The organism is Bacillus sp. SKDU12, from assembly GCF_010093085.1.
In the GTDB taxonomy this organism is placed as follows: Bacteria; Bacillota; Bacilli; order Bacillales; family Bacillaceae; genus Bacillus; species Bacillus mexicanus.
The window spans coordinates 115,344-230,686 of sequence record NZ_MSRC01000017.1 but is presented as its reverse complement, the minus strand read 5'-3'; the positions used below and the strand labels follow the sequence as shown (position 1 = coordinate 230,686).

General features: G+C 44.7%; 121 protein-coding genes, 3 pseudogenes and 3 other annotated features (2 of these 127 cut by a window edge). Of the genes and pseudogenes, 20 read left to right on the top strand and 104 right to left on the bottom strand.

The annotated features are described in order from the left end of the window. The 15 genes from ureC to BTW01_RS15350 all read right to left on the bottom strand — a co-directional run. Positions 1-902, bottom strand: the 5' portion of a protein-coding gene (gene ureC, locus BTW01_RS15420) for an urease subunit alpha (RefSeq protein WP_162103870.1). The gene continues 808 nt to the left of window position 1, outside the view; 902 of the gene's 1,710 nt are visible here — the first part of the coding sequence; the start codon lies at positions 900-902; the stop codon falls past the left edge of the window. Then, positions 899-1,273 (bottom strand): urease subunit beta, encoded by a 375-nt coding sequence (ureB, locus tag BTW01_RS15415; protein WP_162103869.1) that lies wholly within the window; start codon positions 1,271-1,273, stop codon positions 899-901. Before ureB ends, ureC begins: the two co-directional genes overlap by 4 nt. Next, entirely contained in the window at positions 1,270-1,587 is a 318-nt protein-coding gene (gene ureA / locus BTW01_RS15410; RefSeq protein WP_162103868.1) for an urease subunit gamma, read from the bottom strand. The genes ureB and ureA overlap by 4 nt, the downstream gene beginning before the upstream one ends. Before the next feature lie 427 nt (positions 1,588-2,014). After that, on the bottom strand, positions 2,015-2,203 hold the full coding sequence (locus tag BTW01_RS15405) for a CsbD family protein (protein ID WP_162103867.1): 189 nt from the start codon (positions 2,201-2,203) through the stop codon (positions 2,015-2,017). 72 nt (positions 2,204-2,275) lie between these two features. Then, positions 2,276-2,755: a hypothetical protein gene (locus BTW01_RS15400; protein WP_202923608.1), complete on the bottom strand. Its 480-nt coding sequence runs from the start codon at positions 2,753-2,755 to the stop codon at positions 2,276-2,278. Between the two features lie 173 nt (positions 2,756-2,928). After that, positions 2,929-4,062, bottom strand: coding sequence for a tetratricopeptide repeat protein (locus tag BTW01_RS15395; RefSeq protein WP_162103866.1), 1,134 nt, complete (start codon positions 4,060-4,062; stop codon positions 2,929-2,931). A gap of 189 nt (positions 4,063-4,251) precedes the next feature. Next, complete coding sequence (moaA, locus tag BTW01_RS15390) at positions 4,252-5,277, bottom strand: GTP 3',8-cyclase MoaA (protein ID WP_162103865.1); 1,026 nt, start codon at positions 5,275-5,277, stop codon at positions 4,252-4,254. A 15-nt stretch (positions 5,278-5,292) separates the two neighbouring features. Further along, positions 5,293-6,081 (bottom strand): formate dehydrogenase accessory sulfurtransferase FdhD, encoded by a 789-nt coding sequence (gene fdhD, locus BTW01_RS15385; protein ID WP_162103864.1) that lies wholly within the window; start codon positions 6,079-6,081, stop codon positions 5,293-5,295. A 194-nt stretch (positions 6,082-6,275) separates the two neighbouring features. Beyond that, positions 6,276-6,440: a hypothetical protein gene (locus tag BTW01_RS15380; RefSeq protein WP_162103863.1), complete on the bottom strand. Its 165-nt coding sequence runs from the start codon at positions 6,438-6,440 to the stop codon at positions 6,276-6,278. Between the two features lie 89 nt (positions 6,441-6,529). Continuing rightward, on the bottom strand, positions 6,530-7,204 hold the full coding sequence (locus BTW01_RS15375) for a vWA domain-containing protein (RefSeq protein ID WP_162103862.1): 675 nt from the start codon (positions 7,202-7,204) through the stop codon (positions 6,530-6,532). Between the two features lie 310 nt (positions 7,205-7,514). Then, complete coding sequence (locus tag BTW01_RS15370; RefSeq protein WP_162103861.1) at positions 7,515-8,198, bottom strand: vWA domain-containing protein; 684 nt, start codon at positions 8,196-8,198, stop codon at positions 7,515-7,517. A 377-nt stretch (positions 8,199-8,575) separates the two neighbouring features. After that, on the bottom strand, positions 8,576-9,607 hold the full coding sequence (gene spoIID, locus BTW01_RS15365) for a stage II sporulation protein D (RefSeq protein WP_162103860.1): 1,032 nt from the start codon (positions 9,605-9,607) through the stop codon (positions 8,576-8,578). A gap of 193 nt (positions 9,608-9,800) precedes the next feature. Further along, on the bottom strand, positions 9,801-11,111 hold the full coding sequence (gene murA, locus BTW01_RS15360; RefSeq protein ID WP_162103859.1) for a UDP-N-acetylglucosamine 1-carboxyvinyltransferase: 1,311 nt from the start codon (positions 11,109-11,111) through the stop codon (positions 9,801-9,803). 33 nt (positions 11,112-11,144) lie between these two features. Then, positions 11,145-11,885 (bottom strand): YwmB family TATA-box binding protein, encoded by a 741-nt coding sequence (locus tag BTW01_RS15355; protein WP_162103858.1) that lies wholly within the window; start codon positions 11,883-11,885, stop codon positions 11,145-11,147. A 132-nt stretch (positions 11,886-12,017) separates the two neighbouring features. After that, on the bottom strand, positions 12,018-12,248 hold the full coding sequence (locus BTW01_RS15350; RefSeq protein WP_162103857.1) for a DUF1146 family protein: 231 nt from the start codon (positions 12,246-12,248) through the stop codon (positions 12,018-12,020). Positions 12,249-12,423: 175 nt separating this feature from the next. Between BTW01_RS15350 and BTW01_RS15345 the strand changes: the two genes are divergently transcribed. After that, positions 12,424-12,897: a hypothetical protein gene (locus tag BTW01_RS15345; RefSeq protein ID WP_162103856.1), complete on the top strand. Its 474-nt coding sequence runs from the start codon at positions 12,424-12,426 to the stop codon at positions 12,895-12,897. 34 nt (positions 12,898-12,931) lie between these two features. Here BTW01_RS15345 and BTW01_RS15340 read toward each other — a convergent pair whose 3' ends face one another. From BTW01_RS15340 to spoIIR, 18 genes are all read right to left on the bottom strand, one after another. Further along, positions 12,932-13,330, bottom strand: coding sequence for a F0F1 ATP synthase subunit epsilon (locus BTW01_RS15340; protein WP_162103855.1), 399 nt, complete (start codon positions 13,328-13,330; stop codon positions 12,932-12,934). Positions 13,331-13,353: 23 nt separating this feature from the next. Then, complete coding sequence (gene atpD / locus BTW01_RS15335; protein WP_162103854.1) at positions 13,354-14,772, bottom strand: F0F1 ATP synthase subunit beta; 1,419 nt, start codon at positions 14,770-14,772, stop codon at positions 13,354-13,356. Between the two features lie 25 nt (positions 14,773-14,797). Then, the gene (gene atpG / locus BTW01_RS15330) at positions 14,798-15,661 is read right to left on the bottom strand and encodes an ATP synthase F1 subunit gamma (RefSeq protein WP_162103853.1); all 864 of its coding nucleotides are present in this window, start codon (positions 15,659-15,661) and stop codon (positions 14,798-14,800) included. 76 nt (positions 15,662-15,737) lie between these two features. Then, positions 15,738-17,246: a F0F1 ATP synthase subunit alpha gene (gene atpA, locus BTW01_RS15325; RefSeq protein WP_162103852.1), complete on the bottom strand. Its 1,509-nt coding sequence runs from the start codon at positions 17,244-17,246 to the stop codon at positions 15,738-15,740. 16 nt (positions 17,247-17,262) lie between these two features. Further along, complete coding sequence (locus tag BTW01_RS15320; protein ID WP_162103851.1) at positions 17,263-17,808, bottom strand: F0F1 ATP synthase subunit delta; 546 nt, start codon at positions 17,806-17,808, stop codon at positions 17,263-17,265. Continuing rightward, entirely contained in the window at positions 17,805-18,317 is a 513-nt protein-coding gene (atpF, locus tag BTW01_RS15315) for a F0F1 ATP synthase subunit B (RefSeq protein ID WP_162103850.1), read from the bottom strand. Before atpF ends, BTW01_RS15320 begins: the two co-directional genes overlap by 4 nt. Before the next feature lie 162 nt (positions 18,318-18,479). Next, positions 18,480-18,692 carry a F0F1 ATP synthase subunit C gene (atpE, locus tag BTW01_RS15310; protein WP_044159733.1) on the bottom strand — a complete coding sequence of 71 codons (213 nt, stop codon included), beginning with the start codon at positions 18,690-18,692 and terminating at the stop codon, positions 18,480-18,482. A 45-nt stretch (positions 18,693-18,737) separates the two neighbouring features. Beyond that, the gene (gene atpB, locus BTW01_RS15305; protein WP_162103849.1) at positions 18,738-19,472 is read right to left on the bottom strand and encodes a F0F1 ATP synthase subunit A; all 735 of its coding nucleotides are present in this window, start codon (positions 19,470-19,472) and stop codon (positions 18,738-18,740) included. Positions 19,473-19,479: 7 nt separating this feature from the next. Then, positions 19,480-19,863: an ATP synthase subunit I gene (gene atpI / locus BTW01_RS15300; protein ID WP_162103848.1), complete on the bottom strand. Its 384-nt coding sequence runs from the start codon at positions 19,861-19,863 to the stop codon at positions 19,480-19,482. A gap of 418 nt (positions 19,864-20,281) precedes the next feature. Further along, entirely contained in the window at positions 20,282-20,911 is a 630-nt protein-coding gene (gene upp / locus BTW01_RS15295; protein ID WP_024713806.1) for a uracil phosphoribosyltransferase, read from the bottom strand. 132 nt (positions 20,912-21,043) lie between these two features. Then, positions 21,044-22,291 carry a serine hydroxymethyltransferase gene (glyA, locus tag BTW01_RS15290; protein ID WP_162103847.1) on the bottom strand — a complete coding sequence of 416 codons (1,248 nt, stop codon included), beginning with the start codon at positions 22,289-22,291 and terminating at the stop codon, positions 21,044-21,046. Positions 22,292-22,492: 201 nt separating this feature from the next. Next, complete coding sequence (locus BTW01_RS15285) at positions 22,493-23,035, bottom strand: TIGR01440 family protein (protein WP_162103846.1); 543 nt, start codon at positions 23,033-23,035, stop codon at positions 22,493-22,495. A gap of 12 nt (positions 23,036-23,047) precedes the next feature. Continuing rightward, a complete protein-coding gene (gene rpiB / locus BTW01_RS15280; protein WP_162103845.1) occupies positions 23,048-23,500 on the bottom strand; it encodes a ribose 5-phosphate isomerase B in 453 nt (150 codons plus the stop codon). A gap of 154 nt (positions 23,501-23,654) precedes the next feature. Further along, positions 23,655-24,107: a low molecular weight protein arginine phosphatase gene (locus tag BTW01_RS15275; RefSeq protein WP_162103844.1), complete on the bottom strand. Its 453-nt coding sequence runs from the start codon at positions 24,105-24,107 to the stop codon at positions 23,655-23,657. 74 nt (positions 24,108-24,181) lie between these two features. Continuing rightward, positions 24,182-24,739 (bottom strand): manganese efflux pump MntP family protein, encoded by a 558-nt coding sequence (locus BTW01_RS15270; protein WP_162103843.1) that lies wholly within the window; start codon positions 24,737-24,739, stop codon positions 24,182-24,184. A 69-nt stretch (positions 24,740-24,808) separates the two neighbouring features. Further along, positions 24,809-25,849, bottom strand: coding sequence for an L-threonylcarbamoyladenylate synthase (locus BTW01_RS15265; protein ID WP_162103842.1), 1,041 nt, complete (start codon positions 25,847-25,849; stop codon positions 24,809-24,811). A gap of 157 nt (positions 25,850-26,006) precedes the next feature. Beyond that, positions 26,007-26,450 carry a GNAT family N-acetyltransferase gene (locus BTW01_RS15260; RefSeq protein WP_162103991.1) on the bottom strand — a complete coding sequence of 148 codons (444 nt, stop codon included), beginning with the start codon at positions 26,448-26,450 and terminating at the stop codon, positions 26,007-26,009. A gap of 66 nt (positions 26,451-26,516) precedes the next feature. Continuing rightward, complete coding sequence (gene spoIIR / locus BTW01_RS15255; protein ID WP_162103841.1) at positions 26,517-27,182, bottom strand: stage II sporulation protein R; 666 nt, start codon at positions 27,180-27,182, stop codon at positions 26,517-26,519. A gap of 140 nt (positions 27,183-27,322) precedes the next feature. On the opposite strand from spoIIR, the gene BTW01_RS15250 reads away from it, so the two are divergent. After that, positions 27,323-27,685 (top strand): UPF0715 family protein, encoded by a 363-nt coding sequence (locus tag BTW01_RS15250; RefSeq protein ID WP_162103840.1) that lies wholly within the window; start codon positions 27,323-27,325, stop codon positions 27,683-27,685. An 18-nt stretch (positions 27,686-27,703) separates the two neighbouring features. Here the strand turns inward: BTW01_RS15250 and BTW01_RS15245 are convergent, their stop codons facing one another. From BTW01_RS15245 to prfA, 3 genes are read right to left on the bottom strand one after another with little or no spacing between them, the layout of a single operon-like run. Further along, entirely contained in the window at positions 27,704-27,991 is a 288-nt protein-coding gene (locus tag BTW01_RS15245; RefSeq protein ID WP_162103839.1) for a DUF5316 family protein, read from the bottom strand. 57 nt (positions 27,992-28,048) lie between these two features. After that, complete coding sequence (gene prmC, locus BTW01_RS15240; RefSeq protein WP_162103838.1) at positions 28,049-28,915, bottom strand: peptide chain release factor N(5)-glutamine methyltransferase; 867 nt, start codon at positions 28,913-28,915, stop codon at positions 28,049-28,051. Position 28,916: 1 nt separating this feature from the next. Then, positions 28,917-29,987 (bottom strand): peptide chain release factor 1, encoded by a 1,071-nt coding sequence (prfA, locus tag BTW01_RS15235; RefSeq protein ID WP_162103990.1) that lies wholly within the window; start codon positions 29,985-29,987, stop codon positions 28,917-28,919. Between the two features lie 125 nt (positions 29,988-30,112). On the opposite strand from prfA, the gene BTW01_RS15230 reads away from it, so the two are divergent. Together BTW01_RS15230 and racA are read left to right on the top strand one after the other, a co-directional pair. Next, entirely contained in the window at positions 30,113-30,499 is a 387-nt protein-coding gene (locus BTW01_RS15230; RefSeq protein WP_162103837.1) for a VOC family protein, read from the top strand. A gap of 121 nt (positions 30,500-30,620) precedes the next feature. After that, positions 30,621-31,175 carry a chromosome-anchoring protein RacA gene (gene racA / locus BTW01_RS15225; protein ID WP_162103836.1) on the top strand — a complete coding sequence of 185 codons (555 nt, stop codon included), beginning with the start codon at positions 30,621-30,623 and terminating at the stop codon, positions 31,173-31,175. 36 nt (positions 31,176-31,211) lie between these two features. Here racA and BTW01_RS15220 read toward each other — a convergent pair whose 3' ends face one another. From BTW01_RS15220 to BTW01_RS15195, 6 genes are all read right to left on the bottom strand, one after another. Then, complete coding sequence (locus BTW01_RS15220) at positions 31,212-32,171, bottom strand: AEC family transporter (protein ID WP_162103835.1); 960 nt, start codon at positions 32,169-32,171, stop codon at positions 31,212-31,214. An 81-nt stretch (positions 32,172-32,252) separates the two neighbouring features. Further along, positions 32,253-33,950, bottom strand: coding sequence for an oxaloacetate-decarboxylating malate dehydrogenase (malS, locus tag BTW01_RS15215; RefSeq protein WP_162103834.1), 1,698 nt, complete (start codon positions 33,948-33,950; stop codon positions 32,253-32,255). A 287-nt stretch (positions 33,951-34,237) separates the two neighbouring features. After that, positions 34,238-34,825, bottom strand: coding sequence for a thymidine kinase (locus tag BTW01_RS15210; RefSeq protein WP_162103833.1), 588 nt, complete (start codon positions 34,823-34,825; stop codon positions 34,238-34,240). Positions 34,826-34,914: 89 nt separating this feature from the next. Further along, positions 34,915-35,115: a 50S ribosomal protein L31 gene (gene rpmE, locus BTW01_RS15205; RefSeq protein WP_003151132.1), complete on the bottom strand. Its 201-nt coding sequence runs from the start codon at positions 35,113-35,115 to the stop codon at positions 34,915-34,917. A 118-nt stretch (positions 35,116-35,233) separates the two neighbouring features. Beyond that, positions 35,234-36,517, bottom strand: a complete 1,284-nt coding sequence (gene rho, locus BTW01_RS15200) for a transcription termination factor Rho (RefSeq protein ID WP_010328939.1) — start codon at positions 36,515-36,517, stop codon at positions 35,234-35,236. A gap of 30 nt (positions 36,518-36,547) precedes the next feature. Beyond that, entirely contained in the window at positions 36,548-36,709 is a 162-nt protein-coding gene (locus BTW01_RS15195; protein WP_162103832.1) for a hypothetical protein, read from the bottom strand. A 146-nt stretch (positions 36,710-36,855) separates the two neighbouring features. Between BTW01_RS15195 and BTW01_RS18765 the strand changes: the two genes are divergently transcribed. Beyond that, positions 36,856-37,200, top strand: a complete 345-nt coding sequence (locus BTW01_RS18765; protein WP_162103831.1) for a hypothetical protein — start codon at positions 36,856-36,858, stop codon at positions 37,198-37,200. Positions 37,201-37,357: 157 nt separating this feature from the next. Here the strand turns inward: BTW01_RS18765 and BTW01_RS15185 are convergent, their stop codons facing one another. From BTW01_RS15185 to spo0F, 4 genes are all read right to left on the bottom strand, one after another. Then, positions 37,358-38,647, bottom strand: coding sequence for a UDP-N-acetylglucosamine 1-carboxyvinyltransferase (locus BTW01_RS15185; RefSeq protein ID WP_162103830.1), 1,290 nt, complete (start codon positions 38,645-38,647; stop codon positions 37,358-37,360). Between the two features lie 380 nt (positions 38,648-39,027). Beyond that, the gene (fsa, locus tag BTW01_RS15180) at positions 39,028-39,666 is read right to left on the bottom strand and encodes a fructose-6-phosphate aldolase (RefSeq protein WP_162103829.1); all 639 of its coding nucleotides are present in this window, start codon (positions 39,664-39,666) and stop codon (positions 39,028-39,030) included. Between the two features lie 118 nt (positions 39,667-39,784). Next, entirely contained in the window at positions 39,785-40,642 is an 858-nt protein-coding gene (locus tag BTW01_RS15175) for a class II fructose-bisphosphate aldolase (protein WP_162103828.1), read from the bottom strand. Between the two features lie 179 nt (positions 40,643-40,821). Further along, complete coding sequence (gene spo0F, locus BTW01_RS15170) at positions 40,822-41,196, bottom strand: sporulation initiation phosphotransferase Spo0F (protein ID WP_003227621.1); 375 nt, start codon at positions 41,194-41,196, stop codon at positions 40,822-40,824. A 165-nt stretch (positions 41,197-41,361) separates the two neighbouring features. On the opposite strand from spo0F, the gene BTW01_RS15165 reads away from it, so the two are divergent. Beyond that, on the top strand, positions 41,362-41,883 hold the full coding sequence (locus BTW01_RS15165; protein ID WP_162103827.1) for a DUF2529 domain-containing protein: 522 nt from the start codon (positions 41,362-41,364) through the stop codon (positions 41,881-41,883). Positions 41,884-41,964: 81 nt separating this feature from the next. Here BTW01_RS15165 and pyrG read toward each other — a convergent pair whose 3' ends face one another. From pyrG to BTW01_RS15145, 4 genes are all read right to left on the bottom strand, one after another. Beyond that, complete coding sequence (pyrG, locus tag BTW01_RS15160) at positions 41,965-43,572, bottom strand: glutamine hydrolyzing CTP synthase (RefSeq protein ID WP_162103826.1); 1,608 nt, start codon at positions 43,570-43,572, stop codon at positions 41,965-41,967. A gap of 240 nt (positions 43,573-43,812) precedes the next feature. Continuing rightward, a complete protein-coding gene (gene rpoE / locus BTW01_RS15155) occupies positions 43,813-44,325 on the bottom strand; it encodes a DNA-directed RNA polymerase subunit delta (protein ID WP_162103825.1) in 513 nt (170 codons plus the stop codon). A gap of 182 nt (positions 44,326-44,507) precedes the next feature. After that, on the bottom strand, positions 44,508-45,647 hold the full coding sequence (gene acdA, locus BTW01_RS15150; protein WP_162103824.1) for an acyl-CoA dehydrogenase AcdA: 1,140 nt from the start codon (positions 45,645-45,647) through the stop codon (positions 44,508-44,510). Continuing rightward, positions 45,644-47,761, bottom strand: coding sequence for a heterodisulfide reductase-related iron-sulfur binding cluster (locus tag BTW01_RS15145; protein WP_162103823.1), 2,118 nt, complete (start codon positions 47,759-47,761; stop codon positions 45,644-45,646). Before BTW01_RS15145 ends, acdA begins: the two co-directional genes overlap by 4 nt. A gap of 154 nt (positions 47,762-47,915) precedes the next feature. Here BTW01_RS15145 and cls (BTW01_RS15140) point away from each other — a divergent pair, with 154 nt between their 5' ends. From cls (BTW01_RS15140) to BTW01_RS15130, 3 genes are all read left to right on the top strand, one after another. Further along, positions 47,916-49,112 carry a cardiolipin synthase gene (gene cls, locus BTW01_RS15140; RefSeq protein ID WP_162103822.1) on the top strand — a complete coding sequence of 399 codons (1,197 nt, stop codon included), beginning with the start codon at positions 47,916-47,918 and terminating at the stop codon, positions 49,110-49,112. 12 nt (positions 49,113-49,124) lie between these two features. Then, the gene (gene uvsE, locus BTW01_RS15135; RefSeq protein WP_162103821.1) at positions 49,125-50,087 is read left to right on the top strand and encodes a UV DNA damage repair endonuclease UvsE; all 963 of its coding nucleotides are present in this window, start codon (positions 49,125-49,127) and stop codon (positions 50,085-50,087) included. A gap of 80 nt (positions 50,088-50,167) precedes the next feature. Beyond that, positions 50,168-50,440: a hypothetical protein gene (locus BTW01_RS15130; RefSeq protein ID WP_162103820.1), complete on the top strand. Its 273-nt coding sequence runs from the start codon at positions 50,168-50,170 to the stop codon at positions 50,438-50,440. 181 nt (positions 50,441-50,621) lie between these two features. Here BTW01_RS15130 and cls (BTW01_RS15125) read toward each other — a convergent pair whose 3' ends face one another. From cls (BTW01_RS15125) to BTW01_RS15095, 7 genes are all read right to left on the bottom strand, one after another. After that, on the bottom strand, positions 50,622-52,124 hold the full coding sequence (gene cls / locus BTW01_RS15125; RefSeq protein WP_162103819.1) for a cardiolipin synthase: 1,503 nt from the start codon (positions 52,122-52,124) through the stop codon (positions 50,622-50,624). 103 nt (positions 52,125-52,227) lie between these two features. Next, positions 52,228-52,857: a YitT family protein gene (locus BTW01_RS15120; RefSeq protein ID WP_162103818.1), complete on the bottom strand. Its 630-nt coding sequence runs from the start codon at positions 52,855-52,857 to the stop codon at positions 52,228-52,230. A gap of 131 nt (positions 52,858-52,988) precedes the next feature. Continuing rightward, complete coding sequence (gene narI / locus BTW01_RS15115) at positions 52,989-53,660, bottom strand: respiratory nitrate reductase subunit gamma (protein ID WP_162103817.1); 672 nt, start codon at positions 53,658-53,660, stop codon at positions 52,989-52,991. Continuing rightward, the gene (gene narJ / locus BTW01_RS15110) at positions 53,657-54,214 is read right to left on the bottom strand and encodes a nitrate reductase molybdenum cofactor assembly chaperone (RefSeq protein ID WP_162103816.1); all 558 of its coding nucleotides are present in this window, start codon (positions 54,212-54,214) and stop codon (positions 53,657-53,659) included. Before narJ ends, narI begins: the two co-directional genes overlap by 4 nt. A 25-nt stretch (positions 54,215-54,239) precedes the next feature. Continuing rightward, positions 54,240-55,703, bottom strand: a complete 1,464-nt coding sequence (gene narH / locus BTW01_RS15105; RefSeq protein ID WP_162103815.1) for a nitrate reductase subunit beta — start codon at positions 55,701-55,703, stop codon at positions 54,240-54,242. Further along, a complete protein-coding gene (locus BTW01_RS15100; protein ID WP_162103814.1) occupies positions 55,693-59,379 on the bottom strand; it encodes a nitrate reductase subunit alpha in 3,687 nt (1,228 codons plus the stop codon). Before BTW01_RS15100 ends, narH begins: the two co-directional genes overlap by 11 nt. Before the next feature lie 205 nt (positions 59,380-59,584). Then, entirely contained in the window at positions 59,585-60,061 is a 477-nt protein-coding gene (locus BTW01_RS15095) for a Crp/Fnr family transcriptional regulator (protein WP_162103813.1), read from the bottom strand. Between the two features lie 143 nt (positions 60,062-60,204). On the opposite strand from BTW01_RS15095, the gene BTW01_RS15090 reads away from it, so the two are divergent. Next, entirely contained in the window at positions 60,205-60,924 is a 720-nt protein-coding gene (locus tag BTW01_RS15090) for a YwiC-like family protein (protein WP_162103812.1), read from the top strand. A gap of 34 nt (positions 60,925-60,958) precedes the next feature. On the opposite strand, the gene fnr is transcribed toward BTW01_RS15090, so the two are convergent. The 4 genes from fnr to BTW01_RS15070 form a co-directional block, all read right to left on the bottom strand. Beyond that, positions 60,959-61,678 (bottom strand): fumarate/nitrate reduction transcriptional regulator Fnr, encoded by a 720-nt coding sequence (fnr, locus tag BTW01_RS15085; RefSeq protein ID WP_162103811.1) that lies wholly within the window; start codon positions 61,676-61,678, stop codon positions 60,959-60,961. Positions 61,679-61,777: 99 nt separating this feature from the next. Further along, on the bottom strand, positions 61,778-62,965 hold the full coding sequence (gene narK / locus BTW01_RS15080; RefSeq protein ID WP_162103810.1) for a nitrate transporter NarK: 1,188 nt from the start codon (positions 62,963-62,965) through the stop codon (positions 61,778-61,780). A 132-nt stretch (positions 62,966-63,097) separates the two neighbouring features. Further along, on the bottom strand, positions 63,098-64,768 hold the full coding sequence (gene argS, locus BTW01_RS15075; protein WP_162103809.1) for an arginine--tRNA ligase: 1,671 nt from the start codon (positions 64,766-64,768) through the stop codon (positions 63,098-63,100). After that, positions 64,765-65,193 carry a DUF1934 domain-containing protein gene (locus BTW01_RS15070; protein ID WP_016937596.1) on the bottom strand — a complete coding sequence of 143 codons (429 nt, stop codon included), beginning with the start codon at positions 65,191-65,193 and terminating at the stop codon, positions 64,765-64,767. Before BTW01_RS15070 ends, argS begins: the two co-directional genes overlap by 4 nt. A gap of 458 nt (positions 65,194-65,651) precedes the next feature. Here BTW01_RS15070 and BTW01_RS15065 point away from each other — a divergent pair, with 458 nt between their 5' ends. Further along, complete coding sequence (locus tag BTW01_RS15065) at positions 65,652-66,797, top strand: tetratricopeptide repeat protein (protein ID WP_162103808.1); 1,146 nt, start codon at positions 65,652-65,654, stop codon at positions 66,795-66,797. A gap of 311 nt (positions 66,798-67,108) precedes the next feature. On the opposite strand, the gene speB is transcribed toward BTW01_RS15065, so the two are convergent. Together speB and speE are read right to left on the bottom strand one after the other, a co-directional pair. After that, positions 67,109-67,981: an agmatinase gene (gene speB, locus BTW01_RS15060; RefSeq protein WP_162103807.1), complete on the bottom strand. Its 873-nt coding sequence runs from the start codon at positions 67,979-67,981 to the stop codon at positions 67,109-67,111. A 62-nt stretch (positions 67,982-68,043) separates the two neighbouring features. Next, complete coding sequence (gene speE, locus BTW01_RS15055; protein WP_003227543.1) at positions 68,044-68,874, bottom strand: spermidine synthase; 831 nt, start codon at positions 68,872-68,874, stop codon at positions 68,044-68,046. A gap of 201 nt (positions 68,875-69,075) precedes the next feature. Here speE and BTW01_RS15050 point away from each other — a divergent pair, with 201 nt between their 5' ends. Next, complete coding sequence (locus tag BTW01_RS15050) at positions 69,076-71,148, top strand: transglycosylase domain-containing protein (RefSeq protein ID WP_162103806.1); 2,073 nt, start codon at positions 69,076-69,078, stop codon at positions 71,146-71,148. A 27-nt stretch (positions 71,149-71,175) separates the two neighbouring features. Here BTW01_RS15050 and BTW01_RS15045 read toward each other — a convergent pair whose 3' ends face one another. The 3 genes from BTW01_RS15045 to BTW01_RS15035 form a co-directional block, all read right to left on the bottom strand. Further along, positions 71,176-71,610 (bottom strand): hypothetical protein, encoded by a 435-nt coding sequence (locus BTW01_RS15045; RefSeq protein WP_162103805.1) that lies wholly within the window; start codon positions 71,608-71,610, stop codon positions 71,176-71,178. A gap of 138 nt (positions 71,611-71,748) precedes the next feature. After that, a complete protein-coding gene (locus BTW01_RS15040; protein ID WP_162103804.1) occupies positions 71,749-72,267 on the bottom strand; it encodes a YwhD family protein in 519 nt (172 codons plus the stop codon). 12 nt (positions 72,268-72,279) lie between these two features. Continuing rightward, positions 72,280-72,939 (bottom strand): site-2 protease family protein, encoded by a 660-nt coding sequence (locus BTW01_RS15035; protein ID WP_162103803.1) that lies wholly within the window; start codon positions 72,937-72,939, stop codon positions 72,280-72,282. Between the two features lie 108 nt (positions 72,940-73,047). Here BTW01_RS15035 and BTW01_RS15030 point away from each other — a divergent pair, with 108 nt between their 5' ends. Beyond that, the gene (locus BTW01_RS15030) at positions 73,048-73,236 is read left to right on the top strand and encodes a 2-hydroxymuconate tautomerase (RefSeq protein ID WP_003222038.1); all 189 of its coding nucleotides are present in this window, start codon (positions 73,048-73,050) and stop codon (positions 73,234-73,236) included. A 40-nt stretch (positions 73,237-73,276) separates the two neighbouring features. Here the strand turns inward: BTW01_RS15030 and BTW01_RS15025 are convergent, their stop codons facing one another. From BTW01_RS15025 to BTW01_RS15005, 5 genes are all read right to left on the bottom strand, one after another. Next, entirely contained in the window at positions 73,277-73,696 is a 420-nt protein-coding gene (locus BTW01_RS15025) for a MarR family transcriptional regulator (RefSeq protein WP_162103802.1), read from the bottom strand. Positions 73,697-73,816: 120 nt separating this feature from the next. Beyond that, positions 73,817-75,733 (bottom strand): threonine--tRNA ligase, encoded by a 1,917-nt coding sequence (gene thrS, locus BTW01_RS15020; RefSeq protein ID WP_162103801.1) that lies wholly within the window; start codon positions 75,731-75,733, stop codon positions 73,817-73,819. 50 nt (positions 75,734-75,783) lie between these two features. Further along, positions 75,784-76,006, bottom strand: a binding site (T-box leader). A 30-nt stretch (positions 76,007-76,036) separates the two neighbouring features. Then, positions 76,037-76,259 (bottom strand) — a binding site (T-box leader). A gap of 30 nt (positions 76,260-76,289) precedes the next feature. Next, positions 76,290-76,519: a binding site (T-box leader), on the bottom strand. 113 nt (positions 76,520-76,632) lie between these two features. After that, complete coding sequence (locus BTW01_RS15015; RefSeq protein WP_162103800.1) at positions 76,633-77,133, bottom strand: YwgA family protein; 501 nt, start codon at positions 77,131-77,133, stop codon at positions 76,633-76,635. Between the two features lie 35 nt (positions 77,134-77,168). Continuing rightward, positions 77,169-78,470: an HD domain-containing protein gene (locus BTW01_RS15010; protein ID WP_162103799.1), complete on the bottom strand. Its 1,302-nt coding sequence runs from the start codon at positions 78,468-78,470 to the stop codon at positions 77,169-77,171. 164 nt (positions 78,471-78,634) lie between these two features. Further along, entirely contained in the window at positions 78,635-78,856 is a 222-nt protein-coding gene (locus tag BTW01_RS15005; protein ID WP_162103798.1) for a DUF1450 domain-containing protein, read from the bottom strand. 213 nt (positions 78,857-79,069) lie between these two features. Between BTW01_RS15005 and BTW01_RS15000 the strand changes: the two genes are divergently transcribed. Next, a complete protein-coding gene (locus BTW01_RS15000; protein ID WP_162103797.1) occupies positions 79,070-79,849 on the top strand; it encodes an RsfA family transcriptional regulator in 780 nt (259 codons plus the stop codon). Between the two features lie 142 nt (positions 79,850-79,991). Here the strand turns inward: BTW01_RS15000 and BTW01_RS14995 are convergent, their stop codons facing one another. From BTW01_RS14995 to pta, 4 genes are all read right to left on the bottom strand, one after another. After that, positions 79,992-80,882, bottom strand: coding sequence for a carboxylate/amino acid/amine transporter (locus BTW01_RS14995; RefSeq protein ID WP_162103796.1), 891 nt, complete (start codon positions 80,880-80,882; stop codon positions 79,992-79,994). 163 nt (positions 80,883-81,045) lie between these two features. After that, positions 81,046-81,891, bottom strand: a complete 846-nt coding sequence (locus BTW01_RS14990; protein WP_162103795.1) for a lipoate--protein ligase family protein — start codon at positions 81,889-81,891, stop codon at positions 81,046-81,048. A gap of 47 nt (positions 81,892-81,938) precedes the next feature. Further along, complete coding sequence (cysL, locus tag BTW01_RS14985) at positions 81,939-82,838, bottom strand: cysJI operon transcriptional regulator CysL (protein ID WP_162103794.1); 900 nt, start codon at positions 82,836-82,838, stop codon at positions 81,939-81,941. Positions 82,839-82,983: 145 nt separating this feature from the next. After that, entirely contained in the window at positions 82,984-83,955 is a 972-nt protein-coding gene (gene pta / locus BTW01_RS14980) for a phosphate acetyltransferase (RefSeq protein WP_162103793.1), read from the bottom strand. Positions 83,956-84,223: 268 nt separating this feature from the next. Between pta and hemQ the strand changes: the two genes are divergently transcribed. Beyond that, positions 84,224-84,988 (top strand): hydrogen peroxide-dependent heme synthase, encoded by a 765-nt coding sequence (gene hemQ / locus BTW01_RS14975; protein WP_162103792.1) that lies wholly within the window; start codon positions 84,224-84,226, stop codon positions 84,986-84,988. A 158-nt stretch (positions 84,989-85,146) separates the two neighbouring features. Here hemQ and BTW01_RS14970 read toward each other — a convergent pair whose 3' ends face one another. The 12 genes and pseudogenes from BTW01_RS14970 to BTW01_RS14915 all read right to left on the bottom strand — a co-directional run bounded on the left by BTW01_RS14970 (position 85,147) and on the right by BTW01_RS14915 (position 96,420). Continuing rightward, positions 85,147-86,397 (bottom strand): MFS transporter, encoded by a 1,251-nt coding sequence (locus BTW01_RS14970; RefSeq protein ID WP_162103791.1) that lies wholly within the window; start codon positions 86,395-86,397, stop codon positions 85,147-85,149. Between the two features lie 393 nt (positions 86,398-86,790). After that, a complete protein-coding gene (locus BTW01_RS14965) occupies positions 86,791-87,246 on the bottom strand; it encodes a dTDP-4-dehydrorhamnose 3,5-epimerase family protein (protein ID WP_162103790.1) in 456 nt (151 codons plus the stop codon). Further along, positions 87,239-88,090, bottom strand: a complete 852-nt coding sequence (gene rfbD, locus BTW01_RS14960; RefSeq protein ID WP_162103989.1) for a dTDP-4-dehydrorhamnose reductase — start codon at positions 88,088-88,090, stop codon at positions 87,239-87,241. The genes BTW01_RS14965 and rfbD overlap by 8 nt, the downstream gene beginning before the upstream one ends. A gap of 13 nt (positions 88,091-88,103) precedes the next feature. Beyond that, positions 88,104-89,051 carry a dTDP-glucose 4,6-dehydratase gene (rfbB, locus tag BTW01_RS14955; protein ID WP_162103789.1) on the bottom strand — a complete coding sequence of 316 codons (948 nt, stop codon included), beginning with the start codon at positions 89,049-89,051 and terminating at the stop codon, positions 88,104-88,106. 11 nt (positions 89,052-89,062) lie between these two features. Then, positions 89,063-89,791 carry a sugar phosphate nucleotidyltransferase gene (locus tag BTW01_RS14950; RefSeq protein WP_162103788.1) on the bottom strand — a complete coding sequence of 243 codons (729 nt, stop codon included), beginning with the start codon at positions 89,789-89,791 and terminating at the stop codon, positions 89,063-89,065. Between the two features lie 17 nt (positions 89,792-89,808). Further along, the gene (locus tag BTW01_RS14945) at positions 89,809-90,828 is read right to left on the bottom strand and encodes a PseG/SpsG family protein (protein ID WP_162103787.1); all 1,020 of its coding nucleotides are present in this window, start codon (positions 90,826-90,828) and stop codon (positions 89,809-89,811) included. Positions 90,829-90,830: 2 nt separating this feature from the next. After that, positions 90,831-91,013: pseudogene (locus BTW01_RS14940) on the bottom strand (spore coat protein); the annotation flags it as partial. A 28-nt stretch (positions 91,014-91,041) separates the two neighbouring features. Next, positions 91,042-92,163, bottom strand: coding sequence for an N-acetylneuraminate synthase family protein (locus BTW01_RS14935; RefSeq protein ID WP_162103785.1), 1,122 nt, complete (start codon positions 92,161-92,163; stop codon positions 91,042-91,044). Next, positions 92,163-93,029: a GNAT family N-acetyltransferase gene (locus BTW01_RS14930; protein ID WP_162103784.1), complete on the bottom strand. Its 867-nt coding sequence runs from the start codon at positions 93,027-93,029 to the stop codon at positions 92,163-92,165. The genes BTW01_RS14935 and BTW01_RS14930 overlap by 1 nt, the downstream gene beginning before the upstream one ends. Then, on the bottom strand, positions 93,030-94,199 hold the full coding sequence (locus BTW01_RS14925; protein WP_162103988.1) for a DegT/DnrJ/EryC1/StrS family aminotransferase: 1,170 nt from the start codon (positions 94,197-94,199) through the stop codon (positions 93,030-93,032). It abuts the gene before it with no gap. Between the two features lie 31 nt (positions 94,200-94,230). After that, complete coding sequence (locus BTW01_RS14920) at positions 94,231-95,643, bottom strand: CDP-glycerol glycerophosphotransferase family protein (protein ID WP_162103783.1); 1,413 nt, start codon at positions 95,641-95,643, stop codon at positions 94,231-94,233. A gap of 6 nt (positions 95,644-95,649) precedes the next feature. Beyond that, positions 95,650-96,420: a glycosyltransferase family 2 protein gene (locus BTW01_RS14915; RefSeq protein WP_162103782.1), complete on the bottom strand. Its 771-nt coding sequence runs from the start codon at positions 96,418-96,420 to the stop codon at positions 95,650-95,652. 318 nt (positions 96,421-96,738) lie between these two features. Here BTW01_RS14915 and gerQ point away from each other — a divergent pair, with 318 nt between their 5' ends. Then, on the top strand, positions 96,739-97,275 hold the full coding sequence (gene gerQ / locus BTW01_RS14910) for a spore coat protein GerQ (RefSeq protein WP_162103781.1): 537 nt from the start codon (positions 96,739-96,741) through the stop codon (positions 97,273-97,275). Between the two features lie 43 nt (positions 97,276-97,318). On the opposite strand, the gene BTW01_RS14905 is transcribed toward gerQ, so the two are convergent. The 3 genes from BTW01_RS14905 to BTW01_RS14895 all read right to left on the bottom strand — a co-directional run bounded on the left by BTW01_RS14905 (position 97,319) and on the right by BTW01_RS14895 (position 99,417). Further along, complete coding sequence (locus BTW01_RS14905; RefSeq protein WP_162103780.1) at positions 97,319-97,690, bottom strand: DUF423 domain-containing protein; 372 nt, start codon at positions 97,688-97,690, stop codon at positions 97,319-97,321. A gap of 61 nt (positions 97,691-97,751) precedes the next feature. Beyond that, positions 97,752-99,074, bottom strand: coding sequence for a purine/pyrimidine permease (locus BTW01_RS14900; protein ID WP_162103779.1), 1,323 nt, complete (start codon positions 99,072-99,074; stop codon positions 97,752-97,754). Between the two features lie 19 nt (positions 99,075-99,093). Continuing rightward, entirely contained in the window at positions 99,094-99,417 is a 324-nt protein-coding gene (locus BTW01_RS14895; protein ID WP_162103778.1) for a YwdI family protein, read from the bottom strand. Positions 99,418-99,586: 169 nt separating this feature from the next. Between BTW01_RS14895 and BTW01_RS14890 the strand changes: the two genes are divergently transcribed. Next, positions 99,587-100,957: an aldehyde dehydrogenase gene (locus tag BTW01_RS14890; protein WP_162103777.1), complete on the top strand. Its 1,371-nt coding sequence runs from the start codon at positions 99,587-99,589 to the stop codon at positions 100,955-100,957. A gap of 24 nt (positions 100,958-100,981) precedes the next feature. Here the strand turns inward: BTW01_RS14890 and BTW01_RS14885 are convergent, their stop codons facing one another. The 5 genes from BTW01_RS14885 to BTW01_RS14865 form a co-directional block, all read right to left on the bottom strand. Beyond that, the gene (locus BTW01_RS14885) at positions 100,982-101,659 is read right to left on the bottom strand and encodes a uracil-DNA glycosylase (RefSeq protein WP_162103776.1); all 678 of its coding nucleotides are present in this window, start codon (positions 101,657-101,659) and stop codon (positions 100,982-100,984) included. Between the two features lie 15 nt (positions 101,660-101,674). Next, on the bottom strand, positions 101,675-102,481 hold the full coding sequence (locus tag BTW01_RS14880; protein WP_162103775.1) for a glycosyltransferase family 2 protein: 807 nt from the start codon (positions 102,479-102,481) through the stop codon (positions 101,675-101,677). A gap of 89 nt (positions 102,482-102,570) precedes the next feature. Then, on the bottom strand, positions 102,571-103,104 hold the full coding sequence (locus BTW01_RS14875) for a hypothetical protein (RefSeq protein ID WP_162103774.1): 534 nt from the start codon (positions 103,102-103,104) through the stop codon (positions 102,571-102,573). Positions 103,105-103,160: 56 nt separating this feature from the next. Then, positions 103,161-103,787, bottom strand: coding sequence for a permease prefix domain 1-containing protein (locus BTW01_RS14870; RefSeq protein WP_162103773.1), 627 nt, complete (start codon positions 103,785-103,787; stop codon positions 103,161-103,163). Beyond that, positions 103,780-104,118, bottom strand: coding sequence for a PadR family transcriptional regulator (locus BTW01_RS14865; RefSeq protein ID WP_162103772.1), 339 nt, complete (start codon positions 104,116-104,118; stop codon positions 103,780-103,782). The genes BTW01_RS14870 and BTW01_RS14865 overlap by 8 nt, the downstream gene beginning before the upstream one ends. 143 nt (positions 104,119-104,261) lie before the next feature. On the opposite strand from BTW01_RS14865, the gene BTW01_RS14860 reads away from it, so the two are divergent. Next, positions 104,262-105,071: a bifunctional hydroxymethylpyrimidine kinase/phosphomethylpyrimidine kinase gene (locus BTW01_RS14860; RefSeq protein ID WP_162103771.1), complete on the top strand. Its 810-nt coding sequence runs from the start codon at positions 104,262-104,264 to the stop codon at positions 105,069-105,071. A gap of 87 nt (positions 105,072-105,158) precedes the next feature. Here BTW01_RS14860 and BTW01_RS14855 read toward each other — a convergent pair whose 3' ends face one another. The 3 genes and pseudogenes from BTW01_RS14855 to BTW01_RS14840 form a co-directional block, all read right to left on the bottom strand. Beyond that, on the bottom strand, positions 105,159-105,407 hold the full coding sequence (locus tag BTW01_RS14855; RefSeq protein WP_162103770.1) for a hypothetical protein: 249 nt from the start codon (positions 105,405-105,407) through the stop codon (positions 105,159-105,161). 758 nt (positions 105,408-106,165) lie between these two features. Next, positions 106,166-106,771: pseudogene (locus tag BTW01_RS18760) on the bottom strand (PRD domain-containing protein); the annotation flags it as partial. A gap of 56 nt (positions 106,772-106,827) precedes the next feature. Continuing rightward, positions 106,828-107,112: pseudogene (locus tag BTW01_RS14840) on the bottom strand (hypothetical protein); the annotation flags it as partial. A gap of 527 nt (positions 107,113-107,639) precedes the next feature. On the opposite strand from BTW01_RS14840, the gene BTW01_RS14835 reads away from it, so the two are divergent. After that, positions 107,640-110,060 (top strand): S8 family peptidase, encoded by a 2,421-nt coding sequence (locus tag BTW01_RS14835; protein WP_162103769.1) that lies wholly within the window; start codon positions 107,640-107,642, stop codon positions 110,058-110,060. Between the two features lie 34 nt (positions 110,061-110,094). On the opposite strand, the gene BTW01_RS14830 is transcribed toward BTW01_RS14835, so the two are convergent. The 3 genes from BTW01_RS14830 to BTW01_RS14820 all read right to left on the bottom strand — a co-directional run bounded on the left by BTW01_RS14830 (position 110,095) and on the right by BTW01_RS14820 (position 113,305). Further along, positions 110,095-111,096 carry an LLM class flavin-dependent oxidoreductase gene (locus tag BTW01_RS14830; RefSeq protein ID WP_162103768.1) on the bottom strand — a complete coding sequence of 334 codons (1,002 nt, stop codon included), beginning with the start codon at positions 111,094-111,096 and terminating at the stop codon, positions 110,095-110,097. A gap of 176 nt (positions 111,097-111,272) precedes the next feature. Beyond that, positions 111,273-112,022, bottom strand: coding sequence for an oxygen-insensitive NADPH nitroreductase (gene nfsA / locus BTW01_RS14825; protein WP_162103767.1), 750 nt, complete (start codon positions 112,020-112,022; stop codon positions 111,273-111,275). A 104-nt stretch (positions 112,023-112,126) separates the two neighbouring features. Beyond that, positions 112,127-113,305, bottom strand: a complete 1,179-nt coding sequence (locus BTW01_RS14820) for an FtsW/RodA/SpoVE family cell cycle protein (RefSeq protein WP_162103766.1) — start codon at positions 113,303-113,305, stop codon at positions 112,127-112,129. Positions 113,306-113,750: 445 nt separating this feature from the next. Here BTW01_RS14820 and ywcE point away from each other — a divergent pair, with 445 nt between their 5' ends. Further along, complete coding sequence (gene ywcE / locus BTW01_RS14815; protein ID WP_162103987.1) at positions 113,751-114,014, top strand: spore morphogenesis/germination protein YwcE; 264 nt, start codon at positions 113,751-113,753, stop codon at positions 114,012-114,014. Positions 114,015-114,055: 41 nt separating this feature from the next. On the opposite strand, the gene qoxD is transcribed toward ywcE, so the two are convergent. The 3 genes in view from qoxD to qoxB are tightly spaced (at most 13 nt apart) and all read right to left on the bottom strand, a layout consistent with a single transcriptional unit that may run on beyond the window. After that, the gene (gene qoxD, locus BTW01_RS14810) at positions 114,056-114,430 is read right to left on the bottom strand and encodes a cytochrome aa3 quinol oxidase subunit IV (RefSeq protein ID WP_162103765.1); all 375 of its coding nucleotides are present in this window, start codon (positions 114,428-114,430) and stop codon (positions 114,056-114,058) included. A gap of 1 nt (position 114,431) precedes the next feature. Then, the gene (gene qoxC / locus BTW01_RS14805) at positions 114,432-115,046 is read right to left on the bottom strand and encodes a cytochrome aa3 quinol oxidase subunit III (RefSeq protein WP_162103764.1); all 615 of its coding nucleotides are present in this window, start codon (positions 115,044-115,046) and stop codon (positions 114,432-114,434) included. 13 nt (positions 115,047-115,059) lie between these two features. Continuing rightward, positions 115,060-115,343, bottom strand: the end of a protein-coding gene (gene qoxB, locus BTW01_RS14800; RefSeq protein ID WP_162103763.1) for a cytochrome aa3 quinol oxidase subunit I. It continues 1,666 nt past the right edge of the window; only the last 284 of its 1,950 coding nucleotides appear in the window; its start codon lies beyond the right edge, outside the window; it ends in the stop codon at positions 115,060-115,062.

Here is a 115,343-nt window from a genome sequence, read left to right as displayed (position 1 = left end):
GTGGATGACGGCAGAATGTTCGCATAAGAGGCGAGCTTCATAATATCCGGGGCGTGGCCGCCGCCTGCTCCTTCAATATGATAGGTATGAATGACCCGATCCCCGATCGCGTCGAGCGTGTTTTCCAAAAAGCCCGCCTCGTTAAGCGTATCGGTATGGATGGCAACTTGAATATCAGCTTCATCCACCACTTCCATGCACGTTTTAATGGCGCGCGGCGTCGTACCCCAGTCTTCATGAAGCTTAAGGCCGATGGCGCCTGCTTCCACCTGCTCAATCAGCGGCGCTTTATCAGATGCATTCCCTTTTCCTAAGAAGCCGACATTGATCGGAAACTCCTCGGCCGCTTCCAGCATCCTTGCCATATACCACGCGCCGGATGTACATGTTGTCGCTTTGCTTCCTGTAGCGGGTCCTGTTCCGCCACCCAAAAGTGTCGTCACACCTGAAGAAAGCGCAACCTCCATCTGCTGAGGGCAAATAAAGTGAATGTGCGTATCCACTCCTCCGGCTGTTACGATTTTGCCTTCACCGGAAATCACCTCTGTGCCCGCGCCGATGACCATAGTCGGAGTGACTCCGTCCATGATATCAGGATTTCCGCTTTTTCCGACGCCGACAATCCGGCCGTCTTTCACACCGATATCAGCTTTGACAATACCTGTGTAATCTAATAATACGACATTGGTGATGACCAAATCCAAAGCGCCGTCTTTTGCTGTGATTCTGCCGTTTTGGCCCATGCCGTCGCGGATCGTTTTTCCGCCGCCGAAGATCATTTCTTCACCATATACAGTAAAATCCTTTTCGACTTCGATCCATAAATCTGTATCGCCCAATCTGATTTTATCGCCCGTCGTCGGGCCAAACAGCTCCGCATATTGCTCCCGTGACATGTTCATCGGATCACCCCCTCCATCCAGCCCGCTTGATGTAAATTGGCTGACGTTTTTCCTTTGCCGCGTTCATCGATAAACGTGTCGGCCATTCCGTTCAGGCCTCTGATTGTCTTACGTCCTCCGATTTCCACGAGCACAACCGTTTTCTGCTCGTCCGGCTCAAAACGGACCGACGTGCCTGATGGAACATCAAGACGCATGCCGATCGTCCGCTCCCGGTCAAATGATAATGCCCCGTTGGCTTCAGCAAAATGAAAATGCGAGCCGACTTGAATTGAGCGTGATCCAGTGTTTTTTACTGTTACCTCCCGTGTCTCGCGTCCTTCATTAATCGTAATGGTTCCCTCAGCGATTTGGAGTGCTCCCGGTTTCATGACTTCACCTCCGCAGAAATGGGCTGATGTATCGTGACAAGCTTCACTCCATCAGGAAATGTGGCCTCTACTTGAATGCTGTCCAGCATCTCAGGCACACCCTCCATCACGTCTTTTTCCGTTAACACATGTCGGCCGGCTTCCATTAACTCCGATACACGCTTCCCATCACGTGCGCCTTCCATAATAAAACAGGTGATATAAGCAGCAGCCTCAGGATAGTTCAGCAGAACGCCCCGTGCTTTTCGCTGTTTGGCTAATTCCCCCGCTGCAAAAATGAGCAATTTCTCTTGTTCAACCGGTGTCAGTTTCATCTGTCGTCCTCCTCTTTTTTCATATAAAGCAGATTCGCTTACTGTGAATTTGCAGAACATGCAGGCGGGACATCACCTCCCTTTCTTCAGGTGTGAAAATCATACAGTAAGATGACTTTCAATGCGGTGAGCTGTTTCTTCATCAGCTTTCCCATAGTCAACAACCGTTCCCCTACCGATTACATAAAGGTAGCCAGCACATAATAATGCGTTTTCCAGCCTGCGCTCGACTAATATATCGATTGATGTTACAAAAGTTAACAACTTATGTCATTATTATATAGAAAAGGATTATAAAATAATAGAATATTGAAAAAATTTATATGGTTTAACTAAATCGATTTCTATTTTTGTTACATTTATTCACATCAACAAAGTTTCACAAAAAAAGACAAGAAACATATCGTTTCCTGCCTTTTCCGTATGATTAATCTTTATTTGTGAATGTATCCTTTGCTTTGCCGACATCCTTTTGGATCTCGCCTTTCGCCTTATCTTTTTTGCCTTCAGCCTGCATGTCCGCTTTATTGGTCATGTCCCCGACTTTATCCTTTGCTTCTCCTTTGGCTTTATTGAAGCCGCCTTTCATTTTATCTTTTACACTATCGTTACTCATGTTTATTCTCTCCCTTCATTTATGTGTGTACTTGTTATGTTCCCGATTCAAGAGACAGTAAACATTTGAAGGTTAATGATCGATCTCATAGCGCTCTCCGTAGCGAAGCACCTTGTAAATCGCAAGCCCGTCTGATGACTTTTTCTCTGAATATCGAACCGGCAGCAAGGCGAAAAACACATAATACGTAGAAAAGTAGACAAACTGATAAAAAAACATATTCGGTGTTAATACACTGTGTGTAATCAGAAAATTGATCGCAAAAATTGTGATAAGGTTAAACAAGCTGCCTCCCCCATACACGAGTGCACGCGATAAACGATTGTCAGTTTTCAAATCACCAAACCTGCAAAAGGAATCTATGAAATAGATCGCTCTGACCCGGATCGGCCCAATCTTGAACAGCGTTTTTCCCATCCCAATATCCAATGATCCTTTTCCGCCAAAAATAAGGGCCATGAAGCTGTGCCCTGAAACATGAATGATCTGTACAAGCGGCAGAACAATGAGGAAAGACCATAAAAACTTCACCATATCATTGAAACCAAACATCAAATTCCCCCTCACGCCTATCAATGAACCATGCATCATCTATCTAAATCCGACTATATGAATGTGATCAAAAGCATATATATCGATTTTTCCTGTTCTGTCTGGAAATAAACGTTCCGATGCTCACCTTTTTTTGTATATAAAAAAACCATCTGCCAGCAGATGGTTTTATTTCACACTTGATATAAACAGTCATTCCTTTGGATCATCTTTCTCATGCTGTCCGCTTTTTCATAAAAATACACCGCTTCTTTGTAGTGTTCATGATGACTGAGATAGGAGGCAGCATCCAAAGCGAATTCTTCAATATATACGAAAAGCCCTTTTTCTTCCATATAGTGGAACACTTCTTGAATCATATCCATATTGACAGACTCCACATATAAGGCCTGCAAAAATTTATATTTCGCCAAACTGAAAAAGTCATTTCGCTTTTGTGCAATAGCAATCCCTTTTTCATAGTAATGCATCGCAGCTTTGATATCTTGCTTTTTGAAAAGAACGCGAGTCAGGCTGAAGAGTGCTTTGGGGAGCTGTTCCAGCTGATGCTCTTCAAAGACAGGGAGTGCTTTTTCAAAGTATTCCGCAGCTTGATCCAGGTCTCCTTTGTCATCATAGCCATTCCCGATATTATAGAGGGCTGCTCCGATCAACCGAGGCTGTCCTTCCAATAAGGCAAGGCGATACGCGTCATTCAAATGTACAAGCGCTTTTTCATAGTTTCTATAGTCAATGTAGTTTCCTGATATGACGAAATGACATTGAATTCTTCTGACTCTGTAAAAATCGTGGACCTTGTACTTCTCAAGCGCCTGTACGGCATGGTTCATAGAAAAATGCGTTTGCTTCATGATATAAAAAACTTCCGCGACTTTGAAGTGAAATTCCGCTCTTTCAATTTCATCTTCTACAAAAGCGAGCATCTTCTCAGCTTTTCGATAAAAGGATATGGCCGAGATGTAATTGTTTTGTTCAAATTCGTACATTCCTCTGAACAAGTGAAAATAGTACTCAGATAATCCTGAAATGCTGTTCTGATTGCTTTCCAGCGTTTTAATCAATTCACGATATTGAAGCTGGGATTCCTCGTGCAGGTCAGGCTTTACATAATCCAGCATAATTTGGTGCCGATAACTGATGAGCTGATAATACAAGAGAAGCAACTGGTCCTCTTCCATCTGTTCTATGTCTTGATCAATCTCTTCCTTCAGCTTAACGGCATCAGCCACTTGAAATGCTAAAATGCACTTATACCACTTATTGATTTTCACTCCTACTTGAGATGACGGGATTTCGTACGCGGCCATGCCCCTCCAACCCTTTCTATTTTCTAATTGGTTATATTTTATCATAATGTATGGCTTTGGAATTAAAATTTTCTTACAATGATTCCTTCCTTTTGCCTATCTTTATATACTTCGGTTTTTGTAAGTATTTTTTGCACTTTAATGTTTATAAAAAAAGCTTACCGGAAAGTGCCGATAAGCTTTTTACATTTAACCGCCGATATAAGACATTTCCACTTTCTTTTTGTCCGATGCTTTTGACAGCGTACGGTCGACTGAATACTGATCAATCCGGTTTTTCCATACGGTGCCGATCATTTCTGATAATTCGTCATCGCTTAATTCTTGCCGAACCGGTCCTCTGAGGTCATATCCGCTTGAGGCGAATAAGCAGGTAAACAGCTCCCCTCTCGCAGATAAGCGGGCCCTGTTGCACGATCCGCAGAACGCATCGGATACAGACGATATGACCCCGATTTCTCCAGATCCGTCTAAGTAGCGGAATCTGAAAGCGACTTCACCTTTATAATTCGGCGCTATCTGTTCAACCGGCATGTGTTCATTGATCAATTCAATGATTTCCGCCTTAGTCATGACATCTTTCTTTTCCCATTGATTGGTGTTTCCTACGTCCATAAATTCAATGAATCTCAGAATATGCCCTTTTTCCTTAAAATAACGGGCCATAGGCAGTATATCTTTTTCATTGACGCCCTTTTGGACGACCATGTTGATCTTCACACCGAGCCCCGCTTGCTTCGCCGCTTCAATGCCTTCCAGCACCTTGCTGACCGAAACTCCGCGTCCGTTTATCTTTTTAAAACGCTCGTCCTCTAAGGAATCGAGGCTGATCGTGACCCTTTTCAGACCGGCTACCTTGAGCCTTTTCGCATAAACAGGCAGCAATGATCCGTTTGTTGTCATTGCAATATCACGTACACCCGGAATGCGGGCGAGTTTTTTGATTAATTCCGGCATATCCTTTCTCATGAGAGGCTCTCCGCCTGTTAAACGGATTTTTTCAACGCCGAATTTTGTGACAAACAGTGTCGCAAGCCGCTCCATCTCCTCAAACGAAAGCAGCTCCTCTTTCTTTAAGAAAGGATAATCCGGGCCGAATAATTCCGCAGGCATACAGTACGTGCATCGGAAGTTGCAGCGGTCTGTAACAGAAATACGAAGGTCTCTCAGCGGTCTGTTCCTCTTATCCAGCATCTGATGCGATTCTGTAACCATAGCTACAGCCCCTTCCTATCCCCTGATTCTCTCGGGATGTGTATATACATTAAATGATTCGTTTCTGACAAATCCGATCGCTGTGATATTTAATTCCTCCGCCATTTGAATCGCAAGCTCTGTCGGCGCCGATTTGGAAATGACGATCGACACGCCGATTTTTGCCGCTTTCAACAGAACTTCTGATGAGATTCTGCCGCTAAATACAATCAGTTTGTCACGGACGGACATCCCGTTCAGAAGACAGTGGCCGTATAATTTATCAAGCGCGTTGTGCCTGCCGATATCTGTGCGCATCAACAGCAGCTTTTCTGTGTCGCAAAGCGCCGCATTGTGGACGCCTCCCGTATCTTGAAATGTTCCGCTCCCTTGCTGCATGTCTTTCATAAGCGCTAGACATGCTTCAGGTGATACCTTGATTTGGCTGACAGCCGTTTTAGCGGTTTTGACATCCTGCTGAAAATAAAAATGGCGGCCCTTTCCGCAGCATGAGCCGATCACCCGTTTCGTATAATCCTTTTGATCTAATGTCTCCGGATGAACGAGATCGACATAAACAAACCCGAGACTTTCATCTATTGTAAACCTTTTAATCTCTTTTTGAAATCGAATTACACCCTCAGATGCTAGAAATCCGATGACAAGCTCTTTGATATGCTCCGGCGTACAAACAAGCGTCACAAATTCACTTCCGTTCAGTATCACTGTCAAAGGGTATTCTGTCACCATTTGGTCTTCTACTTTGCTGATTTCCCCTTGTTCATAGCGCCATACATCCCTAACCGCAGTTACTTTATCGTTCAACTTCTCTTCCCCTCCACAATGTTCCTGCCATTATATTTTTTCATAATCCACGGATTTTGTCGAATTATGATACATACAAATAGCCCTTTATATAAAGGGCTTTCACAGGATGTGATAACAGCGTATCAAGGAACGGCGCCTAAACATTTAGCCGCCGTTCCTTGATACGCTGAGAGCCCTCTGTATAGAGGGCTCTATGTTTGATTGTGCTGCTGATTCTTTTTCAAGACCACAAACAGCACAATAGCTGCAACTAATGTGAGAATGCTGACAAAAAAGAAGGCTGCCAGTTTCAGAAAAACACCGAGCAATACGAACGCCACGGCGGCAATAAGAAAAAGCACTCCTAATAATTTCATATGTTCAACCCCTTTTAAAGGGTATCATTCCCGCTCAGGCTGCTTTTAAACCAAAGAAAAAGGCGCCTGGAGAGCGCCTTCAAAAATCGTTACTCATTAAACTTCTGTGCTTCTTTTTCCCAAGTCTGTTTAAACTCATCCGCGCTGTCCGCTGAAATATATTCACCGCCGCCAGCAACAGCCGCCTGTTTCATTTTTTCATTTCCTTTCATATCAAAGTTGAAACCAATGATGTTAACAATGGTTTCTACATTCGATTCACGAAGCTTTTCAATTTCCGCTGCAGGGTCTCCGCCGCATGTTTCTTCACCATCAGTGATGACGTACACTACGTTTTTTCCATCAGCATCAAATGATTCAAATTCTTTTCTTGTATCTGCAAGGGCTTTAGCAATCGGTGTCCAGCCAGTCGGCTTGATCGCACTCAATGAATTGTCAAACAGCGACCCTTCATATGGATGAAGAGCATAAATGGTTTCTGTCGTGCTGCATGAGAGAGCTTTGCCGGACAGCTTATTATTCCCTGCATGTCCGAAAACCCGAAGCATAAGATTTGTATTCTCGGGAAGCAGATCAGCAAATGACTTTACTGATTTTTTGGCAATGTCTATTTTGCGCTCCCCCCCTGTTTTTTGATTCATACTTCCGCTTCCATCAAATAAAACAGCAACATTTGTGTCAGCTTGTTTCTCAGCGGCAAATGACGGGAATGCAAAAGAGACAGTCAGCAATCCAATGAGACCGGCAGCCAGAAATTTTTTCATATTAATCTTCCTTTCTTTAACTTATTTTCCAACTATATCAGTTGGATTCCTCTTTATGCTAGAATACGAAAATGAAAAAAGATATAGGGCAAGCTGCCTTTTGTGCTGCTTCCCCCTCTATTCACCATCGCTTGAGTGCCGGTGATTTTTAGCCTTTTTCGCCCAGAAAACATATATAAACTGAGACATCATTCATTCTTTTTTCGTCTTGATTATGACAGAGAAACGAAAATCTGCTACTATGCTACAGGCAGAAAGCTACTTTTCACATACAAAAAAAGAGGCTGATCACTATCAGCCCTCTTTTTTCTTATTTAGATAACATTAGGGATTGCTGCGTGAAGATTTTCTCAACATCTTCTTGCGTATAAGCCGGGAAGTATTCACCGCCGCCTACTTTCGCAATTGCGTTCAGCTGGCCTTTATAGCCCTCTTTATAATCAAAACCGATCACATTAACAGTGATATTGTCTTTTTGCAGTTCTTCTGCTGTTTTAATCGGGTTTCCTCCGCACGTTTCCTCACCATCTGTCAGCAGGTAGACTACTTTTTCCCCTTCTGTATCAAGCTGATCAAAAGAAGATTTCGCCTCATTCAGCGCTTTGGCAATCGGCGTCCAGCCAGTCGGTCCAATTGTATTAAGAGAATTGAGGAAGCTTTGCTCGTTAAAGCTTTGGAAGCCGTATACGTTACGGATCGCTTCACATGACTGAACTTTTCCGGAATTTTTATTGTTTCCTTCTGAACCAAATACACTCATTTTCACCTGAGTTCCTTCCGGCAGCGAGCTTGCAAAATTAGAAATTTCTTCTTTAGCTGAATTAAATTTAGATACACCGTCTATTCTTTTCGCCATACTTCCGCTGGCATCAAGCAAGACTGCAACATTTGCCGGAGCTTCAGCCTCCGATTCTTTCTTTTCAGCCGCAAAAGCAGGTGAAGCTAATCCGAATAACAAGCCTGTCATCATGATCAATGAAAATCTTTTTTTCATATCCTTACCCCTTTACAAGTTTGTTTCTGCGCGCAGTTGTTCAACGCTGAACATAATTAATCGTAATCGACAAAAACAGAGAATGAAATAGGGCGGCCTACCCCATTGCTGTTGTTTACTTTTGCATAGAAATCTTGGTTTTATTAGTGATTTGCACCTAACACTATCATGAAAAAAGAAGATTGCCGGTCTTTCGGCTTTCGTTATATGAGTCTGTCGAAGTCTGTCGCAATATGTGGATTACTTTACCACAGGAAAAAAGGATCAATTCCCTTTATCATCATTAAGACTGTCAGGAGTTTATCTAAATGGTTTCATTCGTCCTAAGACAAAAGATACTCATAACAGAAAAAAGACGCTTCATTGAGCGTCTCTGCTTATTTCTTCGCCATATATTTATTCAAAAATGAGTTTGCGTCAGATATTTGTGTGCCTTTGTAATAGTACTTCACAATTTGATCAACCGTTTTGCCTTCTTGCGCCATAAAATTCGCACCATATTGGCTCATGCCCACACCGTGTCCGAATCCTTTTGTCGTGACAGTGATGGTATCTCCGCTTCGCTTCCATTCAAAGTCCGCTGAATTGAGACCCAGCTTTTCACGTATGTCTCTTCCTTTCAGCGTCTTGCCGTTAATGATGGCTGTTGCAACCTGACGGCCCGGTGTCTCTCCGGTGATCTGTCCGACTGCACTGGCTCCATCCAGTTTGACGCCAAGTTTTTGCTCAAATTCTGTTGCTGTGAAAGTTTTCGTGGCCTTAAATTTCGGGGACTTTTTATCCCATGAGCTTTTGACGCTTTTCAAATACGGGATGACACTTGTCCAATAGGCTTCTGCATTCTCTGTGTAGCCATTGCTTGTAGAGAAAAAGGCAGCTTCAATCGGCTGGTTATTGTACGTTAAGATTTTGCCTTGCGTGCTGGCTACCGCATCTGTGATCTTCTTCAATTTTGCTTCATAGCTGGAGCCCCACTGTTTTTTTAGCTCTGCTTTGCTTTTATACACTTGGAACATCTGTGTATCATCCACCAGCGATCCTTTAGGAGCCTCTACTGCTGAATTCGACACCATCAGTCTGACGATGAACGTTCTGGCGGCGAGAGCTTGGGCTTTCAGCGCTTCAGGTTTAAAGGTTGCCGGCATTTCAGAGGCAACGACTCCAATGACATACTCTTCAAGCGGAATCTCTTCTACGGATTGTTTTGCGGTTCGATAGACGGGAATAGAAACAGGCGACGCCTTCAATGTTGCCGTTCCTTTTGATACTGGTTTCGTCCTGATTGCTGCTTTACTTGATTCTACAGCGGCCCCCGCTTCTTTATTATGCTGGTACGGAATGACCAAAAGCGTGGGTACTAAGAGAATCAAAGCACATAGTACAGATAGTGTGATTACGAATTGTTTCATATTTAGCTGCCTCCTGCTCGGGATTCGACTCTAGTCTAGTCTATGGGCAGGGACATGCTAATATGACTCTCGTTTTGGACAGAAACTTTATTTGTTATTTACGTATTCTTTTTTGTTGCATTGCGCATAATGATGATAGTACAAAAAAATTAAAAAGCAGTATGTCAGATTGACACACTGCTTTTTAAATCCTTTATGCGTTTAAGTCAGAAACAACTTCTTTGTTCTCTTGCTCAGAAGCAGACTCATCATTTACACGTTCGATGTCTGCGCCAATAGCTGCAAGCTTCTGATGGAAGTCAACGTAACCGCGGTCTAAGTGCTTCAGTTCAGTAACACGTGTATGACCTTCAGCTACTAACCCCGCAAGAATCAGCGCTGCACCTGCACGCAAGTCAGTCGCTGCAACTTCAGCTCCCTGAAGCTGTACAGGACCATTAATGATGACAGAACGACCTTCAATCTTGATATCACCATTCATACGACGGAATTCTTCCGCATGCATAAAACGGTTTTCAAAAACGGTTTCTGTAATCATGCTTGTGCCGCTTGCACGAAGCAAAAGCGCCATCATTTGTGACTGCATATCAGTCGGGAAGCCTGGGTGAGGCATTGTTTTAATGTCGATCGGTTTGAGTTCTTTCGGACCGATGACACGCAGGCCTTCACCTTCATCCTTAATCGTTACACCCATTTCTTCCATTTTGGCAATTAAAGAAGTGAGGTGTTCAGGAACCGCACCTTTAACTAATACGTTTCCTTCAGTGATTGCAGCGGCAACCATAAATGTGCCCGCTTCAATGCGATCAGGAATAATATGATGTTTTACACCGTGAAGCTTTTCGACTCCTTCAATTTTGATGGTGCCGGTGCCAGCTCCGCGGATTTTTCCGCCCATTCCGTTGATATAGTTCGCTAAATCAACGATTTCGGGTTCTTTCGCCACGTTCTCCAGCGTTGTTGTTCCCTCAGCTAGAGCTGCTGCCATAATAAGGTTCTCTGTAGCTCCTACACTCGGGAAGTCCAGATAGATTTTTGCGCCTTGCAGACGGCCTTTTACTTCAGCTTCGATGAAGCCATTGCCGACTTTGATTTCTGCGCCCATTGCTTCAAAACCTTTTAAATGCTGATCAATCGGTCTGGAACCAATTGCGCATCCGCCTGGAAGCGCAACTCTTGCATGACCTGTACGCGCAAGAAGCGGCCCCATGACAAGCACAGACGCACGCATTTTACGCACATATTCAAAAGGTGCTTCAGTTTGCAAAGCGTATGAAGCATTTACAGTCACTTCATTATTCTCAAAATGCACATCTGCTCCTAAATGACGCAACACTTCGTTAATTGTATATACATCGGAGAGCGTAGGTACATCACAAATTACGCTTTTTTCTTCACTTGCTAATAAAGCTGCAGCGATAACAGGTAAAACGGCATTTTTAGCGCCTTCAACTTTGACTGTGCCGTTTAACTTTTGACCGCCGCGGACGATGATTTTTTCCAAGGTATTCCCCTCCGCGTCCCTAAATTCTCTATATTAATATTCAGTCGTAACGATCGGTGTGCCAACCGTAACGGTATGTTTTTCGCCCATTCCTGCACTTCTAAGTGCAATTTGCAAATTCATTTTATGTTTCGAAGTCATGATGGACTCTTCCCACTCATCTGTCAACGCAGAAATAGAAACGAAATTTGGCTCAACTACATGTTCTACAGATCTTGCTTGAAATTCGTTTGATAACTGACTTGCTTTTTTTTGCAAAACAATATTCATATTATCATTTAAATGACCATTTAGACAAGTAAAAATAACTACTTTTTCTTGGAATATCCCGAGTGTCTCCCGTTCAAACTGTTCATATGTATCATTCCAGCTCATCGGTGTCTCAAGACTCATTTGCTCATATAATAAATACGAAGTTGGGTTGTGTTTTTTGAGGGTTGTGACAAGCTGCAGTTTAAAAGAAGTGCGATTTTTTTTGTCATGATATGTGCCAATCGCCTTTACAATTTTATCTTCTTGGGCAATCGCCCAATCATATTGACGATACTTTGATTTTAAACGTTGCACTTTTTGATAAAATTCCTTTTCGCTCAGCGACAAGTTTTGTTTTGCATGCAATGTCCACTTATCTATTGACACACCTTGGCGTTCCATTCCCCCTGCTATTTGCGATAACGGCGTTAACTCACTCGCATGGATGGTATGGAAAACAGCTATAACAAAGCTAAGCATGACAGAAATGATAATACCATGGCTTACTTGTTTTTTCTTCATATTCATCTCTCCCCCTTATCCCCAGTTTTACCGGAGGCAAGAGGCGCCATACGTAAAAATCTTCGTCAAAACTCGAGCTCTATACTACAACCCGCTCCCCAACCATTCCCGTAATGATAGAATACAAAACTATTAAAACAGGTAGGGAAGCTGCTGTGAATAATTAAGGTAATCTAAAAAGAAATTCGCAACGGCCGTTCCAATGGCGATTGTCAGTAAAATCATCAGGAGTCTCGCCTGTATGACTTTTCCTTTTTTAATTAACGGATCGATATTGACGGCTTGGAGCGCCCACCAAGTCACCGCTATAAAAATCAGATGAACGACAATACCAATTGCAGCCTGCTGTCCCAATACACTCATCTCATCGCCTCCTTTTATCCTTTCTCGCATTTATACCCTTTCTTATTATATAAGAAGTAACGATAAAGATGATACTTTTAGATCGAACGGAATAATTATCCAAATATAGGGCTAATCCCCGCTTAAAGTGCGATTCTTTTACATGATATACTTTACTGGAAAGGAGCTGGCAAATGTGAATCCTTCTTTTTTTCAGCCTGAAAAGCAATACGGTGATGATCTGCCAATTTTTAAACAGGAATGGGAAGCAATTGCATTCTATTATGATTATAGACAGTCGCAGATTGAAGAACTGAATGAATTGTGTCGGTTTTATAACATTTCTCTTACTTATACGAGAGAAAGTATTGAAGAGCTTGAAAACCTTTATTTTCAAAGTTTACAAGAGCTTTTGCTTGCTGATTGGAATCTTCCTATTGAAGAATTCGAGAAAATGATCAGTGTTTACCTTATAGATTGCGTGATAGCCCATCATGAAGATGCTGAATGGGTAGTGAAATCTTATCCGTATACAGACGGAGCTTATACAATGGGCTTCAGAAGACATCGAAAATCATGGCATACAATGAATTGCTGTGACCGTTTATATATGAGGCAAAAAGAGAGTCAGCCGCTTCTGTCGCTGTTTGATTCTCTTGTGCGTTCATAAAAAAAATCCTTCTCTTATGAGAAGGATTTTTTTCTTATTTCCCTGCTACATCCAATCTGTTCAAAGCCCGCTGTAATGCAAGCTCAGCCCGACGAATGTCAGTATCATCTGATTCAGAATTCAAACGCTCCTGCGCCCGCTGACGTGCAGCTTCAGCGCGCTCTTGATCGATGCCTTCCGCTGTCTCTGCAGCTTGAGCAAGGATGGTAACCTGTTCAGGACGGACTTCTACAAACCCGCCGCTGACGGCAACCAATTCAGTCTGTCCGTCTTTTTTCAGGCGGACAGCGCCGATTGTAAGAGGAGCCACGGTCGGAATATGGCCTGGCAAAATACCGAGATCGCCGCTTTCGGCTCTCACGCTCACCATTTCGATATCCGCATCGTATACTGGGCCGTCGGGAGTAACGATATTGACTTTAACGGTCTTCATGCTTTTACCCTCCTAGGACCAGATTAAACTTCTACACCCATTTCTTTTGCTTTCTCAATAACTTCTTCGATACGGCCTACAAGACGGAACGCATCTTCAGGAAGATGGTCGTATTTGCCGGCTAAGATTTCTTTGAAGCCTTGAACCGTTTCTTTTACAGGCACGTAAGAACCTTTTTGTCCAGTGAACTGTTCAGCCACGTGGAAGTTTTGAGAAAGGAAGAACTGAATACGGCGTGCGCGTTGAACGACAAGCTTGTCTTCATCACTCAATTCATCCATACCGAGAATCGCAATGATATCTTGAAGTTCTTTGTAACGCTGAAGCGTAGACTGTACTTCACGGGCAACCGCATAATGCTCTTCTCCGACAATTTCAGGAGCAAGGGCGCGTGATGTTGAAGCCAACGGATCAACCGCAGGGTAAATACCCATCTCAGTTAATTTACGCTCAAGGTTTGTTGTCGCATCCAAGTGAGCGAACGTTGTTGCCGGCGCCGGGTCAGTGTAGTCATCGGCAGGCACGTAGATCGCCTGGATAGATGTAACTGATCCAACGTTGGTAGACGTGATACGCTCTTGAAGCTGACCCATTTCAGTCGCAAGCGTCGGCTGATAACCAACCGCTGAAGGCATACGGCCAAGAAGGGCAGAAACCTCTGAACCCGCTTGTGTGAAACGGAAAATGTTATCGATAAAGAACAGTACGTCCTGTCCTTGTACATCACGGAAGTGCTCAGCCATTGTAAGACCTGTCAAAGCAACACGCATACGTGCGCCCGGCGGCTCGTTCATTTGTCCGAATACCATGGCTGTTTTGTTGATTACGCCAGAGTCGCTCATTTCGTAGAAAAGGTCGTTTCCTTCACGAGTACGCTCCCCTACACCGGCGAATACAGAGATACCGCCGTGCTCTTGCGCGATATTGTTGATTAATTCCTGGATTAATACGGTTTTACCTACACCGGCACCGCCGAACAATCCGATCTTACCGCCCTTGATGTACGGAGCGAGCAAGTCAACAACTTTAATGCCTGTTTCAAGAATTTCAACTTCTGTTGAAAGCTGATCAAATGAAGGCGCCTGTCTGTGGATCGGATCCTTTTTCGCATCCGCAGGAAGCGGCTCATTCAAATCAATATTTTCTCCGAGTACGTTAAATACACGGCCTAATGTTACATCACCAACCGGTACTGAGATTGGCGCTCCTGTATCTACAGCTTCCATTCCGCGCTGAACGCCATCCGTAGATGCCATTGCGATTGTACGGACTGTATCATCACCTAAGTGAAGAGCGACCTCAAGCGTCAATTCAATACCTACTTCGTTTTCACCAGCTGGCTGTGAAATGTTAATCGCATTATAAATTTCAGGCAAGTGACCGTCTTCAAAACGCACGTCGACGACCGGTCCTAATACCTGGCTAACGCGTCCTTTCTTCATCGCTATCCCTCCTGACAAAATCTTTCTATTCTAAAGCGGCTGCTCCGCCGACAATTTCCGTAATTTCCTGTGTGATAGCTGCTTGGCGAGCGCGGTTGTAAGAAAGCGAAAGTGAATCAATAAGATCCTTCGCGTTGTCTGTCGCGTTTTTCATCGCCGTCATTCTCGCAGCGTGCTCACTTGCTTTACTGTCAAGAAGCGCACCGAAGATTAAGCTTTCTGCATATTGAGGAAGCAAAACCTCCAGAACCTCCTCTTCAGACGGTTCAAATTCATAAGACGCCGTTCTCTTTGTACCGCCGTTGCCCAAATCAGATAACGGCAGAAGTTTTTTCTCCGTTACTTCTTGAGAAATGGCACTGACATAATGGTTATACACAAGGTGCAGTTCATCAAACGCACCATCTATAAACATTTGGATTGTTTGCCGGGCAAGATCCTTAATTTCTGTGAATGTTACTTCATCACCAAGTCCTGTTAACTCGGAAATGATCGGAACCTCACGTTTTTTAAAGAAATCACGGCCTACTCTTCCGATGGCGATTACCGCATACTCATCCTTAGATTGATGACGTTCTTGCATAGCCTGATAAGCACTTCGTAATACCGAACTGTTAAAAGCGCCAGCAAGACCGCGATCAGACGTAATGACAAGATATGCCGTCTTTTTCACTTCTCTGCTGAGAAGCATCGGATGCTTCACATTGCCGGAAACTCTCCCGACATTTGACACAACCTCTTGGATCTTATCCATATATGGTACAAATGATTTTGCATTGTTTTCAGCACGATTCAGCTTAGCAGCAGATACCATCTGCATGGCTTTTGTAATCTGGCTCGTTTTTTTCGTTGACGTGATCCTTGACTTAATATCGCGTAATGAGGCCAAAGATTTCACCACCTTTTCTCTTCATCTGCGTAAAAAGAGAGAAAAAGAGAACCTTTTTCTCTCATCAGCATTCGAGTTAGTTGCTTGGTGCAAATGTGCGTTTGAAGCCTTCGATTGCAGCTTTGAAGTCTTCATCAGCAGGAAGGTTTCCTGTTTTCGCAATTCCATCAAGCAGTTCTTTATGGTTTTGGTCAAGGTACATGTAGTACTCTTCTTCAAAACGTCTGATATCCGCTACAGGAATATCATCAAGATATCCTTTTGTCAGCGCATAAAGAATGGCTACTTGCTTTTCAACCGGAAGCGGCTTGTTCAGATCCTGCTTCAGCACTTCAACTGTACGCGCACCGCGATTCAATTTCGCCTGAGTCGCCTGATCGAGGTCAGATCCGAATTGAGCGAATGCTTCCAGCTCACGGTATGACGCAAGGTCAAGACGCAAAGTTCCAGATACTTTTTTCATCGCTTTGATCTGCGCTGAACCGCCGACACGAGATACAGACAGCCCGGCGTTGATCGCTGGACGTACGCCTGAGAAGAACAAATCAGATTGCAGGAAGATCTGTCCGTCGGTGATGGAAATGACGTTCGTCGGAATATAAGCAGAAATATCTCCGGCTTGTGTTTCTACGAACGGCAGAGCTGTAATTGATCCTGCGCCTTTCGCGTCGCTAAGCTTTGCTGCACGCTCAAGCAAACGGGAATGAAGGTAGAATACATCCCCAGGGAACGCTTCACGGCCTGGCGGACGGCGAAGAAGCAAGGACAGCTCACGATAAGCAGCCGCTTGTTTAGAAAGATCATCGTATACCACAAGAACGTGCTTGCCGTTGTACATGAATTCTTCTGCCATTGTAACCCCTGCATACGGAGCCAGGTACAGAAGCGGTGCCGGCTGTGACGCAGACGCCGTTACAACGATTGTATAATCAAGCGCGCCGTGCTTACGCAATGTTTCTACTACACCGCGGACTGTTGATTCTTTTTGACCGATCGCTACGTATACGCAAATCATATCTTGGTCTTTTTGGTTTAAAATCGAATCGATCGCAACAGACGTTTTACCTGTTTGACGGTCACCGATGATCAGCTCACGTTGGCCGCGGCCGATTGGAATCAGGGCATCGATCGCTTTAATACCAGTTTGAAGCGGTTCATGAACGGATTTACGGTCCATAACACCTGGCGCGTTGCTTTCGATCGGACGTGTTTTGCTTGTAAGAATCGGGCCAAGTCCGTCTACAGGCTGGCCTAATGGATTCACAATACGGCCGATTAGTTCTTCACCGACAGGAACCTCCATGATGCGGCCTGTTCTTTTCACTTCGTCTCCCTCACGGATTTCACCGAAAGGTCCTAAGATGACGATACCTACGTTTGATTCTTCAAGGTTTTGAGCCATACCCAAAACACCGTTTGAAAATTCGACAAGTTCACCGGCCATACAATTGTCAAGGCCATGTACACGAGCAATACCATCACCGACTTGGATGACTGTACCTACGTCTTGAACTTCAATATCAGATTGATAATCTTGTATTTGCTGTTTTATCAGCGTGCTAATCTCTTCAGCTTTGATGCTCACTTAGGTTTCACCCCTTCTATCGATTTTCCCCGGCTAGTTGACGTTCAATGCGCTGAAGCTTTCCGCTTACGCTGCCGTCAAAAATCCGGTTTCCAATGCGGACTTTAATGCCGCCTATTAAATCCGTCTGCACTTCATTTTTAACTCTTAATGAAGCCACTCCGGCTTTTTTTGCAAACACTTGTGATAATGATAAAATCTCCGCATCCGTCAGCTTTTTCACTGAATATACGGTTGCATCTTCTATTTGACGAGCGTCATTTGCGAGTTTGATAAACTCATCTGTGAGCTCGGGCACGATCGCGGCACGATGACGGTCAATCAAAAGAAAAATCGTATTGAGCACAGACTGTGACAAAGAGCCAAATGCATTTTGAATCAGCTCTTTTTTCTTCGCAGCCGGCACCTTCGGATGGTTTAACACATCATTAAGCGCTTTTTCATTTTGAAATACTTGTTTGACAACGGTTAGCTCTTCTTCAACTTGATTCAGCTGAGCTGACTCATTTGCAATATCAAAAAGAGCTGACGCATATCGTTTAGAGACAGCAGATCCACTCATCGGCTTTCTCCTACCTCTTTAAGATAGTCCTGGATCAATTTCTCTTGAGCTTGTTCATCCAGTTCTTTTTCAATCACTTTCGATGCAATCATGACAGAAAGAGACGCTACTTGCTCGCGGAGAGCAGAAACCGCCTGTTCTTTTTCCTTCACGATTTCAGTTCTTGCTGCTTCTTTCAGACGTTCAGATTCTGCACGCGCAGCCTGAATAATCTCTTCTTTTTGGTTTTCTCCCAGTTTCTTTGCGTTTTCGATAAGAGTCTGGGATTCCTGTCTTGCTTCTTTTAAAAGAACGCGCTGCTCTTCAATCAGCTGCTGCGCTTCTTTATTTTTTGCTTCAGCAGACGTAATTTCTCCAGCGATGTGGTCTTCACGCTGTTTCATTATGTTTAATAGCGGCCCTAAAGCGAATTTCTTCAGAAGCGCTAATAAGATTAACATAGCTAACAGTTGGAACAGGATATCTCCGCCGTTAAACGACAGTCCTAGTTCAAGTGGTAATTGAGACATCTACTACGGCAACTCCCTTCTGCAGGTTTTTCTTTGCTGATCCAGCAGCCGCACTTGTCTCTTTTCAGCCGGCAAGGCGGGGTGCTTATCAGACATAAAGCAATGGCGAAGGTTCTCTTGGAATGATCTTCGCCATTTTTAGTTCATATAAGGCTTTTATGCTTATCTAAAGAACGCTAAGAATGCGATAACGACAGCAATAATAGGAAGGGCCTCAACCAATGCGATACCCATGAACATAAGTGTTCTAAGTTCTTTACCTGCTTCCGGCTGACGGGCAATCCCCTCTACCGTACGTGAAACAATCAAACCGTTACCAATACCTGCACCAAGTGCGCCTAAACCAATTGCAATCGCAGCTGCTATTAAATTCATGAAAAAGTTCCTCCTTTAAAATGTTATCCGTTTGGATATAATGTTTTAGTGATCATGACTGATTTTATGAGACATGTACACCATCGTCAGCATTGTAAAAATAAACGCTTGGATGGCTCCTATAAATAAACTGAATGCTTGCCATGCCAGCATTGGCAGAATTGCGCCGATTGTACCGACAAGACCGAGAGCCACGCTTTCTGAATAATGGCTTGTCGCTAATCCCGCAAGCAGACCGAGAAGAATCTCACCGGCGAAGATGTTACCATAAAGCCGCAAACCGAGAGTCAGCGTATTCGCAAATTCTTCGATGATTTTCATCGGGAGCATGAATGGAACAGGTCTTAAATAATCTTTAGAATATTCCTTGAGCCCTTTCATCTTCACACCATAGTAGTGTGTTAAAGCAACAACCATCACAGCTAACGTTAATGTAATGGCAGGATCGGCTGTCGGAGATTTCCACCAGAGCTCATGGCCGATTGTAATAGAGAACGGCAGACCCATCATATTCGACACAAATATGTACATCAGCAATGTGACACCAAGTGCCAAGAAGTTAGCCCCTGTTTTCAAATCCATTGTACTGCCAATAATATTGCGGACGAAATCCACAATCCATTCCATAAAATTCTGGGCTTTTCCGGGACGGATCGAAAGTGTTCTTGTCGTCAGTATAGCAATCAATAAAACAATCACACTCGCCACAGTAATCATCAGAATGTTTGTGAGATTAAAAGTAAGACCTAAAAAATCAATAGTTCTGTATTCATGATTCAAAGGGTTTTCACCTCTCTTCCATTGATGAACGTTTAAGCTGGATATAGGAATCTATCATAATGACAGGGTATATTGTCATTAATCCAATAACTGTGCTTGCCATATCAAAATGCTCGGGATTTTTATAGGCAACAGCCGCAGCAAGAATCGCATTGCACCACCGCGCTGCGCTCCCAAGAGATCGTATGGACTTTCCTTTCTCAATGGCTCTGTCAAAAGCGTTCATTCTCCTGACGAGCAGTAAAAAATTAAACAAACTGAAAACAGTTCCCAGAATAAGGCCTAAAAAAACGGTTTTATACGCTGTTAAACCATAACCCAGTACATACACTGCCAAAATAAACAATATATATTTGCGTTGTCTGCTAAATGTAAGCTTGGGATCGTCCATCAATTATCTGTCTCCTGATGAAAAAAATAATATATCTTAGATACGGCAAAAATCAGCGGTTAACCCTAGTAGAAGACCTTTTTTGACCGGCAAAACGGGCCTGTTCGAAAAAATCATTCATCCGCAAGCCTAGCAGGGATGCTGTTTCATTCGCTTAAATAAATCCTCATAACACGGGTTTTCTAAGAGGATTCACATTGAGGATGAGGACTATAATGAAAGCTATGAAAACCTTCTCATAATACCCTCGTTTAGCATACAATAGCGCCTGAACGTGTGTCAATCTGTTTAAAGTTAAAAAACTTTTTATAATTTACGCCTCCACAGAATGTTCACATTTTCACCTATAATTGTATACAAGCTGACCGAATATCAAATAACTGGACAAAAAAGAAAACCCTTTCTGGGGTTTTCACTTTTATTTTGTTCCAAACATACGATCTCCCGCGTCTCCAAGACCTGGAACAATATAACCTTTTTCATTTAATTTTTCATCAAGCGCCGCAATGTAAATATCCACGTCTGAATGATGCTTCTGCAATTCTTCCACACCTTCAGGCGCCGCCACAAGACACATGAAACGAATATGTTTTGCACCGCGCTTTTTGAGGCTGTGAATGGCTTCAACAGCAGAACCGCCTGTGGCCAGCATCGGGTCCACCACGATGAATTCACGTTCTTCCACGTCAGAAGGAAGCTTGACATAGTATTCTACGGGTTTTAAGGTTTCGGGATCGCGGTACAGGCCGACATGTCCCACTTTTGCCGCAGGAATCAGCTTTAAGATACCGTCAACCATTCCTAATCCCGCTCTGAGGATAGGAACCACTCCAAGTTTTTTACCTGAGATGACTTTCGATTTAGCAGCCTGAACCGGTGTCTTGATATCCACTTCTTCTAAAGGAAGATCGCGGGTAATTTCAAATGCCATAAGAGTGGCTACTTCGTCCACAAGCTCTCTAAAATCTTTCGTACCTGTATTTTCATTCCGTATATATGTCAGCTTATGCTGAATTAAAGGATGATCAAATACATAAACCTTTCCCATACTGTGTTTCAGCTCCTTTTTTATTGTCACATCGACAATTTCACACTTCTATTGATTCTACAAAAAAAGACATGGAGTTTCAAGAACATCGTCAAAAAACCCGCGGCCAAAGCCAAGCGGGTTTTTTAGGTCTTAGTAGTCTAATTCTTGATACAAAGGAAATTGATCAGTCAGAGCAGCTACACGCTGTCTTGCTTCTTCAAGTTTTCCTTTATCTTCGTGGTTTTTCAATGCAAGCGCAATGATGGCACCGACTTCGTCCAATGCGTCCCCGTCAAAACCGCGGCTTGTCACAGCAGCTGTCCCTAGACGGATACCGCTTGTGACGAATGGTTTTTCAGGATCGTATGGGATCGCGTTTTTGTTAGACGTAATGCCGATTTCATCAAGCACGTGCTCCGCAACCTTACCTGTCAGTCCGAGAGAACGAAGGTCAACAAGGATAAGGTGGTTGTCGGTTCCGCCCGAAACAAGCTGAACGCCTTCTTTCGTTAATGCTTCAGCCAGGCGTTTCGCATTTGAAATGATGTTTTGTGCATATGTTTTGAAATCATCCTGCAATACTTCGCCGAATGAAACAGCTTTTGCGGCAATTACGTGCATCAGCGGGCCGCCTTGAATGCCAGGGAAGATTGATTTATCAATTTTCTTGCCGAACTCTTCACGGCAAAGGATCATACCGCCGCGAGGTCCGCGAAGTGTTTTATGAGTTGTTGTCGTCACAAAATCAGCGTAAGGAACCGGGTTTGGATGAAGGCCCGCCGCAACAAGTCCTGCAATATGCGCCATATCCACCATGAAGTAAGCGCCGACTTCATCTGCAATTTCACGGAATTTTTTAAAGTCGATTGTACGAGGATACGCACTTGCTCCTGCTACGATGAGCTTCGGCTTATGAGCGAGAGCTTTTTCACGCACGTCATCATAATCAATATATTGCGTTTCTTTATCTACGCCGTACTCAACAAAGTTATATTGCACACCGCTGAAGTTGACTGGACTTCCGTGTGTTAAATGGCCGCCGTGGGAGAGGTTCATCCCAAGCACAGTATCGCCTTGTTCTAAGATCGTGAAGTATACTGCCATGTTTGCTTGCGCGCCTGAATGCGGCTGAACGTTTACATATTCCGCTCCAAAGATTTCCTTCGCACGGTCACGAGCGATATCTTCAACGACATCGACGTACTCACATCCGCCATAGTAGCGTTTGCCCGGATATCCTTCAGCGTATTTATTCGTCAAAACAGATCCTTGTGCTTCCATAACAGCTTCACTTACAAAGTTCTCAGAAGCAATCAATTCGATCTTAGTCTGTTGGCGTTCACGCTCATTTTTAATGGCGTTAAACACTTGTTCGTCTTGCGCAGGTAAATGTTTCATCAGCGAGATCCTCTCCTATCCGTATCCTGTTCTTTGTTTTTACCATCACTATTGTACATGGTTTTTTAGACCAATGTAAAAGATTATTTTTTAAAAATTTGAATTTATATTGGTAAAAACGAATATTAACAACATATATTTAAGCTAAAGTTCGGAATTTATTTTTCTGCTTAAAAAGAAAAGACTGGCCATGCAGTCCTTTCATTCACACCCATAAACCGCCCGCATTCCGCCAATCAGCTTCGGCCGTGTACGCGCTAAGGTCACATGCGCTGCACCGAGACTGTTTTGAGAGACGCGCACAGGCACAGCTACCGGCTTCAGATGCATGCCGATAAACGTATCGCCGATGTCTATTCCGGCGTCAGCCTGAATGGTCTCGACAAGAACAGGAGACGCCATCCGCTTAAATGCATAAGAAGCCATCGCACCGCCCGCTTTTGGAACGGGTACGGCAAAGACTGTTGGGAGCCTGAACAGCCTAGCTGTTTCTTCCTCGACAACAAGCGCTCTGTTCAAATGCTCGCAGCATTGAAACGCGAGATGGATTCCCGTCTTCTCCTTAAGCTCAGCAAGTCCGCTGCAGATGCTTTCCGCGATGTCTACACTGCCCGATGTTCCGATCCGGCTGCCGGCGACTTCGCTTGTACTGCATCCTAGGACAAAAAGCTGATCCGGCTTCAATTCCGCTTGTTCCTGAAACTCAGACAGTATTCTACTCCACGTTTGTTTGATCTCATTCATTGAACAGCACCCCTATAGGTTTTTCTCTTCATAATCTGAGATTTTGCTAATACGAGTCTGATGTCTTCCGCCGGTAAACTCGGTAGTCAGCCAGATTTTTGCGATTTCCCGCGCCAAACCAGGGCCGATCACCCGTTCACCCATCGCGAGGATGTTTGTGTCATTATGCTCTCTCGTTGCCTTCGCGCTGAATGTGTCGTGTGCCAGCGCGCAGCGGATGCCTTTGACTTTATTAGCGGAAATGCTCATACCAATGCCTGTCCCGCAAATTAAAATGCCTCGGTCAGCTTCGCCGCTTACCACTTTTTCGGCTACCGGAAAAGCATAATCAGGATAATCGACAGATCCGCTGTCGCCGCAGTCACAGCCCATATCAATATATTCAATTTGCAATTCGTCCATTAACTCTTTGATTTCATTCCGAATGTGAACGCCGCCATGATCCGATGCGATGGCTACTTTCATCTGCTTTTCCTCCCACGTGTGTAATGCGGTCCCGCCCGCTATATTGGCCGCGCAGCCTGTCCGCTCTAGTTCACACCAAATGATGTGCTTTTCACTTTATTCTACTCCTTCACGCAGGATTTGCAAATGACCTGTTTGCAGATTTTCTGACAGCCTACTTGCCCTCTTTTTTCAGCTGTTTTGCCAGCCGCCAAAGAAGCTCTTCAAGCTCATCTCTCGTTTGTTTATAGATCTCAATTGAACCGCCGAACGGATCGATAACATCCCCGTGGGTGCCTGTAACATATTCTTTTAGCGTAAACACCTTATCACGGTACCGTCCAAATTGACTGGCAATGATCTGTTTGTGCTGATGAGTCATAGTCAGAATTAAATCAGCCGATTCCATATGTTCTTCAGTTAATGGAGAAGACACGTGATTCAAGGCGATGTGCTTTTCAAACAGCGCTTCGACCGCATGAGACGTCGCTCTCCCATTAGGCGAAGCAAAAACACCTGCCGAGCGGACACTGACATTCAGCCCTTCCGTTTCTGCAATTGATTTAAAAAGCGCCTCAGCCATCGGGCTGCGGCACGTATTTCCTGTACAGACAAAAATAATATTCACGTTAGTCACCCCTTATTTTCTCTATTATATATGAAGAAAAAAGAAACGGCGACTTCGTTTCTTTTATTGAAATATCAAATTGGCAAAAGAAGCTTTAAGCCAAAGGCGATGAGTATGATGCCTCCGAGCGCTTCGCTGTATGAGCCAAGCCATGACTGTACTTGTTTTCCGATCAGCAAGCCCAGCCATGTCAATAGCATGCTGAACAGCCCAAACAGGGTAATGGTGAGGAGCAGATGCGAGCCGTATATCCCCAAGCTCAAACCGACGGAGAAGCTATCAAGGCTGACGCCGATTGCAAACAGCAATAAGCCCGGCCCTGCCAGCGACATGAATCGGTCTTCTGACTGTTTAAAAGAAGCCATAAGCATTTGAACCCCAAGAACCAAAAGCAGCGAACCCCCGATATAAACCGCTAACACACCTAAGAGCCCCGACAGCATGCTGCCGGCTGCCATCCCTGCAAGAGGCATAACGACGTGAAAGAGGCCGATAATGAAACCAATGTAGAATATCTGTTTTTTCCTGAGTTTGACCATGCCCATTCCGAGACCGACAGAAAAAGCATCCATCCCTAAAGCAAACGCCATGATGCTTAAAGTCACCAGCTCTCCTATGAACAAATCCGACATACATAAATAACCCCCTTGGACACGCCCTGCTTTTTTAGCCTATGCGTGTCCAAAAAGGGTTAGAACATCTCAGCAAATCACTCTTCCCCCGGCAGCTTTCATCAGCCTGTTCATAACGGCGAGACCGACGCCCGTGTCAGGAAAGGATTCCGCAATAATAAAGTCCACCTTATTTTCATCAAAGCTGCGCAGCGCATCATACAGCGCCGCCGCAACAGTCTCAAGCTGTGACCGTCTGCCGCAGCTCTTCACATAATCAGCGGAATATACGTCCGCGTTTTCTTCTGTCGTCAGGACGCCAACTCGTCTGCCGCCTTGTTGAAATTCTTGAATGAGGTGCTGAACGCGCTCTGGTCCGCCTTCGCAAATGGCAAGCGGCGCTGTCGGCGCATAATGTGTATATTTCATCCCTGGAGAAATCGGCTTCTCATTTTGATCGCTGAGTCCTTTATCCACAAGGATCGGTCCTACCTCCGCTTCAATTTGTTCTTTCGTAACGCCGCCCGGGCGCAGGAGGACAGGAATGTCACCCGCACATGAAAGTACAGTTGATTCGACCCCAATCCCGGTAGGACCTCCGTCCATAATTCCAGCTATTCGGCCTTCCAAGTCATGAGCCACATGCTCGGCCTTTGTCGGACTTGGCTTGCCTGACAGATTGGCGCTAGGTGCCGCAATCGGCAAACCAGACTCACGAATCAGCGCTAGAGCAAGCGGATGATCCGGCATCCTAATGGCAACCGTTTCAAGCCCTGCCGTTACACGGGGTGAGAGCGCATCAGGTTTACATGGCAGGATGAGTGTTAGTGCACCCGGCCAAAACCGTTTCATCAAGATTTTCGCCTTTTCCGGCGCCGGGCCGGTTAAATCGGCAAGCTGATTGATATCCGCAATGTGGACAATGAGGGGATTATCGCTCGGCCGCCCTTTCGCCTCATATATTTTTTTGACAGCTTCTGTGTTTTTCGCGTTTGCGCCGAGACCGTATACCGTTTCTGTCGGGAATGCAACGACTTCATTTTCTCGGAGCAAAGCGGCTGCTTGTGCAATTTGTGGATCATTTGTGGATAACTCATCAGTTACATCCACAAACCATCTTTTCGTTTTCATTTTCAGACCAAACTCCTTATTCACAACGATAAAACGATTGTTTTTCGCGTGTAATCCTTTTGAAAGTATAAAAGATGTCCTGTAATAAAACAAGCGTTATCCACAAATTGTGGACAACGCTATTGAAGAAGTGGATAAGTATGTGTATAAATCGTACTTATCCAGATGCTTTTTTCATCAAGACGGCTCCTTCTCTTTGCTGCGATTCACAGAAATGACCAGAAGAACACAGCTCTTCAGGTACACTTTCAGCTGGTTCAAAACCAAGCGCCGCCAGAAAGTCGGCGGAGGAATGCTGATTCGCTATTAAATATACTGTTTTGATCTGATGCTTTTCACACAACAGCTCCATGCTTTGAAAGAGCGTCACAATATGACCTTGATGAAGCTTGTCCGATATGACAAGTGATCGCAGCAATCCTTGACCACAGCTGATTTTTTCAATTCCGAGACAGCCGGCAATGTTCTTTTCGCTGTCCTCCAGCATAAGAAATTGGGTGAAGTTCTCTCTCACACCTTCACAGCTGGTTTTCGCCTGTTTCAAAAATGCCTCGAGTCCATCTCCGTCTTTTTCCCTTGCCACCCGCAGTTGATAAAACATCCGTTCACCCCGTTTTTGCATTCTTTCTTCCAATCTATGAGGCGAATCTATTTTTAGACCAGGTGATTAGGAAAATAGGCCGGAAATCCATTCAACTAAGAAGAATTTCACCTCTGTGTCGTCTTCTTTTTCTTCTTCTTTGGCCTTTTTCACTTTAGCGGTTACGTCCTCGAGCACTTTTTCGGTTTGTTTTTTCGAGGCTTCTTGATCTTCTTGTTCTTTGACGGCTTCCCCGTTAGAAAAGTCGAGAAAGCAGAGCGGCGGAAACAGCACACACCACCAGTTGGCTCCTTCTCCCTTTCCAAGCGTAATCAAAATCGCTTCATACTCACCGGCTGGATACACCATGTTTCCGTAAAGCTTTGTCGGAAATGAGATGTTGTTAAAATCAACGGATATCGATTGGTCCGCTCCTTCTTTCTTCATTGTTTCCTTTGCAATTGCTTTAATTTCAGGCAGCTTTGAGCGAATCAAACGCCGTGCTTCATCTATAGAAGTAATATCCTCTACCCAGGTTGTGATTTCTTTATTGACCGCGTCTCTGATCTGCCGCTTTAATTGTTGATCTTTCTCTCTATCGCTATTTGCCAATATTCTCAGACGAATCGCCTCATCTGGTATGACCACCGGCTGATTTTCTGATTGCCGGGCCGTTTCTTCTTTTGCCAACCCTACAAGCGCTCCAGATAATAAAAGAAAAATATATATGAATATGATGACAGTTTTTTTCATCGGTCCCCACCGTTCCTCTCCGTCCTTTGGTTCTAGCCCTATTATGGACAAGGAGAGCTTAAGATAAACGTATAGGGTGAAAAAAATCTAGCAGGCTGTTAATCTAATTTATGGTACGATAGTATTTTAGGAGGTTTAAAATGAAATATAATTATACAGTGTTGTTATCAGCATTCACGATGTCAGTTCTTTATTCGATTATCTATATTCATTCATTTATCATTGCCGCTGTCATCACGATGGCATTTTATTTCCTTTTTCCTTATTTACTATTTGCGCTGCCGCTTCAATTCATGATGAATAAAAAACCGAAACGGTTCAGCCCTTTGTATCTTCTGTATTACCTTGCCGCAGCATTTATTGCTAACGCGATCATTTTCGGCGTGCTGCAGCCTTCAAGCCAATCTTTGTTTCAAAATACTGCCTTCTATCTTTTTTCTGTATTAACAGCTCTCGTCTATTGGCTATGGGATTCTGTTTTACTGCAAAAAAAGGAAGCCTAAAGAGGCTTCCTTTTTTTATTAGAACAAGACCGTGAGCAAATAACATAGAACAGAAGGGATCGCCGCAACAAACAAAGCAGCCGATATTTTCAAGCGGGCTGCTCGGCCTTCTTTCGTTTCTGAATGATAGTTTGCTCGCTGATCGCTTCCGCTCACAGCCAAACCCGATGTGATCACCGCAAGCCCAATCAAAACGAGAGACGCAACGCCAAATATCGTTTCATAGGAAAGAGACTGCGGAAAAATAGTGCCAATCATGCTCTCAATCGCAATGAGCAAAATTCCTGCTGCCAGGGCTTTTTTCATTTTGTCATCCCCTTTGCCGGTGTTATAGCTTGATTCATCAACTTGCCAGCAAGCTGCTTATATATTTTTATGAATTACGGCGCATATGGTTCTGTCTTTTCCGTTAATATCTTTCAGCACTTCCACTTTTGCGTCCTTAAATGCTTTGAGGAACAGCTCTTTGATTGCTTCTCCCTGTTTCCAGCCGATTTCAAAAACAACAAACACTTTATCCTTCATGATTAGCGGGATGTCTTCCATAAACCGCTTATAAAATTTCAGTCCGTCTCCGCCATCAGTGAGAGCGTGCAGCGGCTCATGAAAACGGACAATCTCCGACAGATCAGCCATTTCTTCTTCTGAGATATATGGAGGATTTGAAACGATAATGTCGGCTTTTTTTCCCGCCTTAATAAAAGGCTCAAGCAGGTCGCCCTCATAAAAGCAAACATCTGCTCCGAGCTTTTCCGCATTAGCAGAAGCAACTTGCAGCGCCTCTTTTGAGATATCGACAGCCGACACGGAAAAGTTTTGATTTTCAAGCGAAAGCGTGACAGCTATTGCGCCGCTCCCTGTACCGACGTCAACAACCTCGAGCTTGTCGCCCTCAGAAAAGACATGCTTATATTTTTCAAGCAGATGATAGACAACCTCTTCTGTTTCCGGCCGCGGGATCAGCACATCATCATTCACCATAAATTCCCGGCCGTAAAAAAATTCTTTTCCGATAATGTACTGAACCGGAACGCCCTCTTTATGCATCTCAACGTGGCGCCTAAAGCGATACAGCTCGTCTTCACCGATTGGTTCCTGCAAGTTAGCAAGCAGCTTGCTCCTGTCCATTCCAGTATCATTAAGCAAAAGAAGCTCTGCTGCATTTTCTTCTCTTCCCGCTGCAGTTAAATAAGAAGAAGCCCATTTCAGGGCTTCAAATATTGTCTTCATCTTAACCTTCCGACTGCTGAAGCTTGCTTGCCTGATCTTCAACGATCAGCGCTTCAACCACTTCATCAAGTTTTCCTTCAAGGATCTGGTCAAGCTTTTGAATCGTCAGGCCGATTCTGTGATCCGTCACACGGTTTTGCGGGAAGTTGTATGTGCGGATACGCTCAGAGCGGTCACCTGATCCAACTGCTGATTTCCGTGTTTGATCATATTCAGCTTGGGCTTCCCGCTGAAATTTATCATAGATTCTGGCACGGAGAACCTTCATTGCTTTTTCTTTGTTCTTGATTTGGGATTTTTCATCCTGACATGATACAACAACACCTGTCGGCAAATGGGTCAGACGAACGGCAGACATTGTTGTGTTAACGCTTTGTCCGCCCGGTCCGCTTGATGCAAACGTATCGACGCGGATATCCTTCTCATGAATGTCAACCTCTACCTCTTCCGCCTCAGGAAGACATGCTACTGTTGCAGTAGAGGTATGAATACGGCCGCCTGATTCTGTTTCAGGCACACGCTGTACGCGGTGGGCGCCGTTTTCGTATTTGAGTTTCGAATATGCACCGCTTCCCGTAATCATAAAGATAATCTCTTTATAGCCGCCCGTTCCGGTTACACTCGCTTCCATGACCTCTGTTTTCCAGCCTTGAAGCTCCGCATAGCGGGAATACATTCTGTACAGGCTGCCCGCAAATAAAGCGGCTTCCTCGCCTCCCGCAGCTCCGCGGATCTCCATGATAACGTTTTTGTCATCATTGGGATCTTTCGGGATGAGGAGCACTTTCAGGCGCTCGGACAGTGTTTCCGTTTCTTTCTGAAGTTCAGAAATCTCTTCCTTCACCATATCGCGCATCTCAGCGTCCAGCTTATCTTCAAGCATCGCTTTTGCATCAGTCAGCTGTTCCGACGCATCTCTGTATTGTCTATATACGTCAACTGTTTCTTGTATATCAGATTGCTCTTTTGAATATTCTCTTAGCTTTTTCGGATCGTTGACTACTTCTGGATCGCTTAAAAGCTCATTTAATTTTTCGTATCGTTCTTCGATTGACTTTAAACGGTCTAACACGGTCTTCACCTCTGTTTTCCTGTGCGTAACATTCTCATTATAGTATAGTGATGAATCCCAGTCAAAAGCATTTCAATCCCAGCTGCAAAAGCCTCCTCTGCTATACTGGGAATCAAGGAGGGATCATGTTGCTGAAATCCATACATCATATTGCAATCATATGTTCAGATTATGAAAAGTCGAAAACTTTCTTCGTACATAAACTTGGTTTTCAGGTGATTCAAGAAACGTACCGCAAAGAGCGCGGCTCTTATAAGCTTGATTTGTCGCTTAACGGCTCGTACCTCATTGAGCTGTTCTCGTTTCCTGATCCGCCCGAACGCCAAACTCGGCCTGAAGCAGCAGGCCTGCGTCATCTCGCCTTTACAGTCAGCAGCTTGGATGAGGCGGTTCAGGAGCTTCATGAAAAAGGAATCAAAACGGAGCCGATCAGAACAGATCCGCTGACTGGCAAGCGGTTCACCTTCTTTTTTGATCCTGACGAGCTTCCATTAGAACTGTATGAACAATAACGGTTTTTGAAGAAATAAAGGAGAACTCCACTTTCTTTGCCGAATCCTTTCTTGTTTTGTCTAACAGGAAGGGAACCGCATTCTACGGTCGAATACCTAGCTAAAAAGGAGGTATGAGATCATGAATACAAATATGGTGGCAAGTGAACTCGGCGTCTCCGCAAAAACGGTGCAGCGGTGGGTGAAGCAGCTGAATCTCCCGGCCGAACGCAATGAGCTCGGGCACTATTCGTTTACGGCAGAAGACGTGAAGGTTCTAAAATCTGTTCAAAAACAAATTTCTGAAGGCACCGCCATTCAGGATATTCATGTGCCGCAAAGCGTTAAAAAGCGCAGAGGTTTCATTGTCCAAAAAACAAATAACGGTTCGGAACGAAGAATTGAACAGCTCGAACAGAAACTCGACACGCTATTACAGCAAAAACAGGACGAAAATGAACTGCTTGCAAGGATCGGTGAACTGGAACGCCAGCTGAAACAAAAAGCCGATGAGGGGGTGTCTTATCAGCTGCTTCAGCATCGAAGAGAAATTGATGACATCCTTGGAGATCTAGAGGCACTGGCCTCACAAATGAAAGAATTCACCGCCCCGCCGATCCCCGAGACCGCCGCTGCTTCCGAAAAAACCAAAATAAGAAAAAAACCGCTGCTGTCACTGTTCAAATTTCAAACTTAAAGCAAAAAGCTCCCCATAAAGGGAGCTTTTTGTGATTTACGCAGTAAGCGCAATAATAATCGGAAGTGAAATCAATGACAGAACCGCACTGATTACAAATGCAGAAGCTGTTTCTTCCTCTTGTTTCTCGAAACGAGTTGCAATCATGGCTGCTACGGCAGAACCAGGGAATGCAACAAGCAGAATCGCTTTTGTCATTTGGTCAGCTGGTAATCCGACTGCAAGAGCAATCAAGAACATTAACGCAGGCTGAACCGCAACTTTAAGCAGCGCAATTCCAAATGCCGGTATGCTGAATTTGATGCTTCGGATACCAACAGTAACACCGACTGCAAATAGAGCCACACCAGAAGTAGTGCTTCCAAGCTGATCAAGCATTTTAACTGCTAGATCAGGAAGAGTGAAGTTGAAAATCAGCACGATAAGCATACTGATTAACGGAGCAGCTGCAAGCGGCTCACAAAGACCATGCAGGATGGATTTCCCTGTCATCTTCCAGAAGCTGTCATCGCTGTCTTCGTTTTTCTTAGACGACTCACCGACAGTAGCGATAATGATCGCAAGCGGATCAAGAATGGCATTAACAACGATACCTGTTACCGCGATCGGAATCGCGACTTCACTCGCACCGAACAAGCTTCCCAATACAGGAATACCCATAAAAGCGAATGTCGGCTGTGCAGAGTTCAAAGAAAATACGGATGAGTTTGTTAAGTCATATTTAAACACAAATCTGCAAATCAATAAAATAACGATGTAGAAACCAACAATCCCAATGATTAAAGAAACCATTAATGGTACTTGAGATAAAAATTCACTTCTAGAAGTTGTCAAAATACCCGCGATAAAGTGAGCTGGAAGTGCGTATTTCGTTACTAACGTACTTACCCCTTTTGCTGACTTGGCATCATAACTTCCAAAATGTCCTGCAAACCAACCTAGCACGATAACAAAGAAGATCGGTGCCAGGAGGATTAAGATATCTAAGATGCTCAAAATATTCTCCTCCAAATCCTATGTCCGTATACTTTAGCTTTACAAAAAGCTTTCCCTCGGACGAATAAATTTACTCGCTAATTATTTCGCGATGACTTTTTTGTATTCCGGTGTCCACATTGCATCAAGAACCGCTTGTTTCACATCTTCAGGCTGACGATTTGCTACGCCATCTTTAATTGCCGCTTCAGCAACTGCAATCGCAACTTCAATAGAAACTTCTTGAAGCTTGTCAATGCTTGGAAGCAATCCTGCTCCAGGTGTTTCAAAGTCAACCATTTCAGCAATCGCATCAGCAGTCGCAGCAAACATAGCAGGCGTTATTACACTCGCTTCCGCTACGATTGAACCAAGTCCAAGACCAGGGAACGCGAATGCGTTGTTAGATTGTCCAATTTCATAAGAAACACCGTTGTATTCTACATTGTCAAATGGGCTTCCTGTTGCGATAAGCACTTTTCCGTCAGTCCATTTGAAGAGATCTTCTGGTACAGCTTCAGCAAGGTGAGTCGGGTTAGACATCGGCATGATAACCGGACGATCTGTGTGAGATGCCATTTCTTTTACAATTTCCTCTGTGAACGCACCTGAAACCCCTGAAGTACCAATTAAGATTGTTGGTTTCGCTTGACGAACCACTTCATCGAATGGAATTTGGCCTTTTTCATCGCGTTTCCACTCTTTCACTTCATCTGTAGTGCGAAGGTAAGGTTTTTGGAAATCAAGGATGCCTTCGATTTCTTCAGTCAGCAAGCCTCTGTAATCAATTGTGTAGAAGCGTTTGTTAGCTTCTTCTTCAGATAATCCAGCAAGCATCATTGTGTCACGGATTTGGTCAGCAATACCGATACCAGCAGAACCAGCACCGAAGACAACAACACGCTGATCTTTAATAGAAGCGCCAGTTTTCTTCATAGCGGCAAGCACACCAGCTAGTGTAATCGCGCCTGTACCTTGGATATCATCATTAAATGTAAGAATGTCATGGTTGTATTTTTTCATGATATTGCGTGCATTTTTGTTGCCAAGATCTTCCCAGTGAAGAAGCGCTTTAGGGAAGTATTTCAATGCCGCTTTCACATAAGCGTCAACGAATTCTTCATAACGTTCGCCTTGAACACGTTCATGCTTGTTACCAATATATAAAGGATCATTCAGAAGTTTTTCGTTGTTCGTACCGACATCAAGTACAACCGGGATAACACGGCTAGGGTCAATACCAGCAGCAGCAGTGTAAACAGCTAATTTACCGATCGCGATGTTAATACCGCCTACTCCCCAGTCACCGATACCAAGGATACTTTCAGAGTCAGTAGCAACGATAAGATCGATATCTCCCGCTGTCGCATGAAGGTTTTCGAACGCTTTTTCGATGCCGTCAATGTTGTCGATTGACAAGTAGACACCTTGTGGTCTTCTATATTCATGGCTGTATTCCTGAATCGCTTCACCAACTGTTGGTGTGTATACAACAGGAAGCATTTCGCGAAGATGGTTTTTCAGCAATTTATAGAAAAGAACTTCGTTACGGTTTGCAAGATCACTTAAGTAAACATTTTGACGAAGACGGTCAGGCTGCGCTTGGAATTGCTCGTATGCGCGTTGTGCCTGTTGGTCAAGAGAAAGTACAGTTGGCGGCAGAAGTCCTTCTAAGCCAAGCTCTTGTCTTTCTTCTACTGAAAAAGCAACGCCTTTATTTAAAGTAGGGATAGATAAAACTTCTTTTCCTCTAAGAGTTGTTTCTAAGTGGCCTTCTTGTGTTTTTTTTATGTTATTCAAGCAAATCTCCTTCTTTCATGAAATTGTTAATCAAGTTAAGTAATAACCCATCCAAAAAATAAGATCATGATCTTTATACCGACTTTATGACAATTATTCGAACAATGTCTAAAAACTATTTACATTACGTAAGCTATTGTATGCCTGTCAAAATCAAAATTCAAGAGAAGAAAATTACTTAATTTTTTAATACACTTAATTAAATTTTTTAATTAATTATTATCAGAATATAAAAAAAACACCGGTATTCCACCTGGTGTTTTCCATCTATGTGCCTATGTTTTGGGCTATTTTGTAAATTTATCCGGGACTTCGTGATGGTGTCTGCATCTTGCTTCATATGATTCGGATGCGCCCACCATGATGACCGGATCATCGTAAGAAGCTGGTTTGCCATCAATCAGGCGCTGTGTCCTGCTCGCCGGTGATCCGCAGACGGAACAGACAGCTTGCAGCTTTGTCACACTTTCTGCAATCGCCATAATTTTCGGGACGACGCCGAACGGCTCTCCTCTAAAATCCATATCAAGACCCGCTGCAATCACACGGTAGCCTTTATCAGCAAGAGAAGATAAGACCTCCACAATATTCCTGTCAAAAAACTGCACTTCATCAACAGCAATCACATCCGTATTTTCACTGATGTGAGTCCAAATGTCCGCAGCAGAAGAAATAGCATAGCTCGTCATGGATGTTCCATTATGGGAAACAACTGCATCTTCGCTGTATCGATCATCAATTACAGGCTTAAATACTCTGACTTCCTGCTTGGCGTAAGTCGCTCTCTTTACTCTTCTGATCAGCTCTTCAGATTTTCCTGAGAACATACTGCCGCAAATCAGCTCAAGCCACCCGCTTTGTTTCATTATGTACATAAGCTCCGCTCCCCTCTCTCTGCCAGCTTGTGTTTTAGACAATATAAAAAACAGGCAAGAGTGCTTCTTGCCTGTTGAAAAATCTATTATTACTTAAGACCGTATTTTTTGTTAAAGCGATCAACACGACCATCAGCAGAAGCGAATTTTTGACGGCCAGTGTAGAATGGGTGGCATTCAGAGCAAATCTCAACGCGTACCTCTTCTTTTACTGAGCCTGTTTCAAATTCATTTCCACAAGCGCATTTAACTGTTGCTTTTTTGAAATTAGGATGAATTCCTGCTTTCATTGTATCCATCTCCTTCCGCCCTGAATCCCGTGTGGAAACAGAGTTATTATTTCGGATCATTGTCCGAAACGCATATGAGAAAATTATATCAGTGATTTACTTCTTTTGCAAATACAATTTATCGTCTGGCAGATGATAGATTTGCTTGTTTCCATTCTTGATTGAGTATATCGAAGAATTCCTGGTTCGTTTTGGTTTTTTTCATTTTTCTCATGAATTTTTCTGCGAAATCCGGTGAATCAGACATCGTTTTGCGAATCGACCATAAACGATCAAGGTGCTCTTTAGGCACAAGCAGCTCCTCCTTACGCGTTCCTGAACGGCGGATATCGATGGCCGGGAAGATGCGGCGCTCTGCCAGAGAACGGTCAAGATGAAGCTCCATGTTGCCTGTTCCCTTGAATTCTTCATAAATCACATCGTCCATACGCGATCCTGTATCGACAAGAGCCGTAGCAAGGATCGTTAAGCTGCCGCCCTCTTCGATATTTCTCGCAGCTCCGAAGAAGCGTTTCGGGCGGTGGAACGCTGCTGGGTCGATCCCTCCGGAAAGCGTTCTTCCGCTTGGCGGAATCACTAAGTTGTAGGCGCGGGCAAGACGTGTGATACTATCCATCAGAATGATGACGTCTTTTTTGTGTTCTACTAGACGCATTGCGCGCTCAAGCACAAGCTCAGCCACTTTAATATGGTTTTCCGGCACTTCATCAAACGTTGAACTGACGACATCCCCGGCTACAGAGCGCTCGATATCGGTCACTTCCTCTGGTCTTTCGTCGATCAAAAGCACAATCAGCTCTGCTTCAGGCTGGTTCGCTGTAATACTGTTGGCAATTTCCTTCAGCAGCATCGTTTTGCCAGCTTTTGGAGGTGCAACAATCAAACCGCGCTGGCCAAATCCAACCGGCGCCATCATGTCCATAATTCTTGTAGACAAGAAGTTTGGTTTTGTTTCAAGCACCATTTGGCGGTCTGGATAAAGAGGTGTAAGAGCCGGGAAATGCACACGCTCTTTTGCAGATTCGGGATCATCCCCGTTTACCGCTTCAACGTGCAAAAGTCCATAGTAGCGCTCATTTTCTTTTGGCGGGCGAACCTTGCCTGATACTTTGTCTCCGTTTCGCAAATCGAAACGGCGGATTTGTGAAGCTGAAATGTAAATATCTTCTGAGCTTGGAGAGTAGTTGATCGGTCTCAGGAAGCCGAAACCTTCGGACTGGATGATTTCAAGAACGCCTTCCATAAACAGCAGATCTTCCTGTTCTGCGTTTGCTTTTAGAATAGCGAAAATGAGTTCTTTTTTTGTCAGTTTGCTGTAATAGGAGATTTTATAATGTCTTGCAAGTTCATAAAGCTCTTTCAACTTCATATTTTCCAAAGAGGAAATGGATACGTTTTTCATAAAAACACCACGCTTTTCATAGTCAATATCTTACTCTGCACATATAACCTGCTGCTTTTGCACAACATCCGCCAAAGCACATTCTTTTTTTAACATAAAGGAACTTCTATCGGTAACACTTCCACCCATGATCGGCGCTTTTGTTAAAAGGATTGTCTTAATGAGTTTTGAAGGAAGCGAGGACAAAAACATGAGAAGATCAATACTTATATCGTCTGTATGCGGTAGAAATTGAAATTTTCCTAGTGCTTAAAAGAAGGAATTACGCAGTAAAATTCGCAGCACTCTTTATTTTTACCTTATTTCAGAAAATTATTCAACTGAAATAAGGTTTTGACATGGAATTGATAGAGTTGACGCTTTTCTGCAAAGGAAAAGCGGGCGCACACCCGCTATTTTTGTTGGTTAAGGCTGAATTACAACATTTTAACGCAGCAGCAGAAAGCTCTCTCCTGATCCATAGTCGTGTTGATGGCGCCTGCGACATCGCTAACGTTGATCAAATTGATTCTGGTGCCGGCCTCACGAAACTTAGATGTCTTTCGTGGCAACGACGTCTTGTTTTTCTTTTGCCACAACTTTTATCAATGTCTGATGCTTCAATCTCAATGCAGCCCACCGCTTTCGATTTTTCGCATATTTATGCCAGGGCCGCGGACTGGACCGTCAGCGACGCTTGCTAAAAGGTTTGTGCCTTCAAGCGAGTCAGCTGCGACATCGGTGCGGGCCCGTTTCCGAGTCCCCTCCGATATACAGATTGGCGCTTCGGTCGCACGCACCAATTCCATAGATAAGATAAACTTTTTCCATGCCCACACGATCTCCTCAAACAAGAAATCATTATGAATTTTGAAGCTGTTCTATTTCTTCGTCAGTCAATTTTTCACGCCAGATTGTCGCTCCAATCCCTTCAAGCTTCTTCTCAAGGTTGCTGTATCCGCGGTCTATATGCTCCAGACCCGTAATTTCCGTGACACCGTCAGCCATCAGGCCGGCAACGACCAGACAAGCTCCCGCACGCAGATCACTCGCTTTCACCTTTGCGCCTTGAAGCTCGACAGGACCAGTGACGATGGCAGATCTGCCTTCTACTTTCATGTTGGCACCCATCCGTCTCAGTTCATCAATATGCTTAAACCTCGCCGAGTAGATGGTGTCTGTGACGACACTCGTCCCTTTTGCCCTTGTCAGGAGCGCTGTCATCGGCTGCTGTAAGTCAGTCGGAAAGCCTGGGTATACAAGGGTTTTGACATCAACCGGCTTTAAGTGTTTCTGCCTGTTGACAATAAGAAGCTGGTCGTCACTTGTTTCGATATGGTAGCCCATTTCTCTCAGCTTTGCCGTTAAAGACTCAAGGTGAGTGGGAATCACATTATCGATAATGACTTCCTTGCCCATTGCAGCCCCTGCAATCATAAAGGTCCCAGCCTCAATTCTGTCCGGAATGATCGTATGCTTACAGCCGTGCAATTCCTTCACTCCGTCAATTCGGATCACATTGGTTCCCGCGCCTTTGATTTTGGCGCCCATGCTGGTAAGCAGTGTCGCGACATCGATGATCTCAGGCTCCTTGGCAGCATTTTCAATGACTGTTTTCCCTTCTGCCAAAACAGCGGCAAGCATAATATTAATGGTTGCCCCTACGCTTACGACATCTAAGTAAATACGTGCGCCTCTCAGCCTGTCTGCACGCAAATAAATGGCTCCCTGCTCATTGGTCACTTCAGCACCAAGCGCTTCAAAGCCTTTAATATGCTGATCAATCGGACGGGGGCCTAAGTGGCAGCCGCCAGGCAATCCGATGACAGCCTGTTTGAAGCGGCCGAGCATCGCCCCCATTAAATAATACGACGCGCGAAGCTTTTTTACTTTCCCGTTAGGAAGCGGCATGCTGATCATTGAGGCGGGGTCAACAACCATTTCCCCATTCTCAAAATGCACGCTGCCGCCGATTTCCTTTAACAGGTCACGCAGCGTTTCAATATCTGAAATCTCTGGAAGCCCTTCAATTGTCACCTCGGAATTCGCCAAAATGGTTGCAGGTATTAAAGCAACAGCACTGTTTTTAGCGCCGCTGATATGTACTGTACCGTTTAACGAGTCACCGCCGGCAATATTCAACTTTTCCATGATAGTCTCCTTCCATAAGAAGATAGCTGCGGAGCTAAATAAAATGTTATTTTATTCTGTCTCTGCAAATAAAGCTCATGTCCAAAATCTAGCCAATTCGAAGAGAAAGAATACAACACATTGTAAAATATCAGAAGAAAATAACGAAGCTTTGCGGGGCACAAATTTCGAAAGTTGCACAGAGACCCGCCGGCTTAAGAGACATTGATGTCATCCGGCAAAAAGCGGTACGCAAACCCTTCGTTCCGATATCAGCTTCTGCAGCCCAATCATTCCTTTTCTGTTAAGTTGCGTCTGCATCTGCAAGTCCGCTGAATCAGGACGATGAAAAAACAAAAGCCGCGGCAAACAGAGATAAAGCGGTTTGCCGCTGTTTGCCATTATTTGTTCCAGTCTGCCAGGAATTGTTCGATTCCTTTGTCTGTTAGCGGATGCTTCGTAAGCGCATGAATGACTTTCAGCGGCATTGTGCCGATATGAGCCCCTCTTAGCGCTGCCTCTGTCACGTGCTGCGGATGACGGATTGACGCTGCAATGATTTGTGTGTCAAGATCATGAATGTCAAAAATCCGTCTGATATCTGAAATCAGATCAAGACCGTTGTGGCCGATGTCATCTAAACGTCCCAGAAAAGGCGATACATACGTTGCCCCTGCTCTGGCAGCGAGCAACGCCTGATTGGCATTAAAAATCAATGTGACGTTAGTTTTGATGCCTAAGTCAGTAAGTGCTCTTACCGCTTTTAAACCGTCAGGCGTCATCGGGATTTTCACCGTAATGTTTGGAGCGATTTTCGCCAGTTCTTTTCCTTCTTCAATCATTTCCTCTGCTTTCAAAGAAATAACCTCTGCGCTTACAGAACCTTTCACAACGTCTGTAATCTCGCGAAGACGGTCGTGGAATGATACGTTAGCTTCTTTTGCTACTAAACTAGGATTCGTCGTTACACCGGCAAGAACTCCTAATTCATTCGCTTCTTTGATTTCATCAATATTGGCTGTATCAACAAAAAATAGCATGACCCAAAAGCCTCCCTGAAAAAGAAATTTTCTGAACAGTGGATATGATTGCGCTTTCTAATGATAGACAGAAAACCGCCTGTCAAGCTGTCAGGCGGCTATAAACGTTCAAATTGAATTAAGCTTGGTTTGAAGAACCAAATTCACGCATTTTACCGATAACTGTTTCTTTGATCGCATCACGAGCAGGTCCAAGATATTTACGAGGATCGTATTCGTCAGGCTTAGCTGCCAATGTTTCGCGAACAGCTTTTGCAGAAGAAATTTGGTTTTCAGTATTCACGTTGATTTTAGCTGTACCAAGTGAAATTGATTTTTTAATGTCAGCAGTCGGAATTCCAGTACCGCCGTGAAGAACTAATGGAAGACCAGTTGTTTTACCGATATCCTCCATTTCCTTGAAACCAAGGTTTGGTTCACCTTTGTAAGGACCGTGAACAGAACCTAATGCAGGTGCAAGGCAGTCGATGCCAGTGCGCTCAACAAGCTCTTGGCACTCCTTAGGATCAGCGTAGATTACGCCTTCAGCGATAACGTCATCTTCTTGTCCGCCAACTGTTCCAAGCTCAGCTTCTACAGATACTCCGTGGAAATGAGCAAGCTCAACAACTTTAGAAGTTGTTGCAATGTTTTCTTCAAATGGATGGTGAGAAGCGTCGATCATAACAGATGTGAAACCTGCATGAATCGCTTTCGCACAAGATTCAAAGCTTGAACCGTGGTCTAAGTGGATCGCAACAGGAACTGTCACTTTGTACTCTTCCATAAGTGCTTTTACCATAGCTACGACTGTTTTGAAGCCGCCCATGTAGCGTCCCGCACCTTCGGAAACACCAAGGATCACTGGAGATTTTTCTTCTTCAGCTGCTTGTAAAATTGCTTGAGTAAACTCAAGGTTGTTTAAGTTGAATTGTCCTACTGCATAACCTTTTTCTTTAGCTGTATTCAACATTTCTGTCATTGAAACTAAAGGCATGTCGAACGTCCTCCTTATGTAGCCTGATTGTCTTCTAGCGAAAAAAGCTCTCCATCCTATCATGACCCATTTAATGCTGTCATATGTAAATACCAGATCGCTTTTTCTCCATAACTAGAATACCAACTTTTCGACAAATCGGCAACATAATGACATGATTCATTTGTTTCTTCTTTATGTCAGTTAGACTTCAGAGGCAAATATTTTTTCACTGCATCTCGGATTTCATCAATGTCAAACGGCTTCGCAAAGTGCGTCAAAGCGCCCAGTTCCTTCGATTCCTGGATCATGTCGAGCTCTCCGTATGCCGTCATGATAATTACCCGGATGTTTTCGTCAATGACCTTCATCCGTTTCAAAATTTCGATACCATCCATTCCGGGAATTTTCATGTCGAGAAGCACAAGGTCAGGCCGTTCTTTTGTCACAATGTCAAGTGCCTGCAGACCGTTTGCAGCCTGAAACGTCTGGTAGCCTTCTTTATTGAATACTTCGTTAAGCAAAATACGTATGCCGTATTGATCATCAACGATTAAAATTTTTTCATTCATCATTTTACACCCCAATATTATGATTTTCGTCAAAAGTAAGCAGTAGTGTATGTATTCTGTTTGATTTTCCTATTTCCTTTAATTATAATAGTCTACTTTACGACATTTTCTGCGCATTTTCTCTTTTGTTGTATACTGATATTGTACGTTATAAAGGAGGATTCACTTATGTTGAAAATATTCACGACGCAGTTAACAGGTATTTTTTCCCGCATTCAGGATAAGGAATCTGACGCGATTGAAGATGGGGCACGGCTGCTTGCTCAAGCAGTGATTAGCGGGCATTCCATTTATTTATACGGAGCTAATGAGCTTCAGGGCGTCTTTTATGAGGCAACCGAAAGTAAAGAACCATTCCCATCTGTCAAAGCCTTTCCAGAAAGCGCTGAGGACGTGACAGAAAGCGACAGGGTACTGATGTTTTGTTCAGGATCGGGCACAGCTGAAGAGCAGGCGCTGGCGAAAGAGCTTTTTGAAAAAGGTGCAGGGGTCGTATGCGTATCACCGGCAGCTAAAGACAGTGCGGGAATTGAACAATATTGTGATGTACATATTGACTCTAAATTAAAAATGCCGCTTGTTCCTGATGAAGACGGCACCCGTTACGGATTTCCTTCTTTAATGACGGCATTGTATGTCTACCATGCTTTATCGTTTACATTAAAAGAAATCCTGCAAGAGTATGCATAATATCTTATTGTAATGCTGGATCTTACAGGAAACAAATAAAAAAGACTTGCCCGCTTTTGACAAACGGCAAGTCTTTTTTTATCACTTCTGGTTTGCAGCTTCGACAGACGCTCCGATAAAGCCTTTGAATAGAGGCTGAGGTCTTGTCGGTCTTGACTTGAACTCTGGGTGGAACTGAGAAGCCACGAACCAAGGGTGATCTTTCAGTTCGATGATTTCAATAAGGCGTCCGTCAGGGCTTGTGCCCGAGAATACGAAGCCTTGATCTTCCATTTGCTGTCTGAATTCGTTGTTGAACTCGTAGCGGTGGCGGTGGCGCTCGTACACCACTTCATCCTGATACACTTCAAAGGCTTTTGTGCCTTCTTCAAGCTTACAAGGGTAAAGACCAAGCCGCAGCGTTCCTCCGAGATCCTCAATATCTTTCTGTTCAGGAAGAAGGTCAATGATCGGGTATTGAGTTGATGGATCAATTTCCGCTGAGTGAGCGCCATTTAAGCCCAATACATGTCGTGCGTATTCAATTGACGCAACCTGCATACCTAAGCATATGCCAAAGAATGGAATGTTGTTTTCACGCGCGTATTTTGTGGCGACGATTTTGCCTTCAACACCGCGGTCTCCGAATCCGCCCGGCACGATGATGCCGTCCGTTCCGTTTGCGAGTTCTTTGATGTTGCTTTCTGTCACTTCTTCAGCGTTGATCCATTTCACTTTTACATCTGTGTCAAACGCATAACCCGCATGGCGGAGTGATTCAACGACAGAAATATATGCGTCAGGAAGCTCAACGTATTTACCAACAAGGCCGATCGTAACCGTTTGTGATAGGTTGCTGACTTTGTTCACAAGCTCTTTCCACTCGGACATTTCCGCTTCTTTACATTCCAATTGCATGTGATTGCAAACTAGTTTATCAAGCCCTTGTTTTTGCAGCTCGAGCGGAATGGAGTAAAGGTTGTCCGCATCTTCACACTCGATCACCGCTTTTGTATCGATGTCGCAGAATAACGCGATTTTATCTTTCATATCTTGAGATATCGGCATTTCTGTGCGAACGACGATGATGTTTGGCTGAATGCCTAAGCTGCGTAATTCTTTTACACTATGCTGTGTCGGTTTTGTTTTCAATTCGCCCGCCGCTTTAATGTAAGGAACAAGCGTACAGTGGATGTACATCACGTTTTCGCGGCCGATGTCACTCTTCATTTGGCGGATCGCTTCAAGGAATGGCAGTGATTCGATGTCTCCGACAGTTCCGCCGATTTCTGTAATAACAACATCCGCGTTTGTTTCTTTCCCCGCACGGTAAACACGGTCTTTCAGTTCGTTTGTAATGTGCGGGATAACCTGTACTGTTCCGCCAAGGTAGTCTCCGCGTCGTTCTTTTTTAAGAACCGTTGAATAGATTTTACCTGTTGTCACATTGCTGAATTTATTCAAGTTGATGTCGATAAAACGCTCATAGTGACCAAGGTCCAAGTCTGTTTCAGCGCCGTCATCCGTTACAAATACTTCACCGTGCTGGTATGGGCTCATTGTTCCCGGGTCAACGTTGATGTATGGATCAAATTTTTGAATCGTCACGTTCAGCCCGCGGTTTTTCAGCAAACGTCCCAATGAAGCTGCTACAATACCCTTTCCAAGTGAGGATACGACTCCCCCGGTTACAAAAATATATTTCGTCATTTCGTTTGCTCCTCTCTTCGCTCTTAGCTACATGCTTAAAATGTACTGTTTTATAGAAAATCATTTAGCCTTTTAAATGATTTATAAGAAAAAATGAGGGGTGAAAATAAGAAAGCTCCCTTTCAATTTCTTGAAAGGGAGCATAACGCACTATGTTCTCTCTTCGTTTTTGAAGAGCCCAAAATACATACTACATAGTTCGACTATGAAAGTCAAGATCGTTTTGATGAGGGCGTTTTACTATTTAAGGTCCTCATCTTCTTCGTCTTCATCTTCTTCATCAACGATATCCTCTTCGATCTCAAGACCGTCATCGTCTTCGTCTTCATCGTCAAAGTCATCATCGGTGTCAATGTCGAGTTCTTCCTCAACTTCATCTAGATCAAGATCGTCTTCATCGACCTCTTCAAACTCGTCAAGATCAAGATCTTCTTCGACTGCTTTTTTTGCTTTTTTCTTTTTCGCCTTAACTGTCGGCTGCGTTTCTTCGTCAAGCTGATCGTACGGATACCAGCTGCGAAGCCCCCACGTTTGATCAGAAAGCGCTAAGAAGCGGCCGTCAATATTTAAATCTGTATAAAATTGAGCGATGCGGTCTCCTAGCTCTTCTTTTTTCACGCCGAGCAAAGATGCAATTTCATTTAAAAGCTCCTGAAAAGGAACTGGTTTTTTATGTTCTTCAAATAATTCGTGAGCGATTTCAACTAAAGCCATTTCCTTTAGCTCTTCCTGTGAATATTGTTTGATACCCAAGGTCGGACACTCCCTTTCTATTACTTATATGTATCTGTTTTATCAATAATGAAAGCATTTTTGTATCGTTCTTATACAAACCATACCTCTCATTATAAACAAAATAAAACAGAATATGCTACCCTTAACAGCGTTAATTTAAATAATTTTACAAGAGTGATCCGACTGATAGGTGTTTTCTGTCAATCCGCGAGCATTCTGGAGATGACCAGTCTTTGAATTTCTTGCGTGCCTTCATAGATTTGCGTGATTTTTGCATCACGCATATAGCGTTCAACCGGATATTCTTTAGTATAGCCGTAGCCGCCGAAAATCTGCACAGCTTCGGTCGTAACCTTCATCGCCGTATCCCCCGCCAGCAGTTTGGACATGGCGGAAGCTTTTCCATATGGAAGACCCGATGATTCAAGCCACGCCGCCTGATAGGTCAATAGCCTTGCAGCTTCTATCATTGTAGCCATATCAGCCAGTTTAAAAGCGATGCCCTGCTGCTCGGCAATAGATTTTCCGAATTGCTTTCTCTCTATTGCGTATAGAAGCGCCGCATCAAGCGCCCCCTGAGCAATGCCAACGGCTTGAGCGGCAATGCCGTTTCTTCCTCCGTCAAGTGTCTTCATCGCGATTTTGAAGCCTTCACCTTCTTCTCCGAGGCGGTTTGCTGCGGGTACTACACAATCTTCGAACATGACTTCAGTTGTGGGAGACGAACGGATGCCCAGCTTCTTTTCTTTCTTCCCTGCCAAAAATCCTTCAAAATCCTTTTCTACAATAAAAGCGGAAATGCCTTTTTTCTTTTTCTCGGGATCGGTGACTGCAAAAACAATATAAATATCCGCGACGCCGCCGTTTGTGATAAACACTTTTGAGCCATTTAGCACATAGTGATCGCCGATTCGTTCAGCAGTTGTTTTCATGCTGCCGGCGTCAGAACCGGCCCCTGCTTCAGTTAGGGCGAAAGCGCCGATTTTTTCTCCGAGGGCCAGCTGTGTTAAGTATTCTGTCTTCTGGTCTTCCGTTCCAAATGCAAACAGCGGCCAGCTGCAAAGGGAGATATGGGCGGAGAGCGTCACACCGGTGGAGGCGCACACTTTTGACAGCTCCTCCACCGCGATGACGTAGGCCAGATAGTCACTTCCGATACCGCCGTTTTCTTCAGGCCACGGAATTCCTGTCAGCCCCACATTCGCCATTTCTCGGAACAGCTTCCGATCGAAGCGCTCCTGCTCGTCGCGTTCTGCCGCTGTCGGAGCTATCTCGTGCTTCGCGAAATCACGGACTAATTTTCTTATCATCTCGTGTTCTTCTGATAATGAAAAATTCATGGCTTCTCCCCCGTTTTCATATCAGCGCCTAAGACAGATTGAGCCAGAAGTTCGGCGACGTCATACGTTTTGACTTGGTCTTCGGCTTCTTTCGCCTTCGTGCCGTCCCCGAGCATCGTCAGACAGTACGGGCACCCTGAACTGATCACCGATGGGTTGACTGCGAGCGCTTGCTCTGTCCTGGCGACATTTATTCTATTTCCCGTTTCTTCTTCCATCCACATTAATCCCCCGCCGGCGCCGCAGCACATGCCGGTTTCCCGGTTTCTCTCCATTTCAATCAGCCGTACGCCCGGAATGGCGTTCAAAATCTCTCTCGGGGGATCATAAACGTCATTGTACCGGCCCAAATAGCAGGAATCATGAAAGGTAATCGTCTCTTCAAGGGGGTGCTGCGGTTTTAATGTCCCGTTTTTCACCAGTTCTGCCAGCACTTCTGTATGATGATAAACCTCGCCTTCAAAACCGAAATCAGAATACTCGTTTTTAAATAAATTGTATGCGTGCGGATCAATTGTAACGATTTTTTTAATATGATTTTTTTCAAATTCGGAAATATTCTTTTCAGCCAGCTCTTGGAATAGAAATTCATTTCCAAGGCGGCGCGGCGTATCCCCTGAATTTTTTTCTTTATTGCCGAGGATCGCAAAAGACACGCCCGCGTGATTGAGCAGCTTAGCAAAGGAAATCACGACCTTCTGGCTTCTATTATCATAAGACCCCATGGAACCGACCCAGAATAGGTACTCAAATTCTTTCCCTTCTTTTTTCATTTCTTTTACGGTCGGAATCTCAGCATCCGGCGCCGAGTCACGCCAATTTTCACGTTCCTTTCGATTGAGGCCCCACGGATTTCCCTGCCGCTCGATGCTGGTCATAGCGCGCTGTGCATCACTGTCCATTTTTCCTTCTGTCAGTACGAGGTAGCGGCGGAGGTCGATGATCTTATCCACGTGCTCGTTCATGACAGGACATTGGTCCTCACAATTCCGGCAAGTGGTGCAGGCCCAAATTTCTTCCTCTGTAATGACGTCGCCGATCAAACTCGGATTGTAATCCAGCGCCGCCGCGGCTTCCTGCGATCCGCTGCCTGTTGACTGCGCCGCCAGTTGATTTCCTCTCGTATGGCGGAACGCTGCCTCGGGGACCCATGGCGAGCGCGAGGTGATGGCGGCGCCTTTTTCGGTGAGATGGTCTCTGAGGCGCAAAATCAAGTCCATCGGTGACAGCATTTTTCCCGTTCCTGTTGCAGGGCACATATTGGTGCAGCGGCCGCACTCAACACATGCGTACAGATCAAGCAGTTGAGACTGCCGGAAATCTTCAATTTTACCCGCTCCGTAGCTTTCTTTCGTTTCGTCGGTAAAATCAATTTTTTCAAGCTTCCCGGCTGATTCCATTCGATTGAAAAAAACATTGGCAGGCCCTGCGATTAAATGGGCGTGTTTTGATTGAGGCACGTACACTAAAAAGCTCAGCAAAAACAGAAGATGCACCCACCATGCGATATAGAAAATCACCGCGGCGCCTGTTTCTCCGATTCCGCCAAACAAAAACGCGATACTTGAGGCAATTGGTTCGTTCCACGAAAGTATGTGCCCATGCCAAATCAAATTCATCCCGTTCCCAAGCAGCACCGTCAGCATTAATCCCCCGATAAAAATGAGGACCAGTCCTGCTTTGAATCCGCGTTTCAGCCTGACGAGCTTTTCGATATAACGCCTGTAAAATGCCCAGCCCACAGCGATTAAAATGAGAAACGTAACGATTTCCTGAATAAAGGTGAAGGCGGGATAGCCAGGGCCGAGCGGCAGATTCCGGCCGGGAGCCAGCCCTTTGATAATAAAGTCGATCGCTCCGAACTGAACCAATATAAATCCGTAGAAAAACATGACGTGAATCATTCCGCTTTTCTTGTCCTTGAGCAGTTTTTTCTGTCCGAATACATTCACCCAAATAGCCTGAAGCCTTTCCTTAACCCGTTTATCGAAATGTTCTTTCTGTCCGAGCCTGATGTAAGCCAGCCTTGTTTTAACCAAGTAGACAAACAAATAGACAGAGTAAGCGGTTACAACAAGAAATAACAATGCATTCGCAATGAGAAAGCCGCTCATTCCAATCCCCCCTTTTTACTGATGAAGACCATGATTCCCTATCCTCGAATCTATATAAGATTATCTTCATGATAAATAATGAATGAGTGTTCAGTCAATAATTAAATTCCTGCGGTTCGGGCATACTACCGTTACTACGGAAAGGAGTGCCGGCATGAAGATATTTTTCGTCATTCTCATTATTGTCATCATCCTATTGGCTTTCATTCTGTTTGATATCTTCATGGGATATGCTGTTTATAAAAAAAACGCCTACGAGCCTGTCTTTTCAAAAAAGAAGAGTGATATCGAGTTGATTCACTGCGGCGCTGACCTAGTGGAACGGATGATGGAAGATATCCGCCAGGCCATTTCTTCTGTTCACATGATGTTTTTTATTATGAAAAATGATGAGGTCAGCCACAATATGTTTACATTGCTGAAAGAAAAAGCGAATTCCGGTGTCTCTGTTTATTTGCTACTGGATTGGTCCGGCAGCCAAAAAATAAAAAAACCAGCTCTGAAGACGTTGAAAAATGCCGGAGTTCATGTTCATTTTTTAAACAAGCCCCGCTTCCCTTTTTTCTTTTTTCATATACAAAAACGAAATCATCGGAAAATCACTGTGATAGACGGAAAAATCGGTTATATCGGCGGGTTTAATATCGCTGAGGAATATCTGGGAAAGAAAGCGAAGTTCGGCAATTGGGAGGATTATCATCTGCGTATGAAGGGAGAAGGCGTGCATGACCTTCAAACGCTTTTTGCTTCTGACCTAAAGCGAAATACCGGAATTGAAATGGGGTCGAAAGTTTGTCCAAAGCTCCAGCAGGGGAATATCTCTCATAAGATTTATGCGACTGACGGCTATTCGCTTGAAAACATGTATTTGGCCAATATCGCGCAGGCCAAGAATCGCCTTACTATTTGCACGCCTTATTATATCCCGTCAAGACCGCTTCGAGAGGCCCTGCTTAATGCGAGAAAAAACGGCGTTTCCGTGAGAATCATTGTACCGATGAAATCAGACCATCCGCTGGTACGAGAAGCGGCTTTTACGTATTATTCGGAGCTTTTGGATGCCGGCTGTCTGATTTATCGCTATTATCAAGGGTTTTATCATGCAAAAGCCGTCATCATAGACGACCATCTCAGCATCATCGGAACAGCCAACTTCGATAAGCGCAGCTTATTTTTAAATGAAGAGGTCAATGTCGAAATTGATGACGAAGCTTTTACAGGTGAGGTCTACGCCACAATCAACGAGGATATGAAAAAGTCGGAGCTGCTGACCAAGAAGGCTTTCAGCAGCCGCACATTCAGGCAGCGCCCGGCGGAATGGCTTGGCCGAGCATTATCTTATTTTTTATAAAGGAGAATTCCTATGATTTTCAGATTCGGGTTCGTATCAAACGCGATGAGCCTTTGGGAGGCGTCTCCCGCTAAAACATTGACATTCGCGCGTTATTCCAAGCTTTCAAAGGATGAAAGAAAAGAAGCACTGCTGACTGTGACAAGAGCCAACTTGCACAATACGATGAGAACCCTTCACTATATCATCGGCCATGGCATTCCTTTGTACCGTTTTTCCAGTTCAATTGTGCCATTGGCCACGCATCCCGATGTGATGTGGGACTTTGTCACGCCGTTTCAAAAGGAGTTTCAGGAGATTGGAGAGCTTGTCAAAACACATCATTTGAGAACAAGCTTTCACCCAAATCAATTTACCCTATTCACAAGCCCAAAGGAATCTGTTACAAAAAATGCGATAACCGATATGACGTATCACTACCGCATGCTTGAAGCCATGGGCATTGCTGATCGCTCTGTTATTAACATCCATATAGGCGGCGCTTACGGAGATAAAGACACAGCAACTGCACAGTTTCATCAACATTTGAAGCAGCTGCCGCAGGCGATCAAACAGCGGATGACACTTGAAAACGATGATAAAACCTATACGACGGAAGAAACGCTTCGAGCCTGCGAAAAAGAGAATGTGCCATTTGTCTTTGACTTTCATCATTTCTATGCCAATCCAGATGATGACGCAGACCTAAATGAAGCCCTGCCCCGGATGATCAACACATGGGAGCGAATCGGCCTGCCGCCGAAGGTGCACCTGTCTTCCCCAAAATCGGAGCAAGCCATACGCAGCCACGCCGATTATGTTGACGCGAATTTTTTGCTGCCGCTCTTGGAACGCTTCAGGCAATGGGGAACCAATATTGATTTCATGATTGAAGCAAAACAGAAAGACAAGGCTCTTCTCCGCCTGATGGATGAATTAAGCTCCATTCGCGGTGTTAAACGTATTGGCGGCGGCACGCTGCAATGGAAATCTTAAATGTGCCATATCAGGTTTACGGCTCGTCCGCTTTGGGAACATACCCTATATAAGACAACAATCGATGGAGGAGAAAGATTATGAAAAACATCAAGTCTCTGAAAGTAGCCGCACAGGCATTTACTTTAAGAAATTTGATTCATCTTTATAAAATGTGCCATTCTGGAAGCCACGAGGTTTATATTTATTCAAAGAAAACGATGTGCAAAATCAAAAACTTAATCGAGCTTGAAACATTCCGCATGGCTCATGATGAAAAGGAATATTTGATTGTAGTAGAAGGAACAAAAGCACCGCAGCTTGTTGAAAAATTCCAAAGTATGATTGAACCCGCTGAAAGAGAAGCGCTTTAAACTTACATATAAAAAAGGATAGACATCTTGTCTATCCTTTTTCTTATGTTCTTACATAATGGAGCTGAACCGCCTGTCCGAATTGTTTCATTCAAATTTCACCATAACAACATGAAAACATTGGTGCCAAAGCTGGCGAACGAAAATGCAAGTCGGCGAACTTGCCTATCATGGTCCCTTCTTACAAAACACCTGAAAACAGGCGGGCGAAGGATTCCTTTGTCCGATCGATCATTCCCCTTTTATAAAAGCCGACAGGGCTGAGTTTTTCACTGTCCAGCATATCCTCTTCATAATGGTCTTCAAGGGTGCGGATTGCTTCGGCATCCGTAAAGAACACGTTCACTTCAAAATTGAGCTGGAAGCTGCGCATGTCCATATTTGCGGTGCCGACAGAGGCTAGATCACCATCAACGATCATGACTTTTTGATGCATGAAGCCTTTTTGGTAGGAATAGACTTCAATGCCTTCGAGAAGAAGCTCCGGGAAATAGGATCTCGACGCGTACTGCGTCAAAAAGCTGTCGTTCTTCTCCGGCACCATGACCCTTACTTGCACGCCTTTTGCCGCTGCTGCTTTCAGCGCTGTACGAATGGATTCATTCGGAACAAAGTAAGGGGTGGCGATCCATATTGATTTCTGTGCTGAAGCGATCATTTCATAATAAAGGTCGCTCATGCTTTCCTTCATGTCAGGGCCTGTCGCGACAACTTGATAAATGCCCTCTCCTTCGACTGGAACTGGAGTATTGTACTCCTCTAGATCAATTAATACTTCGTTGGAGACGTATTCCCAATCCAGCATAAAGATGGCGTGAAGCGTTTGCACAATTTCTCCTTCCAGTCTTAGGTGGGTGTCTCTCCAAAAGCCTATATACGGATCTCGGCTGATATATTCCTTCCCGACATTTAATCCGCCCACAAAACCGATTTCCCCATCAATGATCACGATTTTCCGGTGATTCCTAAAATTCAGCTTTTGATTAAAGAACCCGTATTTTAGCGGAGAAAACGGAACAATGTCCACTCCCGCCTGTTTCATTTTCACGATATCTCGTCCAGCCAGTTTGATGCTTCCTGCAGCGTCATATAAAAACCGCACCTCGACACCTTGGCGCGCTTTTTCCATCATAATGTCCATCATCCCGCGGCCGAGCATATCTGATTTAAACATGTAGTATTCAATATGTATATAAGATTCTGCCTTCCTCATTGCTTTGAAAATGTCCGGGAAGGTTTCTTCGCCGTTTTTCAGTACTTTGATATTGCTTTTCGTATTGATATTCATATGGGCGGCCTTGATAGAGTATGTAAAGAATCTTTTCTGATTGTCCTTCAGCTCTGTGACTGGCGGCGTCTCTTCCATATCAAACAGCTTCCTGAGCTTTTCCCTGTTGTACATTCGTTTTGTCTTAAACAGCTTTCCTTTTACATACAGCTGTCCGGAGAATAGATAAAACATGTAGCCGGCGATCGGAAAAAAGATAAGAATGTGGATCCATAACAGCGTGTGCTGCGAGGTGCGGTTTTCAAGAAGTAACGAATAGATGCTGAACAAAATAATGCTGACATAGCAAAGCAATCCTCCGTAAAATTCAAGTCTGGAAACCGGAAAAAACCATATGACATATGCCCCGATAAGCATGAGATATAAAAAGAAAAATTCCAGTCTCCTTTTCAGCATCCTGATTCTCCCCAATCTGATTCGATTACCTCCGTATTCCCTCTTTTCTATAACCGGTAAACCTTTTATATAAAAAAAGCCTCTCCGCTAAGTGCGGAAAGGCTTATGATGAAGCTTCCTGAGATTGGCCGGGTGTGATGTTCTGGAGCAAGGCCGGCTTGAGGGAATAACTGCTTTTGATTTTATTTTTGAAGAAGCCGACGACCAGGCCCGTAACTGCAATCGACACAAAAGAGAAGATCCCTCTCAGCAATCCCACAGAAAAAATCCCGGCCAGCACTACACCAAAATCAAAGAGAAAATTAACCATTCCCGGATTCCATCCGCAGCGTTTTTGCAAAAATAATGCGAGAATATTGGCACCGCCCAGCGATGCTTGATGATAAAACATGAGTGACAGGCCAAGCCCGATCAGCGCACCGCCGCAAATCGCCCCGGCAAGCGGCGGAAAAGAGACAGGCGGCAGCCAGTGATCCGCGCTTGTAAACAGAGTCAGCGCTGTGACTGCAAATATGGTGGATAGAGTGAATTTGATGCCCATTCTGATGAGAGAAAACACATAAAACGGGATATTGATCAGAAAGAAGATGATGGCAAACGAGGAATGAAATAAATATGTCAGACTTAGTGACAGTCCGGCTGTGCCGCCAGTTAACACATGAGAATGTCTGAGGGTCAGGACCCCGGCGCTTGTGATCAGACAAGCAATTAAAATGAGTAAAATCCGCTTCATTCTTCACGCTCCTTCTAGATCATGTTGTTTCCACCTACAAACATAACAAACTTTCTCACCGCCCAGCCATTTCATTGGCAGAAAATATTACACGATTATGAAAAAAATCCCCCTTTTGCAAGGGGGATTTTTCACGAGCGTTTCCGATATACGACATAGCTTCGTGTCAAATACTTGAGCGGCAGGCTGAATACGTGAACCAATCTTGTAAACGGCCACAGGATAAAAACAACGTATCCGATTATGATATGAAACTTAAACCATAGCGGGACACTCTCCATCAAAGAAGCGTCAGGCCGGAACAAAACAATTTCCCTGAACCATGGCCCGACTGTTGTCCTGTAATCAAATCCTTTCGAATCAATGTTGAGAAACGTGGCCGCAACCCCCGTCAGCATCATGAACAGCAGCAGGATGAGCGTCAGGATATCCGTTGGGGAGCTGGTTTTGCGGATTCTTTTGTCAAACAGCCTTCTGTACGTCAGGATAACGAGTCCGGTACATGCCGCAATCCCCGCTGGCAGGCCTGCGCCAATCGCCATTTTGTGATACATATGCTCTGAAATGCCAAGGGAAGAATACACGGCTTCCGGAATAAGAATGCCCATGACGTGCCCGCCGACAACGCACACGAGGCCCCAATGAAAAAGTGTACTGCCCGCCGCCAGTTTTTTCTTTTCTAACAGCTCACTGGATTTCGCCGTCCAGCCAAATTGGTCATGCTGATAACGGTAAATATGGCCGCCGATAAAGATTGTCAAAACAATGTATGGCATTACGCCCCACAGGATTTGCCCGCTCATGCCTGAACAGCCCCTTCTTCAGTGCTTTCACGCACCCCGATGTTTTCCAGGGCGTCCTGCAGCACATGCAGCAGCTCCGCATATATGCTGTTATTTATTTCGAGACGGGAAGCCAGCTCCCTCACATTGGACAAATATTTTCCAAACACACTTCTCGCTGCTTCAACCTCTGCTACTGCGGCAAATTCCAGCATAAGCGGCAGGTAATCAGGCAGCTCTTTCTCTGTCGGCAGGAAACCGGATTCCTGGTAAGTGTTTTTTAAATGCAGCAATTCAATCCCGCGTTCCCTTTGCTCTCCTGAGTTAAAGTAGGTCACATACATATTCGTTTTTTTCCCGAAGTCAAACGTATAGACATAGTGCTCGATCAATGCTTCTTGAGAGAAGCTGGATGCCCCCTTGAAAAAGTGCATCAGCTTCTCCCTGATTTGCTGGTTGCTGATTTCATGAATAAGAGCCTTCCAATCAGGAAGCTCAGCTCTCCACTCTTCATCTGGATAGGCAAGAAGGCAGGAAAGAGCGGAGAACGTCATTTGCCGGTCTGTGGTGTTCATCTTGTTACACCTCATTTATCAAAAGTTAGAAACAAGAGCCGGGGCCGCCTGAAAATGATAAGCCGCAGCTTCCTTGTTCAGCGTATAAATCTGACACATCTTCTCGGTGGCTGCTTGGGATCACAAAGCGGTCATCATATTTAGCGATGGCAAGCAGCCGATACATGTCTTCAATTTGCTGTTCTGTTAAGCCGACACTGGATATGAGATCCGGGTCGACGGATTTATTCGTCTGGACTGCTCTCATATACTGGCGCATGACAGACATTTTCTTTAAAGTTGAACGAATATGGTCTGTATCACCAGCCGTTAATAGCTGCGCCAAATAGTCAATCGGGATTCTCATTTGGTCGATAGCCGGAAAAATGTCTTCCGCCGTTTGCTGGCTTCCTTTCCCTTCAAAGAGATTCATAATCGGGCTCAGCGGCGGAATGTACCAAACCATAGGCAGTGTGCGGTATTCTGGGTGAAGCGGCAGCGCAATCTTCCAGTCGATGATCATTTTATAGATCGGCGATTGCTGCGCGGCCTCGATCCATTCAGCCGGGATGCCTTGTTCTTTTGCCTGTTTGGCAACCTCAGGATCATTCGGATCAAGAAAAACGTCTAATTGTGAATGGTACAGATCCTTTTCATTTTCAACAGATACCGCTTCCTCCACTTTGTCCGCATCATACAGCATGACACCGAGGTAGCGGATTCGGCCTACACACGTCTCGGAGCAGATGGTCGGCAGACCCGCCTCCAAGCGAGGAAAGCAGAGTGTGCATTTTTCCGCTTTGTTCGTTTGCCAGTTAAAATAAACTTTTTTATAAGGGCAGGATGAGACGCAATATCTCCATGAACGGCATGCGTTTTGATCCACAAGCACAATGCCGTCTTCCTCGCGTTTGTACATAGCGCCGGACGGGCAAGATGACACGCAAGCCGGGTTGATGCAGTGCTCACAAATACGCGGAAGATACATCATAAAGACTTCATCGAATTCTGTTTTGATCGATTCCTCCATCTTTTGCACGTTTGGATCCTCAAGCCCTGTAATGTGGCCGCCCGCGAGATCATCCTCCCAGTTCGGCCCCCATTCGATATTCATGAAATCTCCCGTCAAGGACGATTTCGGCCGCGCCACCGGCTGGTGTTTTTTCTGCGGGCTGTTTGTTAATGTTTCATAATCATAGTTCCAAGGTTCATAGTAATCATCAATCGTCGGCTGGTTCGGGTTATAGAAAAGGCCTGCGAGCCGGTTTGTTTTCGGGCCTGATTTCAGTTCAAGCTTGCCCTTTTTCAATGTCCAGCCGCCTTTATATTTATCTTGGTCCTCCCATTGCTTCGGATAGCCGATGCCCGGCTTTGTTTCTACATTGTTAAAGTACATATATTCCGCACCGGCACGGTTTGTCCACGTATTTTTACAGGTGACGCTGCACGTGTGGCAGCCGATGCATTTATCTAAGTTCATGACCATCCCGATTTGCGCTTTAATCTTCAAGCCAATCGACCTCCTTCAGCTTGCGGATGACGACGTTCAGGTCGCGCTGATTCCCTGTTGGACCGTAATAGTTAAAGCCGTAGCTGAGCTGGGCATAGCCCCCGATCATTTGTGTCGGCTTGACGTGAATCCTTGTCGGGCTGTTGTGGGTGCCTCCGCGGTTATTTGTCAGTTTCGTGCCGGGCACGTTGATGTGGCGGTCTTGGGCATGGTGCATAAATGCCATTCCTTTAGGAATCCGGTGTGACAAAACCGCTCTCGCGACGACTACGCCATTTCGGTTGAAGCACTCAATCCAATCATTGTCTTTAATATCCGTGTCTCCCGCGTCATCTTTATTCATCCATACAGTCGGCCCGCCGCGGAACAGCGTCAGCATCGGCAAAGAATCAAAATACATGCTGTGGACAGACCATTTATTATGCGGCGTCAAATAATTAAGAACGATTTCTTTGCCCTCTTGGTCAGGCCGCTTGTTTAGGAACGGGCGATGCTGAAGAATCGGTTTAAATGTCGCCATCGTTTCACCGAATTCCATCATCATTTCATGGTCGACATAATAAGATTGTCTGCCGGTCAGTGTTCGCCACGGAATTAATTTTTCTACGTTGGTCGTAAATGGCGAGTACCTGCGTCCCCCTTTTTCTGAACCTGTAAATGCCGGAGACGTGATGACCGTTTTCGGCTGAGCTGTGATTTGCTCAAACGTAAAGCATTCTTCCTCCCGTTCTTCCGCCAAGTCTTTCAATTCTAGATTTGTAATATTTTCAAGCGATTCCCATGCCTTCACAGCGACTTTTCCATTCGAAGTGGATGATAGGGTTAAAATTGCTTCTGCTGTCTGCTTTGCTTCGCTTATATTCGGGCATCCTTTCGCAATGCTGTCCGAGGTGATTTCTCCCAGCCTCTTCTTGAGTGATTCATATTCCTCGGCAATCGACCAGCTCATCCCTTTTGTTCCGCTCGGTTTTAAACCGGTGTGAGGCCCGAGCGCGGTCATTTTATGATAAATGTGTTTGTAATCCCGTTCGACGACTTGAATGTTCGGCATCGTTTTTCCCGGAATAGCTTCACATTCGCCTTTGCTCCAGTCATTGATTTTACCGAACGGCTGAGCCAACTCCTGCTTCGTATCGTGAAGAAGCGGTGTCGCTACAACTTCTTTCACCGGCTCCATATCGACTTCTTCTGCCAGATCGGAAACGGCTTTTGACAGCGCTTTGAAAATATCCCAGTCCGACTTTGATTCCCACGGAGCCGAGATGGCCGGGGCGAAAGGATGAATGAACGGGTGCATATCTGTGCTGCTGAGATCGTGTTTTTCATACCATGTCGCCGCCGGCAGCACGATATCGGAATACAATGCCGTACCAGCCATTCGAAAATCAAGATTGATTAATAAGTCGAGCTTTCCTTCAGGTGCCTGCTCCCGCCATTTGATCTCTTCAGGGCGGATGCTTTCGCTGTCGTCATTCATCAAACCGTTCGTCGTTCCCAGCAGATGCTTAAGAAAATATTCATGTCCTTTTCCTGAGCTTGAGATCAGATTCGCCCGCCATACGAAGAGATTTCTTGGAAAATTGGCTTCATTATCGGGATCTTCAATCGCGAATTTCAGCTTTTTCTCTTGAAGCTGTGAGGCCACATATGCACCAACAGCTTCTGGTGTGGCTGCTCCCGCTGTTTCAGCTTCTTTGTATAGGTCAATGCCGTTTTTATCGAAAGTCGGGTAGGACGGCAGCCAGCCTAAGCGCGCTGCCATCACATTGTAATCGGCATGATGCTTGTAACGTGATGACCCAGCAATCGGTGAAGCCAAGTCACTGACGGGCTGGTCCTCATACCGCCACTGGTCTGTCGCAAAGTAGAAAAATGAGGTGCCGTTTTGCAGCTTAGGTACACTCTCCCAGTCCTTTGCATTTGCAATCGTCTGCCAGCCTTCAGCAGGACGAAGCTTTTCCTGTCCCACGTAATGGGCCCAGCCTCCGCCGTTTACGCCTTGAGCGCCTACTAGTAATACAAGATTTAATACAGCCCGGTAGATCGTGTCGGAATTGAACCAGTGGTTAATCCCTGCTCCTACGATAATCATGGACCGGCCGTCTGTATCGATCGCATTTTGAGCGAACTCTCTGGCAATCTTAATGACAGCTTCTTTTTTGATTCCTGTCATCTGTTCCTGCCATCCTGGTGTAAACGGCTGAGGATCATCATAAGAGACAGGTGATTGGTCACCGATGTCCCGGTTCACGCCGTAGTTGGCCAGTATCAAGTCAAACACAGTCGTGACACACACCTCTTCGCCGTTCAGATCCAGTTTTTTAATCGGAAGATCCCGCTCAAGCACTTTGTTTCCGTCATTTGAAAAATACGGGATACGCACTGTGCCGATTTCGTCTTCTATTCCGAGCACAGAGAGACGGGGTTCAATCGACTCTTCGGTTTCTTCATCGATCATGTGCAGGTTCCACTTCTGCTGTCCGTCCCAGCGGGAGCCCATGGTTCCTTGCGGTATGGCAAATGTGCCTGTCTGGTCATTCCAGACCGCAGGCTTCCACTGATCATTTTTTGTCTGCCGTCCGATGTCATTCGCATGCAGAAACCGGCCCGCTGTGTATACGCCATTTTCTTTTGACAAGGTAACGAGGAATGGAAAATCCGTGTATTGCTTCGCGTATTCAATGAAACGTTCCGTCTCTTGATTCACATAAAATTCCTGCAAAATGACGTGGCCCATTGCCATCGCAAGCGCCCCGTCAGTCCCTTGACGGATACTCAGCCAGTCATCCGCAAACTTTGAGGATTCCGCAAAATCAGGACTGATCGAAATGACCTTAGCGCCTTTATAGCGGGCCTCAGCCAAAAAGTGCGCATCAGGCGTTCTCGTTAATGGCACGTTGGATCCCCATGTAATGATATAGCCTGAATTGTACCAATCACTGCTTTCCGGAACGTCCGTCTGGTCACCCCATATTTGCGGAGATGCCGGCGGAAGATCCGCGTACCAATCGTAAAAACTGAGCATAGGGCCGCCGATTAATGACATAAACCGAGAGCCTGAGGCGTGGCTGATCATGGACATGGCCGGTATCGGAGAAAAACCGACATTCCGGTCAGGCCCGTATTTCATGACTGTATACAGCAAAGAGGCTGAAATCAGCTTCAGCACTTCAGGCCATTCAGCGCGCACAAAACCGCCTTTCCCTCTTGCTTGTTTATAGGAGTTCGCTTTTTCAGGGTTTTCAACTATTGATTTCCATGCATCCAGCGGATTTTGATGCTCCTGCAATGCTTCGCGCCACAAATTGATCAGTACACTACGCACGTAAGGATATTTCACACGGAGCGGGCTGTAGATATACCATGAAAAACTGGCCCCGCGCGGACAGCCTCTCGGTTCGAAATCTGGCATATCCGGGCCTGTTGATGGATAATTCAAGTTTTGTCCTTCCCATGTGACAATTCCGTTTTTCACATAAATGTTCCAGCTGCAGGACCCCGTGCAGTTGACGCCGTGGGTGGAGCGAACGACTTTGTCGTACTGCCATCTGCTTCTGTATACATTCTCCCAATCGCGATCTTCGCGGGTGGTTTGGCTATGTTTATTTGAATGGTGTTCGATAGGAGAAAAATAATTCAATCTCCTAAACAACGGACTCATTTTCTTTTTCTTCATGAGAGTTCACTCCTTCCGAGTCAGGTGATGCTACGTTCACTATAAACAGAGACCGCAGATTTCCTTGTGAACTATGTCACACACTCCGCTTTTTTCACAAAATATTCACATTAGGGAGAAGGAAGAGCTTTTACAGGAAATGATGAAGGCGGTATTCAGGCAGGACGCTTAAATCAATTAGCAAAAATCAAAAAACCGGCTCTAATTAAGAGCCGGACTCAGCATTTTCATCCTGTGATGTATGCAAATAGCGCAAAAATAATTGATAGGAGCAAAAGACATTTTGCTGAAGCATAGCCAAAAAATTCATTTGCAGCCGCGAGTTATAAGACATCACTTTTTTAAATATACGGTAAGGGATATTGAGAATCAGAATGTCTGAAGCGGCTTGGACTGAGATAAAAGGCGATAAATACATTTCTCCTTTTTCATCAATCGGGAACACATCGCCCTTTTCCCATAGCGCAACGGTTTTCGAGCCTTCTGGGAGCCTGCTGTCCATAAAACGGACACTGCCTTTTAATACAATATAAACAGATTGAGAATGAAGAAAGGATGGAGACTGACTGGACGATCCGCTGATAAACGTCCCGTTTTTCAGCAAGGTTTCAACAATGGATAGAGGCACTTCATTAAACATAGGAAGTTGTTTCAAAAATAATAAATAGTCACACTGTTTCATAGGAAAGCCTCCTGTGCTAAGGATAGCTTTAGTGTAGCTATATTGAACCTATATAGCAGTGATGTATTTCACAGCCTGTATGATGAATGTCACTTATCTGGAGGTTGGCTGCCTTTATAATAGAATAAAAAAGGAGAATTTCGATGAAAACGCTGATCCCAAAGCAGCACGGCGCATGGGCAATGCTGCTGATTCCCTTTTTACTCGGCATGGCCAAGGGCGGTCCCGTTCTTTGGCATATTCCGCTCTTTTTAGGCTGGCTTTTCCTGTACTTAGCCGTGTATCCCGTTACGCTTGCCATGAAAAAGAAACAACTCATCCCCTATCAAAAGTGGATATGTTATTACAGTGCTCCGGCCTGTTTCTTTTTGATCATTTCTGTCTTTCATAAGCCGCCGCTCATCTGGATTGGTGTTTCTTTATTGCCGCTGTTTCTCATCCATATGTATTTTGCCCGCCGAAAAAACGAACGGGCGCTTGTGAATGATTTTGCGGGAGTCTTGTTTTTTTGTTCGGGCGGGCTTGCGAGCTGCTGGCTGGGGACGGGAATCCTTGACGGCTCGGCTTGGTTTATCTTTTTCCAATCCGCTTTATTTTTTATCGGGAGCTCCTTTTTTGTGAAATCAATGATCCGAGAAAAGAAAAACAAAAGATTTGCATACTGGTCATGGGGATATCACCTGCTGCTCCCCTTTTTATCCGCTCTTTTCGGAGCAGGATGGGCTTTTCTCGGTTTGATTCCAAGCAGTTTGCGTGCATGGTTTTTCCACGGACGAGATTGGCCTGTGAAAACGATCGGCATTTGGGAACTCGTGAATGCCTGCTTCTTTTTTGCTGTCATGTATGTGTTGGCCACAAGATAAAAAACCCAAGGACCGCCGGCGGCCTTTGGGTTTTTTAATCAATATTGCAAATCTCCAGCGGACAATTTTCACACTCAATCTCACATCGCAAATAATCCCGTTTGTGCAAAATAATTTTTCCTGATTCTTCTATCGAAATCACCCCTTGTTTGCGGAGATCTCCCAGCATACGGTTGACGCTTTCCCTTGCCGCCGCACAAAACTTTGCCAAATCTTGATTTGTCAGCACAATGTTAATCAGAATGCCGTCGCTTCGTTCCACTCCGTAGCTGTTTGATAAGCGGATAAGGGTCGAGTAGAGCGCTCCCTTCTTGCCATGAAGAAGCAGGTCTCTGATTTTAGACTGGATTTTTCGAAGATGGGTGCTCATCCATTTCATAAATTCAAATGTCAAAGCACCGTTTTGAATTAATTCTTTTTCCAGCTTGTTTTTATTAATGACGAGCACCTCGCCATCCTCTAGCACTTTTGCACTGAGCATATATCTCGGCTCTTCAGTGAAAAGCGTCAATTCACCGACGATATCATGCTTTTGGCAAATTCTAAGTGTCAGGTCTTTTCCGTCAGATGTCAGCTTGCCAATCTCAATGAGTCCTGATTGAATCAGGTAAAGCTCTTCTGCATCCATTCCTTCCCGAAACAAATACGTGTGTTTTTCCATTTTTCTTTTCGTGCTGATTGATTCCAGCAATTCATGCAGATCGCTGGAAATCAGATCACTATCAGATGGTCGTCGAACAGAGAGAAAATTCATGAGCTCACCTCGAAGAAAGTCACGTTGCGTATGTTTATTGTAACGTGAATTGATTGGCACCCATCGAGAAAAAAATAACAATCTTGTGAATGCCCAGTGTTAATTGACGCTCTGACTGTTTCTCTCCGTGTGCGTTTTCACTTTTTCCTGCCAATACATCCAGATGACAAGGACAAAGCTTGCTAACGCCACTTCCGAAAGCGCCATAAAACCGATCGCGTATTGGCCTGTTGCCTGAAATACACTCGCCAGGATTAACGGAGGGAAAAATCCGCCTAATCCGCCCATCGCAGACACAATCCCATTGGCAATTCCCGCTTGCTTCGAAAAGTAGAATGGCACGAGTTTAAAAACAGTTCCGTTTCCTACACCTGAGCAGACAGCGACAGTTAATGTCCCAAACGTATAAAGGCCGATCGTCGGCGAGAACGATAAGATAATGCCTGATAATGCAAGTCCTGCAAAAACGACCATCAAGATGCGGAGCGGGCTTATTTTATCAGCCAGGAATCCGCCTACAGGTCTGAGGAGCGTCGATACGGCAATAAAGCCAGCCGTTCGCAAACCGGCATCCGCAGGACTCAGCCCAAAGTGCTCCACCAAAAAGTTCGGCAGATAAATGGTGAAGGCAACAAAGGCGCCAAATGTAATAAAATAAAACAGGCTCAAAAACCACAACACATGATTTCGGTAAACGGCTTTGATTTGGGTTTTCATGGAAACATTCACTTTCTTCTCATGGCGGTCGCCGAACAATACGTGCAGCAATGCGAAAACGGCCAGCAGAACCATATACATCTGCACAGTTGCTTTCCACCCCACAGCTTGTGCAATAACCGGCGCGGCAAATGTGGTAATCGCGGTTCCAATATTTCCGGCTCCATAAATCCCATTGACGACACCGTGCTTTTCTTTCGGATAATATTTCGGAAGAGAGGTCACCCCAATGGAGAATACCGCTCCCCCGATCCCTAAGAAAAACCCGCCTGCGATTAAATCAAACAGAGAGTCTGCGATACTGATCCAAAACACAGGAATCAAAAGCAGGATAAAGCTGATCATAAACATCAGCCGCGCCCCAAACCTGTTCGTTAAAAACCCTAAAGGAATGCGGAGAAGCGACCCGAGGATGACGGGAATCGCTGTTACTAAAGAAATCTCGCCTTTGCTTAAATGAATATCTAATGTCATTTGGGTAATGAGTGATGAAATCAATACCCACACCATAAATCCTGCCACTAAGCTTAATGACTGTAACGATAATTGAATATGTTGACGGTTGATCATTCGGCTTGCCCCTTTCAATGATTCAATATCAGCCTTATCATACAAAAACTCAGCAAACAGGATTGTGAAATACATCACACGTTTTTTTATAAAAAAAAGACAAAGCCCGAAGACTTTGTCCTTTGATCATGATTACATTTTTTCCGGAGCCGATACACCGATCAGCTGAAGCGCATTGTTCAGCGTAATTTGCGTTGCCTTCATTAAAGCCAGGCGCGCGCGGCTCTTCTCTTTATTTTCTGGATCGATGACTTTCTCCGCATTGTAGAAGCTGTGCAGAGCAGAAGCCAGATCATAAATATAGTTTGTGACACGGTGCGGAATTCGTTTTTCCGCCGCTTCTGCCACTGCCTCTGGGAAGCCGCCAATCGTTTTCAGCAGGTCATATTCTTTTTCTGATTGAATAACGCTGAAATCAAGATCCGCCGCCGGCTTAAGTCCCTGCTCTTCCCCTTGGCGGAGCATGCTGCAAATACGGGCATGTGCGTATTGCGCATAATAAACAGGATTTTCGTTAGATGTTGATACCGCAAGATCTAAGTCAAAATCCATATGCGTATCAGCGCTGCGCATCGCAAAGAAGTAACGCACGGCGTCCAAGCCGACTTCTTCAATCAGGTCGCGCATCGTTACCGCTTTACCCGTCCGTTTGCTCATTTTCATTTTCTCACCGTTTTTGTAAAGGTGAACGAGCTGAATGATTTCGACTTCAAGCGTCCCTTTTTCATAGCCAAGCGCTTCGATTGCCGCTTTCATACGCGGAATGTAGCCGTGGTGATCGGCTCCCCACACGTTGATCAGCTTATCAAATCCGCGATCAAGCTTGTCCTTATGGTATGCGATATCGGGCAGGAGGTACGTATACGTTCCGTCCTTCTTGATCAATACGCGGTCTTTATCATCGCCAAACGTGGTTGAGCGGAACCAAGTCGCACCGTCTTCTTCATAGACATGGCCTTTTTCGCGGATCGCTTCAAGCGCCTTGTCGATGTTTCCGTTTTCGTACAATGATGTTTCGGAATACCATACATCAAACGGCACACGGAAGTTTTCCAAGTCCTTGCGCAGTTTTTCCAGCTCGTATTTCAGGCCGTATTCACGGAAAAACGCAAGGCGTTCGCTCTCCTCTTCGTTGACGAAGCGGTCGCCGTATTCCTCAGCGAGACGTTTTCCAATCGCAATGATATCCTCGCCGCGATAGCCATCCTCCGGCATCGGTTTTTCTAAACCGAGCGCTTCAAAGTAACGAACTTCAACAGAAAGCGCCAAGTTGTTGATTTGGTTTCCGGCATCATTAATGTAATATTCACGGCTCACATCGTAGCCCGCTTTTGAAAGCACATTGCACAAAGAATCACCGACAGCCGCACCGCGGGCGTGGCCGAGGTGAAGGTCTCCCGTCGGATTCGCTGATACGAATTCAACCTGAACTCGTTCACCGTTTCCGATGTTCGTTTCTCCGTATGCTTCACCTGCTTCCAATACAGACGGAATCAGTTTCGTTAAATATTGATTGTTCATATAGAAATTGATAAAGCCCGGGCCGGCGATATCGAGCTTTTCAATCGAAGCCTTTCCTTTATCAAAATGAGCGACAATCTCTTCAGCGATTTGGCGCGGCGCTTTTTTTGCGATTCTTGCCAGCTGCATCGCCATATTTGTTGAATAATCACCATGTGTTTTATCTTTTGGTGTTTCTAAAACGACATCAGGAATCTGGCTTTCTTCAGCCAATCCCGCTTTCAGAACGGCCGCTTTGATTTCTTCTTTCAGCACGTCCTTCATTTGTTCGGCAATGTTCATGCGTGAGTTCCTCCCTCATACGTGATCGTCATATTATGTAAATGCTGCTGCTCGTCTCCGACATGCATGTCATATGCGATGCTGATTCGGCCTTTTTCTTCACCGAGATCAGATTGAATCGATTTTGTGCTTGTTTCCAGCTCAAGCTCACCAAATGACATTTTATATTTCGCAATTGTGGAAGCTCCCGTTATGAAACGCTGATTCATTTTAACAGCGCCTGACCTCATGATCAGAACTTCACCTTCGCTCACCTTCACAATCGTTTTTACTTTGCCTAAGTCGTGTTCCTCATAATAAGATAGATACACTTTTTGTTGTTTTACATAGTAAAATCCGGTGGTGCGGAATTCGATGACTTCCTCATTTCCGTCATCCTCGATCACAGACTTCACATGGAGTGTTATCGGTGTCTCTTGCTTCATTTTGACACGTCCTTTTCATCATTCCACTTTGACTTGAATAGTATAATCATTCAGTTTGTAAACTTCAACTGCTTCTATCTTACCATCATTGCTCATTAGATTTGAAGATAAACCTCATAAAAAGCAGTTCTTTAATGGAAGAGAAAATCAGATTACTGCATTGCCTTTAAGAAATATTGTATTTTTCTGAATTTTATCATTTGTAATTAATGTTTCATTCAAATAAAAGTATAAAAATGGGTACTGACAAAGCTCGCTATGTCACTTCCGTTTTGTTATTTCTCACACCTTTCTGCTCCCTCAAACACCAATAGGGCAGGTTTCAAAGCGTTTTTTAATTTTTTCAGACTCATGCGGTGTAACGAAAGAAAAAGATTGCGGTTTTTTTGCGCTTCTCTCAAGAATGAAAATGATAAAATATGACATATATAGAATAATGAAGGGAGGGATTTGCAAACGTGGCAGGTGTCATATCTTCTTCTTCCGTCGGAGAAAAGATTAACGAATGGTATATGTACATACGCCAATTCAGCATACCCGATGCAGAATACTTGCGAAGAGAAATCAAACAAGAGCTGGAGCAAATGGAAGAAGACCAGGATCTTCATTTGTACTATTCTTTAATGGAATTCCGGCACAACCTGATGCTTGAGTACCTTGAACCGCTAGAAAAAATGCGGATCGAGGAACAGCCCAGACTGTCTGAGCTGCTGGTTGAGATTGATAAAAAACAGGCTCGTTTAACCGGAGTCCTTGATTATTACTTTAATTTCTTTAGGGGTATGTATGAGCTGGACCAACGGGAATATCTGTCTGCCATTAAATTTTTCAAAAAGGCCGAAAGCAAGTTACTATTCGTTAAGGATCGAATAGAGAAAGCTGAGTTTTTCTTTAAGATGTCTGAGGTTTACTATTATATGAAACAAACATATGTATCAATGGACTATGCCAGACAAGCGTATGAAATTTATATGGCCCAGACTGCATATGATATAAGGCTTACTCAGTGCCACTCCTTGTTCGGGGCAAATTTTCTGGATTTAAAACAATATGATCAAGCGATATCTCATTTCCAAAAAGCTTTTTCAATGGCTGAAGTGGAGCAGCAACCTCAATTAATGGGAAGGACTCTATATAATGTTGCACTTTGTCATCATAACCAAAAAAACTTTCAAAACGCTATAGATCACTTAGTAAGAGCTATCACTGTATTTGAGAATGCTGAAATCATAAATTCCCTTCCTCAGCCATACTTTTTGATTACACAAATATATTTTAATTTAGGTAATTTAATAAAAGCAGAAGAATATTATAATAAGGGGTTCGCTCATTCTCTAAGAGCTGAGGATACTGTTTACCTCCATAAGTTTGAATTTTTGAAATTTTTACACTTTTTCGGTCCTGATGAAGAACAAATTAACAACTGTTTTCTTTTCCTTGAAAGTAAATTGATGTACGCTGATATGGAGGACTTAGCCCTTGACGCAGCTAAATACTACTATAAATTAGAGGATTTTAAAAAAGCCTCCGTTTATTTTTTGAAGGTTGAAGATATCAGACAGCATATTCAAGGAGGAGTGAATTTGTATGAAATTGAAGTATAAATTACTAATTGGTTGTTTAACAATAAGTGCTGCTGTATTGTTTTGGAACGAGGTAACATCCATATTTATACACGATACTGAAATTGCTGAACGTGCCATGATATAAATAAAAGACCGTCACCCTTGAAATGATCCTCTAAAGTTAGACAGGGGTTTTTGTTAATCAATTTATGAGGCATGCGACAGCAGAAACTCTGCTGTTGAATTAATGTTAGATGAATTATCGGAATTTTCATTGCTAAAAGAGTGAATTTGTATTTACAAAGGCTCGGTATTAGAAAACATCCAGACAGCGTCTGGATGTTTTTTTATTATTTCACAAACCCAAGCAGCATTTCACGGATGATTTTGCTGGCTGTGTTTGCCGTTTGTTCTGAGTGGTCGTACACTGGTGCGACTTCCACTAAGTCGGCGCCTTTTACGTTTACTTCAGAGCGTGCGATTTCATGGACGGATGCTAGCAGTTCTTTAGATGTGATGCCGCCGGCGTCAACCGTTCCTGTTCCCGGCGCGTGTGCAGGGTCTAATACGTCAATGTCGATTGTGACATAAACCGGACGGCCTGCCAGCTTCGGAAGGACTTCCTTCAGCGGTTCAAGCACTTCAAATTTTGAGAGGTGCATGCCGTTTTCCTTCGCCCATTCAAACTCTTCCTTCATGCCGGAACGAATTCCAAATGAATATACATTTTGCGGTCCGATTAATTCTGCTGCTTTGCGGATCGGCGTGGAGTGAGAAAGCGGTTCTCCCTCATAATCAACGCGAAGATCTGTATGTGCGTCAAAATGGATAATCGCAAGGTCTGGATATTTCTTATGCATCGCTTTTATGACAGGCCAGGACACGAGATGCTCCCCACCCATGCCCATAGGGAATTTCCCTTTTTCTAAAATGCTGTCCACATATTCTTCAATCATATCAAGGCTTCTTTGCGGATTACCGAACGGCAGCGGAATGTCGCCGGCGTCAAAGAAGTTCAGGTCGGCTAGATCACGGTCTAAGTACGGGCTGTATTCTTCAAGGCCGATTGACACCTCGCGAATTCTGTTTGGACCAAAGCGTGAGCCCGGGCGATAACTGACCGTCCAGTCCATCGGCATGCCGTAAAGGATGGCATCCGCCTCTTCCCACTCGGGACGGCTCGCGATAAATACTTTTCCTGAATAAGCTTCATCAAATCTCATCTATAATATACCCTCGCTTTCCTGTAAAAAAGCGCAAGATTCGCTCCTGCGCTATATCACTATTATTTAATCAGGTCACTCACAAATTTCGGCAGAACAAATGCCGCTTTATGAATATCTTTTGTGTAATATTTTGTCTCAATATCGAAGAAACGGCTGTCTTCCACTGCAAGCGGATCATATTTTTTCGAACCAATTGTAAATGTCCACAAACCGCTCGGGTATGTCGGAATGTTCGCCGTGTACAGCTTCGTAATCGGGAAGATTTCCTTCACGTCACGCTGTACATTGGTGATTAATTCAGGTGTAAACCAAGGGTTGTCTGTCTGAGCGACGAAAATGCCGTCTTCTTTCAGCGCTTTCGCGATTCCTGCGTAGAATCCTTTTGTAAACAAGTTTACAGCCGGTCCGACTGGTTCAGTTGAATCAACCATGATGACGTCGTATTGATTTTCAGATTTCGCAATGTGCATAAATCCGTCGTCTACCTGCACGTCAACGCGCGGGTCATCCAGTTTGCCTGCGATTGAAGGAAGGAACTTTTTAGAGTATTCGATAACCTTGCCATCGATATCAACAAGTGTCGCTTTTTTCACGCTCGGATGCTTCAGAATTTCTCTAATGACGCCGCCGTCACCGCCGCCGACCACAAGCACGTGCTCTGGATTCGGGTGTGTGAATAATGGGACATGCGCCACCATTTCATGATAAACAAATTCGTCTTTTTCAGATGTCATAACCATGCCATCTAAAAACAGCATGTTGCCGAACTCTTCTGTTTCTACCATTTCTAAATGCTGAAACTCCGTTTGTTCTGTATGTAACGTTTTGTTAACCTTCATCGTAATGCCAAAATTTTTCGTTTGCTTCTCTGTGTACCAAAGTTCGCTCAATTGTCATCTCCCTTTCAAGGCTGTATTCATTTATTGTAAGCGTCTTATCAGCTTTTATTCCCGGTTGAAATCTCATTTTCACCTAAGGAAAAAGTATAGAGGATGGCGGGGAAAAAGTAAAGATGCGTCCCGTTTTGCGATGTTTAAAAACGATCTTTTTTTCTCATAATAGTAGAAACATAAAAAAAGGGGGAACCCGTTGTGGATGCCATGACAAATAAACGGCTGAGAATGACGCTGAAAACCGTTCGCGCCTTCATCTTTTTAGGCGCTTTTGCGGTCTTGGCGGCAGCGGCTGTGTTTATGACTGTCATTTTGATAGCCAAATACCAGGGCGCTCCCTCGGTGCAAGTGCCGCAATCCACGATTTTGTATGCGAATGACGGTTCAAAGCTTGGGGAAACGAATTATGGCGAAAAGCGCTATTGGGTTCCCTTACAGGACATGAACCCGACGATCGCAAAGGCGACAGTGGCGGTTGAAGACCAAAATTTCTATCATCACCACGGTTTTGATTATAAACGCATGGCTGGGGCGGCGCTTGCTGATTTGAAAGCATTTGCCAAGGTTCAGGGCGCAAGCACCATCACCCAGCAATATGCGAGAAACTTATACCTTGAACACGATAAAACGTGGAAACGAAAATGGAATGAGGCATTTTACACGATTCGTCTGGAGCAAAACTATTCTAAGGACGAGATATTAGAAGGCTATTTAAATACGATTTACTACGGGCACGGCGCCTACGGCATTGAAGCCGCTTCCCGCCTGTATTTCGAAAAGCATGCGAAAAACCTGACGGATGCAGAGGCGGCGCTTTTAGCGGGAATCCCAAAAGGCCCTTCCGGCTATTCTCCCTATGTTAATGAAGCAAAGGCTAAGGAGCGCCAGAAAACAATTGTGCGGATGATGGAAAAGCAGCGGATGATCAGTCATCGAAAAGCAGATGAACTGATCAAGGAACCCCTTTCCTATCAGCCTTTGAATAAACAAGTTTCCAAGAGAAAGGCTCCTTATTTCTATGACAATGCGATGAGAGAGCTGGAGAAAAAGCTCGGCATGACCAGGGAGCAAATTGAAACGAGCGGGTTAAATGTCTATACAACGGTAGATAAACGGATGCAGCGAATCGCCGAGAAGACCATTGCCGAAACTGTCAACGCTGGCTCTGACATTCAAGTCGGTTTTTCAGCCATTGATCCCCGCTCAGGTAACGTTCTCGCCCTTGTCGGCGGCAGGGATTATCAAAAAAGCCCATTTGACCGGACGACACAGGCGAAACGCCAGCCTGCATCGACGATCAAGCCGTTACTGTACTATAAAGCGATTCAGAGCGGGTTTACGCCCGTCACCTTGATGAAAAGCGAAGAAACCGAGTTCCAAATTGATGCGAAGGGAGAAACCTATTCTCCAAGCAACTATAACGGATACTACGCAAACAAACCGATTACGCTTCTGCAGGCGCTGGCGCTTTCTGACAACATTTACGCTGTGAAAACACATCTCTTTCTCGGCACGAACAAGCTTGTACAGGCAGCAAAGGAATTCGGCATCACCGCCCATCTTCAAGCATTGCCGTCGCTGGCGCTCGGCACCGAACCCGTGCGCCCGATTGAAATGGTCAACGCCTACGCTATGCTTGCAAATGGAGGAAAGCAAATCGAACCGACCTTCATTTCAAGAGTCACGGACGCGGCTGGACATGTGCTGTACGAAAATTCAAATCAGCGGAAACAGATGCTCGATGAAAAAGCTGCTTTTGTCACAGCGAATATGATGACAGGCATGTTTGATACTGATTTAAACGGCTATACCTCGGTAACCGGACGAACGATAGCCAACCGCCTGACAAGGACATATGCCGGAAAATCAGGAACGACAAGCGCAGACAGCTGGATGATCGGCTTCAATCCGAAACTGGCCGCAGGGGTTTGGACAGGCTATGACAAAAACAACACTATCGACTCGGTCGAAGAAAAAAGCTACGCCAAAACGATTTGGGCGGACTTTATGGAAGATGCGCTCAAAGGTGAACCAGAAACGGCATTCAAACCGCCAAAAGGCGTAACCGGCGTATACATTGATCCAACAACAGGCTACACATCCGGTCCAGGATGCGCAGCCAAGCATTACACGTATTTTGTAAAAGGAACCGAACCGGCAAACGTGTGCTATGGGGCAGAACCCGCTAAACAAATAAAAGACCGGCCAGTCAAAGAAAAGCCCGCTTCCGAGAAAAAGTGGTGGGACAAATGGCTGGGACGGAATCATTAAAAATAACCCGGCTCCTCGGAGACCGGGTTATTCGTATGGTTGATCAATGACCCATGGAAGAAGCGTAACACAATCAAGTTGAATAATTGGCTTCGGGAAACCCTTAGGAATATAAATTTGGTGTTGCGGCACTGAAAATGAAATATGCCAGGAAAAATCAATCCTTTTCGGGTTTAATTCTTCTTTCCCCTCAACAATACTGCCTACTATAAAATAACTCGCTATATAAAAGTGCAAATGATCTTTTATCCCATGGTAATTTATGTCTGTACATTTGGCTGGAAAGAGACCTAAGCTCTCTAATACTTGAGCTTTTTGAACCGGCAGTTCATTCACTGCCTCATAGTAGTTAAGACAGTTACCGCATTCACACATATCCTCTATATCTTTCTCATACTGCTTTCTCGTTTCTTCCACGTCGGCTTTTATGACCCAATCGCCGACTCGAATGGTTTCGTACATCATATCCCCCTAAAAATGAAAAACCCCGAGTCTTGTTTCGGCTCGGGATTTTCCATATCCTATTTCTGTATCACCAGTTTACTCACTGTTTACAATAAATAGTTCAAATATTCTAATAGTTCACATAAATTTCACAAATTAGTTATCTTCCGGAAGCAGCCCTGTTTTTAATTCATCTGCAGACCGGTCCCATAGGCCCTGATCATGATTTTTCAAAAACTCGCCGAGCACACGCTTTGAGCTGTCGTCCATATTATCAATCATAATGTTCCGTTTCATGGATTTATCCATCAGATTCACATGCTCAGGCAGCGATTTGTAGCCTCTTCTGATGCTTCTGTCGACCGTCAGTTCACAGGCTGTCACCCCTGCGTAATAAGGCCCCTCTTCTCTTCTGTCAATCGTCACCCATACGAGCCAGTATGGTTTGCCATTTGGAACTTCTTCTTTATTCGGCAGAAATTTAATTCCTTTTTCAACAGTGCTGCGGGCGTGCATCGCACCGATGTCCACGAACGCTTCTTTTTCCTCTACATCGACGAATACGGGGGAAATGTTATCAAGGCTGAGTGCCCCTACACCGAAACCGCCGTGTCCGTCTGTCGGATCACTTTTGATAATATTAAATCCGATTGACTTTTTCTTTTTTTCTTCCATGAGTTCACCCTCCTACAAAAGCGGTTGAAAAATTGCTGAAAACAGTTTTAAAATCTGATTTCTTCCTGCATTAAGCAGCGGCCAAAGCACGTAAGAACCGAGCGGTGTCACGAACAAAACCAAAAAAACGATAAAGCCGTAGTTCTCTGCCTGCGTCATCTTGGCACGCACCCCCGGCGGTACGAGATCTTCGATAATCCGATAGCCATCGAGCGGCGGCAGCGGCAGCAGATTAAATAAACACAACACAAGATTCAGCTGTATCCAAATGGAAAAGAACTGATCAAGTCCCGTGCTGAATGCCGCAAGCGTCTCCATTCCGTATACATGCATCAACACTAACAAAAAGAAACCGATAAACGCAAGAATCAGGTTACTGACAGGCCCGGCAACTGACACGAGTACGCCGGCGAGCCGCGGCTTCTTAAAGAAGCGGCGATTCACGGGAATAGGACGCGCCCATCCGAAGCCGGCCACCAAAATCAAGATGGTTCCGAACGGATCAAGATGCTTAATCGGATTGAGCGTCAGTCTTCCTTGTTTTTTCGCCGTATCGTCACCGAATTTGTATGCGACATAAGCATGAGCAAGCTCGTGTATCGTAAATGACACGATTAACGTGATGACGAGGTATGGCATTAAAGATAACGGATAATATAAAAAACGGTCCAAATGAAATATCCCTCTTTCTAAAAATGCAAGAATTTACTTTATTCAGTATACTATAAGAAGCCTCTTTTTCTAAAGAGAGGAAACGAGATAAAGGAGGATTGGGCACCCATGCCATACGTAACCGTCAAAATGCTTGAAGGCCGTACAGACGAGCAAAAGCGCAACCTTGTCGAGAAAGTAACAGAAGCCGTAAAGGAAACAACCGGTGCTTCTGAAGAAAAAATTGTTGTGTTTATAGAAGAAATGAGAAAAGACCATTACGCCGTCGCAGGCAAACGCCTGAGCGATATGGAATAACCTCTAAAGCCGGCGCTTCGCGCACCGGCTTTTTTAACTCCTATTGGGTCAGCTTCTCAATAATCACAAGCAACGACTTTTTCTCTTCGGCTGTCAAACGTTCAAACATGCCGTCAATCAGCTGCTGGCGGTTGTCGATCATTTGTTCAGCCGCTCTCCGGCCCGATTCAGAAAGCGCAATCCATACAGTGCGGCGGTCATCGTTATTTCTGGATCTCTTAATAAACCCCTCCTGCTCTAAATGATTCAGAGCGGTGGTTGTGGCAGAGGGAGAAAGTGTGACCTCCTTTAGAATATCCTTTATGGTGCAGTTGCCATGCCTGTATATGATCCGCAGAATAAATCCTCTTATATTATTCACGCGTTTCGGAACGGTTTCTTCATCTAATTGCTTCGTGCTTTTCAAATATTTTGTCAGTGCGTGATCCAGCAAATTTGCTTCCAGTTTGTCATGGTCCATGTCAATTTCCCCATTTCAAGATGCAATTCATAACATACGAACGATATGATTTACTTATTATTTTACTGATTCCTGATGGGGAAAGTCAAAAAAGCAAAATGAGAATTCACAGCTTTTTTCCTAGATATTTCGATATTTCACCTGTTTGACAAGTTTATTTTTAAAAGCCTGAAAAAGAACGTGTTCATTCTGCTGGTCTCCAAATTGACGGACATTTACCGCGCCTTCCTGCTCTTCACGATCTCCAAGCACTAGCACGTAAGGGACTTTCTGCACCTGCGACTCTCTGACTTTGTAGCCGAGCTTCTCATTGCGCTCATCAATCTCTGCCCTTATTCCCAGCTGTTTCAGCTCTGCCTGCACCTTTCTGCAATAGGCCAAGTGAACATGTGAAACCGGTATGATTTGAACCTGGACCGGTGCGAGCCAGACTGGGAAAGCTCCGCTGAAATGCTCGATCAAAATGCCGAAGAAACGGTCGATTGAGCCGAATACCGCTCTGTGGATGACAACAGGACGAACCTTCTCATTGTGTTCATTGATATAAGTTAAATCAAATTTTTCAGGCATTTGAAAATCAAGCTGAATTGTCGCGCATTGATGGCTCCGTTTCAAGGCATCTTTTATGTGAAAATCAATTTTCGGCCCGTAAAACGCTCCATCGCCTTCATTCACCTCATAAGGCAGGCCAAGCTCCTCAAGAACGTGTGCCAAGGCACGTTCGGACACTTCCCAAAGGCTGTCATCGCCTAATGAGTCATCAGGACGAGTCGAAAGCTCAACTGAATAGTCGAATCCGAATGTACGATATACCTCATCAATCAGCCGGATCGCTTCTTTGATCTCACTCTCAATCTGATCCTCCCGAACGAAGATATGGGCGTCATCCTGGCAGAACGTCCGGACGCGAAGCATTCCGTTTAAAGCGCCGCTGTATTCGTGGCGATGCACCTGTCCGAACTCCGCCATCCGAATCGGCAGATCCCGATAAGAATACAGACTGTTTTTAAAGATGAGCATATGGCCGGGACAATTCATCGGCTTCATTGCGAATCTTGTATCATCAACTTCTGAAAAATACATATTGTCGCGATAATGATCCCAGTGGCCTGACTGCTCCCATAACCGCTGATTCATCATAAACGGCGTACGCACCTCATCGTAGCCGGCCTTTGTTTGCAGCTCACGCGAGAAGCGTTCCAGCTCATTGCGGACAATCTGCCCTTTCGGCAAATAAAACGGCATCCCCGGCGCTTCCTCAGAAAACATAAACAGCTCTAATTGTTTGCCCAGCTTGCGGTGGTCTCGTTTTTCCGCTTCTTCCAGCATATGAAGATGTGCATCGAGATTTTTTTTCTTTTGAAACGCAACCCCGTACACCCGCTGCAGGACTTCATTTTCGCTGTTTCCGCGCCAATACGCGCCCGATACTCTTGTCAGTTTGAACGCTTTGATCATTCCTGTAGAAGGAAGATGCGGCCCGCGGCACAGGTCAACGAATTCTCCCTGCTGGTACAGCGTGATAGCCTCCCCGCGCGGTATATCGTTCAAAATCTCCAGCTTAAACGGTTCGCCTTTTTCAGCAAACAGCGATTTTGCCTCTTCGTAAGAAACCTCAATTCGTTTGATTTCCAGATTCTCATTGATAATGTTCTTCATTTCTTTTTCGATGGCCTCTAAGTCTCCAGATGTCAAGCTTTGCTCCAGTTTCATATCATAGTAAAAGCCGTCTTCTATCACAGGGCCCATTCCCAATGACACTTCGCCGTACAGCCGTTTCACCGCTTGAGCCAGTATGTGCGCTGATGTGTGGCGAAGCACCTGCAGGCCTTCTTGTGAATCAAGTGTGGTAATCGAAAGCTGAACATCCTTCTCCAGCTTGAAGCTGAGATCAACGAGCTTTCCGTTGACCTGTCCCGCCACCGCCTTCTTTTGCAGGCTGGAACTGATAATACCTGCCGCTTCCTTAATTGTGATGCCTTTTCGATATTCTTTGATCTGTCCGTCCGGAAGCTGAATGTGTACATAGTTACTCATTTTAAACACTCCTTCATTATTTTTGTATAAAAAAACACACCCGTCCCGCTGAAAGGGACGAGTGTGTGATTAACCCGTGGTTCCACCCAAATTCCCGACAAACGCTATGTTTATCGGCTTGGTGCTGTAACGCAGCATAGACGGCATTGGATACTGTAGTTCCCCAATGCTGCTCCAAGGCGGTAAATGATCATCCTAAGCTGGGAAGCTCCCACCTTTTCTTCCCTCTCTGAAAACCGTAACGATCATTCATATCCTTTTCTTCGCATGTATTCAAATATAAAAAAACACATCCATCCCTGTAAAAGGGACGAATGTGTTTATCATCCGTGGTTCCACCCAAATTCCCGACAAACGCTATGTTTATCGGCTCGGTGCTGTAACGCAGCATAGACGGCATTGGATACTGTAGTTCCCCAATGCTGCTCCAAGGCGGTAAATGATCGTCCTAAGCTGGGAAGCTCTCACCTTTTCTTCCCTCTCTGAAAACCGTAACGATCATTCATGTCCTTTTCATCGCATGTATTCAAATACAAAAAAACACATCCATCCCTGTAAAAGGGACGAATGTGTTTATCATCCGTGGTTCCACCCAAATTCCCGATCAACACACATGGTGTATCGGCTTTAAGGTGCTGTAACGCAGCATAACGGTATCAGATACTTTTATTTCCCCGATACGGCTCAAAGGCGGTAAGCTGCTTTCCCTGCGTTAGGAAGATCTCAGCTGTTCTTCCCTCTCTGGAAACCGTAAAAAGCATCTCATGTCCTTATCAGTGCCTATATACATTACTTATTGTTTGATCATTTCATATATCTTACAATATATTTTTTTAAACAGCAATCTTATTTTGTAAAAAAAAAGCAAAAGAAACCGATCATTTCTTTTGCTTGCATCATTAACAAATCTGCTTCAGTTCCTCTATGTATTGAAGCGCTTCGTCATATTCTTCATTTGTATATTTTTGCTTGCTTTTAATCGTGAAGACTTTTTCTTTCTTTTCCTCAGCCTCAAGTCCATCAAAGTAAAGGATCGTGGAAACCAGCTCTAAAAACCGAGATGAACGGCTGTTTACATTGTCGATATACCCTTTGATATCCGGCATATCCAGATCAGCATGGTCTAAAAACGCGGAGCCTGTCTCAGTCAGCGAATAACGGTATTGAAAATAACCGCCCTTTTTTTCCTTCACCTCATGCAGAAATCCAAGGTTGCACAGCTCTTCAATCTGGAGCGTCAGTTCCTCTGAATACGGTCCGTAAAAGTGAAAATCATATTTCTCATAGAAAGGAAACTGCATTTTTTTTGCGATATAAATCATTTTCTGCAGCTTCTTCCGCCCGATGATTTCTCCAGAATCCGAGAACACCTTCATCAGTTTTGCATGTTCTTTCAACAAATTCCCGACATCTCCTTTTTCCTTCTTTCCAGTTTCTATGTCAGTCCCAGCAGCTGCCGGATTTTCATTTTCGCTTCCGGATGTTCAGAGCTATCACAAATCAAGTCCTTCGGATAATACAGTTTGTGGTCCGTCCGCCGTTTTCCGGAAATGGACTCTACAATAGCAGATTGTCTGGACAGCTCTTTAATTTGGCCGTTTTGCGTCAAAAGGTGGATCGGCAGACGCTCCTCTTCCTCCCCCGGACGGTAAAAGTCGTACGGCAGGTCTGAAGAAGAATCGACGACCAAATAATAATTCGGATCGATTCCCGCCTCTTTGAACAATGAAGTCAGCTCAAAATAAGCCGACATTTCTTCATTCGGATTGAATTCAACGTATTGGAACAGCTGGCGGTTAATGAACCTGCGGCACAAATCGGACAAAATCTCGTCCTCTTCATCCTCCCAAGCCTGGAAATAATATAAAATAATAGATTCATCAAGCTTCACATAATCCTCCAGTATCAATTTCCCTTCAAAAATAGAATAGAAGTGAACCGGAGCGTGAGTGAAGACATAGCCTTCATCGTGCAGCTGCTTCGCTCTGTGAAGAATCTTCGTTAAGATGACCTCTGCACTTCTTGTCACAGGATGGAAATACACTTGCCAGTACATTTGGTAGCGGCTCATGATATAGTCTTCGACAGCGTGCATCCCGCTTTCTTTAATGACGATCTGATCCTCACGCGGCCGCATCACCCGAAGAATCCGTTCCATATCAAAATGGCCGTAGCTGACGCCCGTATAATAAGCGTCACGCTGAAGGTAGTCCATGCGGTCTGCATCTATCTGACTCGAAATCAGGCTGACCACTTGTTTGTTTTTATAAGTTTTGGCAATGACTTCAGCAACATCCTGCGGGAAACTCGGACTCACTTTTCTAAGCACCTGATTGACCTCTGTGTCCCCCAAAATAATATCTCTTGTAAATTCTTCATGGTCAAGATGAAAAACTTTTTCAAATGAATGCGAAAACGGCCCGTGCCCGAGATCATGAAGCAGCGCCGCGGCCAAACAGAGTTCGCGCTCACTGTCATCCCATTCAGGGCGGCCTTTAAAGACGTCATCAACCATTCTCCTGACAATTTCATAGACACCGAGAGAATGATTAAACCGGCTGTGCTCAGCCCCGTGGAACGTCAAATACGTCGTGCCGAGCTGCTTAATTCTGCGGAGACGCTGAAATTCGCGGGTTCCGATCAAATCCCATATCAGCTTGTCCCGCACATGAACATAACGGTGCACCGGATCTTTAAACACTTTTTCTTCTGATAATTTTCCATTTGGATACGCCATCGTCATTCCCTCTTTTTTTTAGCCGTGTTTCTATTATATCGACTCTATTCTTTGAAAACATCCTTGAATTTGCCCGGCGATTTGTTCCATCTTTACGAAAAAGATATAATGTGAAGCAAAAAAGCCTGACCTGAGGGCCAAGGCTATGAAAAAATAAGTTTTGACTATTTAATTTTCTTTTTTACTTTGTCAATCAGCTCATCCTCTGTCGGAGCTGACAGCGGGCGATTGTTTACAAAAGCAAATGATTTTTTTCGTCCGGGCCCGCAATAAGATTGGCACCCTACCTCAATCTTTGCATCCGGGTCCACTTCTTTTAAACGCGGCAGCAATGTTTTGATATTAGTGGCTTGGCAATCATCACACACTCGAAATTCATTAGCCATGACGTACGCTTCCCTTCATTTCTATGTTCATCTATGTGCATAACCTAAAATCGCTTTTTAAAAAAATCACATCACATGTCATTTTACAAGGATTCAACTGTTCCTGCAAGCCGCTCCATCCTTCGTATCTCCTATTCTTTCAGCCAACTTGTATAAATATTTTTCAAACTGGACATTCTAATACCATGAAAAGAAAAATGGGAGTTGAGATAAATGACAAAACAGCGACAAGACGCTTGGTCAGAAGAAAATGATCTACTTTTAGCCGAAACAGTGCTTCGGCATGTGAGGGAGGGCAGCACTCAGCTGAACGCCTTTGAAGAAGTCGGAGATAAATTAAACCGGACTTCTGCCGCGTGTGGATTTAGATGGAACGCGGTCGTCCGCCATCAATATGAAAAAGCGCTTCAGCTTGCGAAAAAACAGCGAAAGCAGCGGATGAGAGCGCTCGGGAACGGGCAGTCAGCGAAAAAAAGACTATTATATCAGCCTCCTGCGGTTGATCCTGAAATCATTCAAGAAACTGCTGCAGAGGAACCGGTTAAAAGAAACACCCCGGCAGCTGAACATGAGCAGCAGCCTTTCATGTCAGGCGAACACATGCCTTTTGTGGATGAAAGCTTTAAGGAAGAGTTAGCTAGTTTATCACACTTATTGTCTCCTCAAGCACCTGTAGCCGCGCCGGAGCTCACGATGAATGATGTAATCCGCTTCCTGCAGAATTACGAAGGCAATAACGAGCAATCATCGGCATTAAAAATGGAAAATGAGCGCTTAAAGAAAGAAAACCAGGCATTACAAAGCAAAACGGAACAGCTTGAGGCAGACGTCCAAAAGCTTGAAAAAGACCAAAAAACAATCCAAGAAGATTATGAAACCTTGGTGAAAATTATGAATAGAGCCAGAAAACTAGTTTTATTTGAAGAAGATGAACATGCCTCTCCGTCCTTTAAAATGGATCGGAACGGCAATTTGGAAAAAATGGCAGAATGAGTTAACAAAATCCCAAACCATCAGTTGGTTTTGGGATTTTCGTTCTGTGCAAAATCTCCTTTTTCTTTTGAGAAAAGAAGATTTTAGCATTTTGCAGCGGCTCGTTATTCTTGTAAAATGAGGCCAAGCTTATGGGAATCTATTAAGTCACATGGGCGGTCTCAGCCGTTTTTTGTTTTCGAGGCATGGCGGAAATGACGAGAAGCCCTAGAAGCATCAGTGCGATACCGAACCACGAAGAAAGTGAAAGCCTTTCTCCGATGAAAAACACGCCCAGCAATGAGGCTGTCAGCGGTTCAGCTAAAGACAGCGTAACCGCCGCAGAAGCCGGGACTCCGGTAAGCCCTTTCGCAAACAAAAAGTATGCGGCGCATGTTGCGATTAGACCGATGTAAAGACTCGTTCCCAATCCTCTCGGTGTCCATATCCACGAGATATCCGACTGCCATAAAAGCGGTATCAGCATGATGGCGCTAATCATAAAGACAACGGCGGAAGTCGCTCGCGGAGGCTGTTTTTTCATCATCACTTTACTGATGAGCGTATAGCCTGCAAAAGAAGCTCCAGCCCCAAGTGCCATACAAACACCAGCTACATCAATCCGAATGTTCGAACTGTCGGAAAATAGGAGCCAGCAACCCGCTAAAGCCAGTACAGTCGCGAGCCACCAAGCGTTTCGCGGGCGTTTTTTCAATACAGCCCACTCTATGCTTCCGGCAATGATAGGCGCACTGCCGATCGCGATCACAGTCCCGACCGCAATTCCCGTTTCTTGAACAGCTGTGAAAAACAGCGGCTGGTAGCATGCCATACAAATCGCTGCTGATAATACGAGCGGCCATGACCAATTTTTTATGTGAAGCTCCCGGCTGATCCAAACGGCAAGCAGCATGGCGCTTCCTCCTATTAATAATCTGAACGCTCCGAAAGCCAGTGGTGTAGAGCTTTCCGGAGCCAGCGCCTGAACAGTTCCCGTCGTTCCCCACAAAAAAGCTGCGATCAACACAAACAAGCTGTAAACATTCCCTTTCATCTGCCTCTCCCCTTTGTATATGGATGCCGATATCGTTTTTCTTTTTAGTCACGGTTGTCTGTACGTAAGAAGGGTTTATCTGAAAATAAGATTATTGAGGATAAAATGCCGCTGGAAATAAAAAATGCATGCCGGCCTGATACAGCTGGCATGCGAAGAACGCTCAGCCAAATACCTTTGCATTCCGCTCAGCCATCCGGATGAGGTTTTTCTCAAATTCTATTTCCTCATCAGTGGACAATCCTGCTGAATAAAGCTGACTGCTTAACGCTTTTAATTCGGTCAGCAAAGCGAGCATTAGGTCTTGTACGGAGATGTCTGTTTGCAGAAGCTCGCTTAAGGACGCCATCGTTTCCGGCTGAATCTCCGGATAGACGCCTTTTTTATCGTTTTGTTTGTCCTTTAGCGCCGCTTGGTAGAATCGTCTGATCAAATCAGCTCTTTCACTGCCGCTCTTATCCGCGCAAAGATAAATCTGAACAGCGACTCCGCCGCGAACGCGCCGTTGTGAAATGCCGGCGAATTTTTTGCCATTGATGCTGAGGTCATAACTTCCGGGACAATAAGATCCTGCAATTTCATATGCTTCGATCTTTGCGTTGTATGGCTTTAGCATCCGTCTCATCAGCTCAACCATCGCTTCGTAGCCTTTGTCTATGTCGATGCCTTTCTTTTCGTCCTTGAATATGAGAGAAATATTTAACACGCCTTCATCCAAAACGACGGCAAGACCGCCTGAATTGCGTACGATGACGCGGTGTCCTTCGTTCTCCAGCAAGGAGATGCCATCCTGCAAAAACGGGAGGCGCGTATCCTGAATTCCAAGGACAATTGTATCGTGGTGCACCCATGAACGCGCTGTCGCCGGCGACATGCCTTTTCCGACGGACAGGCACAGCGTATCATCCATTGCGAAGGATTGCTTCGCGTCAAATAAAGGGCCGAGACTGGATTGGTCAATGACTCTCCATGTCGGCTGCATCAGTAAATCAATCGGTTGGTTTGCCATCTATGTAAAACCCTTTCATGTTAGGCTTTTAAACGAAAACTATTATATCATTTCAGCCGCTGTGATTGAAAATTGCTTTTCAGCATCGTAATAAAAATTTCTTTATTTTTCGTATTTTCCATAAGTGGAGAATGAATATACGACAGCTTGCGCTTTAACGAGATGTCTTTTATATGAAGAATTGAAATGTCACGGTGAATCAAATCCTTATGCAGCACGCTTCTGGATAGAACGGACAGCCCCATGCCGCTAATCACCGCTTCTTTTACGCCTTGATTGCTGCTGATGGTGAACATTGACTTCGGCCGCAGTCCATTAGAGCTGAGCACATGATCGAGATACTCTCTCGTTCCGGAGCCTTTTTCCCTTGTTACCCATGCTTCGTTTTGCAAATCGGTGATTGAAATGTCTTTCTGTCCGGCCAGCGGATGCTGATTAGGCGCAGCGATGCACATTTCATCCTCCATGAACGGTTCAATTTCCAGTTCGTTTTCGTTTGTATGTCCTTCAATCAGCCCGATATCAGCCTGCAGCATCCGCACACGCTCACTGACCTCCTTTGTATTGCCGATCATGACATCGAGGTTCAGCTCTGGATACAGTCTCTGCAGCTGGGCCAGAAGCGGTGGAAGAATATACTCTCCGATCGTAAAGCTGGCAGCGATTTTCAATTCACCCTTCACATAGTGATGATGCGCATAGATTTCAGTCTTTGCTTGTTCATAGAGAAATACCATTTGCTTTGCTCTTTGATACAATATGTCACCTGTGGGCGTTGTCGTAAAGTGCTTGGGCGACCGGTTCAGGAGAGCCGTTTGAAATTCCTTCTCAAGATTTTTGATATGCAGACTGACGCTGGGCTGGGAGATCATCAGCTTTTCCGCCGCTTTTGTGAAGTTTTTTTCTTCTACTACCGCTATAAACGTTTTCAGCACGTCATAATACAAAAACCCCACCCCTGTCATTAATAGAATAATGGTTATGATCAGTTTTCTTTATTGTACTTATATCATCTGGCTTGGTAAAGAAGACGATTCGGAGGCGCAAAAAAAGGCAGCCCTCCGAAGAGAACTGCCATCGTCTTCATTTTGATTACAATGCTTGCACCGCTGTAATTAATGCGAGGTTATAAACATCTTCTGCGTTACACCCTCTTGAAAGGTCGTTTACAGGCATATTTAAACCTTGCAGGATTGGTCCTACAGCTTCAAAATTACCCAAACGCTGAGCGATTTTATAGCCGATATTTCCTGCTTCAAGGCTCGGGAATACGAATACGTTAGCATTCCCTTTAATCTCGGAATCCGGTGCTTTTTTCTCTGCTACAGATGGAACAAACGCGGCATCGAATTGGAATTCGCCGTCAAGTGTCAATTCAGGCGCTTTTTCCTTCGCGATTTCCACAGCATTTGCTACTTTTTCTGTTTCATCAGACTTTGCTGAGCCTTTTGTAGAGAAGCTTAGCATAGCTACGCGCGGCTCAATGTCGAACATTTTTGCCGTATTGGCGCTTTCTATCGCAATCTCGGCCAGATCCTGGCTGTCAGGCGCAATGTTGATGGCACAATCTGCGAATACGTATTGCTCTTCTCCGCGAGCCATGATAAATACGCCAGAAGTCTTTTTCACGCCTTCTTTTGTTTTAATGATTTGAAGAGCCGGACGAACGGTGTCGGCTGTTGAATGCGCCGCTCCGCTAACAAGTCCGTGTGCAAGGCCTTTATACACAAGCATTGTACCAAAGTAGTTCTCGTCTAATAACGCTTTTCGAGCTTGTTCTTCTGTCGCTTTGCCTTTACGGCGCTCCACGAATGCTTGGACAAGGTCTTCCATACCTTCATATGTATGAGGATCATAAATCTCAACGCCGTTAAGCGTCAGGTTTAGTTCTTTTGCTTTTGTTTGGATCTCATTTTCATTGCCGATCACAATCGGATTCAGCACTTTGTTTTCTGCAAGCTTGCTGACCGCTTCTAAAATACGCTCATCTAATCCTTCAGGGAATACAATTTTAACGGCTTTTCCAGCTACTTTTTCTTGCACTGTTGAAAATAAATCTGCCACAATAAAACCTCCTCAAAAAGTTACAAAAACGCTTTCTTTACTAGCATACTCTTCTTCCAATCAAATTCAAACAGCCAACTTTCATTATAGCGCTTTCACGAAAAAATCCTATTTTTTAAATTAATTAAAGCAGCTCCATTTTCCCTTATAGTTTCTCTTATTTTTATGGAGTTATACAGATGGGATGTTCAAGGTTTCTCCACAGTAGAATCGGATAAACTATGGTATAGTGAAGGCAACTATGAAAAGACAATAGGAGTGAAGATAAATGAGTGAACAGCAAATGACAAATGAAGCTGCGAAAACGCTTGACGGCTGGTATGCGCTTCATGATTTCCGCACAATGGACTGGACTTCCTGGAAGATGCTGTCCAGTGATGAGCGCCAATCTATCATCCATGAATTCACAGGATTGCTTGAAAAGTGGGGAGTGGCCCAAAAAGAAGGAAAAGGATCACAAACTCTTTACAGCATCGTCGGTCAAAAGGCTGATTTTATGCTGATGATTCTTCGCCCTACAATGGAAGAATTAAATGAAATTGAGCTCGAATTCAATAAATCAAGACTTGCTGAGTTCACCATCCCGGCTTACTCCTACGTATCAGTGGTAGAGCTGAGCAACTACTTGGCAAGCGGTGACGGCGACCCATACGAAAATCCTCATGTGCGCGCACGCCTTTATCCTGAACTGCCTGAATCAAAATATGTGTGCTTCTATCCAATGGATAAAAGAAGATCCGGCAATGACAACTGGTACATGCTTTCAATGGAAGAACGCAGAAACTTGATGAGAAGCCATGGCTTAATCGGCCGCAGCTATGCGGGTAAAGTCAAGCAGATCATTACTGGCTCAGTCGGCTTTGACGATTACGAGTGGGGCGTTACTTTATTCAGCGATGATGTGCTTCAATTCAAAAAACTTGTGTATGAAATGCGTTTTGACGAAGTCAGCGCCCGCTACGGTGAGTTCGGTTCATTTTTTGTCGGCAACCGCCTTTCGCTCGATACACTTTCTCAATTTCTACATGTATAATATTCTCCTCCCGCCCAAGTCGGCGGGAGTTTATCACCTCCACTTATCAGAATATACACAAAATTCATTATTTTACGATCCGAAGGGGTGGAAACCAGAAAAGCAATCTTCTTTCATCATTAGCGAAGCTTGGACAATAAGGGCTTTTATATAGAAGGTTAAAAACTTTGTTTATTGAAATCAGGCTGATCAACTTTCTGTTCATACTTGCCGTACTTTTTATACGCCCATACGCTGAGCACAAATCCGAGCACTGTGATAGCGGCGCAAATCAACCCGACTGCTGCATACCCGTACCCCACATATACAGGTCCCATCAAAGCAGATCCTAATGTCACAGCCAGATTCGAGGCGAGGCTGTAAAACACCATGACTTTTCCACGATGACGCTCTGAGCAGTCACTTAAAATGGTGCTGAGCAGTGTCACCGTCAAGCTTTGCATTAGGCCCCAGATAAAAAGGCTGACAATAAACAGAACCATCGAAGCCGGTGTATACGCTAAACATGCCAGCAGCGCACTGATGACTCCCAGTGCAATCAAAAGGGAACGCATTTTTCCGATACGATCGGCAATTTTCCCTGTAATGACACTCATGGAAAACCCGACGCCGTAAATCATAATAAATAAGCCCGCAGCTGTATTTCCTCCGGTGAAAATGCCTTGAAGGTAGGAGCCTAAGAATGAATACATACCGTAAAAACCGATCATATTACAAAAGGTTATTGTGATATAAACAGGCACGCGGGGAACTTTCAATGCGTCCCTGAATGTCCCAGCCGACTCTTCTTTTGCTTCCTTGCCGCTGTTTTTATGTCCATCATGACGGCGCATCTCAAGCAGGATCAACAGAACAACCAGAACGCCCATCAAGGCAAAAATCCAGAATGTCCATCTCCAATGCAGGACGCCTCCGATCAATGATCCGAGCGGCACACCGAAGATCAGTGCCAGTGACCAGCTTGAAACGATCAGCCCCATCACCTTGCCCCGATATGTATAAGGAACACGATCTCCCACAATTGCGTAAGCGGTCGGCACAAACGCTCCCGCAGCCAAACCCGACAGCGCACGCCCTAAAAAAAAGAAGAAGACATTTTGAGCTAAAGCACATATCACAGTTCCGATGATAAAGATCATAAGCCCCGCCAGTAAGCTTAGTTCTCTGGAGTATTTATCACCTAAAGGAACCAGCAGCGGCGCACCGATAAAAATCATGACGCCGTAAATACTGATAGATAACGCAAGAACACCGACATCTGAGCTAAAGGATGTTGCTAAATTCGGCAGCAGCGGGGAAATCACAAGTTCTTCAGATCCAGCCGCAAATACCCCCATCGTTAAAGCCAGTGCTAACAATAGCGGAAAATGGTGTTTGGTATGGATGTTATCGTTTCGTTTACTGTTCATTCTTCATCAACTACCTCTTCCATAATCTTCTTATTGTGAATTATAGTTTAGCATTGCTTTTTTAAAATCAAAATCGCAAACGAGATGTTTATGAATTTTATTATTTTCTTTTGAATGTAAATATGTATTTTATATTTCTTTTTGAAAATTTATTATGATAAGGAAATTCCGATGTCACTAGCTTACTCGACATGATTTATCCAGATTACCCGAATATCCCTGTTGCCGTAGCGCTTCCTCAGATTGTTAAGCATGGTTTCGATACTTGAAATTCCTCTAATATTCAACTGAGCAATTTTCTTCGATTTTCCCGCCTGTTGTTTTATCCTTATTTTGAAAATAGGCAAAAAAAGACGAAGATGCCTCCGCTCTTCGATTAACACATTCCTCTTTTTATCTAAAATTAGTATTCCAGTTAAACCCAATCTCCTCATCATTCCACGGAATTCTTTTTTCATCAGGCTGATCCGGGTTATACGGCATAGTAGTGAAGTAGATAATCGTCAGCGGCGTCTCTCCCAGCACTCTGTATCCGTGGGCAACCCCTTTTGGGATCAATAACAGCATCGGATTGTCTTCACCCATATAATAGACGTCTGTTTCCCCTTTAGTCTTTGAGCCCTCGCGCAGATCGTATAGGACAACCTGAGCGTGGCCTGTTGGGAAGAACCAGAGATCATCCTGCTTCTCATGATAATGAAATGCTTTAATTACGCCTGGATAGCTTTTTGACCAAGACGCCTGCCCGAAATGCTCAAGAAGATTTTCATCATCTCGAACCAGCTCAGCAAAAAAACCCCGGTCATCATTATGCTTCGTCAATTTTTTCACCTTGACCCCATTAATCACGGGCGCTGCTCCTCTCCTGTACATACTCCCGTAGCGCTTCCCGCCAATGGCGGGGGCGAATACCGGCTGCTTCAATGGCCTGATGACTCAGCACGGAGTAAGCCGGACGGGGTGTTTTGTTCCCGTATTCTTCTGTTGTGACAGGCAAAATGACTGTAGACAGCCCGCTTTCTTCCATAATCGCCTTCGCAAATTCATACCAGCTGCACATGCCTGAATTGCTGACATGATAGATGCCCGGAGGATGGCTGAACAGCTTAATGACCGCTTCTGCTGCATCCTTCGTATAGGTAGGTGAACCAATTTGATCGTTTACAACCTGCAGCTCATGTTTCGTTTCAGCAAGCTTCAGCATGGTCTGAACGAAATTGCTGCCGCCATGTCCGTACATCCATGACATTCTGATAATCGTGCTGTCTTTTGTCGCTAATCGAATCAATTCTTCCCCGAGCTTTTTACTTTTGCCGTAGATGGTTTTTGGATCGAGGGGATCGTCTTCCTTGTATGGCTGGGTTCCTTTCCCATCAAATACATAATCCGTACTGATATGAACATATTGAGCGCCGATGCGGGCTGCTTCAAGCGCCGTATAATAAGCGCTGATTCCGTTTATCAAATAGGCTTTATCAAGTTCTGTCTCGCATTTATCAACCGACGTAAATGCGGCTGTATTGACCACGATATCCGGCTGATAATGATCGAACGAATGCCGTACTGAACGCTTGTCAGCGATATTCATCATCTTCTTTGTTAACGCAATAACCTCATATCCGGCTTGCTTCAGCTGGCGGCACAGTTCCAGTCCAAGCTGTCCTCCCGCACCAGTCACCAATACCTTTGTCAATCGAATCACCTTCTCATCGGTCATTGTCTGTATACCAGTGAATTGTACGAGCAATGCCTTCTTCAAACGATACTTCCTGCCGCCAGCCCAGTTCGTTTTTCAGCTTTGATGCATTGATCGCATAACGCCGGTCATGTCCTTTTCGATCTTCCACATGGGTGAACAATTCCTCACAGCCCATATACCTCATGATGATGCTCGCCAGCTCTTTATTCGTACGTTCATTTCCGCCGCCGATGTTATACACCTCGCCGTCTGTTCCTTTTTCTAAAATCAGCTTGATGGCGCGGCAATGATCCTCCGCAAACAGCCAGTCTCGGATCTGAAGCCCATCGCCGTACAACGGAACCGGCAAACCTTGCTTCGCATGGCGGATAATTGTCGGGATCATTTTTTCGCTGTGCTGGTAGGGGCCATAATTGTTGCTGCAACGTGTGATAATGGCCGGAAGCTTGTGGGTTTTCACATAAGACAACACGAGCAAATCAGAGCTTGCTTTGCTGGCTGAGTATGGGTTGTTAGGGGAAAGCGGCGTCGTTTCAGTAAACGCGGGATCATCCGGTTCTAAATCCCCGTAAACCTCATCTGTTGAAATATGAATCAGTTTCTTAGCTTTTCCCCGCAAAACGGCATCCGCCAATCGGTATGTCCCCATGACATTTGTAGTGATAAACGGCTCCGCTTGCGAAATGCTTCTGTCAACATGCGATTCCGCAGCGAAGTGAATCACGCCGTCATAGGTCTGATCAAACGCGCGGTCGATATCCTCCTGAATACTGATATCCCCTTTTACAAAACGAAATCGGCTGTTTTTCTTTAATATGCCGATTTCCTCCGGGTGGCTGGCATACGTCAGTTTATCTAAAACGGTAATGCGGGCATCCGTTTCCTTCAGCATCAGCTTTGTAAACGTGAGTCCGATGAAGCCGGCTCCGCCTGTAATTAAATATGATTTTGCCATCTCTTTTCGTCCTATCCTTTCTGTAAAGCCCGGTGTACAAGCTGAGAGGCGAGATGAAGCGATTCGTGAGTTCCAGCATCAACCCACCAGCCTGATAACACATCATACGTAAGCTGGCTGTTTTCAATGTATAGATTATTCACATCGGTGATTTCCAGCTCGCCGCGCTTTGATGGTGATATTTGTTCAATATATGAAAACACCTCCGCATCATACATATAAATGCCGGTTACACAAAGATTGGTCGGCGGATGCGCGGGCTTTTCGATAATGGAACGAATCCGCTTGTTTTCCTCATCAATCTCAGCAATCCCGAAGCGTTCCGGATCATCAACTTCTTTGAGCAGCACCTTTGCTCCTTTACCCTGCTGTTCAAAGCGTTCCTTATAAGGCTTTAATGAATCTTCGAATATATTATCACCTAATAATAAAAGGAAAGGGTCTTTTTTCGTAAAGCGTTTTGCATAAGACAGTCCATCCGAAATGCCTGATGCGGCCGGCTGTACCTGATAAGTGATGGTGACGTCAAGCTCTTCCCCGTTCCCAAGCAGCTTATAAAATTGCGGCATATGTTCTTTTTGGCTGATGAGTAAAATGTCTTTTATTCCAGCTTCCTCAAGCTTCATAATCGACCAGTAAATCATCGGATACGGGCCCACAGGAAGCAAATGCTTGTTGACGGCTTTCGTTAAGGGCATAAGGCGTGAGCCGTTTCCACCGGCTAAAATAACACCTTTCACATTAACACTTCCTTACATTATGCTTTTTGATCATACAAGTCTTGGAGAATAGCTGATACCCGCTTGATGCCTTTGCCATCCACAAGCGGTCTCCCTCTTTTGTGCAAAGAAAGGCGAAGAGGATAGCTGCTGATGAGTCGTGACATCTGACAAATGAGCGTTTCATCTGATACAAGCTCTCCGAGGTCAAGGTCAAGAGCGGCGCCTTGCTCAGCGAATGTTTTGGCTGTTGCTGTTTGGTGTTCAACCTGGGAAAGAACAAGGCACGGCACACCGATACAAACGGCTTCATAAAGAGAGATGCCCCCGGCGACGATGGCTGCATCCGCTTGTTTCATCAAACCCGCCATATCATTTGTCTGCCTGATCATCGTGTACTGCGGCTTCATTTGAATCTGCCTGCGGACCGCCTCTTGATGCGGTGAAGCTCTCCCCATCACAAACATCGTGTTTTTGTCCTTCATGGCAGGGATTTGATCGGCTGCAGCCAGCACTTTGAAAACAAGCTGTTTCGGATCACTTCCTCCTAATGCGACAACGATATTGCGGCATTTTTTCTTCAGTGTATAATTATTTCTCGCGGTCTGGAAGGAGGGGTGAAGAATAAGATAGTCCGGGCCTTCGTAGACGCGTGTGTTTCCCTGAACGTACACTCTGCCCTTGATATCGCCGCAAATTCCGTTGATGACTGCATCACTATAATGAATTGCTTTTTCGTTTTTCTCTTCAAAAAGTACAATTTTCGCATCAGTTTCTGCCTTTATTTTCGTTAACAGCTCGGAAGGCGCGCCGAGAATATCAAACAAAAGCAGATCAAGTTTCCTGCTTTTTATTTCCTGGAGAATAAATTCGTGCTGGTGCATCTTTGGCTTTATGATGACATGCCAATGGTCTTCAAGAAGAAATGATTCAGACTCCTGGTTCGTATAAAACGTAATCAAGCAGCGCTGTTTGAGTTCTTCCGCCAGTCTTTTCATCCTGACAACATGACCCATGCCCTTTTCATAGCCGCCGTCTGCCAAGATCCCAATTCGCATGGTTATTTAGCCTCTCGTTCAATCGCCGCAGCGAAGTTTTGGTTCAGCTTTGGGGCAGATACATCGAGATTCTCGCCTGCTTTTTGATATAGAATCTTTATCGATCCATCGTTTTCATTTGTATCAATGTCCAGACGATATTGAGGGATGCGACATCGGTCCGGCGACTCTAAAAATGGAAGGCGTGTTGAACCCATTTTGGCTTGAATGATTTCATTCATGAAGCGGGCTGTCCTTCATTAAAATGTCATCCCAGACAATGCCTGTGTCAGCCTGAATGTCTCTCACAGCCCGAACACCGCCGGTCAGCAGCTCGAAAAACCTTGGGTGCAGTCCCTGCGGCTTTTTTCCGGGGCGAAGCACTGCGATATTGTCTTCACTAAAGGCTTCACCTTTTTGAATCGGAGCTGTTGAAAAGATCCCTCTGTATGCAAAATTTCGGATTTCTCCTTCAATCGCTGTCGTTGTTTTGTATGAACTGCCTAGGAGCTTTTCAGAGACTGGGCGCCTGATTCCTTGTTTCATCTCGGCTTCGGTTATCCTGATGCCTTCAACCATTTCTCTCAATTCCTCAGGATTCAATGCAAACGAGTGGTCGGCGCCCGGCAGGTTTTTATCGATCGTAAAATGCTTTTCTATTAGTTTCGCTCCTTGCCGAACAGCGGCACATGGCGCTTCTGTCGGATGCTCACTATGATCGGAGAAGCCAATTACCGCATCAGGAAAAGCGGCGGCAAGCATCGGAATAACACTGAGGTTGCTGTACTCAAGCGGCGCAGGATATTTCGCTACACAATGCATAATAGCAATTTGATCATTGCCCTCTGCCTTGATGGTTTTCCAAGCTTCGTGAATATCAGAAATTTCCGCTCCGGCTGTCGAAAATATCATCGGCCTGTTCATTCGGGCGACATATTTGAGCAGCGGGAGATGGTTAATTTCATAGGATGCCATTTTAAAAGCGCTCGGCGAGGTGGACTGAAGCAGGTCAGCTGACCCTTCGTCACATACTGTGCTTAAAAAGATCACCTGCTTTTTTCGGCAGTAATCCAATAGCGGGGAAATCCACTCAGCCGGCATTTCCATAGATTGAACCAAAGAAAAAATAGAGACGTCCTTACCCGCCGCTGTTTTGTACAGACCTGGGTATTTCTGATACATCTTATCAGCCTGAAACAACTGAAATTTCACGGCATCCGCTCCCGCTTCGGCCGCTGCATCAATCAGCGCAAAGGCCTGATTAAGCTTTCCATCATGATTAATTCCCGCTTCCGCAATAATAAATACTGGAGCGCCGTTGCCCACTTTTTTATTCGCGATCTGAAATTCTGCCATTATCTCGCCCCCTTACCCGGCCAAATATGATAATAGTAATACGATTGTACAGCGGTGAAGCCCATTCTTTCATAAAGGCGGATCGCCCTTACATTGTGAAGCTGCGTCCCCGCTGTTACCGTTTTATGCTTCTGGGTCGACGGGTGTTCTATGAGATTCGCCAATAAATGAAACGCGATACGTTTTCCTTCAAATCCCGGCTTAATAGCCATCAAATCGAGAACGAATTCATCGCCTCTTGACAGACCTTGAAGATAGCCGATGACCTCGCCATTGTGCTTAGCGGCAACATTAATCGCCCTTCCATTCAGGTTGTTCCGTGTCCACTCTCGAAAAATCTTATTTGCTGCTTCGCAGCTGAGAAGAGGATCTTGAAAATATCTGCTTTTTGTAAATGCGTCTCGAGACAGCTCACAAATCGCTTCTGTGTCCCCGGGCTCAGGCGGCCCCAGCTCAAAAAATGACGGTGTTTTGTCATAAAAAGACGGGGAATTCGCCAGCTTCAAAAAACCGCCGACAAAGTAAGAGGATGGCTGTTGCTGTATTACATGTGCGGCTCCGATATCTTCAGCTGAAACACGAACAAAGACCAAATCCGTTTCATCCATTTGCCGTACAGAATAAAACGCTTGAAACAGCTCCTTCAGCTGACCGGATCTGTTTGCCGTAAGAAGCTTGACGTTCATAATTTTTTTCTGAAGTATCTGGCTTTCCCACAAAGAATTTTCATAAAGCAAAACGCCTTGGAGCATACCGTTTTCAAACAGACCGAGGGAAAATTCATATGGAACGTCCAGTGTAAGCTGCCTGCTTTGGAGAAAACCCTCAATCGCCTCTTTGGAGACATCTTCTTTTATTTTATACACTTAATCAGCTCCTTTTACGATAGCCCGCACTGCTTCTATGACATCATGTACATCTTCGTCAGACATTGATGGATAGAGCGGGAGCGACAGGGTTCGTTTATAGTAATTCATGGCAATCGGAAAATCCGCTTCTTTAAACCCGAATTGCTTTTGATAATACGGATGAATGTGTACCGGGATAAAATGAACGCTTGCGCCGATATTGTATTCATCCTTTAAAGCCATAATCATTTCGTCGCGCGTAACACCGGCCTGTTTTTCATCAACTTGCAGAACATATAAATGCCAGGCGTGCCTGCCGGCATCATGAACAAACGGTGTGATCAGCCCCGGAATCTGCTGAAATGCGGCTTGGTAGCAGCCGGCAATCTCTTCTCTTCGCTTTTGCATATCATCCAGCCGTTTCAGCTGATGAAGACCTAGAGCAGCCTGCAGATCAAACATGTTCATTTTATAGCCGGGCAATTCGACTTCATAATACCAGCTGCCTTTTGAAGAATAACGGTTCCAAGCGGCCTTGCTCATGCCGTGAAGACTCATCACCCGGATGTGATCGGCAAGCTTCTCATCGTCTGTCGTCAACATGCCGCCTTCTCCTGTCGCTAAATTTTTGGTGGCGTAAAAGCTGAATGCTGTCGCATCTCCTATAGAACCGATCATTCTTTGCTTATAAGTCGTATATACCGCATGTGCCGCATCCTCAAGTACAAATAAGCCATGCTTTTGGGCGATTGCCAATATCGCATCCATATCGCAGGACTGCCCGCCGAAGTGGACAGGCACAACCGCTTTTGTTTGCGGTGTGATGGCCGCCTCAATCTTTGCCGGATCAATATTGAGCGTGTTTTCGTCAATGTCCGCAAACACAGGTGCAGCTCCTGTATGAATAATCGTATTAGCGGTCGAGCTGAACGTAAGCGGAGAGGTAATGACCTCGTCACCCGGCCCGATCCCTCTTGCTTTCAAGGCCAAAAATAAAGCAGCGGTGCATGAATTGAGCGCTACGGCATGTTTCGCCCCGACAAACACGGCAAATTCTTTTTCAAACTGCTGAACCTTCGGGCCTTTGGAAAGCCATCCCGATTCAAGCGTTTCTGTAACCTCCTGAATTTCTTCCTTGCCGATTAACGGCAATGAATAAGGAAGAAAATGATTTTCCTTTCGCATAATTTTTCGCGCCCCTATCATTTTATTCAGTATCTTACCGCCGGTAATCAATCCCTGTTTTGGCTTTCAGTTCTGCAAATAAAGCGTTTGTTGATTCTGTCACCGGATAGTTGGCTGCTGTGAATGCCAGACGCGCCTCTTCTGCTTTTTCCTGCACAGCGGGACTTCGAAGAACCTCAATCAAGGTGCGCGCCAGTTCATCCGGCTGGTCAAACATAAAATCGCCAAGAGATTCATAATACGGATATATGCGGCTTCCAGATGATTTCCCGATCAGCGCAGTTTTTTGAAACAGCATGGCTTCAAGTCCGACCGTTGAGGCTTGCGTCACTGCCGCATCAGCATATGGCAGCATATCATACAGATCGATCTCCTTTTTGATGACTCTGCATGCTTTATGTTTTTTTGCTGCATCGTAATACAAATCAAGCTTATTTTTTCCGATTTCCCAAGGGTGGGGTTTGATGATGATTTGCAGCTGTTTCTGATCTGACAGTCCTTCTAGCACGTCAGAATAAAAGTCTTCTGAAAATGGCTGGGTCGCAATGAGCACGATTTTTTTAGTCGGATGGAAAGCAAGTTTTCGATAGAATGTGGACATATCTATAGGGGCTCTGGTGAAAATTTGATCGAAGCGGGGATGTCCCGTTACGAGAATCTGATCAGGTTTACAGCCTTTTCGTTTGAACCACTCCGCTTCATACGCACCAAAAACAGCTTGATAGGTTGTAAAAACAGGAATAAAAGCTTCATCCCCCATCAATGCGCCATGCTGAAGGCAAATACTGACGACTCCTTTCCTTCGGCACATGAGAGCGAGCACTCGGCTGTAAATATCCTCAGTTGTTCCGACGACAACAGCCGAAACCTTCTCCTGCTCAAGCAGCGTATCAACAGCATCAATAGCTTCCATAAATAAAGGAATATCTTTGTAAAGCCGATCGCGAAACGCCTGATCACCGAATGCCGGGTGGTCATTAAAAGGAGCTAAAATTGAATCTGCTGTTTCAAGATATGGCTTCGGATCGCCTTTTTGGCATGATTCCGTAATCACACGTTTGCTAATCACAGGCAGATCACAATGATGCGGCAAACTCCATCTAGCCAAAATAGCTGTTTTTTCAGGAGCAAATTGATAGTAATTTTCATTTGAAAAACGCAGGTAATCAAAGTGCAAAATGACCTTTCCCTTAACAGTTTTACTGTTTATTTTGACTATCTTTTGTATTTTTTCTTCAAAATACGGCTGAATCTGCTCTTCGTTGATATACTGCTCTGCCGGTCCAAATATCTCTGGTTCTTTTTCCATCATCTCCCTCAGCTCTGGACTGATATACTGATAAAAATTACTGATAAGCCCTAGCGGAATCCCCTTATAGCGAAAATTGTCAAAAAGCTCGACATACTTCCGGTACAGCACCCAATAATTGCTTAAATAGAACGACAAGAGCTCTCACCTCATTCTCAGCTTTTTTAAGGATTCACGCAGCTCTTGACAATTGCGCTGCGGAGGAAGATTTCTGACGAATTCATTTTTTTCTGATGCAAACAGCTGATAGTGAATCGATTTGTCGGTGATATAATTCAAATCAAGCTCCTCAGCCAGGGGATAAAACGGATAAAAATGATTGACCCTCCAAAAGAACCTGGCATCCCCGATCCGGTAAAATGCCGGGTTTTCATCCCAATAAGAGCCAAATTTCTCCTTTACCTTTTCAAGCACAGAAAATCTATGCATCACCGAACAATGGTCGATGGCGCATGGCGCGTTCCATATCACTTGAGCGGCAGGCCTCGCAGTTTCTTTTACAATGTCGCCATTTTCGTTTAAATGATAGGTTTTGGAGGCTGAGTAAATCACAGCTTTTTCAGGAGAAGCATCGAGCTCCCGAACCATTTTCAGGAGCCGGTCCGGCATATAAATGTTGTCATCCGTCGCATAGGTGATATATTCACCCCCCGCCATCTCAATCGCCTGATTGATCAGCGCCGCGTACCTCGTTTTTTCCGTTCTTTCTTTCACTTCTGATATATCGCTTTGATAAAAACGAACTCGGTTATCATTCAAAAAAGGGCGGATGACATTCAGTGTCTCTTCGTTGGAGTTGTCATCCATTATAAACAATTCAAAATCTGAAAATGTTTGTGAGAGTATACTGGAAATAGTTTTTGCCACATAATCGCTTTTGTTATAGCTCGTCATCACGACTGATACTTTCGGCAAATCCTACACCTCCTTCTTGAAACTTCACATCTGAAACTAACGTTATCTTATGTTGGTTATATACAAGTTGCGATAGGGATACAAACCAATATGTGAAAAGTTCGTGCATGTCTGTAAAAAACAGCGATTGTCCGGATCGAATTCTGTGCGGGCTGCTGTTCTTTTTCCGCATATTCCAAGCATTTGCCTCATAAGGTGAAAGAGATAAAAATCGCACCAGCGACTAAGATCGTTTTCCATCGGAGGTGAGTCATCGCGGAGCGTTCATCTATACATCCCGAACTGTTTTAAATGGTTTTCATAAAAAGGAGGAACGATATGAAACCGAAAAAAAATCAATATCAGCAAATGCAGGGATTTGATAATATGCAGGGGTATCAGCCTCAGTACGGCGCTAATCCGTACCCGCAGCAAGGCCAAGGCGGACAAATGCAGATGATGGGGATGCAGCCAATGATGCCAATGCAGCAGGGGCAGCAAGGACAGCAGGGATTCGGATTTTCAGGCCAGCAGCAGGGCGGCGGGTTTCAAATTCCATCAGGTCCGACACCGTCAGCGCCGGGCCAAAGCGTTCCCGGCATGCTGCCTGTTGAAGAATCATATATTGAGAATATTTTGCGGCTGAACCGGGGAAAGACAGCGACCATTTATATGACGTTTGAAAACAGCAAGGAATGGAGCTCAAAGATTTTTCGGGGCGTCATCGAGGCTGCAGGACGTGATCACATTATCCTGAGCGATCCGAAATCAGGAACACGCTACCTGCTCCTGACAATCTACCTCGATTACATTACATTTGATGAAGAAATAGCATATACGTATCCATACTCCATGTCGTCTTATTCGCCAAGATAAAGAAAAAGCCAATCTCTCATATGTTGAGGATTGGCTTTTTTGTTTATAGATATTTGACAGCTGCGACGACGATCATAATCCAAGAAATAATAAACGCCACACCGCCGAGCGGGGTAATCGCCCCAAGAATGGAAACTTGCGTTAAGCTGAGAATATATAAGCTTCCGGAAAACAGCACAATTCCCGCGAACATCAGCCAGCCGGCTGCCGTCACATTGCCGATGCCGGATAATTTATCAGCGAGAAATGCGACAACGAAAAGCCCAAGGGCGTGATACATATGATACTGCACGCCTGTGTGCCAAACCTGAAGATATTTATCAGGAATTTTCCCTTCTAATCCGTGAGCGCCAAATGCTCCGAGCCCCACGGCAAGCAGGGCATTAATAGCCCCTAATATGATAAACACTTTCATCTATCTCTCCCGCCTTTTCGTTAAACTCCTATCATTTATCTTATCGTACCTGTACCAAAATTCAACGTTTGTTCTCCGATGACACGAGATTGTCGGATTTTCTCCCGCGCCAAAGCTGGAACTGATCTGCCGCTATTGCAGCAAGCGTCCCTAATACGAGCCCATTGCTTAACAGAGAAATCAATATCGGGTGCAATCCCTTTAATGCCGTTTCAGGAACAAACATGAAACCGACCCCTGTCAGCAGTGAAATGCCGATCACAGACCGCACCCTTTTCCGTTCTGCTTTCTCGTACGAATCAAATTCGGCAAAGGCCAGCCCGCCCATTGCGGAGAACACCACAAAGTTTACCGCAAATCCAACGGGTGACGGCAGGCTCGCAAACGCATTCATAAAAAACGGAATCACGCTGATCACGACAACCAGCATACTGCCGACCATAAACGGTTTTTTAGAAGACATTTTAGTCGTCTCAATAAAACCCGCTGCTCCCGAAATCGGAACTGGGGCAATGCCTCCCGTCAAACCGCTCAGCAGATGGCTGAAGGAGGCGGCAAAACCGGCATGTCGCTCACGCCGCTGACCATCCGGCTGTTTGCCGAACTTCTTCACAGCGATATCCACAACTTTCATGCTAGCCAGCATATTCACAATCAGCAGGATGGTAATAAAAATGGAGGTGATGATCAAGCCGCTGTTAAATAGCGGGATGCCAAAAGGAAACAGGGATGGTAGCTGAAACAGCCGATCCGGCATTTCCATCGGCTTGGCTGCCCCGAAAGCAGCAAACAGCGTCCACCCGCCAAACAGAGCCAACAAAATCGAATATTGCTTAAAAAACATGATGTTCGAATTTGTCATCATAAAGGCAGCCGCGATCACAATAAGTGCCAAGCCAAACACAAGACCATCCACACCGTCCTTACGATAGCCAATGCCAAGAATCCCCTTTATAATGGGCTGACTCAGCTGCATCACCAGCAGCAATAAATAGACGCCCGTTACAACCGGTGTAAACAAGGCGGCAAGCCGATCTATGACCTTAAAAATACTTAACAAAAAGAAACATACAGCGCTTACAAGAAGCGCTCCTTGCAAACCTCGCAGTGTGTCCCCGTATGTCGCAAACACAGTTCCCGTCAGTCCGGCGTAGATGGTATACACACCCCACCACAAACCCGCAGGACTTTCATTGATCGGCAATTTGTGCCCTTTTAAACACTGAATGACGGCTGCAATTCCCAGTACAAAAAAAGTGCTTTGGATTAATCTCGCAGAATCAAAGTGATCCAGATGAAACGACTGGGCAACAGCCACCGGAACAACAATTGCCGCTGCAATGATAAACGCTGTCCATTGCAGCGCGCCAAGAACCAATCTCACGTGATCTCAACCTCTTTCATTAAAAATCAAATAAAGATTCTCCGTTTCCGTCCTCTTCCTTCTTCTCTTTTTCCTGCTTTCGATATTTATTTAATCCGGCGCTTCCCATCATTTTTTTCATCACTAGCTGTTCTGTTGATGGCGGTGCGACAGAACTCGGCGTGCTAGTCGGCTGCTGCTGTATGCGGGGCGCGCTCGCAGTCTCCGGATGATCCAGCACAATGTCACACAAAGAACGGACAACCGCTACATAACGCTTCAGCTCCTCATCCCGTTCAGCTGTCTTTGCTTTTTTCAGCTCCTCTTCCATCTTTTGAATCAAAGCAGATATATGAATGTTCATCAAGAATCCTCCAAGCCATAATTATCGTCTTCCCTGCATTTTATCAAATTCCAGCCGCAAACGCAGATATGAGTTTGTTATTTTATCCGACAAACTTTGCACATTTGACAAGCAGACGAGATGTTCCACATAATAAATCACCATACCTAACAAAAAAGGAGCGATAGGAATGAACAGCATCTCCTCTATCGTCAGCAAGCACAAAGCCTATTTTGCAGCGGGTCGTACGAGACCGCCAGAAGCGAGACTGGACATGCTGCAGAAGCTGAAACAAGCCATCAAAATACATGAAGCCGATATAACAGCCGCTCTCTATCAGGATCTCCATAAATCCGAACAGGAGGCGTATACGACAGAAATCGGCATTGTACTGAAGGAAATCAGTTTTGTGATGAAGCGGCTGAGAAAATGGGTCAAGCCGAAACGAGTTAAAACGCCGCTGACTCATTTAGGCTCCAAAAGCATCATCATCCCTGAGCCGTATGGAACCGTCTTAGTGATTGCTCCTTGGAACTATCCCTTGCAGCTGGCGCTTTCACCCTTGATCGGAGCCATTGCGGCCGGGAACACGGTCGTTCTCAAGCCATCGGAATATACGCCCGCTGTTTCCGCTGTTCTTTCTCACCTCATCAGCAGCGTTTTTCCGTGTGATTATGTCGCTATGGCGGAGGGCGGTCCCGACGTCAGCACAGCGTTATTACAGCAGCCCTTTGACTATATCTTCTTCACCGGCAGCGTTAATGTCGGGAAAATCGTCATGGAAGCCGCCGCAACACAATTAATTCCTGTTACCTTGGAGCTTGGCGGCAAAAGCCCTTGCATTGTCCACAAGGATGCTGACATACAGCTGGCCGCAAAACGCATCGTCTTTGGCAAATTCACTAATGCGGGCCAAACCTGCATCGCACCTGATTATGTATTTGTCCACGAAGACATCAAAACGAAGCTCACAGAAGAAATGAAGCGTGCGATCAGTGAATTTCATGGCCCTCAGCCTGAACAAAATCCGCAGTACGGCAAAATCGTCAGTGAACGCCACTATCAGCGGCTGCTCAGCTTTCTAAATGATGGCGTCCCGCTCACAGGCGGACAGTTTGATCATGATCATCACAAAATAGCGCCAACCATCCTTGATCAAGTAAAGGATGACTCTCCCGTAATGCAGGAAGAGATTTTTGGGCCGATTCTTCCGCTCTTTACGTACGCTGATATCGGCGAAGTCATCGAGAAAGTTCAATCGCGTCCAAAACCGCTCGCCCTGTATATTTTCACCACAAATCAAACAATCGAGCGGACTGTTTTAGAGAATCTGTCGTTTGGCGGCGGCTGTGTCAATGACACATTAATGCATGTCGCGACACCGTATTTGCCATTCGGCGGCGTTGGAGAAAGCGGCATTGGCAGCTATCATGGATTTGACAGCTTTAACACCTTCACGCACAAAAAAAGCGTCGTCAAACAAACGAACCGCTTCGACTTCGCTTTCCGATATCCTTCCTCCGAAAACGGGCTGCGGTTGATTCGGAAAATACTTAAATAAAAAAGCGCAGGGCAGCTGCGCTTTTTACAAATTCTCTATACACCAATTAATCGGTTCGTCTCCCAATTTCTCCAAGCACGCATTCGCCCGGGAAAATGGTTTACTCCCGAAAAATCCATTTCTTGCAGAGAATGGGCTTGGGTGTGTGGATTCGATGATAAAATGCTTGGACGTGTCGATCCGTTCTTTTTTCATTTGGGCATGCCGGCCCCATAAAATAAAGACAACCGGCCGCTCTCTTTCATTCAGCACGTCAATCACCCGGTCTGTCAGACGCTCCCAGCCTTTTCCCTTGTGGGAATTCGCCTGTCCGCGCCTTACGGTCAGCACAGTATTCAGCAACAGAACCCCTTGCTTTGCCCAGCTGACAAGCGACCCGTGATTCGGGATGCTGCACCCGATATCCTGCTGTAGCTCAAGAAAGATATTCCTTAATGAAGGAGGCTGCTTCACACCCGGCTTTACGGAGAAGCTTAAGCCTTGAGCCTGTCCCGGCCCGTGATACGGGTCTTGGCCGAGGATGACGACCTTGACATCATCATATGAGGTATAATGCAGCGCATTAAAAATATCCCGGCTATCCGGATAAACCGTTTGCTCCGCGTATTCCCGCTTCAGCATGTCTCTCAGCTCTTGATAATACGGTTTCTCAAACTCTTCCTTCAGCTGATTCCACCAGCTGTCCTGTAAAAGCTGTTTCAAGATTCAGGCCTCCCTTTACGAACGATGAAGTCTGGAATAGACAGGTTTGCCATCCCAAACAATCTCGCTTTTTGCTTCCCGTCTTTTCATCTCAGGCTCTTCAAGCAGGACGGCAAAATTTTTCGTCGGCAGTTCCCCGAGTCCGTGCTTTTCACTTAAACGATCCAAATATTGTTTCCGCTTGGCGCCAAGATCCGCAGATTGATTGTCCCCCGCGTCACTGAAGGCATAAATCACACTCGCGCAAGGGACACGCTTTACCCGGTACTCCTTCGCCGCGCGTAAATAAAAGTCCCAATCCCAATAATTATGAACATCAGCATCGAAATACCCGATTTCCTCATGCAGAAAACGTCTGTACATGCTGCCCGACGGCACGTATGTAGAGAACACTCTCATATCCTCATAGTCAGCGGTATAAGCAAACAGCTTCCGCGAAACTGGATATCGCGTTCCATTTTTTTCTTCAAAAGAAACAATTTCAGCATCAGAATGAACGAAATCTGCTGTTTCGATTTCTTTCACCATTCTCTCCACATGCCCCGGTGTAAAGAAATCGTCGTCATCACAAAGCATAATGCAATCACCAGACGCCTCTTTTACTCCGGCATTTCTCGCAGCCACATGCCCCGCATTTTTTTCTAAATTGATAACGGCAATTGGCAGCTCCGAATACAGTGCTTTGACCGGTACGACTGATTCCCCGGCATCATTCACAATAATGATTTCATATGGCTTCAAGGTTTGCTGTGCAATCGACTCCAGAAGTTCACATAAAGCCGGAATCCGGTTATAGGTCACAATTACGATAGAAATCTTCATGATGCTCTCCTTTTCCTTTTCATAGTCACGTACTATTAAAACATATATTGGACATGATATCAGTGGGAATATCCTACCGAAACAGTAAACTAGAATGACAGAAACAGTAATGTGACACCAATCAAAACCAGCATGAGCAGTGCGAGATCGCCAAATACAAGAAAGAGACCTTTCAGGCGGACACCGCTCGGAAGGATAACATGCCACAACTTAGATTGATAGACCGGCAGCAGCACCAGCGCATAAGAAAAACACAAAAACATAAAAGCCGGCGGAACAAAAGCACAGCTTTCATCATCCCAATTCCTGACTATATCTGTCACGCTTGATCCATCTATTAAAAACATAGATATCATGATGGCCAGCAACACAAAGGACCCCAATTGAAGCTCGAACAGACGCATGTTCCGGTTATATGCAAACCGAACCGCCAAAAACCAAGCATAAGCATATGAACATAACAGCATAAGAATGACACCAGCTGTAAAAACAACATCAGGCAATCGATCTAGCAGAAAAACAAAAGGCAAGCTGGCCGCCATAGCCGCAATCAGACAGGCACCAGTAAACAAAAATACTGCGCCATGAACGACCACACCGTATAAACATGAGCTACTCTTCACGACAAACACCTCCATTACATAGAAACTCTATGTATATACCTAAAAATTCAGGCAAGCTACCGCCTGCCAATATAACAGCCCAACCGGCCAAATAACGGAAATAACAGTGTAACACACGCACAAGCCCCCACAAACCAAGGTGTCAGCAAGGATTGAAACAGTGCCGCAGGAATCACTTGAAAGAGAAATACAAACATAAAAATGACGTTTGGCACCATGCAGATCAGAATCGTATGGTACACAAGCTGCTCTCCGCGTTTTCCAAACTCCCTCACCCCTTGATAACCAATCAGCATCCAGTAGATGATATATACAGCTAAGATTAGCCACACAGAAACAGAAATGCCTCTCCATACTGCATGAATAATAGGTGTTTCAAACCAGACATACATCATCGTAATGGCGATACCGGCAGCGAAGAGTGCACTGTTAAAGAAAAGATGAAATATCAAAAACGCACGAAACGTGACAGGCTGCTCTTTCTTAAAAAAAGAAACAATGTCAGCTGGTGTTCCGAACTCCTGCATGAAAGTCCGCATAGCTTCCTCCTCACTCTTCCCTTCCTGAAAAGAGTGGAACAAATGATGTTCAATATGGTTTTCAATCTCTTCTATCATCATTTCTCCCTCTGGAAGCGATTTAAGCCCATTTTTTATTTTTGACACATATGTTTCTTTATCCATTCTGCCCGCCCCGTTTCAGCATTCGGTCCATCATAGCCGAAAAAACGTTCCACTCCTTCGTGCGTTCCGCCAGCACCTCTTTTCCTTCATCTGTAATCCGGTAGTATTTGCGGTCCGGCCCTTTCTCCTGCTTCTCCCAATAGGATGAAATAAGCCCTTGGCGTTCAAGCTTATGAAGAGACGGATACAAGGTCCCTTCCTTCATCTGGAGTTCATTTTCGCTGCGGTTCCCCATTTCTTTGACAAGCTCATAGCCGTACATCGGCCGCTCGTCAAGAAGCGTCAAAACCAATATCACAGTGCTGCCTTTAACCAGCTCACGATTTAACATCATAAAACCCCTACCTAGTTTTCTTATGTAGCATTTTACGAAAGCCCCTCGGGATTGTCAAATGATTCCTACCGCTCTTTTATATTGTGATACAGAGAAAATCTAACTATAATGAAAGATAAAACATAATGGAGGTTCAAGACATGTCTATGCATAAAGCACTCACCATTGCCGGCTCAGATTCCAGCGGCGGTGCTGGAATTCAAGCTGATTTAAAAACATTTCAAGAAAAAAACGTATACGGGATGACCGCTTTAACGGTGATCGTTGCGATGGACCCGAACAACAGCTGGGACCATCAGGTGTTCCCGATCGATACTGATACAATCCGCGCCCAGCTTGCGACGATTACGGACGGCATTGGTGTGGACGCCTTGAAAACAGGAATGCTGCCAACCGTTGACATTATTGAGCTTGCGGCAAAAACGATCAAAGAAAAACAATTAAAAAATGTGGTGATTGACCCAGTCATGGTTTGCAAAGGAGCAAATGAAGTCCTTTATCCTGAGCATGCCAAAGCCCTGCGTGAACAATTAGCGCCGCTCGCCACTGTCATTACGCCGAATCTATTTGAGGCCAGCCAGCTCAGCGGAATGGATGAATTAAAAACAGTTGACGATATGATCGAAGCCGCGAAAAAAATTCATGCACTCGGCGCTCAATATGTTGTCATTACAGGCGGAGGCAAACTCAAACACGAAAAAGCCGTTGATGTTCTCTATGACGGAGAAACCGCGGAAGTTCTAGAAAGTGAAATGATCGATACACCATATACCCATGGCGCAGGCTGTACCTTCTCGGCTGCCGTGACAGCGGAGCTCGCCAAAGGTGCGGAAGTCAAAGAAGCCATTTATGCAGCGAAAGAATTTATTACCGCTGCCATTAAAGAATCATTCCCACTCAACCAGTATGTAGGACCAACGAAGCATTCCGCGCTGCGTCTGAATAAATAATCATAAACAAAAAAATGCTGCCTTATAGAGAGGCAGCATTTTTTATGACCGAAGACTTTTCACTGCCAAATCCCATCGACAGCCTGTTTATTTGATTTTCATGTTATTCGCAGATTTCCTCAAAAATGCTTCAATCGACTGAACAAAAAGTGAATATTCTTTCATTTGTTCATATGCTCGCGTAAGAACTTCTGCCGTTTCACTGTACGGCGCTGCCTCGTCCAGCATTTTTTTCATCTGCAGCAGCACATCTTTATACTCTTCACGCTTATCTTCAACTTGGTCCGCTGCCTTTTCCAAACATTCTGGTGTTATCTTCTGCTCATGTATATTCAAGAAAACAACTCCTTTTACAGTAAAAAATAGTAGGTTATCGTTGAAGAATAGCACATATGACACGGATTTCACATAAGAAAATAGGAGTATTTTCTGCATAAACGTCCAAATCACGACGCTAAATTCAGATTTTTCTGTCGAACTCGCCGTCATTTCCCGGGAAAGAAAAGTATCTCACACCGAAGACCTCTTCCCGTTTATCGATAAAGATTTCCACAAATGCGTTGAAGCCCGTTCACTCCAGTGAAAAAGCAAAAACATAGCCGTATCCGCGCTAATCCCCTCAGAAGCTCAATAAGGCATTTTATCTTTTATGCAAACAAAAAAGACCTAAAATTCGCCAATGAATAAAGGGTACAGCGATCCTTTTTCATGTACGCGAATTTTAGGTCTTGCCTGCTTTACCAGTTACAATCCCGCTTATTCAGATTGAATACGCTCTTATCATAAATTATGATATCGCTTTCGTCAACCATTTTTCAATTATGCTGTTTGATAAAACATATAGACAAAAATTCGCAACATGGTATTGCGAAATACTTTACAATACCATCGCTATAATATGCTTAATCATCTAAGAAAGCGGGAAAAACAAGCATTGCAAAAGGTTGAACAGTACGCTTTGAAAAAACAAAATATATCGTATATGATGGCTACACGCTGAATCCCGATCAATAAAGAAACTTCCAGAGATCACTCCCTGCAAGTATAAACGGTTATTCCGAGAGATCTTGAAGACGCTGGGCACGCAGCGTGATTTAGCCGGCCTCGGGTACCAGCAAACATAATTGATATTCATTTTTCAAAACTCCGCCAGCTTTAGCACACATTGATAGGCAAATGAATACTTATTTTGGATGAAATAAAGCATCTCCTCCTCGACCATATGATGGAGCGCTTCATTTGATTCCAACCGACTGACCGCGTATCGCAAATGCGTGACAAGGCATTGATAGGAAGGGCTATTTTCATCCTCCTTTCGATTAAAGTATGTATTTATTTTCTCTATCATTTTATTAGTCGTATGCTTCCGCTGAATCCATCAATCTTCAGTCAGGGACACGTCCCCATGTTTGTTTTACGTGACCGATCACCTATAGGCCCCTTTTTAAAAAGCGCTTTACAATTTATTCTGCCAACTCTTTCGATCGACTATAAATGTGATCGCTCGGCGGCGCCGCGAGCTCTCCTTCTGCATCGCTGATGATATTCTCAGCTATTTCTTATGCTCTCCAGCTGCGTCGGATCTATTTGAACTTTTCATTTTCCATTTTATTTATAGGGATGAGATCATTTTTCTTTTTTTGAAAAGCAATTCCCGGCCCCATTATGATTTTTTCCTGACCACTTCTTTTCTTAAGAGCGCCTTCTTCAAGAGGCGATCCCTTTCGCCAATTTGCTTTTGACTGAAGTTTGCTTCCATGTAAAGGTGCGGGCCAGCTCTCTCCTGTTTTGGTGATTCCTTGAAAGCTTGCAAACATCTTCTTTTATAAAGCGCGGCGGCTTTTGCTTTCTGCTTTTCTTCGTCATTCACCGCCATCCGCCATTCATAAAACGAAACAAGTCCCGCGGCCTGCATAGCCGCTTTTCTTTGGTATGTACGCTGAGCCGAATAGACCGCAGCAGCCGAAGTTGTTCTGTCCGGCGTCACCCAGTTCATCAAAAAGACCATCCACACCCGTAACGATACAAGCAAACGTTTCATATAAAAACATCCCTCCGCTTCTTTTTGGCAGGCAGCCTTTTAGCAGCCCATTTTCTCAGCAGCAGCCTGCGGGAAAAGACGGCCGATTTCTTTTCTCGCAAACTAGCGGCTCTAGCAAACTCATGACTCTATGATAGACCTTGGAAAGGAAATTCTTTGTCACAATATGAGTGAAAAAACCAACTAGTTTTCAGAAGTTTTGTTGAAAGCTGAAAAAAATGAAGTGAAAATTGGAGAATCATTTTAAAATGTTATACACAAGTTATCCCAAAGTTAAGAACAGCTTAATCACAAGAGATATCCACATGTCCACAAACTATATCTATATTTTGTATACGAACATATATTCCCAACTATATATATACACAGTTTTATTCACTTATACACAGGGTTCTGTGTATAACTCCTTCTTTATACACAATTAAAATCCATTAAATGGTTCAAATGACACAAGGAATTTATTGAATTTTCAAGAAATATATACTGGATCATTCATATTTTTTTCTATCCACAAAGGGGGAAACACATTGAAAAAGGAGATCATTCGCTTTCTGCTTCTAAGTTTTGTTTTATTTTTTGCCTTATCCACAGGTATGACAGGCGTGCAGGCAGCTCCGAATTCTTCAAAAACATCAGCTGACCTAGAAAAAGCCGAGATATTCGGTGATATTGACATGACGACAAGCAAAAAAACAACCGTTATCGTGGAATTAAAAGAAAAATCCTTGGCAGAGGCGAAAGAGGCTGGAGAAAGCCAAACGAAACGAAAGCTGCAAACTGCTCGCACCACAGCAAAAAACAAAGCTCTCAAAGCGGTGAAAAACGGGAAAGTAAATCGGGAATATGAGCAGGTATTCTCAGGTTTTTCTATAAAGCTCCCAGCGAATGAAATTCCAAAACTTCTCGCGGTAAAAAACGTAAAAGCAGTATATCCGAATGTCACGTATCATACAGACAACCTAAAGGGTAAGGATGTGACGATTGCCAAAGATGCCGTATCCCCACAAATGGATGACAGCGCACCTTATATCGGAGCAAACGACGCATGGAATTTAGGCTACACAGGAAAAGGCGTCAAGGTGGCAATTATCGATACTGGTGTGGAATATCATCATCCAGACTTAAAGAAAAACTTCGGACAATATAAAGGATACGATTTTGTAGACAATGATTACGATCCTAGAGAAACTCCAACCGGCGATTCTAGAGGCGGAGCAACTGACCATGGCACACACGTAGCCGGTACTGTGGCCGCAAACGGAACGATTAAAGGCGTTGCGCCTGATGCCACACTTCTTGCTTACCGCGTGCTGGGCCCTGGCGGAAGCGGTACAACGGAAAACGTCATTGCCGGCGTGGAACGCGCTGTGCAGGATGGAGCAGATGTGATGAACCTGTCTCTCGGAAACTCTTTAAACAACCCGGACTGGGCGACGAGTACAGCGCTTGATTGGGCCATGTCAGAAGGCGTTGTCGCCGTTACGTCAAATGGCAACAGCGGTCCGAACAACTGGACAGTCGGATCACCTGGCACATCACGAGAAGCAATTTCTGTCGGTGCGACTCAGCTGCCGCTCAACGAATACGCCGTCAATTTCGGATCCTACTCTTCAGCAAAAATGATGGGCTATAACAAAGAGGACGATGTCAAAGCGCTGAATAACAAAGAAGTTGAGCTTGTTGAAGCAGGAATCGGTGAAGCAAAGGATTTTGAAGGAAAAGATCTGACAGGCAAAGTTGCTGTTGTCAAACGAGGCAGCATTGCCTTTGTGGATAAAGCCGATTATGCGAAAAAAGCAGGCGCCATCGGCATGGTTGTGTATAACAATCTCACTGGAGAAATTGAATCCAATGTGCCTGGCATGTCTGTGCCAACCATTAAGCTTTCATTAGAGGACGGTGAGAAACTCGTCAGCGCCATGAAAGCCGGCGAGACGAAAGCAACATTCGGGCTAAGCATCTCAAAATCTCTCGGTGAACAAGTGGCTGATTTCTCATCCCGCGGCCCTGTGATGGATACGTGGATGATTAAGCCTGATATTTCTGCGCCAGGCGTCAATATCGTCAGCACGATTCCGACACACGATCCTCAAAACCCATATGGCTACGGATCAAAACAAGGAACAAGTATGGCATCGCCTCATATCGCCGGAGCGGTTGCCGTGATCAAACAAGCCAAACCGAAGTGGAGCGTTGAACAGATCAAAGCCGCCATCATGAATACCGCTGTCACCTTAAAGGATGGCGACGGAGAATTGTATCCGCATAACGCCCAAGGCGCAGGCAGTGCAAGAATTATGAATGCGATCAAGGCTGACTCGCTCGTCTCGCCTGGAAGCTATTCATACGGCACATTCTTGAAGGAAAGTGGAAGCGAAACGAAAAAAGAAACATTTACGATTGAGAACCAATCTTCTATTAGAAAATCATACACACTTGAATACTCATTTACCGATAGCGGAATCACCGCATCCGGCACAAGCCGTGTTGTGATACCCGCGCATAAAACCGGAAAAGCCACTGCAAAAGTAAAGGTTAATACGAAGAAAACAAAAGCCGGCACCTATGAAGGAACGATTATCGTCAGAGAAGGCGGAAAAACAGTCGCCAAGGTGCCTACATTGCTTATTGTCAAAGAGCCGGATTACCCGAGAGTCACATCTGTCTCCGTCACCGAAGGGTCTGTACAAGGCACCTATCAAATTGAAACCTACCTTCCTGCGGGAGCAGACGAGCTGGCCTTCCTCGTCTATGACAGCAACCTTGACTTTGCAGGCCAAGCCGGCATCTACAAAAACCAAGATAAAGGCTATCAGTACGCTGACTGGGACGGCACAATCAATGGCGGAACTAAGCTTTCTGCCGGAGAATACTACTTGCTAGCCTATGCCGCGAACAAAGGCAAATCAAGCCAGATTCTGACTGAAGAGCCGTTTACTGTTGAATAAGAAGAAGCCCTGCCGACCGGCAGGGCTTTTCAGGTTATTTCGCAAATGCCTCCTGCAGCAAGCGGTAAGAATGAAGCTTATCTTCAAAATGATGCGTAATGGTCACCGCCATTATTTCCTCTGTTCCATACGCATGACTCAAAGCTAACAGCTGCTCCTTCACCTGTTCTTTCGTGCCGACAATCATGCGATTTCGATTATCTGCAATTCGTCTCTGTTCATACGAGGAATATGTATTTCCCCGAACAGCTTCGAATGAAGGAACTCCTTCTAAAGGAATGCCCTGCTCTCCAGCCAGAAGTGTAAAATCAAGCACAGCCGCAAGCTCTTCTGCCTTCTTCTCCGTGTCAGCACAAAGAACAAAAACAGCGACTGCCGCTCGGGGCGCATCCCCCAATACAGACGGTTTAAATCGTCTATGATACTGTCTGACTGTATCCTCGCCGCCCTCTCCATTGATAAAGTGGGCAAACATATAGCCAGCGCCTGAATCAGCGGCAAGCAACGCGCTTTCTCCCGATGAGCCGAGCAGCCACACATCCGGTGCGGTTGAAATATGCGGTGCAGCCGTGAGATTCGGAAAACGGTGTTTATCATCCGCCAAATCATGCAAATACATGGTCAGCTCCTTGATTTGCTGCGGATACTGATCGGCATTCCGCTTTCCGCCGTCATTCAGCGCCCATGATGCGATCGGCATTCCGCCCGGTGCCCTGCCAAGTCCAAGATCTATTCTTCCCGGAGTCAACCCTTCCAGCACCCGGAAATTCTCAGCGACTTTATAGGCGCTGTAATGCGGCAGCATGACCCCGCCTGATCCAACGCGAATTCGCTTTGTTTTCGCCGCGATATGACTAATCAGTACCTCGGGGCTTGACCCTGCCAACCGCTTTGAAAAGTGATGTTCAGACACCCAAAACCTCTTATATCCAAAGTCCTCAGCAGCTTGCGCCAGCGCAACAGTTTGCTGTAAAGCGGTTTCTGCACTGCTGCCCTCTGTCACTGGGGACTGATCTAATATACTTAATGAAATCATCGCTACCACCTCCTCACCATCGTATCACTGATTCCTTATTTTTTCTCCAAAACCGCTCACTCTGCTTATCAGTGTCTCCCGATTATTTGTCATTTATTTGTGACAGCATGTCTCTATTTGTCGGAATATGTTACACGTGAAACATAAAAAACCTCTCCAAAGCGGAGAGGTTTATTTTAGTTTTTATTAAAGCCTTTTTCTTTCACATAATCATTTAAATACGTACGCGGCTTCTGCTTCATAAAGTTCAGAATTTGATCAGACCATGTTTCTTCTCGTTTTCCGTTTGTTCTTTCTCTGTAATAATCAGAGATTGTTTGATCATACGCATTCATGGTTTCACGGAAATCGTCTATGTTCTTATTATACGTATTCTCATGATAGACAGCCTGCTTTGGCAATCTCGGCTTTTTGCCGGATACGTTCGCAGGGTGGCCTACTGCCAGTCCGAAAAGCGGGAGCACATGGTCAGGTGTTTGCAGCACCTCTGCCACCTTGTCCAGGTCATTCCGAATACCACCGATATAGCAAATACCGAGTCCCATCGATTCAGCGGCAATGCTCATATTTTGCGCTGCCAGCGCCGCGTCAATCGAGCTGACCATAAACATTTCCGTATTCTCAAGCAGTTCAGAAATATCTTCGCCTTTTTCTGCAGCCAGTTGTTGATGACGGTACAAGTCCGCACAAAATACGAAAAAGTGTCCGTTGTTCTCAACGTAAGGCTGCGGTCCTGCAAGCACAGACAGCTCATGTTTCTTCTCAGGATCGGAAACACCGATAATGGAATACGCCTGCACATAGCTGGACGTAGACGCAGCCTGCGCACTTTTTACTAATGTATCAATTTCTTCACCTGTCAAAAGCTGATCAGTAAATGACCGAATTGACCGGTGGTTCAAAATGGTTTCAATTGTGTTATTCATCATAAGAACCTCCTTATCTCTTTTTATCATATCCGAAAAAAACGAAACTCAAAAGCAAAATGCTCTGCAATAAAAAAAGACAGCCTCCAAAAAGGCTGTCTGCATTAAGAATTAAAAAGATAACTTCTGTATTTCGTCAGCTGCACACTCGCGTTATACACAATCCCGAAGCCGATTAGCGTAGAGAGTGTCGAGCTTCCCCCGTAGCTGATAAACAGCAACGGAATCCCGGTAACAGGCATGATGCCGATGTTCATTCCGATATTTTGAAATGTATGAATCACAATTAACGCCGTAAATCCAACGCAAAAGAAAGATGCAAAACGGTTATACGGATGTATCTTATCAATCAATACGACAAGTCTGTAAATTAAGAAGAAGAACATGATAACGACAAAAGCACAGCCTAAAAATCCAAAAGATTCACCTATTATAGAGAAAATGAAGTCAGTCGTACTTTCTGGAACATAAACCTTTAAATGAGAAATACCATTTCCTAAAATGCCCCCAGATCCTATAGCCATGACAGCTTGATCAACTTGCCATCCGCTATCATCATTCTGTGTATCATTTGAATTAGAAACCCAAGAAGTGACCCTCTTAATTTGATATTCCTGTATTCCGACTGATTGAGCAGCGTCGGGAAAGTTTATCATTACTAATAAAACGATTGAAATGAGTAAGATACCTGAACCAGCAATGATTGTAATCAGCTTCCAATTGATCCCCGACATAAAAACCATTACAAGAACGATAAACATACAAATACCCGCTGTCCCCGCATCTTGCATCAAAATAAGAACAACTGGGACAACTGCAACACCCGCGATCTTTAATAAGAGGTATATATCATCTCTTAGCGTCCGAACTCCTTTAGGATTAGCTTTTCCGATGACTGAGGCAATCATCATAATCAAACCGACCTTCATGAACTCTGAAGGCTGTATGGTTAGCCTCCCAAATCTAAACCAACTTTTTGCTCCTTTAATGACCGGTGCAATGGACTCAGGGCTGATTTTCAAAATAATCAAAGATAAAATACCAATGATAAAAATATATAAACTTAATTTTTCAAGCTGTTCTAAATCAAAGTACAAAATCACTGTGATGGCAATAGCCCCTAACAGATAAAACACAAGCTGCTGTATCCAGTCTGAGCTCCCATACTGCCCAAATTGACCGGCAGCATAAATTGATACTACACTTATAATAAAAAAAACACTAAATATAAAAATCAAATCCCCCTGATAAAAGGGGTTTTGCTGTTTCTTATATCGACTCATTCTATCCCGCCTTACATTTTCATCGGAAAATCACTAATGTTTATTATACATGAACCATCTTCAAGATGACACGTGAAGCTCGTTTCCATTTATGTTTTTTGCGCATTTGTGGCGCTTTTTCAGCTACACGAAATATGACGTATCATAAACTGAAATGTTTCGATTGACACAAAACTTTTCAAATAAAAACCTCCTTAAAGGAGGTTCTGTGATATAAACTATGCGAATTCATTAAAACTTCAGCATCTATACATTCTCCTGCCAAATGTCTCTCTAAAAATAAGACGATAGGTCCAGACCTTTTCCGCAAAAGCGTATATCAATTTTTGGAAAACATGGTATAATAATTGTAACAGAATGTTCAAAAAACAATCACAAAACAGACACAACTCAGTTCCTCTATTTCATTTTTGTAAACGTTATCAAAAAATGAAAGGAGACGGGTATAATGGACATGTTTTTTGCTTATTTACTGGTTGCCAGCGCAACCCCCCTCTTTATTTGGCTTGATAACAAAAAAGTCGCACTCTCAGCCATTCCGCCAATCATTTTAATGTGGGTTTTCTTCTATTTTTACGCAACAGAAAGCCTTTCTCCACTCGGACACACTCTCATGATTGTCTTGTTTGCCGTCAACGTCATTGTCGCTCATATCGCCGCATTTATCATTTACGGACTTCCGTATCTTCGCAGAAAGCGAAGCAGCTGAAAACAGCAAAAAACCCTCTTCTAACGAAGAGGGTTTTTGTATTATTCGTTATGGCCAGAGTGCTCTGAGTGTTCAGTGCCTCCAGGAGGATTTCCGTCCATATGGTCACCATGATGATAGTGAGCCGCGAAAATCCAGATTGAGCCAAGTACGATAACAATCGCGCCGAAAAATCCGAACAGCGTGTTTCCGACTTGAATCGTGCCGTTTTCGCTCTCTCTCATGTGCATAAACATGAGAAGCTGCAGCGCCGCCTGAATAAATGCGAAGCCGAAAATGATCCAAAGTTTAGCTGATGGACTCAATTCAGTATACACTGCAATCCAAAGAGCCAGCAGGGTCAAAACGATAGAAAGTGCAAAACCTACAACGTGCTTCCATGGAAAGTGACTGTGTTCAGCAGATTTGTTTGCCATTTTACAGACCCCCCAATCCCATGAGATAGACACCTGTAAAGATGAAAATCCATACAACATCTAAGAAGTGCCAGTACAAGCTTGAGATAAAGATTTTAGATGAAGTTTGCGGAGTTAAGCCGCGTTTCTTCAACTGAATCAGAATTCCTGCAATCCAGAAAATACCGATTGTTACGTGAGTTCCGTGAGTTCCAAGTAATACAAAGAATCCAGACCAGAACGCACTTGTACCGAGAGATGCTCCTTCATGTACATAGTGGACAAACTCGTTGATCTCGCATCCGACGAAGCCAGCACCGAGAAGAAGAGTGATAATTGTCCAAATGACTACGCCTTTTAAACTTCCGCGGCGCATTTCATGAACAGCGATCCCGCAGGTGAAGCTGCTGATAAGCAGCAAGAACGTCATAATCATTACCAGATTGACTTCAAACAGTTCGTCCGGTAAGACACCTCCTGCTGTTCTGTTTTTAAGAACGAAGAAGGTTGCAAATAGTGTTGAGAACAACACAATTTCTGCCCCTAAAAAGATCCAAAACCCGAGAATATTAAGTCTGCCGGTTTCAGATTGATATTCCATAGGCGCGTTAGAATTGCCGTGTTCTGCATGTTCCATAACTCACGCCTCCTTATTCGGAAATCTTTCTTTCCGTCTCTTTTATTTCATCAACACTAACGTAGTAGCCGTTGTCGTATTCGAATGAACGCAGAACCATGCAGAGCAAGACTCCAATCAATCCGACTACGCCCATCCAGTACCATTCAAAGACAAGTCCAAAGCCGGCGAGACCGAAGGCAACAGACATAAAGAACGGTCTGCCTGAGTTGCTTGGCATATGAATTTTCTTGAATTTGCTTTCAGGGTATAATTCAGTTTTTTCTTCTTTCATATGCAGGAATGCATCTTGAGATT

Coding starts and splice junctions, on each gene's coding strand:
- BTW01_RS15375 (WP_162103862.1), bottom strand. CDS start 7,204: ATGAAAAAATTTCTGGCTGCCGGTCTCATTGGATTGCTGACTGTCTCT.
- BTW01_RS15270 (WP_162103843.1), bottom strand. CDS start 24,739: ATGTCGGATTTGTTCATAGGAGAGCTGGTGACTTTAAGCATCATGGCG.
- BTW01_RS15030 (WP_003222038.1), top strand. CDS start 73,048: ATGCCATACGTAACCGTCAAAATGCTTGAAGGCCGTACAGACGAGCAA.
- BTW01_RS15210 (WP_162103833.1), bottom strand. CDS start 34,825: ATGTACATAATGAAACAAAGCGGGTGGCTTGAGCTGATTTGCGGCAGT.
- upp (WP_024713806.1), bottom strand. CDS start 20,911: ATGGGAAAGGTTTATGTATTTGATCATCCTTTAATTCAGCATAAGCTG.
- BTW01_RS15285 (WP_162103846.1), bottom strand. CDS start 23,035: ATGAATGAGATCAAACAAACGTGGAGTAGAATACTGTCTGAGTTTCAG.
- qoxD (WP_162103765.1), bottom strand. CDS start 114,430: ATGGCAAACAAATCTGCTGAACACAGTCACTTTCCATGGAAGCACGTT.
- racA (WP_162103836.1), top strand. CDS start 30,621: ATGAATACAAATATGGTGGCAAGTGAACTCGGCGTCTCCGCAAAAACG.
- BTW01_RS14890 (WP_162103777.1), top strand. CDS start 99,587: ATGAACAGCATCTCCTCTATCGTCAGCAAGCACAAAGCCTATTTTGCA.
- BTW01_RS15405 (WP_162103867.1), bottom strand. CDS start 2,203: ATGAGTAACGATAGTGTAAAAGATAAAATGAAAGGCGGCTTCAATAAA.
- ureB (WP_162103869.1), bottom strand. CDS start 1,273: ATGAAACCGGGAGCACTCCAAATCGCTGAGGGAACCATTACGATTAAT.
- atpE (WP_044159733.1), bottom strand. CDS start 18,692: ATGAATTTAATAGCAGCTGCGATTGCAATTGGTTTAGGCGCACTTGGT.
- BTW01_RS15095 (WP_162103813.1), bottom strand. CDS start 60,061: ATGAAACAGTGTGACTATTTATTATTTTTGAAACAACTTCCTATGTTT.
- BTW01_RS14865 (WP_162103772.1), bottom strand. CDS start 104,118: ATGTTAAATCGTGAGCTGGTTAAAGGCAGCACTGTGATATTGGTTTTG.
- BTW01_RS15370 (WP_162103861.1), bottom strand. CDS start 8,198: ATGAAAAAAAGATTTTCATTGATCATGATGACAGGCTTGTTATTCGGA.
- BTW01_RS14945 (WP_162103787.1), bottom strand. CDS start 90,828: ATGCGAATTGGGATCTTGGCAGACGGCGGCTATGAAAAGGGCATGGGT.
- BTW01_RS15130 (WP_162103820.1), top strand. CDS start 50,168: ATGAAAAACATCAAGTCTCTGAAAGTAGCCGCACAGGCATTTACTTTA.
- BTW01_RS18765 (WP_162103831.1), top strand. CDS start 36,856: ATGGAATTGATAGAGTTGACGCTTTTCTGCAAAGGAAAAGCGGGCGCA.
- nfsA (WP_162103767.1), bottom strand. CDS start 112,022: ATGAATAACACAATTGAAACCATTTTGAACCACCGGTCAATTCGGTCA.
- BTW01_RS15195 (WP_162103832.1), bottom strand. CDS start 36,709: ATGTTTTTGTCCTCGCTTCCTTCAAAACTCATTAAGACAATCCTTTTA.
- rpiB (WP_162103845.1), bottom strand. CDS start 23,500: ATGAAAGTAGCCATCGCATCGGATCATGGCGGCGTTCACATTCGGAAT.
- BTW01_RS15165 (WP_162103827.1), top strand. CDS start 41,362: ATGTTGAAAATATTCACGACGCAGTTAACAGGTATTTTTTCCCGCATT.
- BTW01_RS14970 (WP_162103791.1), bottom strand. CDS start 86,397: ATGAACAGTAAACGAAACGATAACATCCATACCAAACACCATTTTCCG.
- BTW01_RS15230 (WP_162103837.1), top strand. CDS start 30,113: ATGTTGCTGAAATCCATACATCATATTGCAATCATATGTTCAGATTAT.
- narI (WP_162103817.1), bottom strand. CDS start 53,660: ATGAGCGGGCAAATCCTGTGGGGCGTAATGCCATACATTGTTTTGACA.
- BTW01_RS15340 (WP_162103855.1), bottom strand. CDS start 13,330: ATGAAGACCGTTAAAGTCAATATCGTTACTCCCGACGGCCCAGTATAC.
- BTW01_RS14990 (WP_162103795.1), bottom strand. CDS start 81,891: ATGGCAAACCAACCGATTGATTTACTGATGCAGCCGACATGGAGAGTC.
- BTW01_RS15320 (WP_162103851.1), bottom strand. CDS start 17,808: ATGAGTGGATCTGCTGTCTCTAAACGATATGCGTCAGCTCTTTTTGAT.
- uvsE (WP_162103821.1), top strand. CDS start 49,125: ATGATTTTCAGATTCGGGTTCGTATCAAACGCGATGAGCCTTTGGGAG.
- BTW01_RS15350 (WP_162103857.1), bottom strand. CDS start 12,248: ATGAGTGTATTGGGACAGCAGGCTGCAATTGGTATTGTCGTTCATCTG.
- narK (WP_162103810.1), bottom strand. CDS start 62,965: ATGATCAACCGTCAACATATTCAATTATCGTTACAGTCATTAAGCTTA.
- BTW01_RS15120 (WP_162103818.1), bottom strand. CDS start 52,857: ATGAAGCGGATTTTACTCATTTTAATTGCTTGTCTGATCACAAGCGCC.
- BTW01_RS15380 (WP_162103863.1), bottom strand. CDS start 6,440: ATGAAATTATTAGGAGTGCTTTTTCTTATTGCCGCCGTGGCGTTCGTA.
- pyrG (WP_162103826.1), bottom strand. CDS start 43,572: ATGACGAAATATATTTTTGTAACCGGGGGAGTCGTATCCTCACTTGGA.
- BTW01_RS14935 (WP_162103785.1), bottom strand. CDS start 92,163: ATGGCAGAATTTCAGATCGCGAATAAAAAAGTGGGCAACGGCGCTCCA.
- rho (WP_010328939.1), bottom strand. CDS start 36,517: ATGAAAAACGTATCCATTTCCTCTTTGGAAAATATGAAGTTGAAAGAG.
- spoIIR (WP_162103841.1), bottom strand. CDS start 27,182: ATGAAAAAAACTGTCATCATATTCATATATATTTTTCTTTTATTATCT.
- BTW01_RS15100 (WP_162103814.1), bottom strand. CDS start 59,379: ATGAAGAAAAAGAAAATGAGTCCGTTGTTTAGGAGATTGAATTATTTT.
- glyA (WP_162103847.1), bottom strand. CDS start 22,291: ATGAAACATTTACCTGCGCAAGACGAACAAGTGTTTAACGCCATTAAA.
- BTW01_RS14880 (WP_162103775.1), bottom strand. CDS start 102,481: ATGAAGATTTCTATCGTAATTGTGACCTATAACCGGATTCCGGCTTTA.
- acdA (WP_162103824.1), bottom strand. CDS start 45,647: ATGAATTTTTCATTATCAGAAGAACACGAGATGATAAGAAAATTAGTC.
- BTW01_RS15245 (WP_162103839.1), bottom strand. CDS start 27,991: ATGAAAAAAGCCCTGGCAGCAGGAATTTTGCTCATTGCGATTGAGAGC.
- BTW01_RS15025 (WP_162103802.1), bottom strand. CDS start 73,696: ATGGACCATGACAAACTGGAAGCAAATTTGCTGGATCACGCACTGACA.
- BTW01_RS15175 (WP_162103828.1), bottom strand. CDS start 40,642: ATGCCTTTAGTTTCAATGACAGAAATGTTGAATACAGCTAAAGAAAAA.
- BTW01_RS15355 (WP_162103858.1), bottom strand. CDS start 11,885: ATGAAGAAAAAACAAGTAAGCCATGGTATTATCATTTCTGTCATGCTT.
- fnr (WP_162103811.1), bottom strand. CDS start 61,678: ATGAATTTTCTCTCTGTTCGACGACCATCTGATAGTGATCTGATTTCC.
- BTW01_RS15265 (WP_162103842.1), bottom strand. CDS start 25,849: ATGAAAACGAAAAGATGGTTTGTGGATGTAACTGATGAGTTATCCACA.
- spoIID (WP_162103860.1), bottom strand. CDS start 9,607: ATGAAACAATTCGTAATCACACTATCTGTACTATGTGCTTTGATTCTC.
- hemQ (WP_162103792.1), top strand. CDS start 84,224: ATGAGTGAACAGCAAATGACAAATGAAGCTGCGAAAACGCTTGACGGC.
- BTW01_RS15395 (WP_162103866.1), bottom strand. CDS start 4,062: ATGGCCGCGTACGAAATCCCGTCATCTCAAGTAGGAGTGAAAATCAAT.
- atpD (WP_162103854.1), bottom strand. CDS start 14,772: ATGAAGAAAGGACGCGTTAGCCAGGTATTAGGACCGGTCGTCGACGTG.
- cls (WP_162103819.1), bottom strand. CDS start 52,124: ATGCTGAAAAGGAGACTGGAATTTTTCTTTTTATATCTCATGCTTATC.
- BTW01_RS15145 (WP_162103823.1), bottom strand. CDS start 47,761: ATGAGCGGCTTTCTCATTGCGAATGCATTGTTATTTCTTGTTGTAACC.
- speB (WP_162103807.1), bottom strand. CDS start 67,981: ATGAGATTTGATGAAGCTTATTCAGGAAAAGTATTTATCGCGAGCCGT.
- BTW01_RS14860 (WP_162103771.1), top strand. CDS start 104,262: ATGTCTATGCATAAAGCACTCACCATTGCCGGCTCAGATTCCAGCGGC.
- BTW01_RS15070 (WP_016937596.1), bottom strand. CDS start 65,193: ATGAAGCAAGAGACACCGATAACACTCCATGTGAAGTCTGTGATCGAG.
- BTW01_RS14830 (WP_162103768.1), bottom strand. CDS start 111,096: ATGATTTCATTAAGTATATTAGATCAGTCCCCAGTGACAGAGGGCAGC.
- thrS (WP_162103801.1), bottom strand. CDS start 75,733: ATGAGTAACTATGTACACATTCAGCTTCCGGACGGACAGATCAAAGAA.
- atpI (WP_162103848.1), bottom strand. CDS start 19,863: ATGGACGATCCCAAGCTTACATTTAGCAGACAACGCAAATATATATTG.
- moaA (WP_162103865.1), bottom strand. CDS start 5,277: ATGGTTACAGAATCGCATCAGATGCTGGATAAGAGGAACAGACCGCTG.
- prmC (WP_162103838.1), bottom strand. CDS start 28,915: ATGAAGACAATATTTGAAGCCCTGAAATGGGCTTCTTCTTATTTAACT.
- BTW01_RS14870 (WP_162103773.1), bottom strand. CDS start 103,787: ATGGATAAAGAAACATATGTGTCAAAAATAAAAAATGGGCTTAAATCG.
- BTW01_RS15185 (WP_162103830.1), bottom strand. CDS start 38,647: ATGGAAAAGTTGAATATTGCCGGCGGTGACTCGTTAAACGGTACAGTA.
- BTW01_RS15040 (WP_162103804.1), bottom strand. CDS start 72,267: ATGGAAGAAAAAAAGAAAAAGTCAATCGGATTTAATATTATCAAAAGT.
- atpF (WP_162103850.1), bottom strand. CDS start 18,317: ATGTCTCAATTACCACTTGAACTAGGACTGTCGTTTAACGGCGGAGAT.
- BTW01_RS15090 (WP_162103812.1), top strand. CDS start 60,205: ATGAAAACGCTGATCCCAAAGCAGCACGGCGCATGGGCAATGCTGCTG.
- narJ (WP_162103816.1), bottom strand. CDS start 54,214: ATGAACACCACAGACCGGCAAATGACGTTCTCCGCTCTTTCCTGCCTT.
- cls (WP_162103822.1), top strand. CDS start 47,916: ATGAAGATATTTTTCGTCATTCTCATTATTGTCATCATCCTATTGGCT.
- fsa (WP_162103829.1), bottom strand. CDS start 39,666: ATGCTATTTTTTGTTGATACAGCCAATATTGATGAAATCAAAGAAGCG.
- BTW01_RS14905 (WP_162103780.1), bottom strand. CDS start 97,690: ATGAAAGTGTTTATCATATTAGGGGCTATTAATGCCCTGCTTGCCGTG.
- rfbB (WP_162103789.1), bottom strand. CDS start 89,051: ATGGCAAAATCATATTTAATTACAGGCGGAGCCGGCTTCATCGGACTC.
- argS (WP_162103809.1), bottom strand. CDS start 64,768: ATGAACATTGCCGAACAAATGAAGGACGTGCTGAAAGAAGAAATCAAA.
- qoxC (WP_162103764.1), bottom strand. CDS start 115,046: ATGGAACATGCAGAACACGGCAATTCTAACGCGCCTATGGAATATCAA.
- BTW01_RS15045 (WP_162103805.1), bottom strand. CDS start 71,610: ATGTACGAAACCATTCGAGTCGGCGATTGGGTCATAAAAGCCGACGTG.
- spo0F (WP_003227621.1), bottom strand. CDS start 41,196: ATGATGAATGAAAAAATTTTAATCGTTGATGATCAATACGGCATACGT.
- BTW01_RS14820 (WP_162103766.1), bottom strand. CDS start 113,305: ATGAGTCGATATAAGAAACAGCAAAACCCCTTTTATCAGGGGGATTTG.
- BTW01_RS15400 (WP_202923608.1), bottom strand. CDS start 2,755: ATGTTTGGTTTCAATGATATGGTGAAGTTTTTATGGTCTTTCCTCATT.
- BTW01_RS15000 (WP_162103797.1), top strand. CDS start 79,070: ATGACAAAACAGCGACAAGACGCTTGGTCAGAAGAAAATGATCTACTT.
- BTW01_RS14895 (WP_162103778.1), bottom strand. CDS start 99,417: ATGAACATTCATATATCTGCTTTGATTCAAAAGATGGAAGAGGAGCTG.
- BTW01_RS15260 (WP_162103991.1), bottom strand. CDS start 26,450: ATGTTTTATCAACTGCGGGTGGCAAGGGAAAAAGACGGAGATGGACTC.
- rpmE (WP_003151132.1), bottom strand. CDS start 35,115: ATGAAAGCAGGAATTCATCCTAATTTCAAAAAAGCAACAGTTAAATGC.
- BTW01_RS15250 (WP_162103840.1), top strand. CDS start 27,323: ATGAAATATAATTATACAGTGTTGTTATCAGCATTCACGATGTCAGTT.
- BTW01_RS15005 (WP_162103798.1), bottom strand. CDS start 78,856: ATGGCTAATGAATTTCGAGTGTGTGATGATTGCCAAGCCACTAATATC.
- ureA (WP_162103868.1), bottom strand. CDS start 1,587: ATGAAACTGACACCGGTTGAACAAGAGAAATTGCTCATTTTTGCAGCG.
- BTW01_RS15010 (WP_162103799.1), bottom strand. CDS start 78,470: ATGGCGTATCCAAATGGAAAATTATCAGAAGAAAAAGTGTTTAAAGAT.
- BTW01_RS14995 (WP_162103796.1), bottom strand. CDS start 80,882: ATGAAAGGGAATGTTTACAGCTTGTTTGTGTTGATCGCAGCTTTTTTG.
- gerQ (WP_162103781.1), top strand. CDS start 96,739: ATGAAACCGAAAAAAAATCAATATCAGCAAATGCAGGGATTTGATAAT.